The 115343-nt window shown below is 70.1% G+C and carries 92 protein-coding genes, 3 pseudogenes and 1 riboswitch (1 of these 96 only partly in view); of the genes and pseudogenes, 44 read left to right on the forward strand and 51 right to left on the reverse strand.

Annotation, left to right across the window (positions count from 1 at the left end; translation table 11 throughout):
• A protein-coding gene (locus L6241_RS02430; protein ID WP_368244617.1) for a hypothetical protein crosses the window boundary here: on the forward strand, positions 1-897 show its 3' portion. The gene continues 96 nt to the left of window position 1, outside the view; 897 of the gene's 993 nt are visible here — the last part of the coding sequence; the start codon falls outside the window, past its left edge; the stop codon is at positions 895-897.
• On the opposite strand, the gene L6241_RS02435 is transcribed toward L6241_RS02430, so the two are convergent.
• On the reverse strand, positions 894-1340 hold the full coding sequence (locus L6241_RS02435; protein ID WP_368244619.1) for a hypothetical protein: 447 nt from the start codon (positions 1338-1340) through the stop codon (positions 894-896). The genes L6241_RS02430 and L6241_RS02435 overlap by 4 nt on opposite strands.
• A gap of 100 nt (positions 1341-1440) precedes the next feature.
• Positions 1441-1863 (reverse strand): annotated as a pseudogene (locus L6241_RS02440) (type IIL restriction-modification enzyme MmeI); the annotation flags it as partial.
• On the opposite strand from L6241_RS02440, the gene L6241_RS02445 reads away from it, so the two are divergent.
• The 19 genes and pseudogenes from L6241_RS02445 (at position 1777) to L6241_RS02535 (ending at position 22591) form a co-directional block, all read left to right on the forward strand.
• Positions 1777-2247 carry an ImmA/IrrE family metallo-endopeptidase gene (locus tag L6241_RS02445; protein WP_368245139.1) on the forward strand — a complete coding sequence of 157 codons (471 nt, stop codon included), beginning with the start codon at positions 1777-1779 and terminating at the stop codon, positions 2245-2247. The pseudogene L6241_RS02440 and the gene L6241_RS02445 sit on opposite strands and share 87 nt — an antisense overlap.
• Positions 2244-2702 (forward strand): hypothetical protein, encoded by a 459-nt coding sequence (locus L6241_RS02450; RefSeq protein ID WP_368244620.1) that lies wholly within the window; start codon positions 2244-2246, stop codon positions 2700-2702. The genes L6241_RS02445 and L6241_RS02450 overlap by 4 nt, the downstream gene beginning before the upstream one ends.
• Positions 2703-2725: 23 nt before the next feature.
• Positions 2726-4025: pseudogene (locus tag L6241_RS02455) on the forward strand (type IV secretory system conjugative DNA transfer family protein); the annotation flags it as partial.
• Between the two features lie 78 nt (positions 4026-4103).
• Positions 4104-5162 carry an FHA domain-containing protein gene (locus tag L6241_RS02460; RefSeq protein ID WP_368245140.1) on the forward strand — a complete coding sequence of 353 codons (1059 nt, stop codon included), beginning with the start codon at positions 4104-4106 and terminating at the stop codon, positions 5160-5162.
• A gap of 8 nt (positions 5163-5170) precedes the next feature.
• The gene (locus L6241_RS02465) at positions 5171-5842 is read left to right on the forward strand and encodes a VWA domain-containing protein (RefSeq protein WP_368244621.1); all 672 of its coding nucleotides are present in this window, start codon (positions 5171-5173) and stop codon (positions 5840-5842) included.
• Between the two features lie 97 nt (positions 5843-5939).
• Positions 5940-7187: a lipopolysaccharide kinase InaA family protein gene (locus L6241_RS02470; protein WP_368244622.1), complete on the forward strand. Its 1248-nt coding sequence runs from the start codon at positions 5940-5942 to the stop codon at positions 7185-7187.
• Positions 7184-10429, forward strand: a complete 3246-nt coding sequence (locus L6241_RS02475; RefSeq protein WP_368244624.1) for a DEAD/DEAH box helicase — start codon at positions 7184-7186, stop codon at positions 10427-10429. Before L6241_RS02470 ends, L6241_RS02475 begins: the two co-directional genes overlap by 4 nt.
• Entirely contained in the window at positions 10413-11630 is a 1218-nt protein-coding gene (locus L6241_RS02480) for a hypothetical protein (RefSeq protein ID WP_368244625.1), read from the forward strand. The genes L6241_RS02475 and L6241_RS02480 overlap by 17 nt, the downstream gene beginning before the upstream one ends.
• Positions 11611-13881, forward strand: coding sequence for an AAA family ATPase (locus L6241_RS02485; RefSeq protein ID WP_368244627.1), 2271 nt, complete (start codon positions 11611-11613; stop codon positions 13879-13881). Before L6241_RS02480 ends, L6241_RS02485 begins: the two co-directional genes overlap by 20 nt.
• 155 nt (positions 13882-14036) lie before the next feature.
• A complete protein-coding gene (locus L6241_RS02490; RefSeq protein ID WP_368244629.1) occupies positions 14037-15920 on the forward strand; it encodes a hypothetical protein in 1884 nt (627 codons plus the stop codon).
• Between the two features lie 134 nt (positions 15921-16054).
• On the forward strand, positions 16055-16468 hold the full coding sequence (locus tag L6241_RS02495; protein ID WP_368244631.1) for a single-stranded DNA-binding protein: 414 nt from the start codon (positions 16055-16057) through the stop codon (positions 16466-16468).
• A 12-nt stretch (positions 16469-16480) separates the two neighbouring features.
• Complete coding sequence (locus L6241_RS02500; RefSeq protein WP_368244632.1) at positions 16481-17017, forward strand: hypothetical protein; 537 nt, start codon at positions 16481-16483, stop codon at positions 17015-17017.
• 118 nt (positions 17018-17135) lie between these two features.
• Positions 17136-17435: a hypothetical protein gene (locus tag L6241_RS02505; RefSeq protein WP_368244633.1), complete on the forward strand. Its 300-nt coding sequence runs from the start codon at positions 17136-17138 to the stop codon at positions 17433-17435.
• Complete coding sequence (locus tag L6241_RS02510; RefSeq protein WP_368244635.1) at positions 17435-18145, forward strand: hypothetical protein; 711 nt, start codon at positions 17435-17437, stop codon at positions 18143-18145. Before L6241_RS02505 ends, L6241_RS02510 begins: the two co-directional genes overlap by 1 nt.
• Positions 18142-18603: a hypothetical protein gene (locus tag L6241_RS02515; RefSeq protein ID WP_368244637.1), complete on the forward strand. Its 462-nt coding sequence runs from the start codon at positions 18142-18144 to the stop codon at positions 18601-18603. Before L6241_RS02510 ends, L6241_RS02515 begins: the two co-directional genes overlap by 4 nt.
• Before the next feature lie 128 nt (positions 18604-18731).
• The gene (locus tag L6241_RS02520) at positions 18732-18971 is read left to right on the forward strand and encodes a helix-turn-helix transcriptional regulator (protein WP_368244638.1); all 240 of its coding nucleotides are present in this window, start codon (positions 18732-18734) and stop codon (positions 18969-18971) included.
• Positions 18958-20124 carry a tyrosine-type recombinase/integrase gene (locus tag L6241_RS02525; protein WP_368244640.1) on the forward strand — a complete coding sequence of 389 codons (1167 nt, stop codon included), beginning with the start codon at positions 18958-18960 and terminating at the stop codon, positions 20122-20124. The genes L6241_RS02520 and L6241_RS02525 overlap by 14 nt, the downstream gene beginning before the upstream one ends.
• A 240-nt stretch (positions 20125-20364) precedes the next feature.
• Positions 20365-21495 (forward strand): annotated as a pseudogene (locus L6241_RS02530) (DNA polymerase IV).
• Positions 21496-21523: 28 nt separating this feature from the next.
• The gene (locus tag L6241_RS02535) at positions 21524-22591 is read left to right on the forward strand and encodes an LLM class flavin-dependent oxidoreductase (protein ID WP_368244641.1); all 1068 of its coding nucleotides are present in this window, start codon (positions 21524-21526) and stop codon (positions 22589-22591) included.
• 32 nt (positions 22592-22623) lie between these two features.
• On the opposite strand, the gene L6241_RS02540 is transcribed toward L6241_RS02535, so the two are convergent.
• The 9 genes from L6241_RS02540 to thiM form a co-directional block, all read right to left on the reverse strand.
• Positions 22624-23376, reverse strand: coding sequence for a ZIP family metal transporter (locus L6241_RS02540; protein ID WP_368244642.1), 753 nt, complete (start codon positions 23374-23376; stop codon positions 22624-22626).
• Positions 23376-24455, reverse strand: coding sequence for a permease (locus L6241_RS02545; protein ID WP_368244643.1), 1080 nt, complete (start codon positions 24453-24455; stop codon positions 23376-23378). Before L6241_RS02545 ends, L6241_RS02540 begins: the two co-directional genes overlap by 1 nt.
• Before the next feature lie 12 nt (positions 24456-24467).
• A complete protein-coding gene (locus L6241_RS02550) occupies positions 24468-25331 on the reverse strand; it encodes an MOSC domain-containing protein (protein WP_368244644.1) in 864 nt (287 codons plus the stop codon).
• Positions 25332-25434: 103 nt separating this feature from the next.
• Positions 25435-26505 carry a WD40/YVTN/BNR-like repeat-containing protein gene (locus L6241_RS02555; RefSeq protein WP_368244645.1) on the reverse strand — a complete coding sequence of 357 codons (1071 nt, stop codon included), beginning with the start codon at positions 26503-26505 and terminating at the stop codon, positions 25435-25437.
• Positions 26506-26570: 65 nt separating this feature from the next.
• Complete coding sequence (locus tag L6241_RS02560) at positions 26571-26930, reverse strand: hypothetical protein (RefSeq protein ID WP_148041620.1); 360 nt, start codon at positions 26928-26930, stop codon at positions 26571-26573.
• A gap of 77 nt (positions 26931-27007) precedes the next feature.
• Positions 27008-27784, reverse strand: coding sequence for a hypothetical protein (locus L6241_RS02565; protein WP_368244647.1), 777 nt, complete (start codon positions 27782-27784; stop codon positions 27008-27010).
• A gap of 58 nt (positions 27785-27842) precedes the next feature.
• Positions 27843-28658, reverse strand: a complete 816-nt coding sequence (gene thiD, locus L6241_RS02570) for a bifunctional hydroxymethylpyrimidine kinase/phosphomethylpyrimidine kinase (RefSeq protein WP_368244648.1) — start codon at positions 28656-28658, stop codon at positions 27843-27845.
• Positions 28655-29308, reverse strand: coding sequence for a thiamine phosphate synthase (thiE, locus tag L6241_RS02575; protein ID WP_368244649.1), 654 nt, complete (start codon positions 29306-29308; stop codon positions 28655-28657). Before thiE ends, thiD begins: the two co-directional genes overlap by 4 nt.
• Entirely contained in the window at positions 29302-30126 is an 825-nt protein-coding gene (gene thiM, locus L6241_RS02580) for a hydroxyethylthiazole kinase (protein ID WP_368244650.1), read from the reverse strand. The genes thiE and thiM overlap by 7 nt, the downstream gene beginning before the upstream one ends.
• Positions 30118-30213: riboswitch (TPP riboswitch) on the reverse strand. Its footprint overlaps the gene before it by 9 nt.
• A gap of 115 nt (positions 30214-30328) precedes the next feature.
• Between thiM and L6241_RS02585 the strand changes: the two genes are divergently transcribed.
• Positions 30329-30640, forward strand: a complete 312-nt coding sequence (locus L6241_RS02585; protein WP_368244651.1) for a hypothetical protein — start codon at positions 30329-30331, stop codon at positions 30638-30640.
• Between the two features lie 81 nt (positions 30641-30721).
• On the opposite strand, the gene L6241_RS02590 is transcribed toward L6241_RS02585, so the two are convergent.
• Positions 30722-31552, reverse strand: coding sequence for an SDR family NAD(P)-dependent oxidoreductase (locus L6241_RS02590; protein WP_368244652.1), 831 nt, complete (start codon positions 31550-31552; stop codon positions 30722-30724).
• A 77-nt stretch (positions 31553-31629) separates the two neighbouring features.
• Complete coding sequence (locus L6241_RS02595; RefSeq protein WP_368244653.1) at positions 31630-32253, reverse strand: LON peptidase substrate-binding domain-containing protein; 624 nt, start codon at positions 32251-32253, stop codon at positions 31630-31632.
• 191 nt (positions 32254-32444) lie between these two features.
• On the opposite strand from L6241_RS02595, the gene L6241_RS02600 reads away from it, so the two are divergent.
• From L6241_RS02600 to L6241_RS02610, 3 genes are all read left to right on the forward strand, one after another.
• Positions 32445-34154, forward strand: a complete 1710-nt coding sequence (locus L6241_RS02600; RefSeq protein ID WP_368244654.1) for an SPFH domain-containing protein — start codon at positions 32445-32447, stop codon at positions 34152-34154.
• Positions 34151-35563, forward strand: coding sequence for an SPFH domain-containing protein (locus L6241_RS02605; protein WP_229299078.1), 1413 nt, complete (start codon positions 34151-34153; stop codon positions 35561-35563). Before L6241_RS02600 ends, L6241_RS02605 begins: the two co-directional genes overlap by 4 nt.
• 540 nt (positions 35564-36103) lie before the next feature.
• Positions 36104-36481, forward strand: coding sequence for a hypothetical protein (locus L6241_RS02610; RefSeq protein ID WP_368244655.1), 378 nt, complete (start codon positions 36104-36106; stop codon positions 36479-36481).
• A 43-nt stretch (positions 36482-36524) separates the two neighbouring features.
• Here L6241_RS02610 and L6241_RS02615 read toward each other — a convergent pair whose 3' ends face one another.
• From L6241_RS02615 to L6241_RS02640, 6 genes are all read right to left on the reverse strand, one after another.
• Positions 36525-36710, reverse strand: coding sequence for a hypothetical protein (locus tag L6241_RS02615; protein ID WP_368244656.1), 186 nt, complete (start codon positions 36708-36710; stop codon positions 36525-36527).
• 33 nt (positions 36711-36743) lie between these two features.
• Positions 36744-36971 carry a hypothetical protein gene (locus tag L6241_RS02620; protein WP_368244657.1) on the reverse strand — a complete coding sequence of 76 codons (228 nt, stop codon included), beginning with the start codon at positions 36969-36971 and terminating at the stop codon, positions 36744-36746.
• A gap of 410 nt (positions 36972-37381) precedes the next feature.
• Positions 37382-39958 carry a DEAD/DEAH box helicase gene (locus L6241_RS02625; RefSeq protein ID WP_368244659.1) on the reverse strand — a complete coding sequence of 859 codons (2577 nt, stop codon included), beginning with the start codon at positions 39956-39958 and terminating at the stop codon, positions 37382-37384.
• Entirely contained in the window at positions 39955-42108 is a 2154-nt protein-coding gene (locus tag L6241_RS02630; RefSeq protein WP_368244660.1) for a site-specific DNA-methyltransferase, read from the reverse strand. Before L6241_RS02630 ends, L6241_RS02625 begins: the two co-directional genes overlap by 4 nt.
• Before the next feature lie 2 nt (positions 42109-42110).
• Positions 42111-43613 (reverse strand): AAA family ATPase, encoded by a 1503-nt coding sequence (locus tag L6241_RS02635; protein WP_368244662.1) that lies wholly within the window; start codon positions 43611-43613, stop codon positions 42111-42113.
• Positions 43614-43620: 7 nt separating this feature from the next.
• A complete protein-coding gene (locus tag L6241_RS02640) occupies positions 43621-46380 on the reverse strand; it encodes a hypothetical protein (RefSeq protein WP_368244664.1) in 2760 nt (919 codons plus the stop codon).
• Between the two features lie 1059 nt (positions 46381-47439).
• Here L6241_RS02640 and L6241_RS02645 point away from each other — a divergent pair.
• The 5 genes from L6241_RS02645 to L6241_RS02665 all read left to right on the forward strand — a co-directional run bounded on the left by L6241_RS02645 (position 47440) and on the right by L6241_RS02665 (position 57583).
• The gene (locus tag L6241_RS02645; RefSeq protein WP_368244666.1) at positions 47440-48696 is read left to right on the forward strand and encodes an exonuclease domain-containing protein; all 1257 of its coding nucleotides are present in this window, start codon (positions 47440-47442) and stop codon (positions 48694-48696) included.
• Entirely contained in the window at positions 48689-54220 is a 5532-nt protein-coding gene (locus L6241_RS02650) for an AAA domain-containing protein (RefSeq protein WP_368244667.1), read from the forward strand. Before L6241_RS02645 ends, L6241_RS02650 begins: the two co-directional genes overlap by 8 nt.
• A 134-nt stretch (positions 54221-54354) precedes the next feature.
• Complete coding sequence (locus tag L6241_RS02655) at positions 54355-56685, forward strand: AAA family ATPase (protein WP_368244669.1); 2331 nt, start codon at positions 54355-54357, stop codon at positions 56683-56685.
• Positions 56682-57041 (forward strand): hypothetical protein, encoded by a 360-nt coding sequence (locus tag L6241_RS02660; RefSeq protein WP_368244671.1) that lies wholly within the window; start codon positions 56682-56684, stop codon positions 57039-57041. The genes L6241_RS02655 and L6241_RS02660 overlap by 4 nt, the downstream gene beginning before the upstream one ends.
• A gap of 164 nt (positions 57042-57205) precedes the next feature.
• On the forward strand, positions 57206-57583 hold the full coding sequence (locus tag L6241_RS02665; RefSeq protein WP_368244672.1) for a GIY-YIG nuclease family protein: 378 nt from the start codon (positions 57206-57208) through the stop codon (positions 57581-57583).
• Between the two features lie 294 nt (positions 57584-57877).
• Here the strand turns inward: L6241_RS02665 and L6241_RS02670 are convergent, their stop codons facing one another.
• Both L6241_RS02670 and L6241_RS02675 read right to left on the reverse strand, forming a co-directional pair.
• The gene (locus L6241_RS02670) at positions 57878-60406 is read right to left on the reverse strand and encodes an ADP-ribosylglycohydrolase family protein (protein ID WP_368244673.1); all 2529 of its coding nucleotides are present in this window, start codon (positions 60404-60406) and stop codon (positions 57878-57880) included.
• Positions 60407-61372, reverse strand: coding sequence for a hypothetical protein (locus L6241_RS02675; RefSeq protein ID WP_368244675.1), 966 nt, complete (start codon positions 61370-61372; stop codon positions 60407-60409).
• A 157-nt stretch (positions 61373-61529) separates the two neighbouring features.
• Here L6241_RS02675 and L6241_RS02680 point away from each other — a divergent pair, with 157 nt between their 5' ends.
• Both L6241_RS02680 and L6241_RS02685 read left to right on the forward strand, forming a co-directional pair.
• Positions 61530-62156 carry an NUDIX hydrolase gene (locus L6241_RS02680; RefSeq protein WP_368244677.1) on the forward strand — a complete coding sequence of 209 codons (627 nt, stop codon included), beginning with the start codon at positions 61530-61532 and terminating at the stop codon, positions 62154-62156.
• Positions 62157-62179: 23 nt separating this feature from the next.
• The gene (locus tag L6241_RS02685) at positions 62180-63748 is read left to right on the forward strand and encodes an SIR2 family protein (RefSeq protein ID WP_368244678.1); all 1569 of its coding nucleotides are present in this window, start codon (positions 62180-62182) and stop codon (positions 63746-63748) included.
• On the opposite strand, the gene L6241_RS02690 is transcribed toward L6241_RS02685, so the two are convergent.
• Both L6241_RS02690 and L6241_RS02695 read right to left on the reverse strand, forming a co-directional pair.
• The gene (locus tag L6241_RS02690; RefSeq protein ID WP_368244679.1) at positions 63742-64437 is read right to left on the reverse strand and encodes an EcsC family protein; all 696 of its coding nucleotides are present in this window, start codon (positions 64435-64437) and stop codon (positions 63742-63744) included. The two genes, L6241_RS02685 and L6241_RS02690, sit on opposite strands and share 7 nt — an antisense overlap.
• A 35-nt stretch (positions 64438-64472) precedes the next feature.
• Positions 64473-65123 (reverse strand): alpha/beta fold hydrolase, encoded by a 651-nt coding sequence (locus L6241_RS02695; RefSeq protein WP_368244681.1) that lies wholly within the window; start codon positions 65121-65123, stop codon positions 64473-64475.
• Between the two features lie 194 nt (positions 65124-65317).
• On the opposite strand from L6241_RS02695, the gene L6241_RS02700 reads away from it, so the two are divergent.
• From L6241_RS02700 to L6241_RS02715, 4 genes are all read left to right on the forward strand, one after another.
• Positions 65318-66193: a hypothetical protein gene (locus L6241_RS02700; RefSeq protein WP_368244682.1), complete on the forward strand. Its 876-nt coding sequence runs from the start codon at positions 65318-65320 to the stop codon at positions 66191-66193.
• A gap of 272 nt (positions 66194-66465) precedes the next feature.
• Positions 66466-66648: a hypothetical protein gene (locus L6241_RS02705; protein WP_368244684.1), complete on the forward strand. Its 183-nt coding sequence runs from the start codon at positions 66466-66468 to the stop codon at positions 66646-66648.
• Positions 66649-66727: 79 nt separating this feature from the next.
• A complete protein-coding gene (locus L6241_RS02710; RefSeq protein WP_123093378.1) occupies positions 66728-67015 on the forward strand; it encodes an excalibur calcium-binding domain-containing protein in 288 nt (95 codons plus the stop codon).
• Positions 67016-67128: 113 nt separating this feature from the next.
• Positions 67129-68013, forward strand: coding sequence for a DUF1524 domain-containing protein (locus L6241_RS02715; protein ID WP_368244685.1), 885 nt, complete (start codon positions 67129-67131; stop codon positions 68011-68013).
• Positions 68014-68058: 45 nt separating this feature from the next.
• Here L6241_RS02715 and L6241_RS02720 read toward each other — a convergent pair whose 3' ends face one another.
• On the reverse strand, positions 68059-69879 hold the full coding sequence (locus L6241_RS02720; RefSeq protein ID WP_368244686.1) for a M20/M25/M40 family metallo-hydrolase: 1821 nt from the start codon (positions 69877-69879) through the stop codon (positions 68059-68061).
• 232 nt (positions 69880-70111) lie between these two features.
• Between L6241_RS02720 and kynA the strand changes: the two genes are divergently transcribed.
• On the forward strand, positions 70112-70960 hold the full coding sequence (kynA, locus tag L6241_RS02725; RefSeq protein WP_368244687.1) for a tryptophan 2,3-dioxygenase: 849 nt from the start codon (positions 70112-70114) through the stop codon (positions 70958-70960).
• Positions 70961-70964: 4 nt separating this feature from the next.
• Positions 70965-72197, forward strand: a complete 1233-nt coding sequence (locus L6241_RS02730) for a YibE/F family protein (RefSeq protein WP_368244689.1) — start codon at positions 70965-70967, stop codon at positions 72195-72197.
• 122 nt (positions 72198-72319) lie between these two features.
• On the opposite strand, the gene manA is transcribed toward L6241_RS02730, so the two are convergent.
• A complete protein-coding gene (gene manA, locus L6241_RS02735) occupies positions 72320-73468 on the reverse strand; it encodes a mannose-6-phosphate isomerase, class I (protein WP_368244691.1) in 1149 nt (382 codons plus the stop codon).
• An 84-nt stretch (positions 73469-73552) separates the two neighbouring features.
• On the opposite strand from manA, the gene kynU reads away from it, so the two are divergent.
• Positions 73553-74776 carry a kynureninase gene (kynU, locus tag L6241_RS02740; RefSeq protein WP_368244693.1) on the forward strand — a complete coding sequence of 408 codons (1224 nt, stop codon included), beginning with the start codon at positions 73553-73555 and terminating at the stop codon, positions 74774-74776.
• Here kynU and L6241_RS02745 read toward each other — a convergent pair.
• Together L6241_RS02745 and L6241_RS02750 are read right to left on the reverse strand one after the other, a co-directional pair.
• Complete coding sequence (locus L6241_RS02745; protein WP_368244695.1) at positions 74766-75515, reverse strand: alpha/beta hydrolase family protein; 750 nt, start codon at positions 75513-75515, stop codon at positions 74766-74768. The genes kynU and L6241_RS02745 overlap by 11 nt on opposite strands.
• A complete protein-coding gene (locus L6241_RS02750; RefSeq protein ID WP_368244697.1) occupies positions 75512-76105 on the reverse strand; it encodes a cysteine hydrolase family protein in 594 nt (197 codons plus the stop codon). Before L6241_RS02750 ends, L6241_RS02745 begins: the two co-directional genes overlap by 4 nt.
• A 170-nt stretch (positions 76106-76275) precedes the next feature.
• On the opposite strand from L6241_RS02750, the gene L6241_RS02755 reads away from it, so the two are divergent.
• Positions 76276-77379, forward strand: a complete 1104-nt coding sequence (locus tag L6241_RS02755) for a DUF4185 domain-containing protein (RefSeq protein WP_368244699.1) — start codon at positions 76276-76278, stop codon at positions 77377-77379.
• 130 nt (positions 77380-77509) lie between these two features.
• On the forward strand, positions 77510-78721 hold the full coding sequence (locus L6241_RS02760) for an MFS transporter (RefSeq protein WP_368244701.1): 1212 nt from the start codon (positions 77510-77512) through the stop codon (positions 78719-78721).
• A gap of 314 nt (positions 78722-79035) precedes the next feature.
• On the opposite strand, the gene L6241_RS02765 is transcribed toward L6241_RS02760, so the two are convergent.
• From L6241_RS02765 to dnaE, 3 genes are all read right to left on the reverse strand, one after another.
• Positions 79036-80817, reverse strand: a complete 1782-nt coding sequence (locus L6241_RS02765; RefSeq protein ID WP_368244703.1) for a bifunctional UDP-sugar hydrolase/5'-nucleotidase — start codon at positions 80815-80817, stop codon at positions 79036-79038.
• 170 nt (positions 80818-80987) lie between these two features.
• Positions 80988-83138: a S9 family peptidase gene (locus L6241_RS02770; RefSeq protein WP_368244705.1), complete on the reverse strand. Its 2151-nt coding sequence runs from the start codon at positions 83136-83138 to the stop codon at positions 80988-80990.
• Positions 83135-86731, reverse strand: coding sequence for a DNA polymerase III subunit alpha (gene dnaE, locus L6241_RS02775; RefSeq protein ID WP_123093393.1), 3597 nt, complete (start codon positions 86729-86731; stop codon positions 83135-83137). Before dnaE ends, L6241_RS02770 begins: the two co-directional genes overlap by 4 nt.
• A 161-nt stretch (positions 86732-86892) precedes the next feature.
• Here dnaE and L6241_RS02780 point away from each other — a divergent pair, with 161 nt between their 5' ends.
• On the forward strand, positions 86893-88443 hold the full coding sequence (locus tag L6241_RS02780; protein ID WP_229299105.1) for an AMP-binding protein: 1551 nt from the start codon (positions 86893-86895) through the stop codon (positions 88441-88443).
• Between the two features lie 37 nt (positions 88444-88480).
• On the opposite strand, the gene L6241_RS02785 is transcribed toward L6241_RS02780, so the two are convergent.
• The 21 genes from L6241_RS02785 to mraZ form a co-directional block, all read right to left on the reverse strand.
• Positions 88481-89416, reverse strand: a complete 936-nt coding sequence (locus L6241_RS02785; protein WP_191562857.1) for an RluA family pseudouridine synthase — start codon at positions 89414-89416, stop codon at positions 88481-88483.
• Entirely contained in the window at positions 89409-90104 is a 696-nt protein-coding gene (gene lspA, locus L6241_RS02790) for a signal peptidase II (RefSeq protein WP_368244708.1), read from the reverse strand. The genes L6241_RS02785 and lspA overlap by 8 nt, the downstream gene beginning before the upstream one ends.
• Positions 90077-90613 carry a TraR/DksA family transcriptional regulator gene (locus tag L6241_RS02795; RefSeq protein ID WP_368244710.1) on the reverse strand — a complete coding sequence of 179 codons (537 nt, stop codon included), beginning with the start codon at positions 90611-90613 and terminating at the stop codon, positions 90077-90079. Before L6241_RS02795 ends, lspA begins: the two co-directional genes overlap by 28 nt.
• A gap of 192 nt (positions 90614-90805) precedes the next feature.
• A complete protein-coding gene (locus tag L6241_RS02800) occupies positions 90806-91975 on the reverse strand; it encodes a DivIVA domain-containing protein (RefSeq protein ID WP_368244712.1) in 1170 nt (389 codons plus the stop codon).
• A gap of 65 nt (positions 91976-92040) precedes the next feature.
• Positions 92041-92316: a YggT family protein gene (locus L6241_RS02805; protein WP_068275066.1), complete on the reverse strand. Its 276-nt coding sequence runs from the start codon at positions 92314-92316 to the stop codon at positions 92041-92043.
• A gap of 116 nt (positions 92317-92432) precedes the next feature.
• Positions 92433-92912 carry a cell division protein SepF gene (locus tag L6241_RS02810; RefSeq protein WP_068275063.1) on the reverse strand — a complete coding sequence of 160 codons (480 nt, stop codon included), beginning with the start codon at positions 92910-92912 and terminating at the stop codon, positions 92433-92435.
• A gap of 60 nt (positions 92913-92972) precedes the next feature.
• A complete protein-coding gene (locus tag L6241_RS02815) occupies positions 92973-93683 on the reverse strand; it encodes a YggS family pyridoxal phosphate-dependent enzyme (RefSeq protein ID WP_368244715.1) in 711 nt (236 codons plus the stop codon).
• Entirely contained in the window at positions 93680-94351 is a 672-nt protein-coding gene (pgeF, locus tag L6241_RS02820) for a peptidoglycan editing factor PgeF (RefSeq protein WP_308222080.1), read from the reverse strand. The genes L6241_RS02815 and pgeF overlap by 4 nt, the downstream gene beginning before the upstream one ends.
• A gap of 94 nt (positions 94352-94445) precedes the next feature.
• Positions 94446-95783 (reverse strand): cell division protein FtsZ, encoded by a 1338-nt coding sequence (gene ftsZ, locus L6241_RS02825; RefSeq protein ID WP_123093399.1) that lies wholly within the window; start codon positions 95781-95783, stop codon positions 94446-94448.
• Positions 95784-95999: 216 nt separating this feature from the next.
• Positions 96000-96719, reverse strand: a complete 720-nt coding sequence (locus tag L6241_RS02830; RefSeq protein WP_368244717.1) for a cell division protein FtsQ/DivIB — start codon at positions 96717-96719, stop codon at positions 96000-96002.
• Positions 96716-98176, reverse strand: a complete 1461-nt coding sequence (gene murC / locus L6241_RS02835; RefSeq protein ID WP_368244719.1) for a UDP-N-acetylmuramate--L-alanine ligase — start codon at positions 98174-98176, stop codon at positions 96716-96718. The genes L6241_RS02830 and murC overlap by 4 nt, the downstream gene beginning before the upstream one ends.
• Positions 98173-99300, reverse strand: a complete 1128-nt coding sequence (murG, locus tag L6241_RS02840) for an undecaprenyldiphospho-muramoylpentapeptide beta-N-acetylglucosaminyltransferase (protein WP_368244721.1) — start codon at positions 99298-99300, stop codon at positions 98173-98175. Before murG ends, murC begins: the two co-directional genes overlap by 4 nt.
• Positions 99297-100580 (reverse strand): putative lipid II flippase FtsW, encoded by a 1284-nt coding sequence (gene ftsW / locus L6241_RS02845; protein ID WP_368244723.1) that lies wholly within the window; start codon positions 100578-100580, stop codon positions 99297-99299. The genes murG and ftsW overlap by 4 nt, the downstream gene beginning before the upstream one ends.
• 4 nt (positions 100581-100584) lie before the next feature.
• Positions 100585-102057, reverse strand: a complete 1473-nt coding sequence (gene murD / locus L6241_RS02850; protein WP_224766723.1) for a UDP-N-acetylmuramoyl-L-alanine--D-glutamate ligase — start codon at positions 102055-102057, stop codon at positions 100585-100587.
• On the reverse strand, positions 102054-103133 hold the full coding sequence (gene mraY, locus L6241_RS02855) for a phospho-N-acetylmuramoyl-pentapeptide-transferase (RefSeq protein ID WP_123093405.1): 1080 nt from the start codon (positions 103131-103133) through the stop codon (positions 102054-102056). Before mraY ends, murD begins: the two co-directional genes overlap by 4 nt.
• Positions 103130-104512 (reverse strand): UDP-N-acetylmuramoyl-tripeptide--D-alanyl-D-alanine ligase, encoded by a 1383-nt coding sequence (murF, locus tag L6241_RS02860; protein WP_368244726.1) that lies wholly within the window; start codon positions 104510-104512, stop codon positions 103130-103132. The genes mraY and murF overlap by 4 nt, the downstream gene beginning before the upstream one ends.
• A complete protein-coding gene (locus L6241_RS02865; protein WP_368244728.1) occupies positions 104509-106050 on the reverse strand; it encodes a UDP-N-acetylmuramoyl-L-alanyl-D-glutamate--2,6-diaminopimelate ligase in 1542 nt (513 codons plus the stop codon). The genes murF and L6241_RS02865 overlap by 4 nt, the downstream gene beginning before the upstream one ends.
• A gap of 11 nt (positions 106051-106061) precedes the next feature.
• Positions 106062-108356 carry a peptidoglycan D,D-transpeptidase FtsI family protein gene (locus tag L6241_RS02870; protein WP_368244730.1) on the reverse strand — a complete coding sequence of 765 codons (2295 nt, stop codon included), beginning with the start codon at positions 108354-108356 and terminating at the stop codon, positions 106062-106064.
• Between the two features lie 43 nt (positions 108357-108399).
• On the reverse strand, positions 108400-108879 hold the full coding sequence (locus L6241_RS02875; protein ID WP_368244731.1) for a hypothetical protein: 480 nt from the start codon (positions 108877-108879) through the stop codon (positions 108400-108402).
• Positions 108876-109868, reverse strand: a complete 993-nt coding sequence (gene rsmH, locus L6241_RS02880; protein ID WP_368244733.1) for a 16S rRNA (cytosine(1402)-N(4))-methyltransferase RsmH — start codon at positions 109866-109868, stop codon at positions 108876-108878. Before rsmH ends, L6241_RS02875 begins: the two co-directional genes overlap by 4 nt.
• A gap of 163 nt (positions 109869-110031) precedes the next feature.
• On the reverse strand, positions 110032-110463 hold the full coding sequence (gene mraZ / locus L6241_RS02885) for a division/cell wall cluster transcriptional repressor MraZ (protein WP_068275024.1): 432 nt from the start codon (positions 110461-110463) through the stop codon (positions 110032-110034).
• A gap of 369 nt (positions 110464-110832) precedes the next feature.
• On the opposite strand from mraZ, the gene L6241_RS02890 reads away from it, so the two are divergent.
• Genes L6241_RS02890 through L6241_RS02900 form a run of 3 tightly spaced genes read left to right on the forward strand, consistent with a single transcriptional unit; the run spans position 110833 to position 115301 of the window.
• Positions 110833-111822, forward strand: coding sequence for a MoxR family ATPase (locus L6241_RS02890; RefSeq protein WP_232311850.1), 990 nt, complete (start codon positions 110833-110835; stop codon positions 111820-111822).
• A 3-nt stretch (positions 111823-111825) separates the two neighbouring features.
• Positions 111826-113049, forward strand: a complete 1224-nt coding sequence (locus L6241_RS02895; protein ID WP_368244736.1) for a DUF58 domain-containing protein — start codon at positions 111826-111828, stop codon at positions 113047-113049.
• Positions 113049-115301, forward strand: a complete 2253-nt coding sequence (locus L6241_RS02900) for a DUF3488 and transglutaminase-like domain-containing protein (protein ID WP_368244738.1) — start codon at positions 113049-113051, stop codon at positions 115299-115301. The genes L6241_RS02895 and L6241_RS02900 overlap by 1 nt, the downstream gene beginning before the upstream one ends.
• The last annotated feature ends 42 nt before the right edge of the window (positions 115302-115343 follow it).

Genomic DNA, 115343 nt, shown 5'->3' on the forward strand with positions numbered 1-115343 from the left:
GCCCGCGCATCGGCGCCCTGGATCAACCAGGACGGTCAACCGCGAGGACGCTACGACCACTGCTTGCCGGCGGGATTCGCCGCCCACAACCTCCTCCCCCACGTTCGCCGCGGCGCGATCCAGCTGTTCATCGAGCTAGGCATCCCGTGGCACGCGGGCATCGACAACGGCCCTGGCAACAACCTGCTCTCGTCGCAGGTCCAGTGCGTCAACGCGCTTTACCCGATGGTCAGCCAGCCCCTGAAGATCAAGTCAGCCTTCGGTCACCTGGTCGACATCGGCGCGGTGCTGGAGATCGAGCGGGGTCGCTTCCTTACGTTCGAGTACATCGGGCCTACCGACTACTTCAATGAAGGCAAGGGACGCGAGCGGATCCGTGGTTCAAGGTGCACAAGTGTCGACGCAGCGTTTCGCTACCGAACGTCCACTGGGCGGATCGAGATTGCGCTCGTCGAGTGGAAGTACACCGAGGCGTACTTGGAGGCAGTAGAGCCCCCGCCTGGCTACAACAAGACGCGGGAGGCTCGCTACGGGGTCGATCTGGAGGCAGTGGACGGACCAGTTCGGATGGATCTCGTCGACTTGGACTTCCTCTTCGACGAGCCGCTCTACCAATTGATGCGCCAGCAGCTGTTGGCCTACCGCCTAGAGCAAGACCGTGTCCTGGAGGCCGACGTCGTTCGGGTACTGCACGTCCTTGACCCGGCAAACGCTGGCTACCAACAGTCGTTGGTCCGGTCTGAGACCAAGGCTCTGGGGGACAAGGTTGATGAGGTGTGGTCAAGGCTGCTTCGGAATCCCGACCGCTTCGCGCATGTCGATCCGGCCGTTTTTCTCGATCCTGCGGTGACCAGCAGTGAGTACGTCGACCGCTACTCGCTCCGACTTGGCTCCTAGCTCTCCGCGCCGAACTCGAGGATCGCTGCGAGTAGGCGAGGCATGTGGCGACCGAGAGCGCTGTACGTTTCGCCGATGTTGATCGTTCGGCCGGCCGCCGACCACGCGTCGCCGGTCAAGGTGTCGGCGGCGAAGGCCAGCCCATTGATAGATGCGTGCCAGAACGTGTAGCCCGGATCCCAGAAGCTGTGAGCCCACGCGCTCGGGAACGTCCGTCGACGGCTCTCAATCCTTCGCTGGACCTCCGGAAACTGCTCAACCCAGTGGGCTGGCCCGCCCCCGTAGCCCGAGGTATCGAGGAAGGCCATGCGAACATCCGTCGGTCGACTGAACACCGAGAGCCTGACGAGGGCAGCCAGGACCCGGTAAACGAGCACGCGCGGTGTGGAGACCGGCAGCTTCGCGACACTTGGAAGTCCGACTGCTCGCTCGATCATTTCCACCAGCGATTGGAGACCCTCGTCGAGGTAGGCCAGAAGGAACCGGCGGCAGGGGAAGAGTGTGCCAGACGACACTGCTAGAGAACGACGGGCGCGACTCCAAGCGCCCGCCAACTGTCTTCTGCCAAGTAATGAACATAGACGATGACACGATCGCAAACAGGAATCCATCGCCGTCTGGCGCCGTGAACAATTTGATTGACGCGATTGTCGATGAGTCGAGCCGCGCCGCCGTTGCGAACGGGCGATTTTCGCTGAAGGTCTGCGGGATGCCGAGGTAGTGACCCACTGGTTGTCGACGCTCGCCGAACAGATGGGGTGTGGCGGCCAGTGCACGTGTGGCTGCACGACCGCTTTCGCTTCGCTTCTCCTTGACGCCCGCAACGCGTGCGCGCAACACAGGGCTCGCCGTAAGATCCCGCTTCTGAAATTCCGGTGTATCCATCCAAAGACACCAACGCTCTCGGTCCGCATGGACATGGACGAGGCGGCCCAAGTGAAGACGCTCGCCCACGAGCTCGGCCATGTTCTCCTCCACGCGCCACCGGAGACCGCCTTGTCGACCGAGTCCGCCGCCGACGCGACCTTGCACCGTGGGATCGCCGAGGTGGAAGCCGAATCAGTCGCGCTCATGGTCGGTGCCGCCCACGGGCTCGACACCTCCTCCTACACGGTGCCGTACGTGTCGACCTGGGCAGCGAGTGTCCCCGGCAAGAATCCTGTCGAGGTCGTCCAGTCAACCGCCGAACGCGTCCGCGCGACCGCGCTCGGCATCCTCGACAAGGTCGACACCCAGCAGGTCGGCGACGGCAACCCGCCTGGGCTCGACCGAGAAGCCCTCAGCCACCGCACGGGGACCGCTCCTGTCACCACCTCCGCACGCCGTGATGGGACGGTGCTCGGGCTATGAAGATCCCCGTCGTGCTGAGCGTCGTTCACGTCGCCATCGACGCCGATGGCGTGCTCGCGATCGACGTCGACGGTGTCCCGCGCGATTCCGAGCAGGGCAGGACCCGTGGCGACCTTCGCGCCGTGATCGACGAAATCACTTCAGACCTCGGCGCGCCTGTGCGCGTCGAGGTACATGAGGCCGACGGCTCGACCTTCACCGACGTCGCCACTCCCCCGACTCCGGCACCAGGGGCGGAGCAGCCACCCGCCCCGCTAACTCCGGCGCTCGCTGGTGCCGGGTTTCAGCCCGGCGAGGAGGTTGCGCTGGCCTACGTCGTCGTACGCCAGAACGCCGATGACAAAGGCAACGCGTCACTCAACCTCCCTCCCGCGCTGCTCGCCACCACCCGCGACGGGCTCGTGCTCCTCGGGATGAGCTCCATGACAGTCACCCCGTTCGAGGCGCCGGCGTGAACCCCGCAGTACGTGGCGCGAACGATGTCGGATACCTGATCGGGCGCAGTTGCGGCCGCGAGATCTGGGCCTCGGTCGAGGACTCGATCCTCGTGATCGGTCCACCACGTTCCGGCAAGGGACTCCACCTCGTCATCAACGCCATCCTCGACGCGCCTGGCGCCGTCGTCACCACATCCACGCGGCCAGACAACATCGCCGCCACCATCGACGCCCGGCGGGAACGCGGGCCTGTCGCCGTGTTCGACCCTCAACACCTCACGGTGGGACTGCCCACAGTGGAGGGCTGCGGCGTTCGTTGGTCACCGATCCGCGGCTGTGAACGCCCGCTGACATCGATGATCCGCGCGGCGGGTCTCGCGTCATCGACGGGACTGTCCTCCGGCGGCACGGAGTCCGGCGGCTTCTGGGAAGGCAAAGCCCGCTCCGCCCTTCAGGCGCTCCTCCACGCGGCCGCGCTCGAGAAGCTACCGACGCGGGCCCTCTTCGAGTGGTCACTGTCCGCTTCTGCCGCAACCGACGCCGTCGGCATCCTTGCCAGCCATCCGCAAGCCGCTGCGGGATGGTCGGACTCGCTCGAAGGCATGATCACCTCCGACCCCCGCACACGTGACTCCATCTGGATGGCCGTCGCCCAAGCCCTCTCCTGCCTCGCCGACCCTGCCGTGCTAGACGCCGTCAGCCCGGAGACCGGCGAGGCGTTCGACCCGCGCGACTTCCTCACCCAGAACGGCACGCTCTACCTTCTCGCCACGGGAGCCGGCGCGGGAGCCTCGTGGCCGCTCGTTGCCGCGTTCATGGAAGACCTGACCGAAGTCGCCCGCCACCTCGCCGCCGCATCACCCGGTTCGCGCCTGGACCCTCCCGTACTCATGGCGCTCGACGAGATCGGCAACCTCGCACCGCTCCCCACGCTTCCGGTCCTGATGGCCGAGGGCGGCGGCACGGGCATCACGCCCATGCCGGTCCTCCAGTCGCTGGCCCAGGCGCGCAACAAGTGGGGCGACCATGGGGCCAGCACCATCTGGGACGCGAGCATCGTCAAGGTCATCCTCGGAGGCGCGTCAGCCTCGAAGGACCTGCAGGAACTCTCGGTCCTCATCGGCGAGCGCGACGAGCGCTCCGACACTCTGAGCATCGGTGACTACGGCCAGCGCTCGCTGCAACGGTCGACTCGGCGCGTCGCGGTGATGCCACCAGAGCGCATACGAACCCTGCCGTTCGGCACCGGCCTCGTGCTCCTCCGGAGCGCACCCCCGATCGTCACATCGCTTCGCCGATGGACGTCCTGGGCCAAGCGTCAGGGCTGACACAGCCTCGGTCACCCCACTGCCGAAACGGCCTCACCCGCCTCCACCGTTTGCACCCCTCGTGTCGGAGGGCGTCCTTAGGATGAGCCGCATGCAGTCCTGGGGAACAGCGCCGCCGCCGAGCGTCATCATCGACCTCTCCCCCATCGTGCTGCTCAGGGGTGAGCCAAGGTGGGACTGGGTGGAGTCTGCGGTCAAGGCCTGGCGGGACCAACACGACCCGCGTGCCCGCTTCTACGGAGTTGCGGACAACAGCCTCTGGTACAAGCTCGACGAATCCGGAAAGCGAAAGCTGTCCGAATGGAAGCGCAAGCGAATGGCTCGTTCCGTGTCCTGGGCTGACCCCGAAGTTTTGGAACTCGCCACCCAATTTGAGAGCGCCGCCGTCATCACCACCGATCTCTTTCGAGACCATCGGCGCGAGTTCCCGTGGCTCCAAGGAACGGATCGCATTTGGAAGCCGGTACTTGCGGACGACTCCATGAGGTTTAAGCAACTCGACTACACCGCGATCGCACCAGAGGAAGTCTCCTGGCGGATCGAGGAGGCCGACCTCACTCCTAAGGGGTTCAAGAGTCCCGAGGCGCGCGACGCTCTCCGTTACGAATGGCGGTGCGCCAGCAGCGGCTGCGTCTGGGCTGGGAAAGCGGTGATCGAGGAGGACCCGGCCTTCCGCGAGGGGCAGGTCGTCTGCCCGGGCTGCTCCACGCCCGCAGTGAAGCTGGGACCCCGCGAGAGCACGAAGGAAATCGTGCTCCTCCTGGGTGAAGACGAGGTGGATCGACTCCCGCTCGCCGAGCGTGCGGTGCTAACCGTGGGTCGCGGTCGCGACGTCGGCAGGTACGACGTGCGCGAAGTCTTGGATGACCCCACAGCGAACAAAGTAAGCAGGGACCACCTCAGGCTGACCAACACCGGCGGTCGCATCTTCGTTGAAGAACTCGGATCCAAGAACGGCACGCGAATCGTCCGCGCGAACGGCGCAAGTGCACCACTGCAGGTGGGCGTCCAACAGGTCCTCGCACATGCCGAGCACCTATCGCTGGCCGGAGGAAGCCTGAACATCAGACTTTCAGGCAAGAAGCGCCCGCGCGGAACCTACGAGCCCGACTTGGCCACCCCGCCATTCCTCCGAGCTGAACGGAACTGAAAATGTCAATGCTTGACGACATCGAGCCCGTCCAGGCAAGAACCCTTCCGGTGATCCTCTTGGTGGACACCAGCGGAAGCATGCGTCAGGACGACAAGATCGATGTCCTGAACGACAGCGTCGCTGAAATGATCAAAGAACTGGCATCCGTCGACGCTGGGCACGGGTTCATAACCCTGACGCTCATCGCGTTTGGGGGCGAGTCGGCAGAGATTATCCAGCGGAATGTTCCGGTTGCAGACGTCGCGTTCACTCCCCTTGCAGCCCGCGGCAAGACGCCGATGGGCCATGCGTTCGAGCTGGCGCGCGAGCTCATCGAGGACCGGGACGAGATCTCATCGAAGGCTTACCGGCCGACCATCGCTCTGATATCGGACGGTCTCCCTGTTCCTGCGTTATCAGGGCAACTCGAGGCGCTTGTCGACAGTGAGCGCGGCTCAAAGTCGTCTCGCTTCGCCTTGGCGATTGGCGCCGACGCCGATCGAGACCTTCTCGGACGGTTTGCATCGGGAGGAGACGTGCGGGAAGCGAGCGAGGCCGCGGAGATCCGCAACTTCCTCCAGTGGGTAACGAACACGGTGGCGCAAGTGACCCTCTCGATCATGTCCGACGAGGGCGTGCAATCACTCGTCGCCACCGACGAGTCGATTGCACAACTGCGGCAAGACGATGCCTTCTGAGGCTCTGTCCGGAAGTCGTGTCAGAGACGACACCGGGATTGAGTACGTACTTGGCGACCAGATCGGGAAGCCCGGCGCTCAAGGGGTCGTCTACCGCGTGGAAGGGCAACTCGGCTTTGCCATCAAGCTGCTCAAACGCAGCGAGGACCTTGCGCGCATTGAGGAAGTTCGGCGCCTGCCGTTGGACGGCCTACAGCTGGCGGCACCGATCTCACTGATCCGCGAAGGCGGCTCTGGCTACCTCATGCCGCTGGCCGCGGACATGAACCCCCTCGCAGAGCCTTACCTTCCGCGTGAGTTCGGGCCGCGCGAGACCAGTGGAACTGATTGGTATCGCAGCACCGGCGGCCTTCGGCGTCGGCTAGCGCTGGCTGCAAATGTTGCCCAATGCTTGGCGGCCCTCCACGAGCGTGGCCTTGCGTACGTGGATCTCAATCCCAATAACGTCATGGTGTCCGATGACGTCAGCCGACAAGAGACGTGGCTCATCGACACCGACAACCTGACATCCAGAGCGAACCCCAAGTGGGACATCATCGGCTTCCCCGGGTACGCAGTCCCGGAGCGCGTTACCAGAAAGGCGCCGCCATCGACGCTCGCGGATGCCTACACGCTGGCGATTCTGACCTTTCGTTTGCTCGTGCTGCGCCACCCGCTGGAGGGTGTAGCCGCCGACACTTTGGACGGCGATGAGGCAGCCATGGCCATCAACTCCGGACGTCTCCCTTACGTTGCCGATCCTGGCGACGACTCGAATCGCCTGCCTCATCGAAGCCTGTCATCGAAGCTCTTCTCGGTCGCCCTAAGCGGGCGGATGCAGCAACTGGCCCTCACAACATTCGGCGAAGGCAGGCTCAACCCACTCGTGCGACCAGGCGCCGCCAGGTGGCGCGATGCGCTCTGGCTCGCCCACGACAACGTCGTCGAATGCACTGACGGGTGCGGCTGGACCTACTACCGACTACTAGCTCAGTGCCCCGCGTGCGGCCGTCAGTCGCCTCCCTCGATCCTGGCGACTGTATTTCCCGAATGGGGCGGAACGGATTGGGCGGGCATCACCCCGCAAGCGCGAGATTCGCTTGTGCTCTCACCATCTCGCTCTACTGGGATCACCGAACGACACCTCTGGGGCGGCTACGCGTCCGGAGATCAACTGGTAATGCTCAGCCCCGTGGCGAAGGGGTTCGAGGTGAACACCGCGGAAGGCATCACCGTCACAGATGGCGCTGGCAAGCGAGTCGCGGCAATCCCTTACCCGGAGCCCCAAAAGGAGTACCGCGTCCGCGTCGCGACGAGCGGACGACCGGCCCGCACCCTCCGAATCATTCGCGTCGATGCCGCATGAAAATAGACAATCTTGCGCGCTCCGACGAGCGCGCGATCAGCCTCGTTCCTCTTGGGAGCACATCTCTCCAGCCCGGCTCGCTCGTCAGCATCGATGTGACGCCGTTGCACGTCGTCGTGCGCCGAGGCCGGGAAGTTCTCCTCTGTGAGTTGCCCACCCTCCACCATGCCGACTGGCTTGCTGAGGTCACCGGCCGTGGCGCCTATCTCGCGGAGCTCCTCTCCGCGATGAATCCAACCGGGTCGACCTCAGGAGCGACCGACCTCAGGATTCTTCGCTTCGACGCCGTCGAGCAATGGTCAGAAGCGCGCGAAATCGGCGTCGACGATCGGGCGGTCTCTGACGTGAACCGCTACCGGCGACGCAACGATGCGTCGGCGGACGTCATCTCATGGCTGACCACCCAGCTAACGCTCGACTCCAACGATCCGGTCGCCGTCGTCGCCACCGGCGCCGGCGAAATTAGCAACTCCGGCTTCCGCTTGGTTGGGTCAGGAATCGTCGCCGACGTTGGCCTCGAAGAGGATCGTCTGGCGATCGTCCGAGTGACCGCGAAGCCACGGAACCGAACCCAGCGCCTGACGCTGGTCCGCGGCAGGATCGAGATCAAGGACCACACTCGAGTCGGGCTCGTGAGCGCCGAAGACAGAGCTGAGCTGAAGCGCTTGTCTGAGGCAGAGAACGCCTTCCTCGCCATCTGGAACGAGTACAGCCAGCTCGAGGAGAAAGCTGCTCGCGAGGTCGCTCAGGAGATCGGCTGGGCCGAGTACGACCGGTACCAGGTTCTGAGCGACGGCACGATTGAGTTCGACCTCGTTCAGAACAACCAGGTGATCACCCTATTGGAGCGGATCGGAAGCGACACTGTCGGTCTAGAGGCATCGCTCAGTCGTAGTTTCCTCAGGGACAACGTCCCGAACCGGACCCCCGACAGCCCACGCCCGATCAAGTCCGAGCGCGGCTTCGTCATCGGCGAAGCCCGAGCCACAGACCGTGGCACGTTGCTCCTCTCTCCCGAGCGCGAGATACGCAGAGGTGACATTCCCGCGAAAGGCGAGGTTTACGGCGTCTACACAACTGACTCAATCCGGATCAGCCGACGCGAAACCGCACAACGAGAAGTCGCACTGGCGAGAACGTCTCCTGCCCGCCAGCTATCACTGATCCTGGCCGGCAATCGTCCAGATCCCGTCGGCCGCGCCCAGCGCCACGAACCCCTTTCCGCTCGGTCCCGGGCGCTGCTCGGCGGCGAGCCGACGCCTGCTCAAATCGAAGCCATCGATCTGGCGATCAACTCGCAGGATCTGGTACTCATTCAAGGCCCGCCTGGGACAGGAAAGACGAGGGTCATCGCAGCGATCCAGGCTCGACTGGCCGAGATCAGCGCAGGCCACTTGGCCAGCAACAAGCGTGTTCTCTTCGCAAGCTACCAGCACGACGCGGTCGAAAACCTGATCCAAGCAGCGGACGACGGAGCTCTCCCCGCGGTAAAGGTCGGTGCTCGTCACCGAGGGACCGACGACGAGGCATACCTACAAGCATGGGCCTCGGACCTGCAGCAGCGGCTCGACGATCGATATGCGGGCGAACGCCCAAGCGAGCTACTTCAATTGTTGCGGCAGCTTCGCGAGCGGCTCGCTGCTTACCTCGCTCAGCCCTTCGATGTCCCGAGCACCGTCGATCTCCTGGATTGGCTCGCGAGCCAAACCCGCCTGACCGACAGCTCGGTGTCCGGCACGGCCAGGAGGCTCGCCAGGCGCGTTGAGCAGGACTTGGGCGGCGGAGGCTCATCTGCGGGGCATCGCAAGGTTGCTGCCTTGGCGCGCAGGCTCAGGACGCTGCCGGAGTCCTTTGATGACGATGGTCGAGAGCGTGCCCGTGACGCAGCCCTCAGCACAGAGATCCGCGGGCTCCTAGACGACCGGCAGCGAGAAATGCTCGACGATGCTGCGACCGGAGCCGACTCGTACACGGGATCGGCGTACATGGCAATCCTCAAGCGGGTGTTGCTCGACAAGGTGATGAACGCTCGCGCAGCGTCAAGCATCGTGGCAACGAGACCCGAGGTCGAGGCACTTCTGGATCGGGCGGTCAGCTCGATCGAGGCCGAGGTCCGAAAGTCGACGAGTGATGTCGACCTCGCCGTGGAAGACTACCGGGACGCGGTTGCGCACCAGCCCGGGGCTGTGCGCAGGTCGCTGCAGTTGCACTCACGGGCCCTTGCCGCAACGTGCCAGCAGGCTGCATCAGGAGCGATGCGCGACACGCACCGGGGCTTCTTCGACACCGTCATCCTCGACGAAGCAGCGAGGGCAAACCCGCTTGATCTCATGATTCCAATGAGTCTGGCCACGAATCGCATCATCCTCGTCGGCGACCACCGCCAGTTGCCTCAACTCCTTGACGACAACCTTCTCCCCCAGCTCTCCACCCGTCACGCAAGCGACGTCGTCGAACAAACGTTGCGACAGTCGATGTTTGAGCGTCTCTTCACGACCCTGCAGGTGCTCGGACGAACCGACGGTCACAAGCGCGTCATCACGCTCGACCGGCAGTTTCGAACCCATCCAACGCTGGGGCGCTTTATCAGCGAGCAGTTCTACGAGCCTTACGGCGAGCACGTTGAGAACGGAATCAACGACCCCGCCCTGTTCCGTCACGGCCTCCCAAGGTACGGAGACTCCGCTTGCGGATGGCTGGACGTGCCGCACGAGGCCGGCGGAGAACGCCGAGCAGGTACGAGCATCTCTCGGCCGTCGGAGGCAGAAGTAGTCGTTCGCGAACTTGCTGATGCTCTACGGGAATCAGACGAGCTCACCTTCGGAGTCATCACCTTCTACACCGGCCAGGTCGAAGAGATCTGGCATCGCATGGCTGCCAGCGGGTTGGCAGTCAGGAACAGCCAGGACCAGTGGGTCATCAACCCGGCCCTGCACTGGCTCCACACAGCACGCGGGCTCCCGAGGGTTCGTATCGGCACGGTCGACGCGTTCCAGGGGCGTGAGTTCGACGTCGTGTATCTCTCGACAACCCGGTCAAGCCGGCCAGGCGTCCGCAAGGCGAATCCCTACGGGTTCCTCGTTCTGCCCAATCGCTTGAACGTTGCCATGACCCGGCAGAAGCGACTACTGATCGCAGTCGGGGACGTCGCGCACATGACCTCCCACGCAGGTCGCGCCGCCGTGCCGGCACTGGCCGCCTTCTACGACATGACAGGGGGCGCCGATGGCTTTCGACGCTAACCAGAGTCTGCCGCCCTACCTCCTCGGGGCTTGGTCGTGGAAGGTTCGACACGCACTCGTCACACCAGCGACAAGGTGGCGAGTCTTCATCGAGGACCAAGAGCCCGTCGAACACGACATCATCCTCAACACGGTCCTACGTATCCGACAGGCGGGTGAGACCGACCCCTCGAGGATCGCCGACTTATTGCAACTTCCAGAACCGCTGATCCGGTACCTGCTCGCGACAGCGAATCAGGAGCGGCTCGATGCCTCCCGCTCGGGTAAGAGCGTCGTGGCACTGCGGTCCACGGTGGGCTGGGTGTATCGCGACGCAGCAACGGGAGAGCTCTGGCCGCAACCTGGCGAGCAGATGGAGGCCCTTGAGATTCGCTTCTCCGGGTCGTTCAGGGGACGGTTCGAATCGGGAACCGCGGGTCGCAGAACGTCTATCGACGCCTTGCTGCTGGACACCCATGAAACGGGAGACCTCGAGCCGACCGCTGTCGAGTTGGCTCGATTTAGCCGATCCGACGACGCCCGGATGCGGACCGCCGTCATCAGCTCGGGCGAACCGTGTCTGGTCGTAAGCCCGGTGACCAAGGATCAAAGCGGCCTCGCAGTGCTGACAACGCAGGACGCGCCCCATCTGAGTCTCGGTCGTCTGCTGAATACAGCAGTCGATCAGCACGAGTCGGTTGCGAAGTGGGCAAAGACGGTTCCCATGGCCACCCTCGAAGTGAGGAAGTCGCCCCTAGAGCTGTCACTCGACGAACTCGCCGAGACACTCGAGCACCTCCGCGTCGGGGAGTTTCGGACGCTCGCCACCCCACATCTCACCGCTCTCATCGACCTCGCATTGGGTCGATGGGTCGATCAGTACCGCCATCACGCTGGACTGGCAGCCGCGGACGCTCTCCTGTCCAACGATGACTGTCGAACCGTCAGCGAGAACTACGGGCTCGGCGCCAACGTCGCGGTTCGCTGGGCGTCGGCACCGAGGTCCGACTCGCGCCGCAAGGTCCTTGAGCTACTAGCCGCTCGCCTGCGGTCGACCGATCCACGCATACGCGACCTTTCTGTCGTGGCTGCTCGTTACGATTCGATCGTTGTCAATGGTTCCCCGCCGCAGGAGTTGGTGGAGCTAGCCAGACAGATGGCGCACCTAGGGCAACTCCTGCTGAGCGAGGAAGGAAGCACTCATGGCCAAGCAGAAGGCTAGACATGGTGGGACTCCTCCGCGTGGTTCGGCGGGGAGCCAGGAAGCCGATATTCGAAAGGTGACCGAGGTTGAAGAGGGCCTCGCCAACCTGCCCACGGTTCCTGAAGACGTCGCCGCTGAGGTAGCGCCGGCCGGACCCGTAGTCGCCGCGATCAACCCCACGCGGCTGAAGAACTTGTATGACCAAGTCAGGCAGCATGGGGAGAACTACAAGCGCGCTCGAGAGAAGCTTTTGGGCTTGGAAGCGGAGCTCAAGACCAAGCGGACGGAACTCGGTGACCAGGAAGCGCTCCTCGCCGCTCGCGAAGCCGAACTTGCTGCCGCCGAAAAGGACGTAGAAGCAAAGCGACTGGCCGCGAAGGCCGGGTTCGTTGACGATCTCAGGGCTACGACCAGAGAGGTCTCCGAGAAGATCGACGCGATGCTCATCGACGCCGCGACATGGGGGGCGGAGAGCAAGGCCAGAGCTCTCGAGGCGAGCGCAGTGGAGCGCGACCGCCTCACTGCGGAGCGGACGCAGCTCGATGCGGACTGGGCGTCGCTCCGAAAGCGCGAGGCCGAGGTGCGGACCCTAGAGGCAGAGATCACCTCGACGACGGAGTTCCTGAAGGCCAAGGAAGCCGCTCTTGACTCTCAGGTTCAACGGCGGGTCGAGCTCGAGATCGCGGGCGTTCGGGACGAGCTCGCCGACGCGACAGCGCGACTTGAGGCAGAAGCGGAGCGCGTCGCGAAAAAGGATGCCGAGAATCGTGAGCTTCGGAACCAGTTAGCCCGCTTCGGGGGCGACCCGGAGGGGTTGCAGAACCGTATCGAGCAGCTGTCCGAGGAACTGCGGGCCAAGAACGACGAACTGTCACGCCGGCCCCCGGCAGACCAGATAGCGGAGTTGCGGAGCAAGGCACAGCGGGTCGCTGACGCTGAGAACGAAGCCACGCATTGGCGCAGCCGCTACGACCAACTCGACAATCAGCTCCGCCACTACCTGGTCAACGTCGGCGAGCTTGAGATCCTCAGGGACGAACGGGACGCTCTTGCGGCCCAGCGCGAGACGCTACGCCAGGCCATCGCCCAGCAAAAGACTGATTGGGAGGAGCTCCAGGCGAAGGAGAGCTCAACTCGCCCATTCCCGGCGTGCTCCGACTACGACGATGATCCCAACCTCGCCCGTGAGGTTAGTGCGCGCGACTTCGACACCTTGGCCGACCTGGTGGACGAGCTGCGCAACCGAATGGCAACGAACCCGACAACGAGCTTCTACTACTCCGAGGCAGACGTCCGCCTTTTCCTCGCGGGCCTTGCCGCGAGTCGGCTACACCTGCTCCAGGGGATCTCGGGAACAGGAAAGACAAGCCTGCCTCGCGAATTCTTCAAGGCGCTCGCCGGCGAAGACGCTGTGCAGATTGTCGAGGTCCAGGCTGGATGGCGCGATAAGGACGATCTGTTCGGGTACTACAACGCGTTCGAGAAGCGCTTCGCAGAGAGCGAATTTACCAAGGCCCTCTACCGAGCCCTGCTGCCCGCAAACGCCCATCGTCCGATGGTGATCGTCCTGGACGAGATGAATCTCGCGCATCCCGAGCAGTATTTCAGTGTGATGTTGTCCCTTCTGGAGAACGCGACCACAGAAGGCGGTCACCTCGACCTGCTGACCAGCGAGATCCCAAACCTGCCCAACCTGTTCGAGGGCTCACGCCTCCCGCTGGCTCGGAACGTCTGGTTCGTGGGAACTGCCAACCACGACGAGACGACGGTTGCCTTTGCCGACAAGACTTACGACCGAGCCCACGTTCAAGTTCTCCCGTCGACCTACGTTCCGTTCCAGGCATCCAATCCCGGCAGAGCAAGTGGCCCCGTGTCATTTAAGGCGCTCGAGCAGGCATTCATCACTGCAGGGCGCGACTACGCGCAGGATGCACGGAAGGTAAAGGACTTCCTCCGGACGAGACTGCGTGAGGAGTTCGAGAAGTTCGGAGTGGGCTGGGGTAACCGGCTCGAACGGCAGATCGACTCGTTCGTACCGGTCGTCCTGGATGCCGGTGGCGATCTGACCGAGGCGGCCGATCACCTGGTGGCCACCAAGCTTGTCCGCAAACTTGAGAACCGCTTCGGCGTGCGCCCGGAGGACTTGGACGCACTCGCGGAGAGTATCGAAATCCAATGGCTGGACCTGGACTCCTCCCACAATCCCAGCAAGACGCTTGAGGCCCTCCGCACTGAGTCCAAGAAGCTTCGTGGTGGATTCGGATCGTGAGTTCCGAGCACGACCGTCTCTCCGGGATGCGGAGCACACGGCGTCCGGGTTGGACCGGCCGATGGGCATCGGGCGCTTCGCACCTACTTGACCCAGTTACGGGGAGTGAGTCGCGGGATCTAGCCACCTCGGAGGACATCGATGCGATTGCCTCTTTGCGGCAAACGCTGGAGGAGGCGGCAGCGACAGGGTCATGGAAGCAATTCGTCGGGGCACCCCTCCTCGCCGGCCACGACGAGGACACACTGCGGCTGGAGCAGAGGGAGCGACTCCTTTCTGAGAAGCTTCCGTCAATCGCACACATCACCGAGCGGTTCATCACACGCCTCGGCGAACGAGCTGAACTCCTGCCGGTCGCTCGGGTGAAGCGTCCCGCGAGAAGGGCGCTCGAGCGACTTGCCGCCCACACTGAGGATTGGGCGGGCAGGACTCTTTCCGGGCCGGTACCGCGGCGTGCCCTCGCTGTAACCAGGGATGAGGACGCGAATCTTTACGAGAACCGAATGGTCGCGGAGTTAGTTCATCCGATCCTGTCATCTGCACTTCTCGCGCGCATTCGGAAGCTTCGACGACTGGTCTCTGACCTTGCGGAACTGAACCCGGCCCAGCACGTAGGCACTTACCAGCGGACCGAGCGGCTCTATTCGTTCTGGGGCGACGATGCCGAAAAGGCCGCCGAGTCCCATGTGCAAGCGGCGGCCACATTGGAAGCGCTTGAGAAGCTTGCGGCGTGGATCCAAGCCTTGCGCGGAAGCGCCCTCTTGCTCTTGCTCAAGGGAAAGTCGACGGGACAGCGCAGTCTGCGGCGAACGAACGTGATCATCAACGATCGGCACTACCGCGCCTCGGGCGAGGTATGGACGGCGTTCGAGCGGCCGGAGATGGCCGTTGAATCGGCTGAGGACAAGCAGGAGCGGCTTGTCGGCAGGCTCGAGGCCTTCGATCTCTACGTGCTTGGCCTCGTGGTCCGCGCGCTGAATGATCTCGGCTACAGACCCGCCACGGATTCCCTTCCGGGACCTGGGGAAAGCGTCGCGTTGGTCGGATCTTGGGGACAAGCTGATCTCTTTCGAGGGCAAGACGGTGTCCTCACACTGATGTGCCTCGAATCGAGCACACGCATCGTCCCGCTCATCGACGTCCTGGGACCGGACGATGATCACGAGGCGCTCGGTGAGCGTTGGGGCGAATTGGAGGCGGCAGCTCAAGCCCCAACGCTGGTCGTCTACCTCGCCGGAGCCGCCGCCATCCGTAACAACCCGGACCACGGACTTGCCGCAGCGATGTCCTCCGCTCGGGATGACGCTCTCGTTTCGCGAGGCGCCTTGGTTGGTGTGCCAGCGTCCCCGCTGGAGACCACCAGCCTCGAACGTGTAGCCCGAGGTGTCTCCTCGGCCCTGCGCATCCCTCCCCTCATCGCATACCCGCCGGAGATCGTCGCGAGCGATGGGCCGCTGCCCGCTCGGATTGTGGACCATCTCGTATCTGCTGACATCGGCCAGCGCAACCTGTCACCACTGTTCGCTCGGGAGGATGGACTGCGACTTCGGCGTCCGCTCACGCCAACCGAGCAAACTAGCCTCGATGCAGTCGTTGCCGACCTATCAGCAGGCGTTCGAGGGTCTGACTGGCAGCGCGACTTCGGCAAGTACATCTCCGGTCTGAAGGCCTCATTCGAGCGTGCGGCTGCGTCCGTACTTCTGCTCCTGACTTGTCCAGTCTGCTCCGAGCAGGCGGGGGCCGGGAGCGTCCAACGCGAAGGGGATGTCTTCAAGATCAAGTGCCTCAATTGCGGAACTCGATGGGGGCACGAGCGCTGCGGGAACTGTCAGGCACGCATCCCCATCATCGAGCCTGACCAACGCCTGCTGAACCCTGAGATCACCGGTCCGGGATGGGTGGAGCGCATCTATGGACAAGATGCGCTGTCCTCACCATGTTGGGCGCGAACCGCTGCCAACCGCTACATCTGCCCGGAGTGTCGCGTGTGCCCGCTCGCGAATGAGGCCCGCGGCTCAGGGTGCTCGCGCTGCCACTGACTCGCGTTCGGCACCGAGGCTCGGCGTACGCCGTCGACAAGCGGGACATGCCGCCGGGTCGATGGCAATTCCTGCGCACCTAGTTGCTGAGAGCTTGCGCTCCCTCGGGCGCAACCAGACAGCTAGGAGTACGCATGTCCATCCCTACCCAGATGAGCCTGGTCGGGTTCATCGCCTCCGCACCCGAACTGCACTTCACCAAGTCCGGCGCCGAGTGCTGCCGCATGCGCGTCAGCATCAAGCAGTGGCGGAAGGAGGTCGACGGCAGCTTCAGGAAGCTCGACCCGACCTTTCACGACATGGTCGCCTTCGAGAGCACCGCCCGCGAGACGTACGCCCGCTTCCGCAAGGGCGACTCCTTCGTAGCCAGTGGCTACGTCCACGAGTACGAGGTCGACGGCCGCGAGGGCAGCGTCATCAAGGAGGAGTTCGTCGCCCGGAAGATCGGCCACAACGCCAACAAGACCGACTACGTCGTCCAGCGCGGACGCCACGCCGCCGACCGGCCGCTGACCGCTGTACCGCAACCACCCGCCGTCGGTCTCTGACCGGGCGTTGCGATGAGTCCGTTCCCGGACGAGCCCGACGACGCTGATGCCTGGCGCAGCGTGACCGACCTACTCGAGCGCCCACCGGCTCCGATCAATTGGAACCTGCTCGACGCCGAGCAGGCCGAGATCGAGTGGCGGGATCTCGACCATTGGGTGAAGTGGCTCAAGAGCACGTTCGGCCTTCCGCCCAACATCGTGCCGCCGTACTGGCACCGCCACGACGAGCTCGTCTGGGAACTCTCAGCCCTCCACTGCCACTGGCTCAGCTGCTACCACGAGTCGGCATCACCGTCGGCTCCGATCGCATGGATGCGCGAGTTCTCCGATGCTCGCTACCGCCTGCGCGATTGGGTCTCGATCTGCGGTACGCGGCTCGATCGCGACCGGCCGACAAGGCAGACGACGTGGCCCGGCGAGTCAGCGCCACCGGTAGGCACCGAGGTCGAGATCCGGAATCGCGACGAAGACTTCGCGGCGTTCGTCCGAGACGACGTGCTCCGCAGGCGCCGCATCGCGGCGATCGCCAATCAGAAGCTCATCGGCTGAGTCCAGGAGCCCGCCATGGCCAGCTCGTGCTCGGACTCATCCACAGAACGCCAAGCAAGCGAACGCCGGCCACCTCGGCCCGCTCAGAGTCGGTATCCGACCCACGGAAGGAGGGACGATGCTTCTCCCCCACGCACAGACGCTCGCTCAAGCGAGGTCCTACGTAGCGGCCCTCGCCGACCGAGCGCTGACGCTCGATGCCTCCTCCGCGTACGAGCGCGCGCTACTCGAACTCGACCGGGTGCACGGCGACGAATGCCCGGCACTCGACGCCGAGGACCTCGCCGACGACCGAGACATCCTGCTCGCCGTCGCGAGCAATGCCATCGAAGAGCTCGAGAGCTACGGCATCGACCCGCTGTCGGTTGAGCTGATCCTCGCGATGCTCGTCGACGCACACGATCTTGACATCGGCTGATGTACGGCGAGAACGGCGCACAGATGCGCACGGAGCTGGCTGCGCTGCTTCGCCAGCACCGCATCATGCGCCGACTCGCTGAGGACTCATCCGTTGAGCGCGCCGCGGCCGGCCAGCAGATCCTGCGTTTCCGGCAGACCGTTCTCGTCTGGTGCGCGCAGGCCATAGGAGTGGCGCGACCTCTCACGTTCCCCAATGTTCCGCAGAAGCCGGCCGACCCCTTCCGTGCGGCAAGCGACCATGGCGCGGCGGTGGCTGAGCTGGCTCGGGCCTTGGAGGCGGCTCCCGATCAGGCGACGACACTGCCTGCGTCGAGCCAAGAGTTCACGACCCCCAGCGCGAACTCCGTCATCGAGCACTGGCGACTCGCAGCTCGCGCCGCAGCGCTCGCGGAGCACGACACCGCGCCCGACCAGGCGATCCACCTGACCGCAGCACAGGCGCGAACGATCGCAGGCGACGTCGCGGCGATCAGTCAGGCTCTCGTCGTACTGGACCGCCGGTATCAAAACACCCCCGGATGGGAGCTCCCCTCGCCGGGTGCGATCGGCTCGGCTGGGCGGCGCTCGCCACAGCCTTGGACGTCAGCCTTGGGCAGCCTGACTACAGCGTCGACCAAACAGGCTGGCGCCAACGGACCAAGCCCATCGGAGGCCCAGCCAAGCCGGGAGTGCTCGGCGTACTCCAAGCCGAGCACAACCTGCTCGTGAGGCTGGCGTCCTTCCCCGACGCGATGAACCTGCGCCTGGTCGTCGACTCTCAGCGATTGCTCAGCGCTGGCCTTGCGCCGTACGCCGAACGGATCGACCCTGACCTCGCTGGGCAATGGAGGGCGCGCGCCGAGACCTATTCACGCATCCAGCGAGAGCTGCGCAACATCGGAGGGCGGCTCGGCAACGGCAAGGCCGCCGCGGGCGAGGCCGCGAACGCCGTCAGCCGACTTAAGGCTCTACCTCACGAGACCGTTGTCGAACCGAGGATGCTCGGCGGCTTCCAGACACTGTTCCGTCGACTCGACTCGCGCATCACCGAGATCCTCGAATCCGGAGTCGAGCGCGGAGCCTTCGTCCAGCGCGTGACGGTCCCTCGGCTCGTAAGCGGCGACGGGCGCTTGGGTCCATCCGGTCCGCGAACGCTTCGTGCCCGTCGCACGCGCAGCCGATCTTGAGGTCATCCGGACCGCCCGGGAGCACCTGCGACCTCCGGAAGAGCCCTCCGTCTCGTCAGCGGGAACGAGCCGGGCGGACCTCCTCGCCGCCCTCATCCACCGTCCGCCCGCGAAGGGAGCTCAGTCCGATGTCCCAGGTCTCTAACGCGAGGGGCGGCGTCCCCAAGGCGCGGCAGAAGATGGAGCGACTTCTCTCCGCCGACGAAGTGGCCGAGTTCCTCGGCATCCCTGTCGCCACGCTCTACCAGTGGCGGCACAAGGGCTGTGGCCCAGACGCGTATCGCGTCGGGCGGCATCTCCGCTACGACCCGGCGACTGTCCGCGAGTGGCTGGAGGAGCATCTGGCGGTGGATCGTGGCGTGGGTTGAGCGACGGGAGCGCACAGCGACCAACGGGAAGCGGACCGTTACCTACCGGGTCCGCTGGCGGGAGACCGATGGCCGAGCCCGCGCCAAGACCTTCCGGAGGAAGGTCGAGGCGGATCGCTTCGCCGCCATGGTGTCCGCAGACATCGTCCGGGGCCACTACATCGACCCCGACGCCGGCAAGGTGCGTTTCGACGACTACGCCGCACAGTGGCTGGCGGCGCAGACCTTCGAAGAGGGAACCGTCGAGATGGTCGAACTCCGCTTTCGACTTCACGTCATGCCTCATCTCGGAAGTCGCAACCTCGCCGACATTCAGCCATCGACGATTCAGGGATGGCTCCGCACCCTCACCGGCCTTTTGGGGAACTACCAGAAGGTCATGTACGCCAACGTGTCCTCGGTGTTCACGGCCGCCGTCGACGACGGCCTGATCCCCAAGAATCCGTGCAAGGCGCCATCAGTCCGGCGACCGAAATCAGATCCGCGCAAGCTGAAGCCCTGGACGCGCGAGCAGGCCATGGCGGTACGCGATCAGCTGCCGGACCAGTTCAAGCTCGTTGTCGATCTCGGGATCGGGCTCGGGCTTCGGCAGGGCGAGATCTTCGGGCTCTCGTTGGACGACATCGACCTCAACACTGGTGAGATCGAGATCAAGCGCCAGGAGAAGCTGCTCGGGAGCAATCGCCAACTGTTCGGTCTGCCAAAGGGGCGCAAGATCCGCACCGTGCCCCTCCCCGACCGTGTCCTCGAGCTCATCAACGACCATGTCACGCGCTACCCGCCGCGCTCGGTGACGCTCCCCTGGGACAAGAGCGAGGGGCCGGAACGGACCTTTGACCTGATCCTGTACTCGCGGGAGTCGCGTGCACTCAACCGCAACTACTTCAACCCGAAGATCTGGCGTCCAGCGCTACGCGCAGCGGGCCTGGAGGCAAAGCGCGAGAACGGCTGTCACGCTCTGCGACACTTCTACGCGAGTACGCTCTTGGATGCGGGTGAGTCGATCCTCGCGCTGAGCGAGTACCTCGGGCACGCGGACCCCGGCTTCACCCTGAGGACCTACACACATCTGATGCCGTCGTCGACTGAGCGCACGAAGGCGGCCATCGACGCGATGCTGAGCGTACCGAGTGCACCCCATGAGCCCTCGTAGGAGCTGTTTCCGCAGGTCAGCGCGCTGAGGTACTCACTACTACGACATCTGAGCAGTGCTGACGAAGGCCCGGTCCCCGTTGGGGGTGCCGGGCCTTCGTCGTGCTCCGGCGAGGGCGCACCGGGCGCTTCCCCCTTCGCCGAGGTATGGCGATCGGTCGAGATCCAGACCGTCTGGCGACCGATCTCCATACCTCGCGAGAGGGGGTGGGGCCGGGGTACTCCGGGCACACTGACACCCATGGCGCGCTGGGTGCTCCACGTCGACCTCGACCAGTTCATCGCGGCCGTCGAGGTGCTGCGGCGCCCGGAGCTCGCAGGGCTGCCGGTCGTCGTCGGCGGGCGAGGTGACCCGAGCGAGCGGGCCGTGGTCTCGACCGCGTCGTACGAGGCACGGGAGTTCGGCATCCGCTCGGGCATGCCGCTGAAGATCGCCGTCCGTCGCTGCCCGCAGGCCGTCTTCCTCCCCGTCGACGCACCCGCCTACGACGCCGCGTCCGCCGTCGTCATGGAGACCTTGCGCGCCCAGCCAGGTGCGACGGTGCAGGTCCTCGGGTGGGACGAGGCCTTCGTCGGGATCGAGACGAAGGGGGATGACGTCGAGGGGGACGAGGCAGCGGCCGTCGCGTAAGCCCAGGCGATCCGCGCGGCCGTGCTCGAGGCCACCCAGCTGCACTGCTCGGTCGGCGTGGGTGACACGACGGTCCGCGCGAAGATCGCCACCGACCTCGGCAAACCGCGCGGCGTCTTCCTCCTCACCCGCAGCAACTGGTCGCAGGTCATGGGGGCCCGCCCCACGACCGCCCTGTGGGGCGTCGGCAGCCGGATCGGCTCTCGCCTGGCGACCCACGGCTACGAGACCGTCGACCAGCTCGCCGCAGCCGACGACGCGGTGCTCGCCGGCGAGTTCGGACCCCGGATGGGCCCGCACTACGGGCGGCTCGGTCGCGGCGAAGGACCTGACGTCGTCGACGACACCCCGTGGGTCCCCCGCGCCCACGGGCGCGAGACGACCTACCAGCACGACCTCACCGACCCCGCCGAGGTCGAGGCCGCCCTGCACACCCTCGCCGAGCAGGTCGTCGAGGACATCCGCGCCGAGGGCCGAGCGTGCCAGCGCGTGCATCTCAAGGTGCGCTTCGCCCCCTTCTTCACGACGACGCGCATCCGCACCCTGCCCGAGGCGACGGACGACCCCTTCGTCATCGCCCGGACAGCGACCGAGCTCCTCCGCGCGCTCGACGACGACCGCCCCATCCGGCTCCTCGGCGTGCGAGCCGAGATGGTGCCGCCCGAGGGCGGCTACGAGAGGCCCCGGACGACCGGTCGGGGTGGCCCCGCCGCCGCCGACCCGGCGCCCGGCGAGGAATGAGCGGGGCCCCGCCACCGTTCTGGCCGCCATGACTGAGACGAGCGAGACGGGGTCCGGGCTGCAGCTCGGCATCGACACCTTCGGCGACGTGACGCAGGACGCGCAGGGGCGCACCGAGAGCTACCCGGAGGTGATCCGGCACGTCGTCGAGCAGGGCGTCCTCGCCGACCGGGTGGGGCTGGACTTCTTCGGCGTCGGCGAGCACCACCGACCCGACTACGCCATCTCGGCCCCTGACGTCGTCCTCGCCGGTCTGGCCACCGCCACCGAGCACATCCGTCTCGGCACCGCCGTCACCGTGCTCAGCTCGGACGACCCGATCCGCGTCTTCCAGCGCTTCGCCACCCTCGACGCCATCTCGAGCGGGCGGGCCGAGGTCATCCTCGGGCGGGGGTCCTTCACCGAGTCCTTCCCTCTCTTCGGTCACGACCTGCGCCAGTACGACGAGCTATTCAGCGACAAGCTCGACCTCTTCACCCGGCTGCTCGAGGAGACTCCGGTGACCTGGCAGGGCTCGACCCGACCGCCGCTCGTCGACCAGGAGGTCTTCCCCCGCACCGCCGCCGGGCTCACCGCGTGGATCGCCGTCGGCGGCTCCCCCGAGTCGGTCGTGCGGGCCGCGCGCTACCGCCTGCCCCTCATGCTCGCCGTCATCGGTGGCGACGCCGAGCGCTTCGCCCCCTTCGTCCAGCTCTACCACCAGGCCAACGCCCAGCTCGGCAACCCGGCGCTGCCCGTCGGTCTGCACTCCCCCGGCCACGTCGCCGACACCGACGAGCAGGCGCGCGACGAGCTGCGCGAGCACTGGACGAAGAACCGCGACACGATCGGCGCCGAGCGCGGGTGGCCGCCCGCCCAGCCGGGAGACTTCGAGCGCGAGGTCGAGCACGGCGCCCTCTACGTCGGCTCCCCCGAGACGGTGGCCCAGAAGATCGCCCGGACGGTGCGCCTGCTCGGCGTCCAGCGCTTCGACCTGAAGTACTCGCACGGCCGCCTGCCGCACGAGCACATGATGCGCTCGATCGAGCTCCTCGGCACGAGCGTCGCGCCCCGTGTCCGTGAGCTGCTCACGCAGGAGAAGAGCGCCGGCGCCTGAGCCGAGACCCGGCTCCCCTCACCGCCCTCGTCTCAGCCGGCCCGGCCGATGACGAAGGCGGTGAGGAAGCCGAGCGTCGCGATGAGCCCCGCGTACATGTGCGTGCGCTCGAAGGCCTCGGGGATCATCGTGTCGGCGACCATCGTGAGGATGGCGCCGGCGGCGAGCGCGGTGATCGCGGCGACGACCTCGGGCGAGGCACCCTGGAGCAGCAGGCACCCAAGCAGCCCGGCGAGGCCGCTCGCGACGGCCACCCCGCCCCACACCCCGAAGACGTAGCGCGCCGAGCGCCCGCTGCGCTTCATGCCCGCCGCGCTCGACAGGCCCTCGGGCAGGTTGGAGATGAAGATCGCGGCGAGCACCGGCACCCCGACACCGCCTCCGCCGAGCAGCGACAGGCCAAGGACGACCGACTCCGGGATGCCGTCGAGGAGCGCGCCGACGGCGATCGCCGACCCGCTGCCCTCCTGCTCGTCCTCCCCGGGCTGCTCGTCGCCCGCGCGCTTGCGGTGCCGCGCGCCGCGCCGGGCGAGCGCGATGTTGGCCAGGAGGTAGAGGACCGCGCCGGTGAGGAAGCCGATGACGGTGGGCAGCAGGCCACCGGTCGTCTCGGCCTCGTCGACGAGGTCGAAGGACAACGCCGAGATGAGCACCCCGGCACCGAAGGCCATGACCGAGGCGACGACCCGACGGGGGACGTCGACGAACCACGCGACGAGCGCACCGACGACGAGCGCACCCCCCGCGATGAGACCCCACAGCCCGGCCTGCGCCCAGATCGGCATCACAGCACCGCGATGACGGCCCCGGCTGCGACCCCCGAGGCGACGGTGAGCCCGGCCACCGCGGCGGTCACCCGCCAGGTGAGCGCGCGACCGACCATGGCGAGCGAGGGCAGGCTGACCGAGGGCAGGAGCAGGAGCGCGAGACCGAGGACCCATGGGCTCGCGCCGGCCGCGGCCAGAGCGAGGAGCACGGGGATCTCGCCGGCCGTCGGGATGACGACGAGCAGCGCGACGACGGCGAGCGCGACGAGCGCGAGCGGACCGGCGCCGAGGTCGAGATCGGCCGGGGCGAGGTGGGCGCCCGCGCCGACGAGGGCCACGAGCAGCAGGTACTCGGGCACGAGCGTGATCGACAGCCGCCCGAGGCTGCGCGCGAAGCGGGTGACCGGACCACCGGGGCGGTCGTCCTCCCCCTTCGCCTCCTCGACGAGAACCGAAGGGGGCGTGACCCGCCCGGGCAGCAGACGGCCGGCCAATACCGCCGCGCCGACGACGAGGGCGAGCCCGACGAGCAGCCGGGCCGCGACCCACTGCCACGGGCCGACGAGCGCGAGGAAGACGAGGACGGCCGGGTTGAGCACCGGGTTGCCGAGCCAGTAGGCGACGACGGAGGGGGCGGGCACCCCGCTGCGGCGCAGGGAGACCGCGACCGGCGCGGCGCAGCAGGTGCACATCATGCTCGGCAGGGACAGCGCGCCGGCGAGCAGACCGCTCGACGTCGTCGAGCGCCGGGTGAGCAGACGCTGCACCCAGCGCCGCGGCACGAGCGCGTCGATGCCGGCAGCGAGGACGAGCCCGACGAGCAGCGCCTTCCACACCGCCTGGGTGTAGGCGACGGTGAAGTCCCACGCGCCCGTCCACACCGACGGCGCGTCGCGTGCGACGTCGAGCGGGCTGCTGCCCGACCACGCGCCGGTGCCGACGAGACCGTCGATCTTGTGCGCGTAGGGCCACCACTTCGCCCAGCTGAGGCCGATGGCGACGACGACGAGGACGACCGCGGTCGAGACGACCGCACGTCGTGAGGGTCGCAGACCGCCCGGGCCACCCAGCTCGAGATCGGCGGGACCGGTGCTCATGCGCGTGCCTCTTCAGACGGTGGTGGGGGCCTGGTCCAGCGTAGGCGTCGGTCGTGCAGTCACTGCACGCACGGGGTCCCCCACCCGGACCTCGCCCGTCGCGAGCGGCACGAGGCGCACGCCGAACCACAGCGCTCCGTCCCACCGCCGGCGGGCGGCGAGCGTCCGCAGCGGCTCCGGGCCGGTGCGCAGGGAGACCGGGTCGACACCCGTGACGACGCACCGGTCGCACAGCGCGCTCACCCGGTGGTCCACGTCGCCGATGCGCACCCGCGACCAGCCGTCCTCGGCGAAGGGGGCGTCGCCGTCGACGACGACGTTGGGCCGGAAGCGCTCCATGACGAGATGCTCGGCGCGTCGCTCGCCGCGCTCGTCGGCGGTCTCGTCGACCCACTCCTGGAGCTGCTCGAGCGAGCGCTGGGTCGTCAGCACGAGCGGGGAGGACCAAGCCAGGGTGATCGAGTCCTGCGGCTGCCCGCCGCGCTCGGCCGGGATGCCCCGGTCGGCCGGGTCGGGCTGCCACACGAGGCGAAGGGGGCGCCCCACCCGCCGGGTGAGCCAGGCGTCCACTTCTGGGTCGGCCGGGACGGCGTGCGCACCGACCGCGCCGCCGATCGGCCGGGCGGTGTCGCCACGGGGTGGGTGGACCCGGCGGCTCTGCTCGGCGTGGCGCACGAGCACGCCGCCTCCGGCGAGGTGCTCGGAGCTGAGCGCGAGGAGGCGGGGGTCCATGAGCGCTGTGACCTTGTGGCCGCTCTCGTCGACCAGCCCCCACCGTCGGTCCCCCGCGAGCCCCCACGGCTCGACGGCGGCCGAGGTCACGGCCTGCCCGGCGAGGGACTTCACCGGGTAGAGACGGATGTCGGTCACGCGCATGGGGTCATCATCGCCTGGGCCCGGGTCGGTGGTCTCGAGGCTCGGGCCCGGGGGCCCTCGCACCTCGACCAGCTAGCGCCCGTGAGGTGCGAGGAGCGGCGGGTCACCAGCGGCCGACGCGACCGCCTCCGCCGGCGGCCCAGCAGGTGCCGCGCTCGCAGTCGAGGGTGTGCCAGGCGGTGGGGTCGACGAGACGCCAGGTGCGGCCGCCGTCGTCGCTCGCGCTGGTGCCGCCGACGCCCCCGCCCTCGCCAACCGCGAGCAGGCGGTGGCGCGAGAGCCACTCGACGTCCTCGCCGAAGTGAGGCAGGTCGCCCGCCGTGCGCCACGTGCGCCCGTCGCGCGTCACCGAGCTCGCCCGCGAGCCGTCCGCCGGGTCGGAGAAGTCGCCGCCGACGGCGACGCCCTGCCGCGGGGTGCGCAGCGCGAGGGCGAAGACCCCCGCGGCCTCGCCGGCGGGGATGCCGGAGCTGCTCGTCCGCCACGTCGTGCCGAGGTCGTCGGAGCGGAAGACCCGCGATCGCTCTCCCCCCGACCCGAAGACGGCGGTGCGTCCCGACATCGTCAGGCAGTCGCCGCTGGCCGCGAAGTTGGCCTCACCGGTCGAGTCCGGCATCCCGCGTGACGGCAGCACCCGCCAGCTCGCCCCGCCGTCCGTCGTGCGGATGATCCGGAAGCGCCCGTCGACCGGGTCGCTCACCCCGAGCCCGACCCGACCGCCCGGCGCGAAGGCGATGCAGTTGTAGAAGGCGGCCTCCTCGCGGTTGCGGAAGGTCTCGCGCCAGGTCTGCCCACCGTCGGTCGTGCGGTAGATGCGCGACGCATCCCCGGGGCCGATGGCGAGCACCGACGCGGTCCGCGCGTCACGCGCCTCGACGTCGCGGAAGGCCAGACCCTGCGACCCCGGAGGGCGCACGTCCTGCCACGTCCGGCCGGCATCGGTGGTCCGGTAGACCGAGCCAGCCCCCCCGTCGCTGACGCTCCCGCCGGTGACCCACGCGGTCCGCCCGTCGACCGCGTCCAGCCCGCGGAAGCTCTGGTCGGTGTCGACGACCTGGGTCTGCCACCCCTTCGCGCCCGGCGGCGAAGGGGGACCGCCCGGCGACGCGGTCGCGGCGGTCGTGATCCCGAGGGCCAGGACGAGGGCGGACGCAGCGGCGGCGAGGTGGCGCATGCGCCGACCTTCCTCCTGCGGGCAAGACCTGTCCACCGGAGCCCGGCGTGCCTGCCGGCGGCGGGTCAGGCCACGTCGTGCGGCAGCAGCTCGGCGCCCGGCTCGTCGCTCTCGGCGATCGGCTCCTGCCCGTCGCGTCGGAGCACGTGCGCGCCGATGAGCGAGATGCCGACGCCGTCCGGGTCGTCCCGCCGGGCGAGGTGGAGGTTGGCGCAGTAGCCGTGGCGCACGACGAGCTTCGTCGCGGTCACCCAGCCGACCCCTTCGCGGATGATGAGCACGTGACGTCCGGCGGGGATGTCGTACGTCACCGAGCTCTCGCCGTCGAAGCGGCCGAGCTCGACGTCGCCGAGCATGATCTGCGCCCCGCGCAGGTGCTCCGGGTCGATGTCACCGGTCGAGATCCGGATGGCTGCGTCGCTCACCTGCATCACCACACCTTTCGTCGTGTCCCTCGATCATCCTCCGCCGGTGTCAGCAGCGGTAGTGGACGCGCCCGACCTCAGAAGTCGAAGCCACCGCCGAAATCCCCGCCACCGAAGTCGCCACCGCCGAAGTCGCCGCCCCCACCGCTGGCGTCGTACCCGGCGTCCGCGGAGCCTGCGTCGCCACCGGCATCACCGCCGGCGTCCCCACCGGCGTCACCGGACCCGCCGTCGTCGGGCAGGGCGCCCTCGCCGCCACCCTCGGACCCCAGGCCCTCGCCGCTGTCGCCGGCCTCCTGCGCCTCGGGCGAGTCGCCGTAGCCGTCGAAGATCGCGCTAGCGATCATCGAGCCGACGACGACACCGGCCACGGTGCCGAGCATCGACCCCGCGAAGCCGCCGCCCATGACGCCCCCACGCCCGCCACGGCCCATGCCGCCGAGGCTCGACTGGAGGTAGCCGGGCTGGCGCATCTCGGCGCGCGTCGCGGCCCGCGCCATGTCACGCGGGTCGTCCGAGCGCGGCGCCTCGCCCTGCGGCAGGTCCTGCGAGAGCTGGGCGAGGACCTGCTGGCGCTGCTCCGGGGTGAGCTGCGCGAAGGCCTCGGCGTGCGTCTGCTCGATGGTCTCGGGCGGGGCCGTGCGCAGGAGGTAGCGGTAGCGGGCGAGCGCCTGCTCGTCGCTCACCTGCTGTCCCTGGGCCGGCTGGCCGGGCGCGTACCCCGGAGCGGGCTGGCCGTACCCCTGCTGGCCGTACCCCTGCTGCTCGTACCCCTGCTGCCCGAAGCCTCCCGACGCCTGCTGGTGCTGCTGCGTCTGGTCGGACCGTCCGAAGAGCTTGTCGAGGAAACCCATGGTGACTCCCGTCATCGCGTGGCGGTCGGACCGGGTCGGTCGACGACCGCCTCGTCAGTCAACCACGCGGCCACAGCGCCCAGTGGTGATGCACAGGGCCCGCTGCGTGACCGACGGAGAGCTCGTCGGCGTGGGTGAGCGCGCCGGTCAACCAGTCCTTCGCCTGTGCCACGGTCTCGGCCCACGCGTCCCCCCGCGGCCGCAGCGCGGCGATCGCCGACGACAGCGTGCACCCGGTGCCGTGGGTGTGACGTGTCGGGACCCGTCGGGCCGACAGCTCGTGCACCCCGGTGCCGTCGACGAGCAGGTCGACCGACTCATCCCCGGCGACGTGCCCGCCCTTGAGCAGCACCCGGGACGCCCCGAGCTCGAGCAGCGCCTGCGCGTGCCGGTGCATCTCGTCGAGGTCGTGCGCCGCAGCGTGCGGGGTGAGACCGAGCAGGACGGCCGCCTCGGCGGTGTTGGGCGTGACGAGGTCGACGACGGGCAGCAGGGCCCGCACGCCCTCGATGGCGTCCTCGTCCAGCAGCCGCGAGCCGGCCGTGGACACCATCACCGGGTCGAGCACGACCTCGCCCAGCCTGCCCCTGCGCACCAGCTCGCCCACCACGGCGACGACCTCGGCCGAGCCGAGCATCCCGATCTTCGTCGCCGCGAGCTCGACGTCGTCGACGAGGGTCTCGACCTGCTCGCGCACGAAGCCTGCCGGCACGTGGTGGACCCCGGTCACCCCCTTCGTGCTCTGCGCCGTGAGCGAGGTGAGGACGGCGCATCCGTACGCCCCGAGCGCGCCGAAGGTCTTGAGGTCGGCCTGGACCCCGGCGCCCCCGGACGGGTCCGACCCGGCGATCGTCAGGACGTTGGGCACGCTCATGCCGCACCCCCGTCGACGACGGCGCGCAGCCGTGCGGCGGCGGCCCGTGGGTCGTCGGCGGCGCAGACGGCGCTGACGACGGCGACGCCGTCGACCCCTGTGGCCATGACCTGGGGCGCCCGGTCGAGGTCGATGCCTCCGATGGCCACCCTCGGCAGCCGGGTCGCGGCGGCGAGCGCGCGCAGGCCCTCGAGGCCGACGGCCGGGTCGTGGTCGGGCTTGGTCGGGGTCGCCCACACGGGGCCGAGACCGAGGTAGTCGAGGGTGCCCGGCGGCAGCGTCGCGGCCCGCTCGACCTCCTCGACCCGCGCGCACGACAGGCCGAGGGACGCATGCGGTCCGACCACCCGGCGTGCCTCGACCGCGTCGAGGTCGCCCTGGCCGATGTGGGCGCCGTCGGCGCCGATCTCGGCGACGAGGTGGGCGCGGTCGTTGATGATCAGGGGCACGCCCGCCGGCCGGGTGACGGTGAGCACGAGCCGGCCCATGGCCACGACCTCGTCGTCACCGGCGTCGGGGTCACGCAGCTGGACCACGCTCGCTCCCCCGTCGATCGCCGCGCTCACCGTGGTGAGAAGCCCGTGGCGCTGCGTCATCACCGGGTCGGTGACGAGGTAGAGGCCGAGGTCGAGCACCGGGCGGGTCAGCACAGCCCCACCCGCTCCTCGAGCTGATCGGGCGTGAGGGCCGCGAGCTCGTCGAGCAGCCCGACGGCGAAGGAGCCCGGCCCCCGGGCGGTCTGCGCCGCGGTGTCGGCGGCGAGGGTGAGCGCAGCCGTCGCGGTCGCCGCGGCGACGAGCGGGTCTGGTGTCGCGGCGCAGCACGCCGCGACGAGGGCGCCGAGCGCGCACCCGACACCGGTGACCCGTGTCATCAGCGGGTCGCCGTGGGCGAGGCGCACCGTGCGCTCGCCGTCGGTGAGGTGGTCGACCGCGCCGCTCACGGCGACGACGCAGCGGTGCCGACGGGCGATCGTGCCCGCGCCGTCCTGGACGGCCTGGGACGCGGTGTCGTCGGTGGCGTCGACACCCCGGCCGCCGCTGCCGCCGCCGAGCGCGAGGACCTCGGAGGCGTTGCCCCGGATGACGGCGGGCGAGCCGAGCGCGAGCAGCTCGTGCGCCAGCCCCGTGCGCCAGGTGAGCCCGCCGACGGCGACGGGGTCGAGGACCCAGGGGGTCCCGGACGACAGGGCGGCGGACACCCCTTCGCGCGCGCCCGCGGCCGTGTCGTCGTACGGGGTCCCGAGGTTGACGAGGACCGCTCCGGCGACGGCGGCGAGCTGGCCCGCCTCGTGCGGGTTGTCGACCATGGCCGGCGACGCTCCCGCGGCGAGCAGGACGTTGGCGGTGAAGGGCGCGACGACGATGTTGGTCAGGCACTGGGTCAGCGGAGACTCCGCGCGCAGTCGCGACCAGCAGTCGGCGAGGTCGTGCGCGCTCGGCGCGGTGGTGGGCAGGGCGACGCTCATGGGTGACGTCCCTTCGCTAGTACGAGCTAGATCAGGTTCCACGGGTGTGCTCTCAGCCGCCCGAAGGCGGCACCCCGCGTCAGCGACGACGATAGCGAAGGGGGTGGCACCGCCGGGCGGGACGGCTCTGCCGGGCTGCGGGACGGCGCGGTCCGCACGATGATGGGTGCGTCGACCCGACCGACCACGCCTGGAGGCACCGATGACGCACCCTCTCGACCGCACCCGGAGCGCGCCCTCGGCGCTGGCGTCCGGCAGCTGTGTCGCGCCGATCGTCGTCGGGGGCCTCTTGCTTCTCGTCGCCGTCATCTGGGGTTCCTACGCCCAGGTCACAGTCGACGACATGAGCACGGGTGCGTCTCAGTACTTCGGCCCGACGATGCTCGGTCTTACCGGAGTAGGCGGTCTCGTCTACGGGCTGCTCGTCCTCGCCGCGAAGGTGCAGGAGAGCCACGCCATGCTGCTCGAGCTGGCACGGGTGCGGGACGCGGGGGCCGACCGCGCCGAGGCGTAGGGCGGTGGTCTCGAGGCTCCTTCGTCGCACCTCGACCAGCCAAGGGCGTCTCCTTCGTCGCACCTCGACCAGCGAGGCGGCCTACGGCTCGAGGCCGACCATCGCGGCGGACTCGTCCCAGAGGCGGGCGGCCACCCCTTCGTCCGAGGCCACCCGGGAGGTGCGCGAGACGCGACGGCCGTCGAAGTACTGGCCCACCGGCCAGTCGGTGCCCGGCTCGCCCTCGGCGAGCCAGACGAGCTGGTCGGCGCCCTTCGCCGGGGAGGTCATGAGGACCTTCGACAGGGGCGTGCGGTAGAGGGCGCGCATGACGACCGAGGACTCGCTGGCGAAGTTCGTCCCGACGATGCCGGGGTGGAAGGCCGCGGCGGAGATGCCGTCGCCGCCGTGCCGTCGCTGCAGCTCGCGGGTGAAGAGGATGTTCGCCAGCTTGGCGTTGCCGTAGGCGCGGCGCTCGGAGTACCCGTGCTCGAGCTGCAGGTCGTCGGGGTCGTAGCGCGCCATGACCCGCGACGCCAGGCTCGAGGTCTGCACGACGCTCGCCCGGCTCGCCGCGAGGGTTGGCAGGAGCAGCCGCGTCAGCAGGTAGCCCGCGAGGTGGTTGACCTGGAAGGTCGCCTCGAAGCCGTCCTCGGTCAGCCGCCGGCTGCCCAGGACTCCCCCGGCGTTGTTCGCGAGGACGTCGATCCGCGGGTACTGCGCGCCGAGCGCGTCCGCGAGCGCCCGCACCTCGGTGAGGCGGGCGAAGTCGGCGACGAAGGGGGTGCCCCCCACCTCGGCGGCGACCGCCTCGGTCTTCTCCCGGGAGCGCCCGACGACGGCGACCTCGTGCCCGTGCTCGGCGAGCTCGCGCGCGGCGGCGGCACCGATGCCGTCGCTGGCACCGGTGATGACGACGGTCTTGCGGTCCATCCAGGTCTCCTCGAGGTGGGGAGGCACCAGTGTGCGGGAGAGTCGCTCGACGACGCCCCGCAGCCGTGGCCCGTCGCTCAGGCCGGGTCGTCGGGCATCTGGAGGCGCAGCAGCTCCACCGCGTCGCTCGTCAGCCGCCCCGTCGTCTCCAGCAGCTCGCGCAGCGACGTCGAGCGCAGCAGCGTCAGCTGATCGAGGGAACCCAGGGGCGAGAGCCAGGCCAGCTGCCAGCTCCGGGCGACCGGGTCGTCGGCCAGCTCGACGTCGGCCGGCCAGACCTGCGAGCGGTGCTCGCTCATCACCGCCAGGGCCCTCCTGACGACGCGCTCGGTCTCAGCGAGCCTCTCGTGGTCCTCGCCGGACCACGTGAGGTCCGGGAGGCGACGCACCTCGGCCCGCGGGTAGGGGTCGTCGGGCAGCCACCGCTCGACCTCGACACGCTCGTGCCCTCGCGCCAGCAGCACGAGCCGGCCGTCGGGCAGCCGGCCCATCTGCTCGACGCTCGCCACGCAGCCGACCGTGAACCGCCGGTCTCCCCCGCCGACCTCGGAGCCTCGCTCGATGAGCACCGCGCCGAAGCACCGGTCGCTGCCGACGACGTCTCGCATCATCGCCACGTAACGCGGCTCGAAGACCTGCAGCGGCAGCGGCTGCCCGGGGAGCAGGGCCGTCCCCAGCGGGAACATCGGCAGCACGTCCATCGGACCAACGTCGCACCCCGGACCGTGCGATGTCACCCCCTTCGCGCGAACGCATCGCCGACAACGGGTGCCCCTGGGTGTCGTGGTCTCGAGGCTCGGGCCCTGGGGGCTCTCGCACCTCGACCATCGATGGGTCGCCGTGTGGTTGGGTAGGGCGCAACCAGCCCACCACCGCCTTCAGGGGAGACGGTTTGAGCAACGCACCGCAGCAGTTCATGGACATGGCCCGGCAGGCAGCCGGCAACGCAGGGGTCCGGCAGGCCGTCGGCCGTGCCGCGGGCGGGGGTGGTGACGGCTTCGACCTCAACGCCGCGGACTTCCCGGCGGCCCGGGGCGAAGGGGCATCGGCCGGCACGCGCATCACCTCGGCCTCGGTGAGCCTCGACGACGCCGCCGAGGCGCTGAGCCGCAGCCACTACGAGGCCGGCGCGGCCGGCCCGGTCCACGTCATCACGCCGATGGTCATGCCGAAGGGGCGCCGCCTGCGCGCGATGCTCCCGGTCATCGCCCTCGCGCTCCTCGGCATCGCCGGCAGCATCGTGCTGCTGCCCTTCGACGGGCTCGTGCTCGGCATCTTCGGGCCGCACTACTGGCTGCTCGTGCTGCTGCTCGCCGCCTTCATGTGGTGGCGCCAGGGCATGGTCATGGTCCCCGAGGGGTGCACCGCGCTCATCAGCCGCTTCGGCAAGGTCGAGGCCGAGGTCGGCCCGGGCCGCGTCACCCTGCTCAACCCGTGGAAGCGGGTCTCCTACATCGTCAACACGACGCGGGAGTACCCCTTCAACGCCCCGATCCGCGAGGCCCCGACGAAGTCGGGCGTGCAGGCGAGCGTCGACCTCTTCCTCCAGTTCCGCATCGCCAACGCGCGCGAGTTCGTCTTCGTCCTCGGCGCCGTCCAGGGCTTCCAGGACAAGCTGAACAACGCGATCTCGGAGACGACCCGCTCGCTCATCTACGACCAGGAGGCCAGCGGGATCTACGACCTCGTCGGAGAGAGCACGGCGCGGCTGCTCGAGCAGCTCAACGCGCAGTTCCAGCCGGCGGTGGAGCTGACCACGGCGAACATCACGCACGCCGAGCCCTCGGCCCAGGAGTACCGCATGGACCTCGCGGCGCCGGAGATGATCCGGGTCGCGAAGGAGGCGTACACCTACGACTACGAGCTGGGGCTGAAGAAGGAGCAGAACGAGGGAGATCTCAACAAGGACCTCGCCTCGCTCAACGAGAGCCTGTCGGCCATCCAGGCCGACATCGCGCGCTACCAGGCGCAGATGGACACCGCTCTCGAGCGCGAGACGAACCGCGCGAACGCACTCGCTCGCCAGCGCTTCGTCGAGTCGGAGTCGACGGCCAACGCCAACGCCGCGCTGCTCGAGGCCCAGGCGCTCGACATCCGTGCGCTGAGCGCGGCCCAGGCCCCGGAGATCCTCGACTACCGCTACCAGCAGGACATGCTCGACAAGATGGAGAGCGTCGCGGACTCGCTGCCGCAGATCGTGCGGGTCGGCGACCAGGGCGACGGCGTGGACTACCTGAAGATCGCTCGTGAGCTCGTCGGCGGTCAGGGCGGCGCGCTCTTCACCGACGAGGACATGGCCGCGATCCGGGAGCGTCACGGCGCCATCGCCGAGCGCGTCGCGCAGCGCGAAGGGGAGATCGGCGACCTGCTGCAGGCGCCCGAGGAGACGGACGTCGAGATCATCCCGGCCTCGGAGGTCACCGACGACCCCGAGGGCGAGGAGGCCATCGCCAAGATCCGCGAGTCGGTGACCGACGAGGCCGTCACGGCCCAGATGGGAGAGGCCGCGAGCGGTCCCCCTTCGCCGCCGTCCGGTCCCCCCGTCTCACCTCCGGCGACGCCCACCTCTCCCGCCACGACTGACGACGGGGGCACCCGATGAGCCAGCAGATCATGGACACGATGACCGCGCGCGGCCGCGGGATGAGCTCGATCAAGGAGGCCGTCTCCGGGTGGGGCGACGTCGCGCGGCTGCTGCGCGGCGGTGACGGCGGCGCGATCGTGCCCGTCGTCATCCCCAAGGACCAGCGCGGGCTGCGGTGGACCTCGCTCGTGTGGTTCGGGCTGTGGGCCGCGATCAGCGGGCTGCTCCTCACGACCGTCGACCACGGCGGTCTCGGCGGGCTGGCGATCTTCGTCGCGCTGCTCTCCTTCGTCCTCGCCGCCCTGTGGTGGTGGCGCAGCTCGATCGTCGAGATCGAGGAGGGCACGGTCGGGGTGCTGACGAAGTTCGGCGCGATCTCCGGGCCGGGCCTGTCCCCCGGTCGCCACTACCTGTGGCACCCGTGGGCGCGCGTCGCGTACGTCGTCGACGTCACGACCGAGATCCCGTACACCGCACCGGTGCTCAGCTCGCCGACGCACGAGAACGTGCCGCTGAAGTCGATCGAGTTCTTCCTGCGCTTCCGCATCGTCGACGCGATCCGCTTCGTGCAGACGATCGGCGCGGGCAACTTCGACCTCGTGCTGAGCAACTCGGTGCAGGACGCGATCCGCCAGCGCAGCCGGCAGGTGCGCACGGAGAGCGCGTACGACCTGCGCGGCAGCGACGTCAAGGACATGCAGGACCTGCTCAACCGTCAGCTGACGCGCTACGGCGTGCAGATCATGGGGTGCAACATCCCCGACGTGCAGCTGCCCGACCAGTACCGCGAGCACCTCGCGACGCGCGAGCGCGTGGCCAAGGAGCTCGTCGCGTACGAGAAGGAGTGGGAGCTCACCCGCAAGCGCCGGATCGACACGCTGCTCATGGAGATCGAGCGCAGCAAGAAGGTCCGCGACGCGAAGATCGTCGAGGTCCAGGCGTCGCTCAACAAGGCGCGCAAGGACGTCGCGCAGATGCTCGAGGAGCGCGAGACCGAGGCGCAGAAGGTGCGCTACGAGATCGAGACGCGCGCCCGCACCAACCTCGTCGCCGCCCAGGGTGAGGCGAAGGCCCAGGAGCAGCTCGCCACGGCCTACCGCGACAACCGCGCGGTGCTCGGGTACGAGCTCGCCCGCCGCCGTCTCGACGTCGGTGCCGCTCTCGCCGAGCAGGCGCCCCGCCCGGTCATCGTGCAGACCGACGGGTCTGGCGGGGACAGCTCTGCGCTGTCGACGCTGCTCATGGCCCAGCTCCTCCCCTCGATGGTTGAGGGCGGTGGCTCGCGTCGTTCGTCGGTCGAGGTGCGAGGTACGAGCCTCGAAACCACGCCCCCGCCGCCGAGCGCCCGACGGGTCCAGCAGGCCGCCGGCGAGGCGGCTGCCGGCCTCGTCCAGCGTGCCGGGAAGGGTGCGAAGGGCGACGCCTGAGGTCTGAGGCGCACCCGTCGGTCCATAGGATCGGCGGGTGCGCGTCGTCTCCCTCCTGCCGTCCACCACCGAGATCCTCTTCGCGCTGGGCGCGGGAGACGACGTCGTGGGGGTCACCTTCGAGTGCGACCACCCGGCGGAGGCTCGTCGCCGGCGGGTGGTCTCGACCTCGGCGATGCCCGAGGGCCTGTCACCCGGGGAGATCGACAACATCGTCAAGGCCTCGCTGGAGCGGGGAGACGACCTCTATCACTTGCAGGCCGACGCCCTGGCCGAGCTCGACCCCGACCTGGTCGTCACGCAGGACCTGTGCGCCCTGTGCGCGATCGACGTCACCGCGGTGGACGAGGCGATGGCCTACCTGGGGTGCCGGGCGGATGTGCTGATCTTCGACCCGCACACGATCGACGAGGTGCTGGCCTCGGTCATCTCGGTGGGGATGCCGCGGGACGGCGGGCGGAGGCCGACGCGCTGGTCCGGTCGTTGCGGGAGCATCTGGCTGCTGTCGCCGATGCGGTGGCCGGGACCGAGCGACCTCGTGTGCTCGTCCTCGAGTGGACCGACCCTCCCTTCGCGCCGGGCCACTGGATCCCGGAGATGGTCGTCCTTGCCGGGGTTGAGCCGATCCTCGGGGTCGCCGGCGAGAGGTCGGAGCAGACGACGTGGCAGGCCGCGGTGGCCGCCGCACCTGACGTCGTCGTCTGCGCGCCGTGCGGCTACGACCTCGACGGCGCGGCCGCGCAGGCCGCTGTCGTCGCCGAGCACTTCCCCGGGGTGCCCGTCTGGGCCGTCGACGCGAACGGGTCCTACGCGCGACCCGGGCCGCGGGTCGTCGACGGGGTGGAAGCGTTGGCGGGGATCTTGCACCCTGACCGGGTGAGCGGACCTGACCCGGGCACGGCGAGGCCGACCGACTGAGCGGGCCGCGAGTGAATGCAGGTCCCGAAGGGGAGAGGCCCGGTCAGAAGGTCGGGAATCTCTTGAGGTACGGCACCCGCCAGCCCATCGCGTCGTGGGCGGCGCGGTCCGAGGCCATGACCTGGATGTCACTGCTCGTCCGCGCCCATGCCCCGTTGCTCCACCGGTACCGGGTCGACTCAATCACCCAGCCGTGGTCGTAGACCTGGTGCGGGTACGTGGAGATCATCACCACCGCGCCGCTCGACGACACCTTCCGGGTTCAACCGGCGCCATATAAGGCGGCTGAGTCGATCCCCCATCGGTACGCGCCGCCTGGCGCCTTGAGAGTCGTCAGCTGCCCGTTGCGGTATGCGATGACCCGGAAGGACATGGCGTGCGCGCCGACATCGCTGCCGAGGACCAGCTCGTACCCCGGCCGGCCGTCGAAGCGGGCCGCGCCGTGCCAGGTCGACGACCCGTACCAGCGCGCGTCGTGGGACGTGGTCATAACTCGACCCTTCGCCGACCTCACCCGCACCTGGACGCGGCCCAGCCGTCCGTCTCCGATCCCGCTCTGGACGAGGCCGACGCTGTCCGACCGACCGTCCCCGTCGACATCGGCGGTTGACACCACCTTGCACTTGCTCACCCCGGTGCACCCGTTGGCTGCGGCTGCCGGTGACGCTGACGAGCCTGCGAGCACGACTGCCCCGCATGCGAGCGCTGCCGCGAGCCGCGAGCTGATCCTGAGCATGGTTTCTCCCCCGAGTACGTCGCACCGCCCTGGCGCGAGGCATCATCAGTATCGAGAGAAGCCATAGCCCTTCGCAGCCGAACGGGCCAAGCAGCACTACGCCCTCACCGGTCAGCGGGAGAGCGGGAACCAATCATGGGGGCGACGCCGCGACCACTGTCTTCTCACACTCCGTAGATCACGGCGATGTCCGAGTGGTAGTGCTCCAGCGCGGGGCGCCCCGTCTCGAGCACACCCGCACGTGCGACCGGGTCGTGGAGCGGGATGCTCCGGGTCACGCTGCCGAAGGTGCTCGTCATCTCGATCCGGTCGTAGTGGTGGCCGTATCGGTCCGCGTACGAGGCGAGCGCACGCAGTTTGTCCCCAGCGTCATCGAGATGGTGTCCGTGCGGGTCGACGATGGACGCCTTCAGCTCGCCCTCTACCTCGTGGAAGAAGATGAAGTCCGGATGCATCGAGTGCCAGTTCCCCTGATCGTCCCGGTACGCAATGGTCAGCGAGTCCATGGCCGGACGAGAGGGGTTCCGGTACCAGCCCACTGCCCCAGGGCGAGCCATCTCGGTGTCGATCGTATGGAGTTCCCAAGGGTTAAGGCTCGACACGGGGAAGTTCCCGTCCGCGTCCGCCATGACGTGCAGGTCGCGCAGCTCGGCATCCTTGACCTGCCCGGAGTCTTTGTCCACCACCTTGTAGTCCTCCATTCGGACGCGTGAGCGTCCCAAGGCGCTCTTCTGCGGGTCGACGGCCAGGCCTCGAATGGTCTCGTACTCCTGCTGACGCTCGTCGGTCAGCGAGCGTATGTCCGCACCGAACTCCTTGAACCACTCGTCCACCATCGCGTTCGCCGCGGCGTCCACACGCTCGCGCACCTTCCGGGTCGACGCGAGTGCGGCTGTCTTGACAAAGGCGTCCCGCAGGGAGTCCTCGTCGTCGGCCTCGCGGGCCAGGTGGTCGACGTAGGACATCGCGACCTCCGAGCCCAGTGCGGCCTTGGCGAAGTTGAACCCCGTCCGGATGGCACGAGTGTCGGCGCGCACCGCGAAGTCGCGGTAGCTCAGCTTCGATCCACCCACACGTCCGAGGATCTCTTTGACCTTGACCGACCAGATCTCCTCGACGGCGGCGTCGAGGTCTGACGCGTAGTCCTGGGCGCACTCGTCGAGGAGCGGGACCATGCGCTCCTTGACGGCTCTGATCGCGCCTGGCCGGAGGTCGTCGGCCGAGAGCGCCTGGGCGAGCGACACCAGCCGGATGACCGGACGAGCACCGCGGACCGGCATCGTCTGCGACGGAAGCGACTCCCACAGCTGCCACACCTCTTCCGGGATGGCGGGGTTGGGGAGGAGATCCCGCCCGTCGAGATACACGCGCTTCTGCCCGCCTCCGGGCATGTCGTCGAGCTGGCCGGTGAGGTATTTGACGACGTTGCCGGCCGTCGTCCGGTCGAAGAACGGCAGGATGCAGTCGACCGCGTTGAGCCGGTCGTCGCCGGGGACGCGGCGGGCGAGCGGGTTTCGCACCATCCGGCCGAGCAGCTGGGTGATGTGGGTGTGGTCCTTCGCAGCACGGAAGGAGACGAGGACCTCGGCGCGTGGGCAGTCCCACCCGGTCGAGATCGCGTCCTTCGCGACGACGACGCGCACGCTCGTCTTGTCCTCGATGCGCTGGGGCTCGATCCAGTCGACGTCCCACCGGCCGAACCGCACGACCTTGTGCTCGCCGAAGACGTGCCGCACCTGGGTCTGGTCGATGTCGATCACCTCGGCGATGGCGTCGAGCGCCTCGCCGATCTCGTCGTGCTCAGGGGTCTTCGGCGACTGGAGGATCAGCAGCGGGACGACGGGGGTGGTGTCGCGCTGCTCCTTCGCGTACCGGGCCCAGCGCTGCGCCGATGCCTTGAGCCGTTCAGCCGCGACGCGCACGAGGGTGATGTCGAAGACACCGGCCTCGTCGGGGATGCTCAGGGCGATGGTGTCCTTGACGAGCCCGGACTCCTGAACACGAGCGGGGTTGACCTGGACCCTCGGGAGTGCTCGCCGGTTTTTCGTCGCGTCGGCGGCCTTCATCGCGTCGTCGAAGCGCTGGATGGTCGCCGAGATGCCCCAGACGATTGGGATCGGCTTGTAGCCAGCGTGCCCGTTGATGAGGCGCCGCACGAGCGTCGGCTTGTCGGCCACCCGGGCGGGGTTGAAGCCCCGGTGAGCTTCGTCGAGGATCAGGTAGACCGTCAGGTCCTCGTCGTCGATCGTGTTAGAGATCGTCTCCCAGATCGTCCAGCCCTGCGTGTCCGGCGTCGCCTGCAGGCCCGACAATTGGCCCTCCGCCTCCCCGTGGTGTCCTCGGGTGAGGAGCGAGTTCTTGTTCAGCTTGCCCGTGTTGAGGAAGTAGACCTTGCCGGGGGCGAGCTTGGGTTTGGCGAACGGAGGTTCGACGACCACGAGATCGGACGAGGTCAGTGACTCGGTCGCCTCGAGGAGGCGGTCGCGGGTCTGGAGGTTGAGGCTGGGGTCGTCGGAAAACCAGATGACGACCGCGCCGGGGTCGGCCTCGAAGTCGTCGGTCCCGTTGAAGAGCGCTTCGATCGCGGCGGCCGCCATCACGGTCTTGCCTGCTCCGGTGGTCGCGGTGAGCGAGAAGGCGGTCAGATCACCGTCGCGGTGCCAAGCAGTGCGGGCACGGTCAAGGTTGTCGAGAATCTGCTCGGCCGCCTCACTCTGGTACGGCTTGAGCGTGAACCTCATCGGGAGCTCCGTCCGGCCTCGATCTCGAAGTTCCGCAGGTACGCCTCGTACAGCCGAATGGTCTCGACGTGGGGCGGAAGCTCGCGAACGACCGTCTGGAACAGACGATCCTCGTCCGTCACGATGAACGCTACGCAGATGGTTTCGCTAACTGCGGTGACGGCCTTAACGAAGGAATCTGTCTGGTCCAAATCAGCGAGCACGCCGTAACGATCTGTTACGTCCCAGCCGCAAGTGACGTCGTCTATACGACGTCCCGCAGAGCCTGACCGCATCCAAAGAAGCGGGGCGATCTTTTCGAACCGACGATGGCTTGCGACAGGTAACGGCGCTTCGTGTGTCAACGTGAAGAACTCAGCATTCTCCCCCAGGCCATCCGCCATCGAGAACTCCTCATTGTACTTATAGTCGCCCTTCACATCCTCGCCGTTGGAGACAACTCCCGTTATAGCCGCGCGAATTCTGGGCTTGGTAACGGCCTCACATATACCCATCTCTTCCCACTCCGTATCGCCAGGACGCAATCCCTTGATGCGGAACAGTCGTTGAGTCTCAGCAGAAACTTCGTTATTTGTGATTGCAATGCTCTGCCGCCTGCCCCCATCAGAATGGTTTATTCGCATCAGCGCATGGGCGGTGGTTCCCGAACCTGAAAAGAAGTCGACTACAACTGCCTCCGGCTTATCAGCGACGAAAAACTTCAGCACGTCTTCGACAGCATACAGAGACTTAGGGAAGGGAAATTTCACATCCGGAACAAATCGACTGAGGAGATTTGATCCATTAACGCCAGCATCATGTGACGGGATGGACCAGACAGTGCCTGGAACAAATCTTGGGACGGCCAATTCGGTTGGTTCGGTGATTATAGACCCATCAGGTCCCCGACCAGTGATTCTAAATTCACCTCTTTCGACTTTGGCCTGCTCGCCGCTCTTGAGGTAATATAGGGCCGCGCGTCCATTCTTGACCGGGCCACTCCTAACGTACCCGTTCGAGAACGCTTCCCTAGCTTTCGATGGCCCCAATTGCCAGGCCCCTTCACGACCAGATGACCGGATTGGCCAGACCGGTATGGTGCCGGGGGGAGCGTAGTCATATCTCCGCCTATCGTGGTCTTTTGGTAGAGCCTCGCCGAAAGAGTGGATCCCCGACCCGTCCGCCTTGACGAACACTGGATAAAAGCAGCCTGGGCTGTGCTCGCGATGCCCGTTCTCGCTAGTGCGGCTCAAGCTCGCCCAATGCAGTTTCCCGCGGACAGTCTTTCTCTCCGCCCCTCCCGTAAGCCAGTGGGGAGGGAGCTCTAGTGCGGTAGGCCCATCAACACCAAAACTGACCACGAAAATATACTCGTTAACTCGGCTAAATTCTCGCTGTCGTGTGACGTCGCGCGGATTAATCACTGCCGTTATCATCTGAATTCGTGCATCCGGAAAAATCTGCTCAAGGAGTAGACCTAAGCGCAGGTACTCCTTTTCATCGATAGTTACAATAAGACTCGAACGATCAGGGCGGAGCAATCCGCGCGCCATAATGAGACGGCGCTCCATAAATGCGAGCCACTTTGAGTGGCGATATAGATCGTCACTCTCGACGTAGTCGTTGTTGTACTTCCAATCTTTGGCACCTGTGTTGTATGGGGGGTCAATGTAGATGCAGTCCACTTTGCCTCGATGCGTGAAAAGGAGCGCCTGAAGGGCGTGATAGTTCTCCGCATTTATCACGGTGTGGAACGGCTTGTCACCGCCCCGCTCAACGCGACCCGTGGAGACGAGGCCCGGATAGATGGGGTCGCGGAACCCCGCCGCGACCACCACGTCCTCTAGCAAAGCCTCGGTGGCATCCGTCAGGTTTCCTTCGAGTGCCTCGAGACTTACCGTCGGAGCCTCCCCATTCCGGTCGATGGCCACCACGCGCCACAGCCTTGAGTTCTGGGCGGTCGGGGTGTTGCCCCGTCCGGCCAGGACGTGGACCTTGTCACCTCGACGCACCTTGCGACCCGGCAGCTCCACAACCTCGGGGGTATGACGTTCGAAGTTCAGTCCAAACGCGCGTCGGTCGGTAAGCGCGTCGTACTCCTGCCGGAGATCCTTTGCCAGCGCCGGGTCGGTAGACTCGAGGCGGCGAAGCAGGTCGTTGAGTCGAGACAAGATTAGTTCTCCTGGGTCGAGGCGACGGTGAACGTGCCACGGGCGAACGTAGCAAGGATTCGCTGGTGGGTCTGACGAGGCAGACGTCGGTTGCCGGGCTCGCCGAACGGGTTACCGGGACGGGCCGGTGCGTCCCCGAGTAAAACATCCAGTCCTGCACGAGCGACCATCAGCAGCCCGTGCGTCGCACGAGTACACGTAACAGCGAGCCGCCCGAAGGCTGAGTTGAACTCGTTCAGAGTCGACGCACCCGTCAACGGGTGGACCGCAATCGTGATCCCGTTGGTCTGTCCCTGGTAAGAGTCGACTGTGGAGCTCAGCAGGTCCAGCGGCCCGAGGTCGTGCTTTTCCCGAAGCCGTGCGACGGCGTCCGCGGCGTCGTCCACGGCCTGGTTGCGCGTGGCCAAGATCGAGATCAGCTGTTCGCCCTGGGTGTTGCCGGGCCCGATGGCTCGGCGCTCACCCGTCGGCGTGGCGTTCTGGTATGCCGCTGTCTCAAGTGTGAAGCCGGCGGCGAAGAGCTCGTCGAGCAAGCCTTCGACGAACTGCACCAAGGGAAGGTCGACGTCCGCAGCTTCCGGGTCCGGCAGGCCCTCGACCTCGAGAAGCGTCGGGACTCCCGAGCCGACCTGACGCCAGATGTCCCCCGCCGCGCCTGTCAGCTGCGTCGAAAGAGACCGGTCCCCCGGCGCGGCGACGCAGTTTAGCTCGCGCCACTCGGGGTAGAAAGCTCGCCACAGGGCGAGGTGCCCGGCCGCCGGACGCCAAACGGCAGGCAGCTCACGGGACCATGTCCGGTAGTCGCCGTCGTAGTCGGTGGGCCACGCCCGGTAAGGGTTGTAGCTAGGGTCCCCCCGCCAGGGGTTGGACCCGACCTCGAGCGGCGGCAGCTGACCGACGTCACCCACGCCCACCCAGATCGGAGCCGCCTTCGTCACCTTGTCGAAGAGGTGGTGGGCGAGCTGCCACGCCTCGTCCACGAACAGGACGTCGTACGCAGACGAACCGTTCGCCCCCGGGCCGAGGTGGTCGAGCTGGCGCCTCAACTCGTTGATGGCCCCCAGCTTGTGGCTCGTCGCAATGAGGACCTGGGTATCCGGCGGGATGTCCTTCGCAGTGCTGACGACGGTCGCGTTCTCGGCCGCCGCCTGAGGAAGGTCGGGGATCGTCGTGGCCTTCACGAAGAGGCAGACGCTGCGCTTGCCGAGCTCCTTGCCGAGCTTAGCCGCAAGGGGGTGCAATTGCTTGTTGGTGAAGGCGATGATGGCTACACGACGGCACCGCTCGTGCGCCACGGCCGCCTTGACCATCTCGCCGAGCGCGTACGACTTGCCGGCGCCGGCAGCGGCCTTCAGCAGAACCCGTTCGTGGTCCGCGTTCCCGCCGAGCGCCTCCAGGAGAGCCGTCGTGGCGGCAGCAGTCGCCTCGGCGTTGCCCGCGGCGGCCTCGGCGTGGTGAGTGCCGTCAGCCGCGTCAATCGCGGGAAGGGCAAAGGTTAGAGTCATCGCTCACTCACTCCAGGTCGTCAATCGTCGCGTCCGTCGGCGGACCCTCAGGAGGCAGCGCGAAGGGGTCACCGATCGGGGCACCCGACGCCGAGACCTCGAATGCGTCACCGTCTCGCACGGGAGGCCACACCTTCGGGTTCAGCTGACCACGGGCGCGCCGTTTTGCGAGCTCGTCCGACCATTCGGCTTCCGCGTCCTCGTGCGGACGGCAGCAGTATCGGTGTGCGTCGGGGTCGTTGGCGTACGACTGGTCATCGCAGTCGGCAGTCGGGGCCGAGATCCGGTCGACAGTTGGACGGCCGACGGTGAGGAAGTTGTTACCTTTCGCGTCTGAGAACCAGGAGAAGTCCGCCACGACGACACGGTCACCGACCGCGAGGGACGGGTAGGTGGCCGGTCTCCAGAGCCAGGCACTTGCCGGGAACCCGTCCTCCACCCCTTCGCGCGTGAGGGGCCCGATGCTCAGCCCACTCAGGCGGAAGCTGGTCGTCTGGTGCTTCACCGCAACGTCCGGGCGCTCGACGCACGCCTCGTCACCGACGTGGAGAAGCACGACGCGAGTCTCCTCCTCGATCCTCCGCGACTCGATGTCGAGCACGACCGGGTCGACTGACAGGACCGTCGCGTGCGAGACGTTCTTGCTGCCCGCGTCCGTCGCCAGATCCTGCGCCGCCTGAGGGTTCGCTAGCGCCAACAGCTGGTCCCGGCACACGGCGTCGGTCTCGATAGTCGGGACCTGGGAGTTCCGCCAGTGACGGTACGTCCGGCCGAAACGGACGAGGTCCGAGGCATGCAGCTTAAGGCGACGCTGCCAGACTTCCTGGGCCGACCCTTCGATCGCCCGGTGCACGTCATGCAAGGCGGACACCGGGAATCGGGCCAGGCCGACCACCGCGTGGTCGAGAACGCTCGCCTTGTAGTCGAGCTCCTGGCGAACGAGCGCCTCGTACCGCTCTGGATCCGCAACACCGCCCGGCTCCGTCCAGCGACCGCGCTTCCCGGCTAGCGCCGTGTGAATGCTGTTCGACGTTGCGTTCGCCAGACGCGCGCCCGGCGTGTGCGGGAGCGTCTCGATCTCGTCGGCGGCCGCTCGGTGGTCGATCGGCGCAGTGTCACTGAGCCAGGCGACGAGGTAGTCGAGCCGCGCCGAGTTCGTCACGGGTCCGCCGGCGACGAGATGCCGCGCCAGGACAGCCTGCGCATTGACGATCGGCGAGCGCATCGTCAGGGCACGGGCGCGGTCGTCCTCGAGGAGGAAGGACACCGCCGTTCGCTCCGTCTCGGACAGCTTCGCCGGGACCGAGGCCGTCTCACCGTTGTACGTGAGCTGCGGTCGACCCATCTGCTTGTCGCGCGCCCACCGCAGCCGGCTCAGCTCGACCCCAGCGAGGTTGTCGGCAATCGAGACGAGGACGTCGGCTGTCATCTTGTCGGGCACGACCATGTGAACGGGCTGGGGCGCCGCGGGATCGGCGCGCCGTCGGTCCTTCAGCAGCGCCGAGATCTCGGTCCCCAGGATGCGCATGAGCGCCTTGCGCGTTCCTGACCCCTGCGGATCCTCGAACACGTGCTGCACCCAGGCGCCCGGACCATCGGCAGTCACCCGCTGGACGGCCATGCCGTGGACGCCGAGGGAGGCGGCATCGGACTTCGCGATGACGACGTTGACGGTGCCGGCCAGCCCGATCGGATCGATGCGGCGCTGGTTTGACCACCGGGCTCGGCCGTCGTTCGTCGCCTCGACGTTGGCGATCAGCGAGGGAGGCGCAGCGGAACCGACGGCGCCCGTGCCATCGAGGATCCCGACGACGTGCTGGCGCAGCTCCTTGGGAACACCGATCTCGATGAGAAGGTCGGTCGGGTCCCTTGATTGCCGGAGCTGGCTGCGGCAAAAGACGAAAAGCGCGCACGACGGGCAAGCTGTGGGATCAAAGGTCGCTTCGAGGTGATCGACGAACTCCAGAACGGGTCGCGTCTCGTCGAAGTTCGTCGTCTCCGCCAGGAGGCGCCGCTCCTCGATCCGCATGTGTACCTCCACCCGGTGGTCACTGATGTCGTCGACTAGGGCCTCAGGCTGGAGGAAGGCGTTGCGGGGAACTGCCAATGCCCCGTGCCCGTGGACGTCCATGCCCTTTGGTAGCTGGGACCACGCCGCAGCAGACTCAGCCCCGACGGCCACCTGAAGGAAGCCCTTGAGAAGCCGCGGGTCCTCAACCCTGCTCCGGTGCCTCTCGTAGTCCTTCGCGTCACCCATCAGGAGCCACGACCCTTGGCCGTCACCCTTCGAGGCGACCACCGCGAAGTCCGGGAGGACGTCCGTCGCCCGCCGGTCCTCGTAACCCACGAAGGGCACAGCCAGCTGATAGATGAGAGTCGCGGCGTCGTCGTTGACCGCTCGTGCGTGCGCGGCGGCCAGGAGCTCAGCCGTGCGGTCCGTCCTGGTCCGAGCGTTGACGACGACAACCTCGCTCGGACGGTCCAGCCCGATAGCACCGATGGCCGTCGTCGCCGTCTGGCTGGCGAACGCATCGTCGCGCACAAGTCGTTCGAAGGTCATCGCGCGCATCCACCGCGCATCCGGGATGCCCGCCGACGTGTCGGGGTAACCAAGATTGGCGGCGAGTCTCGGCCGGGACTGTCCGGTGACCAAGGGATCTGTCCCACGGAATCGCGCGCACGCCGAGTGCGTGCTTGCAGCGACAGCACCAGAGCCCCCGCCCAGCGACATCTTCAAGCTGGATTCGCCCTCGGCAGTTTCGGCCACGTCGTGACCATAATCGATGCCTGTGCCAGTAGGCGGCGCTTCGCGGCTGCGGACCACATCTCGTATCGCCACGCCCGTGGACAGTAGGGCGGCCATCCCAACCACGGCTGGCTACCGCCTTGACGTGGTGAGACCTGGATCCACACGTCGCTGGAGCAACCATCTCTACAACGATTCTACGTCCAACGCGCGTCGCCTCGCCGAAGGCGGGCAATCAATCCCAGACGGCTACAAACAGAATAGTAGTCCTGATGTCTCTAAGCCGCACCGACGACTGTCTGGCGCTCCCTAGAAATGCGGCTTGCGCTCGTATCCCCTGGAGGGCGCCGGGCCATCACCTTCAACCAGTTCAGATCACAAGAGCCACGCAGGCTGTACTCATAGTCTCGCACTCCAGAGCCCGGCTTAGCCGTCCGCGGCTTCGTCGACTTCGATTGACCGCAATCGTGGCAGTTGGAACGAGTTCACCGAAGTCCGGCCCGCATTCCCTTAGGACGCATCTCCTGCCGGGGGACCCGTGCTCGTCCGTCACGGCACACAGAGGTGGGCGCCGGAGGCGCCCTGCCGCTCGGCGCTTCCTACACGGCCGGGCAGGCCAAGCGCCGACCACCAGCCACCGCTCGAGCAGATCCGCCACGCGGTCGGCTCGTCCATCTTGTGGCCCGCGCCAGCAGGTACCGGAACCCGCGCTCGGGTGGTCTAGGTGGGAGCCGAACAAGCAGCTCGCAGACGTACCCGGCTCGCGGCGGGACAAGCAGCGTGGATACAGGTAGCCCGAGCACCCAATGCACGAGCACCTCCTGGGTACGAGCCCCCCCCCCCCCCCCCCCCCCCCCCCCGGCAGGGGGCGTCCGAATAGCGCGGGCCCACATCTGGTCGTCTCCCGCCTAGACCTGATCCCAACCACTAAGGTCAGTGCAATCTGCACTAGGGGGATTGAATGTCGATGATGCGCTCGAGCGACGCTTCTGGTGGTTGGGGGCGGTGCCTGACGCCCCCTGGCGGTCTCGTTGGGGATTTGCCTAACTCGTTGTCGGAGGACTCTGTGAAGGTCACCGCATGAGCGGGTACACGGTCATCGACGTCGAGACCACTGGACTGTCCCCCGAACGACACGACAGGGTGGTCGAGGTGGGCGTGGTCTACGTCTCCGACCGCGGTGAGATCCAGGACTCCTGGTCGACTCTCGTCGACCCCGGGCGCGACGTCGGGCCGACCCGCATCCATGGGATCACCGCGACCGAGGTCGTCGGTGCCCCCACCTTCGCGCAGCTCGCCCCCTACCTCCTCCGCGCCGTCGCCGGCCGCACGGTGGTGGCGCACAACGCCCCCTTCGACCTGCGCTTCCTCACGCACGAGATGCAGCGTGCAGGGTTGTCGCTGACCCAGCTCCCGCTCGGTGGGCTGTGCACCATGCAGTGGTCCGGTGCTTTCCTGCAGGCACCGAGCCGGCGACTCGTCGACTGCTGCGCCGCGTCGGGCATCGAGCTCACCGACGCTCACTCCGCGGAGGCAGATGCGCTGGCGACCGCGGGCCTGCTCGGCCACTACCTCCGGTCATCCGGCCACCGACCGCCGTGGTCGGACACCATCGCGACCACGCGTGCATACCCGTGGCCCCCCTTCCCCGGTGCATACCCCGAGATGCAGATGGTGAGGCGGTCCCCGCGGCCGAAGGCCCCCCAGGGAGAGTGGCTCGAGTCCATCGTGTCCCGTATGCCCCGGGCCGCCGAGCCAGGCACGGACAGCTACCTCGCGATCCTTGAGCTCGCTCTGCTCGACGGGTTCCTCGCCGAGCACGAGAAGGACGCCCTGGTGGACGCGGCTGTCGCCTCGGGCCTGGGCCGTGGTCAAGTGCTCGGCATACACCGCGAGTACCTCGCTGCCATGGCGTCGGTGGCGCTCGACGACCACGTCGTCACAGCCGACGAGCGTGCCGAGATGGAGCGCGTCGCCACGATGCTCGTGCTGACGACGTCAGACGTGAGCGCGGCGCTGATCGCCGCAGCCGACGACGCAAGGTCCGCCCGCGCCCGCACGGAGTCCATGTCGACAGCGGGGATCGGACTGGTGCCCGGGGACAGGGTCGTCTTCACCGGCGACACCGAGACCGATCGGGACGTCTGGTACGCGCGCTGCCGACGATCGGGGCTCGAGCCGGGGGCGTCACGAAGAAGACGCGGGTCGTCGTGGCTGCCGACCCCAACTCGCTCAGCGGCAAGGCCGCGAAGGCACGCAGCTATGGGATCCCGATCATCACCGAGGCCGCGTTCGACGGTCTCATCCGCCGTATGGAGGACAGCACCTCGTGACTGACACGACCCCCGACACCGCTCAGTCGAGCGGTACCCGCGACCCCCTCGTCGACAAGGCCGTCCGCCTCTTCACCTTCCTGTCCCGAGCCCAGCTGCTCAAGGAGCGAGCGGTGCGCGACGTCGACCAGTACAAGAGGTCGGGTGGCTCGGTGCTGTGGTTCAAGGACTTCCCGGACCATCCGGCAGTGCGGTGGTCGGCGGACGCAGATGATGCGGACGCGGCGGTGCTGTCGGTCGAGCGTCTCGACCGACAGGACCCGCCGGATGCGCCTGCAGACATCCGCGAATGGGTCACCGGGGACCTCAACCGCGCGACTCAGCCGCCTCTCTTGCGTCCGTCGCTGGTGCGAGGGCGGCGATGGGACGACGAGCTCGAGGAGCACGTCGACGACCTGGAGCTAGTCGACGACCGACCGGACGTGCGCCAGAGCTTCGAGCAATGGATGGCGCGGTGGCGCCCGTGGGCGGAGGAAGAGATCCGGTCGATCCCCGTGCGAGACCTGTACACGTCACTTTTCAGCGCTCACGTCGAGTCCACCCAGAAGGCGGAGGAGCTCGAGCTCGTGCTCGGCGTCGGGCTGCTCGCCTGGCACCCAGAGCAGCACCAGTCGGTCCGTCGCCACGCCTTCACCGTGCCGGTCGAGATCACGATCGAGGAGCGGACCGGCGCGCTCGACATCCACGCTGACGCCAGCATCATCGGTCTGCGCGCCGAGCTCGACATGCTCGACCCGGAGGTGCTCCCCACACGCGAGATCCCGTCGCAGACCGAGGCGCGAGCGTCGTCCTTCTCGGCGCACCCTCTGGATCGAGAGGCCAGCAAGGCGCTGGGCACCCCGTTCGTGCACGCGCTCGACGGTCAGGGCAAGTACGTCGACGAGACCGACCTCCCCTCCCCCACCGACCGGCCGACCCTGTCGTGGTCGCCAGCGATCGTCCTCCGGCCCCGACCGAAGGGGGGCCTGGCTCAGGCCTTCGCGGAGATCGCCCAGCAGATCGACGAGGCGGGCGCCGTGCCGAGCGGGCTCCTGCCCCTGCTCGACCCGGACAAGCCCCCGGCGGCGCAGCCCGACCCGTCGCCCGGAGCGATGCTCGCCGTCGACGGCGAGATCTTCTCCCCGCTCCCGCTCAACGACGTCCAGCGGCGCATCATCGAGCGCGTCGACCGGACGGCCCAGACCCTCGTGCAGGGTCCCCCCGGGACCGGCAAGACGCACACCGCGGCGGCGCTGCTCTCGCACCTGCTCGCCCAGGGCAAGCGGGTGCTCGTGACCGCTCACACCGAGCGCGCGCTCTACGAGGTCCGTGGCAAGCTGCCCGACCAGATCCGCAACCTCGCGGTCTCCGTCATCGGCGCCGGGCGCCAGGACATGGCGGAGCTCAGGGTCGCGGTCGACACCATCTCGCGGAACGCGACCGAGCACGACGTCGCGGCGACCGAGACCGAGATCGCGACCATGCTCGACGAGGTGGAGCGGCTCCGACGAGAGCGCCAGGTGCTCAACGAGCAGCTCCTCGACGCCCGGGAGAAGGACGTGCGGGTACATCGGCACGGGTCCTACGAGGGGACCTTGGCGTCGATGGCGCAGCAGTACCACCTCACGCGAGACGACCACGGATGGGTTCTGCCTCACCTGGATGTCAGCGTGGACATCAGCAGCCCGCTGCAGGACGCCGAGGCCTCGGAGTGGTTGGCCCTCCTGCGCGACGAGCAGGTCGTCGAGGAGGAGTCGGCTCTCGCCCGACGGGCACCCGAGCTGTCGGCTCTCCCCTCGCCCGAGGACTTCGCCACTCATGTGTCTCGTGGTCAGCAGTCGCGCGAGGCCGCCGGGGCCTACTCGCGTCTTGACGAGCACCCCGCCCGAGAAGCCGTAGCGGCACTGCCCCCCGAGACCCGGTTCGAGCTGCAGCGACGACTCGAAGGGGTCGTCGAGCTCGCGCGTGCGACCTCACAGCTTCGAGCCCCCTGGGTCGCCGAGGCCATCACCGACGTCCGGCAGGGTCTGCCCGAGGTGTGGCGCGGACGCGCCCAGCATGTCGAGTCGCAGCTCGACTACATCCGGGCGCGGACAAGCTTCCTCGGACCGAACACGAGGGTCGACATCGGTGGCGACCCCGCCCAGCTGATGCCTCTCGCTCAGGCACTCCGCACTCACGTGCATGCCAGCGGTGAGCTCAAGACCAACGTCGACGGCTCGGTGAAGACAGGGATGTTCACCCCGAGCGTCGTCAAGCAGTGCCGGGCGCTCCTGGACCAGGTGCGCGTCGACGGGCGGGCTCCGGCGACCACGGAGCTCATCGACAAGTTCACAGCCCACGTCGAGACTGCATGGGCTCTCGACGGCCTTGACCGGGCCTGGCCCGCCGGCACACAGGTGCCCTCGGAGGACACCTTCGTCGAGCGCGCCGCCTGGCACGCCGGTCAGCTCAGCACCTTGCACAGGGTCCTGTCGCTGCAGGGCGAGCTCGCCTCGGTCTCGTCGTTCATGGCGGGGCACGGGCTGCCCCCGGTCGACTGGGCAGACACCGACGCGGTCGTCGCGTACGGCGACCTCGTCGACGCCGTGGCGGCGCACGAGCTCCAGACCGACGCGCATCGGCCGCTCGACGACCTGAAGACCGTCCTCGCGGAGCACACGAGGTGGGGTGACTCGGCCGCCGACTGGGTCGTCCCGATGGACCGGGCGGTCACGTCTGGGGACCACAAGGCGTACGCCGAGGCACACGAGCGCGCAGCAGTCCTGGCGGACGTCGCGCGACGTCGTGCCCGTCGAGACGAGCTGACGTCGCGCGTGCGGGAGGCGCAGCCTCGACTCGCCGACGCTGTGACGTCCTCTGCGCACGACGACTCCTGGGACACGGCTCTCGCACGCCTCGAGGGGGCTTTCGGCTGGGCGTCGCTGGGTGCGTGGATCCGAGCGCATGACTCCATCGACGCCAACCAGGTGCAGGACCAGGTCGACGTCATCGAGCAGCGCCTGCGGGAGACGGCCGAGACGATCGCCGCGAAGCGGGCCTGGAACCACGCTGTCGGACCAGATCGGCTGAGTCTCGGGTCACGGGCCGACCTCACGCAGTACTCACAGCTGGTACGCAAGCTCGGCAAGGGCACGGGCAAGTACGCCCAGCAGCAACGTGCCGAAGCCCGGGAGGCGCTGGACCGCTGCCGGCCCTCCGTCCCGGTGTGGATCATGCCCATCTACCGAGTCGTGGACCAGCTGCGGATCAGCGAGGACATGTTCGACGTCGTCCTCATCGACGAGGCGTCGCAGGCCGGCCTCGAGGCTGCCTTCCTCCAGTACCTCGCGCCCAAGATCGTCGTCATCGGCGACGACAAGCAGGTCTCGCCGTCCGCCGTCGGAGTCGACCAGCAGCAGCTGCGGGACCTCGCAGACCAGTACCTCCACGACGACCGCTACAAGGCCTCCTGGCAGGACCCGCAACGTTCCCTCTTCGACGAGGCGCTCATGCGCTACGGCGGCACCATCACCCTCGTCGAGCACCGCCGGTGCGTGCCGGAGATCATCGGCTTCTCGAACCGCATCGCCTACGAGCCCGACGGCATCCGACTGGTCCCCGTGCGCCAGTTCGGGGCGAACCGCCTCGAGCCCATCAAGATCACCCGGACACCGGACGGCTTCGAGGAGGGGAGCTCGGGCTCGAAGATCAACCGCGTCGAGGCGACGGCGCTGGTCAGCCAGCTCGTCAGCTGCCTGGACGACCCCGCCTACGACGGACGTACCTTCGGTGTCATCACGCTCCTGGGCACGGCGCAGGCCAAGCTCATCGAGCAGCTGCTCCTCGAGAAGGTCCCCGCGGAGACCTGGTCGGAGCGCGAGCTCCAGGTCGGGGCTCCTCCGGACTTCCAGGGATCAGAGCGCGACGTCATCTTCCTCAGCATGGTCTCCTCTGCTGTCCCCGGGCAGCGGCTCGCAGCGCTCACACGCGAGATGTACGTCCAGCGGTACAACGTCGCCGTCAGTCGGGCGAAGGACCAGGTGTGGCTCTTCCACACCATCACCACGAACGACCTCACCAACGAGCAGGACATGCGCTTCCAGCTCCTCGACTACGCCTACGGCGTGGCGCGAAGGGGGCGAGACCTCGCCCCGGGCGAGTCGGCCGCGGTGCCCGACGACCAGCGCGTCGAGGGCTTCGACTCCCTTTTCGAGCAGCGAGTCTACAACAAGGTGGTCGACCGCGGCTTCACCGTCATCCCGCAGTACGAGGCCCAGGGCTACCGCATCGACCTGGTGGTGGTCGGCGCGAAGGGGATGCTCGCCATCGAGTGCGACGGCGACGAGTGGCACGGCCCCGACCGTTACGCCGCCGACCTGGCCAGGCAACGTGACCTCGAGCGCTGCGGGTGGACCTTCTTCCGTGTCCGCGAGTCGATGTACTACGTGGACCAGGCAGCCGCCCTGAGCGGACTCTGGCAAGTGCTCGACGACCTCGAGATCCGACCGTCCGACTGGCTGGAGGTCGAGGACGCAGACGACCTCGAGGTCATCGAGTCCGTCGTCGACAGCGGCGCGGCCCTTGAGGACACGGCTTTCGACGACCCGGCGGAGCGGCCCGGCGACTCAGCTGCAGTCGGTCTGACCGAGACCGGCGTCGGGGTCGAGGACGACGACCAGGAGGATCTCCCTGTGGTCGGCGTGGGCGCAGTCCCGCCACCTCCGCCCCCGCCACCAGCGGCGGAGACGCGCCGCTCAGTGACCGACGGGATGCCGGGCTGGCTGTCCCGGATCCCCGAGAGCGCCGGCGAGGAGCCGGTAGACACCTATGTCTCGCGACACGCGAACGCGAGCGAGCAGCCGCTCACGACCGAGCCATTCGCTTCGGACGTGAGCGAGATGCCAGCCGTCGACGAGGCCAATTCATCTGCCCTCGATACCGCTGCGCAAGATCCATCGGATGGCCTGCTCCTCCCCTACGCGGAGTACTCAGGACGCACGGTGCCGGTCGCAGACGGGGTTGTGGACGAGCTGGTCGAAGGTCTCGTCGCGGTGGTCGGCGCCGAGGGACCTGTACGGGGCGAGCGCCTCCTTCGTGCCTACGTCCAGGCGTCGGGCGGCCGGCGAGTGGGCAAGGCCATCGCCAAGCAGCTCAACCATGCCGTCTCTATCGCTGAACGAGACGGCCGCCTCGTCATGGACAACCCTCTGCACCAGGCGGGCATCAAGCCGCGGACCTATCGCCTCGCCCACCAACCAGTCGTGGCGCCTCGGCTGCTCGGTCCGCGGGCCCTCGACGAGGTCCCGCCTGCCGAGCTCGAGACCGTCATGCGACTCGCGAGATCCCGATTCGGAGCGGTGACCGACGAAGAGGTGATGCGCTACACGCTGCACCTCTACGGGAAGAAGTCACTGACCCAGGCGGTGCGGACTCTGCTCGAGCCGATCATCGGGATGCTCCACGCCCACGACGACCAGCAGAGTGCGGAGGCCGGGGGCAGCGATCCTGAGGCACCTACGGACCCGCACGAGGACGACCCCACAGAGACCTCCTGGGAGACGCGATGACTCAGAGCCTCGTCGACTGGGTCGACCGCCAGCTCGCGGTCGACAGCGACCTGCCCGAGGACGTGGCACTCCTCGTGCTCGCCGCACTCGAGGGGGACGACGTGCTCCGTGAGTACGTCGAGGGTGCGGCCTCGGTGACCCGATCCGACGAGCCAGGCGAGGTGCCCGAGGCTGAGGCGAAGGGAGTCGTCCTCACCTCCATCACGGTCGAGGGATTCCGTGGCATCGGCCCTGAGGCGACGCTGAGCATCGACCCCAGGCCGGGGCTCACAGTCGTCGCCGGTCGCAACGGGTCGGGCAAGTCGAGCTTCTCCGAGGCGCTCGAGCTGCTGCTCACCGGCGACACCTACCGGTGGGCGAACAAGAGCGCCGAGTGGCGCGAGCAGTGGCGCAACCTCCACCACCCCACCGCCCGGGTCAGCATCGGTCTGGTCGAGGAGGGGTCGGGAAAGATCACCATCGAGTCCACGTGGGCAGACGACGAGGTCCAGGCCACCGGCCGCGCCGTCAGGTCGCAGACGCACGGCCAGCCGAAGGTCACCGGAACTTCGCACCTCGGCTGGCACACGGCACTGGAGCAGTTCCGCCCGATCCTGTCCTACGACGAGCTCGGGGGGATGCTCGACGGTCGGCCGGCGGATCTCTACGACGCCCTGGCGAGCATCCTCGGCGTCGCTCAGCTCGGCGACGCGATGAAGCGGCTCAAGAACCTGCGCGACGGCCTCCGAGCCCCCATGACGGTCGCCGGCAAGCGTCGGCGGGAGCTGCAGGAGCAGGCGACGGGCGCGCACGACGAGCGTGCGAAGCAGGCGGCCGCCCTCCTGCGCAAGAGCTCACCAAACACCGGAGCACTTCGCGCACTCGTGACGGGTAGCGGGGCGGTCGACCTCGGTCCGATCTCCTCCCTTCGCTCGCTGACGAGCCTCTCCGCGCCTGACCCAACGGCGATCGAGAGCGCAGTGGACAGGCTGCGCACAGCGAAGAACGACCTCGCCGACGCTGGCGCATCGGTGTCGCAGCGCAGTCGGGATCGGCTGCGCCTCCTGGACCAGGGTCTCGAGCTGCACGCTCACCACGGCGACCAGACATGCCCGGTCTGCCGAGAGGGCCAGCTCGACTCGAGCTGGGCTAAGACCAGTCGCGAGATCGCGGATCGGTCCCGGCGAGAGTTCGCCGAGGTCGAGCAGGCTCACCAGACCTTCGAGCTCGCGTTCGACAGCCTGCGCCGATCTCTCACTCCTCCGCCGCACGCCCTCCGCACCTCTCCGGTCTCCGAGCTCGACGACGTCGTCCTCGAGGCACGGGACGCCTGGGCACGGTGGAGCGACGTGAAGGTCACGCGAGACGCAGCCGGGGCGGACGTGCTCATCGAGCACGTGGCACGTACCTTCTCCGACCTCACGGCTGCGGTCGAGCTCGTCCGGGAGCAGGCCACTAAACAGATCGCTGTGCTGGACGACGACTGGCAGCCACTGGCCGCGGCTATCGCCGCGTGGTGCGAGCAGTGGGACGAGTGCTCCGGCGCGGAGCAGATGGTCAAGGATCTCGACACCGCGCACAAATGGCTCACGGCGAACGACCTGCGCCTGAAGAACGAACGCCTGGCGCCGATCGAGGAGGGCGCCAGGGCTGCGTGGCACAAGCTGCGCCAGGAGAGCAACGTCGAGATCGGCTCGCTCGCCCTGACAGGCAGCGCGACGCGACGCCGGGTCAAGGTGAGCGGTGCGGTCGACGGCAAGGCCGTCGACTCCTTCGCCGTCTTCAGCCAGGGAGAGCTGCACGCGTTGGCGCTCTCGCTCTTCCTGCCGCGCGCGACGCTCGCCCAGTCGCCGTTCCGTTTCGTCGTGCTCGACGACCCGGTGCAGGCGATGGATCCGGCGAAGGTCGATGGTCTGGTGCAACTCCTCGGAGAGCTCGCCCAATCCCGACAGGTCGTCGTGTTCTCCCACGACGACCGGCTGCCTGCCGCACTGCGTCGATCGTCCTTCGACGCGACCATCCTCGAAGTCACCCGGGGGGCCCAGTCCACGGTGACTGTCTCGACAGCCGTGGACCCAACCGCTCGATACCTCGCCGATGCTCACGGTCTCATCAAGGAATGGCAGGACGGGCGGCTCACCGAAGACGATCTCAACCGGGCGATGCCGGGCCTGCTTCGTTTCGCGATCGAGTCTGCGGCGAAGGATCGATACTTCGAGTCCCAGCTTCGCGCAGGGCGGAAGATCACCGATCTCGAGCGAGAGTGGACGAGCACGCATACGACGAAGATGCGGGTGCGCCTCGCCGTCTTCGGAGAACAGCCGTCGGAGCCGCTGTACGCCGAATGGGTGAGGCCGCCCTATCGAAAGGTCGCGCTCGGCATCGTGGCGGGTGGATTTCACTCGGGGCTCAAGGGATCTTCACCCGAGGACGCGCACCACAACGCCAAGAGGCTTGTCGACGACATCAGGGCCGGAGCGCGATGACCGACCTGCTGACCAGGGCGCGAGCCCAGCTCGACTCCGGCGAGCCGCACGCGGTCAGGCGCGCGTGCTGGCTGACGCGGGCAGCACTGGAGGAACGAGTTCAAGTTCTCCTCGCCGCGAAGGGGATCAGTGCCGCCGGTGCATCAGAGAGGAGCCGCCTCACCTGCCTCGAGGGTGCCTACCCCGAAAACCGGGAGCTCTCGGGGCAGGCCGAGTATGCGTGGAGCAGGCTGAGCGAGACCTGTCATCAGCATGCCTACCACCTGGCCCCCACCCGTGCAGAGGCGTCGCACCTCATCGAGGTCGTCGAGTGGCTGAGGATTGGACCTGAACCGGCGGCATCGGGTGACACCTGAGTAGAAGCAGTCATCGCGATGTCTGATGAAGAACGGGGCACGGCTGTCCCACGTGACATCTGTCGTGTCTGCGACTTGTCGGAGCCGCGCCACACACCTCCAGCACCTCGTGAAATCCCCTCATCTTGCCGTCGTGGACGCCCCGTCGGCGCTACCGTGCCGCCATGGCTCCCCGTGATCCAACGGTCTACTGCGTCTATGTCATCGAGTTCGACGCGGACTGGGTGAAGGACAACGGCAAGGGGACGGTCTACGTCGGGTACACGGCCCGCACCCCCCAGCAGCGCCTGGAGACGCATCGTGCCGGCGGGCGTACCGCAGCCGCGGTCTTCAAGCGAAACAGGAAGCGGCGCGGGACCAATCTGCGTCTCCGCACCGACCTCGCGGCTGCAAGGCCGAGCCATGCCGGCCCGTGGAAGACGGACACGGAAGCCATGAAGCACGAACGCAAGCTCGCGAATCGCCTGAAAGGGCACGGCTATGTCGTGTTCGTCGGTCTTGGGAAGCCCTTCGGTTCCATCCCCGCACAGGCCAATAGCTAACCCAAGAGATGACCCTCATAGCAGACCGGTGGTCAGCCGCTGGTCCCCGCACTAGCCGACGCTAGAGCGCCGAGATTGGCGTCAAACTTGCAGATGACCCCGGAACGGACGCCTGGGTTCTCCATGACCACCGACAACGGAAAGGGCTTCTGTCACGTCGAGGATGTGACTTCAGAGTCGGGCGGCACCCGAGAGGCCTCCAGCCGATAGCCGGCGACCCGCCTGGCAGCTCGGCGGCATATGGTGCGGTGCACGTCGCCTGGTTGGGGGCGCCGGTGCGCACCAATTCGCGGGTCACCCTTCAGAGATGGCAGCAGCGTCCGCCGGTTCGGTGCCTGTGACGTCTCGAATCAGCGCCGCACATCTCTGCGCGGCTTCGAGCATCTCGATTCGCATCTGCTCGATCGCTGCGTCGACTGCCGCCCGGTTGTCCATGCGCTCAGAGAGCGGCACGTAGCCGTGCTCGGCCATGTGCGCACGCACCCGCTCGCGCGCCTGCGCGACGTCGAAACCACGCGTCGTCGTCTCCAGCCAGCGGTCCAGAGACTTGCCGCCCTTCTCCGAGTTGCACCCGGCGCACGCAGGGACGATGTTGCCGATGACGTTTTCTCCGAGGTGCAGCCTGTTGATCGGCACGACGTGCTCGATGACGGGCTTGTCTGTGTCGGAGAACTCGACCTGGCAGTACGTGCACCGACCTTCGGACTTCTCGACAGTCGCGGCCCACTGGTCTTTCGACGGTGTCGCTGCGGTCATGTCCAGGACGGATCGCACTGCGAGGTTCTGAGCATTGCCGATCGCGTATCCCTTGAGCGTGCCGCCTGCGACGATGGCCTTCCCACCCGACGTGGTCGTGGGGACGCTCACGGGGCCCGTCAGCTCCATGTCCCTCGTCTCGGTCCCGGGCTCAAGGATCCCGAGCTCCGCGAAAAGACCCATGATCGCGTCCCGCTGATCGGCGTACCAGTCGTTGGTCACCCTCAAGTCCCCACCGGGGAATGGGTGCACCTCCACGTAGTAGTAGCGGTGCAACGGGTCGCTAGGACCAGTGAAGTCGCTGGCTCGTCTCACCAGGCTGAACCTGTTGCCGTGCATCTGCAGCGCGGACTTGGTCCACACCGGGTCGAGCGCGTTGGCCAACGCCTCCGGGTCGGTCTTGAGGGCCTCGACGATGTCGCCCGCGTACTCGCGGACGATGGCGCCGACCTTGGGCTCGGCGGGGGTGGTCGCTTCAGACACAGGCGCGGTCTCACTCTCTCCATGGGGTGTGCTGATCTCTGCGGGCGCTACGTGTGACGTCGCCGGTAGCACTCCTCCGACCCGCTGGCCAGCGGGCCCGGCCTCGTCGAGGAGCTCTGGCCACTGCGCCGCGCCCCCGCTGACTACCCACTCAGCGAGCGCTTGCCGGAATCCGCGGTTCGGCGAGGCACTCGGCAGAGCCGAGCACACCCCCTTCGACGCGGTCTCGTAGTCGACACCACGCAGCATCGCGTAGGCGATCCCCACTGCCGGCGTCCGCGACTGCGCGGCGACGCAGTGCACGAGCACCTCGTGCCCCTCGTCGCGCAACGCCGCGACGGTGGCGGCCACGTCGCGCAGGATGAAGGCGAGGTTGCGGTTCGACTCGGCAGCAGGCTCGTCGATGAGGCGGAAGACGACGTGCTCGACGCCCTCCGGGACCTGGGCGTAGCCGACGAGGCAGAGGCTGACCACGGCGGTGATCTCCTCGGGCAGGTCGTCGAGCGCCGTGACGTTGCCGAGCCACACGCCTTCGTCGAAGGGGTGCCGCACGAGCACCGCACCACGGTTGTACCCCGAGTAGGGCAGATGGTCCCGCTCGGGCCAGCCGTGGTGGGTGGACCGGCCACCGGTCGCAGCGAGGTGGGCGAGCTCGACGAGCCGCTCCCCCGTCAGGCCCGGATACCCGTGCAGGATCCGTCGCCACCGGGCGGGCACGGCCGACGCTCCCCACCGCGCACCGAGCAGGCCGCCGGCGATCGCAGCCACCGTGTCGGTGTCGTCGCCGATCGCGATGGCCGCGGCGAGTGCGTCCTCGAGGTGCTGACGCGGGTCGTCCTGCGGCACCGGCGTGTGGTGGATCGCCGACCACGCCGCCTGCAGGGCCGTGACCACCCATCCGTTGGGGGTGAAGCGCCCGGGCGGGCCCGCCTCGGCCACGGCGATCCGCTCCGACCAGTACTGCGCAGCCTCCGTCTCGAGGTGCTCCAGGCCGACGCGCACGTCGATCTGCGCGGTGAGCACCGCGTGCGTGATCGCGTGCGACCACAGGGCGCACGCCTCCCCGGCGCGGGGGTCGGCGTGGGTCAGCCGGCTCACCGCGACCGCGGCCTGCGTGAGCGCCGTGGGGTCGTCGAGGTGGCGAAGGGCGGCCGGCGCCGTGCGCATGAGGGACCCGTTGCCCGCGGTGTGCCCGGTGCGGGCGTGCAGCTCGTCCGAGACGGCGGTGAGCCTTGCTCCTGTCGGTTCAGCTCCCCCGCCCTTCAGCACCTTGCGGGTCTGGTTGCCGATATCCGCGGGACGGGACTCGTACCAGGTGCGGAAGCGACGCGCGATCTCGTCGAGCGCCTCGTCCGAGCGCAGGTCGACACCCGTGGACGCGACGTCGAGGACGCACCACGCCATCGTCGTGTCGTCGGTCCACTCCCCCTTCGCGAATCCGCCGAGCCCGCCACCGATCATCTGCGGTCCGTCCGGACCGACCCGCGCCGTCCCGAACTCGTACCCCGCGCCGAGCGCGTCACCGGTGGCCGTCGCGAGGACGGTCCCGCAGGCGCGGTCCATCTGCTCCGTCGTGAGCCGCACTCAGCCCACCTCCCCAAGGGTGCGAAGGGCGAGGTCGCCACGGATCCGGGCCACCGTCTGCCCGAAGTCGGTGAGGGTCTGCTCGACGTGAGCCGGGACGTACGGGCAGGCGGGCAGCATGACGCGCATCCAGACCTCTCTCTCGTGGGGGAAGAGCGTGTAGGACCGCAGGTCGCGGTTGAGGAGCGCGAGCTCGGTGGCGGTCGCGTGGCGCGAGTGCACCCCGTGGACGAGCCGGCTGAAGATCATCACGCTCGCATCCTGGTGCCAGACGCGCACCCACGCGCGGTGATCGTCGAGATCCACGACGAGATCGCCGTCCCCGTCGACCTCCGGGGCCGCGCCGGTCACCCCTTCGAGCGTCTCCTTGACCATCGCGCGGAGGTGCTCCCGGCCCTGCGGCTGCACGACCGTGGTCGTGACGAGCGCGGGCACCGCGGGCTCCTCCTGCACACCCGCCGAGGCGACGAGCGGGAGGAGGGTCGGCAAGGTCTGCGAGGACGGACCGGACACGCGGAAGGTCCACAGGCTGGGGTGGGGCAGGCCGTAGCCCTTCATCGCCAGGACGATCTCCTGGGCGAGCTTGTCGGCGTTGCGCGTCGGACGGGTGCGCCGCCAGTCCACCGAGCTGTCGTCGTTGCCCGACCATCCCCGCAGCCGCAGCGACGCGCTGACCCGGCCGTGCACCGAGTGCGAGGTGAGCAGCGCGTCACCGGTCATCGCCACCCGGACCCGCCGCCCGTCCTGCGAGGCGAGCAGACGGATCGACGGGAGCCGGTCGCCCGAGTCGGTGCCCACCACCTCGAGACGCAGGGCGTCGCGCTGGTCGGACGTCACCGCCCGGTGCGGCAGACCGGTGAGATAGGTCGTCAGCCCCGCCTCCACCCGCTGCCAGATCGCCTGCACCTCCGGCGTGGCGTCGAAGGGGGTCCGCGCGGCGCTGCCCCCAGCTCGTGAATCCGTCATCTCGGCCTCCGCTCCTGCGAGTCCCCCCCGCTTTAGCACCTTGGTGTCGCTATCTATTAGAGCACATCGTCGCTAAAGTCGGTCCATGTCCCCGACATCTGCCTCCCTCGACCACTACCCGCGGCCCGGCCTGACCGTCGACCTCGCGATCCTCACCGTGACCGGTGCCGACACCGACCCGGTGCTGAGACTGCTCGTGCAGGACCGGGAGTCGCCTGCGGGCCGAGCGCTGCCGGGTGGCTTCGTGAGGGAGCGGCAGACCGTCGCGCAGACCACCCTCGACGTGCTCAGGCGCAAGGTCGGCGTCGAGCTCGGGACCTCTGTGACGCCTCGGCTGCTGCGCCTCTTCGACGACCCGCGACGTGACGACCGCAGCTGGGTGATGTCGGCCGCCCATGCGTTGGCGTTGCCGTCGTGGGCGCTGACGGGGGCGAAGGGGGACCTCGTCCCGGTCCTGCCGGACGGCTCGCTCGAGAGCGAGGGTCGTCTGCTCTTCGACCACGACGAGATCGTCGCCGCAGCGGTGGAGGACATCCGGTCGCGTTACGAGTTCCGGGGGCGCCTGGTGGGGGTCTCTCCTGATCCGGACGGGTTCTTGCGCGAGCCGTTCACCCTGCACCAACTGCGCAAGGTGCACGAGGCCGTCGTCGGCGAGGAGATGCACAAGGACAACTTCAACCGCCGGATGAAGGAAAGTCTCGAACCGATGCTCGACGGAGGTGTGCTGATGTCATCCTCAGGTCTGCGGGGGCGACCGGCGACCCTCTACCGAAAGACAGCGTGACGGCCAGGCCCTAGGTTGCCGTCATGACGACGGAGACGGCAGGCCGAGGGCCCGAGGGCGATCACGACCACTCGCAGACTGCAGGCCACGTCTTCGTCATCCATGGATCGCTGCAGGACGTGACCTGCGACGCGGTCATCATCCCGACCGACACCTCGTTCGGGGTACGACGTCATTGGTCGAAGGTCACCGATACCGAACGACCCTCTAAGCCCACCTCCTGGGATCGGGATGGCTTCGGCCCCGCGGAGGAGAGCAGCTCCGTCTCGGTGTGGTACCTGGACGTCACGCAAGACAACTGGGCAGCCAGTGCGGGGGTCATCACTGAACGCCTGCGCAGAGCCCTCGAGGCCGCAGAACGCTCCCTGAGGGAGCCCTGGAGAGCACCCGTCCGGAAACGCGCTCAGCACCTCGTCGCCCTGCCGCTGCTGGGCACCGGAGGAGGAGGAGTCGCCTCGACCGACATGGTGGTCGACCTCCTCTCCACCCTCGCCGATGCCGTCGGAGACCTGCAGATCGACGTCGCGATCGTCGTCCCGAAGAGGTCACACTTCAACGCCTTGCAGTGGCAGCGCCGCCGATACCTGGGTTCGCCGGTCGACGACACGGGGAAGCGGCTCGGCGAGATGGCGAGACGGGGTGAGCTCGCACTGATGCTCGGGGCTGGAGTGAGCGCCGGGGCCGGGCTGCCGAACTGGTCGGAGCTCATCAGGCACGTCGCCGCACGGGCAGACCAGCAGGAGATCCGCGAGCTGCTCGAGACGAGGGCCTTCGGCAATCTGCATCTGCTCGACCAGGCCGAGCTCATCCACCGGTTGCTCGGCCGCAGCGCGCGCAACGCGATAGTCGACGCCGTGACCGTCGCACCTCGGAACAGCTCGGACCGGCGCAGCTCGGCCGCGCCGCCCAAGCCCCCGCTGCCGGCCCTCAGTCACTTCCTGCTGGCCGGCCTTCGGTGTGGTGAGGTCGCGACGACCAACTACGACCTGCTGTACGAGCGGGCAGTTGCATCTCAGACCGAGGGTAGTGAGGTGACGACCCTGCCCTACGGCCAGGTCTCCCCCGGTCGCCCATGGATCCTCAAGCTGCACGGCGATGCCCTTCACCCTGACGACATCGTCCTCAGCCGATCCTCCTTCGTCGACTACGACAGCGCACGACAGGCAGTGGGGTCGCTCTTCCAGGCGATGCTCATGACCCGGCACGTGCTCTTCGTCGGGGTGTCGTTCACCGACGACAACATCCTGCGTCTGACCCACCACGTCACGAAGGTGCGCGGCGGGATCGTCGGGACCGCACTGGCACTCGACTCCGACGTAGCGCGAGAGAGGCTGTGGCAGGACCGGCTGACGTGGGTCGGGATGCAGATCCCCGCGGACGTTCGTGAAGAGGAGGAGACCAGGACGGCGTGGCAAGCGCGAGCGATCGAGGTGCTGCTCGACCAGGTCGCTATGTGGGCTGTCGACGAGGACGAGGTCCTGCTCGACGAGGAGATCCCGGTCGTCGACGACAACCCACTAGCGCTCGACGCTGAGCAGATCGCCAGAGCGAGGGCGGGTCGACGGTGGAGGAAGACCGCTCGTCGTCAATGAGCAGTGCCTGCCCGCGCGGGGAAGTTCGTCTTCGCGTACTTGCCCACCGCGGCTGTGGACGTGACGTTGATACCGGCACCGGCAAAGCCACCGGCGATCGGCACGATCTTGGTCATGTTGATCAGGCCCTTCGACCCCGCCTTCGTCACAAGACGGAAGCCAACCGCCTTGTTGACCTTGATGAACACCTGCCCGGGGACCTTCTTGAGCGCGCCCAGAGCCATCTTGTTGCCTAGCTCGATGCCGAACTTCGAGGCCACCCCCGCGCCAGCCGACCCGAGAAGAGTGAGCAGCACGACGGCCCGCACCTCTTCGCTGCTGATGTCGTAGCCGCGCAGGTGGGCGATGGAAGCTGCGAGCCTGCCTTGCTGGATGTACAGCACGGCGACATCAGTCGGGATCGTGACGGGAAGAGTCACCAGGCCCCCGACACCGGTCGCGAAGCCCGACGCACCGACGATGCGTTGATGAGTCCGGATCAGACGGTCGATGGCCAGCTCCACGTCACCATGCTGCGCGAGGTGGTCGTCAGCGATCTTGCGGGCCCCGTCCAGCGGTCCGAGCCCGTCGACGCCGACATTCAGCACCTTGGAGATGACCGCGGTTCCGACTTTCTCCGCGCGCGACTGCTCTTCTAGCTCAGACATCGCTCCCCTGTCGAAGTTCTCAAGACCCGGCGGGCACACCATGGGTTCTCCGTGTCGCTTTCTGCCCATTCATCGGGTCAGTGCGTGTCAGATCCGAGCTGGAGGATCGCGCGAACGGAGCGGGCAGTGAATGGCTGCCAGACGCGCGGTAGGACCATCTCGTGCACGTCCGGACCTACCTCCGTGATCTCCACAGTCGCCGCGTCGGTCCGCGCTCGGCCGACGAAGCCCGTCATCGATGACAAAGGGCACGTCCGATCGAGGCCTGCGTACCCAACCCGAAGGTGCTTCCCGCTGAGCGTGTACGTCGGCTCTTCCTCCGGTAGCCAGGGCACCAGACCCACGACGCCGACGACCCCGTCCATGTCAGCCACCCGAACGGCAGTGCGACCACCCATCGAGATCCCGACGAGGACGATCCGGACGCCCTCGCCGTACATCCGTCGGGCCTGCTGGACAGTCTCCGCAGCCTCACGGACAGGAGTCGGGTCCGCGTCATCGTCCCAGCCAGCAAGTCGATGCGCGAGGGCCCAGGTCGCGACGCCCTCTTCCCGCAGCGTTCGGTCCACACCGTTCTGGATCCAATGAGAGTTCATGGTGGCGGGTAGCCACGTTCGCCGTGGCCGCACCGCCTTCGTCGGGTCGTCCGTACCACCGTGCAGCACAATCACGCACGCTGTCGGATCTGCAGGCCCGAGCCGTCGCACTTGTTCCTCGGTCAATGTCATGGCGCACGTCCCCCACTCGCTCTTCCAGGTGCCGACGAGTGTGCAGCCTAAGGACCTGCTCTGCTGGCGTTTGGCTGAAGCCGCGCTCTGCGACCATCGTGACGTCACAAATCCGGCGAACCTCCCACGCGCGACAAGTAGGCGTCATAGCGTCCGGTATGGCTCCTCACCCTGCACGCAAGGTCGGACCGACAATGGCGGAGCGGATGCGGATCGTGTCCAACGGCCCCCCACCCCAGATCCAGAAGTACGCGTTCCTGGTCCCCTGGACCAAGCCGTCGAAGATCGAAGTTCCTCGGCAGATCAAGATCGAGCTGGTCCACGTCAAAGACTCAGGTGCATCGATGGCACTTCCTTGCTCGACGGGAGGGGAGGCGCGCAAGGTTTGCAACCAGAACAGGCTGGACTACTTCTGGTCCGGCGGCGGTGTCGAGTTCATCGACTGCAAGGAACTCTTCGGGCCAACCACGCCTGTCTGCGAATCACGATCGTCGCTGGCCGATCTCGTCGACATCGGCCCCGACGGATGCACCCTGCCTGAATCCGCCTCGGCTGGAGGCTGGGTCGAGGGCGGACCCCTTGGCGCTCGATGCCCTACCTGTCACGACCCCGCCCGCTGGTTCGACTGGTGGACCGCCGGAGCCCACGGTGACCCTGCCTCATTTGTGGTCTGGTGCGACAAGCACCGAAACATTACCCACCTGCTCACTGAGGACGGACTTGCCGATCTCGTCACGGCGAGACGGGTGCTCGACTCACGCCTCTGGGCCGCTGGCGTCGTCGGCGCACAATACGGGTCCGTCTACGCCATCGACGTCCTCGGTGTGATGAACGGGATCTATGTCGGTCAGTCCATCCACCCCCCGGTCGTGCGTTGGAAGCAGCATCTGGACGGGGTCCATGCAGCCAAGGTCTTCAAGCATCCGGACAAGAGCGTGGGGAGGCTGAGGGAGGATCTCCCTCCACAGCCGACGATCAGTCGCCAGCGCGTCGCCCTCGCCGCCGAACGATGGACTGCTGCGGTCTTCGAGCGTGATGGCTACGTGGTCTACGGCGACGGAGCGAAGTAGTCGCCACAAGATCCAGCAGACCCCTCGCGACCGACCACGGACAGATGAGACGTGGCAGATGGTGCGTTCTTCGCGAATCGCCGGTGGCGACACAATCTGCGGCGTAGATTCTGCGCACCAGACCAAGGAGGGGCCATGCCAGACGTCAGATATCGGTGCAAGTGCCAGTCGTGCAAGCACGAGTGGACGAGCCACAAGAACGGCACTCCGAACAACTGCCCGCAGTGCCGCAGCCGTGTGATCGCGATGAGCCCGTTGCCGGGGCGTGGGTGATGAGCGAGCTCTACGACGACGTCCACGCGGCCGACCGACTGATGGGGCGCGATCTCCTCCCCCCGACCAGTCACGAGGCGGCGCCGAGCGTCGAGGCAGTGGAGCGCGGTGTCCGGGAACGTCCCGACGGCACTCGAGAATCCTACGAGCGCATCGAGTTCCGCCCCGATCGAGGTCGCTGAGGGCGAGGGGTTCGGCGCTGGGGCCGCTGATCTGCGCAAATACCAGGCGCACCGTTCACACTGCATCTACTCTCACCTCATGCGCCGCACCCTCGCCACGCTGACCGCGTCTCTCGTCTGCCTCACCCCCGCCGCCGTCGCACTCGCAGCGCCGGCCCCGACCACCGCGTCCGCCGGCGTGAAGGTCTACAAGAACTGCACCGAGCTCAACAAGACCTACAAGCACGGCGTCGGCAAGGCCGGTGCGCGCGACAAGACCCGGAGTGGCACGAAGCCCGTGACCAACTTCCGGGTCAACACCAAGGTCTACAACGCCAACAAGAAGCACGACCGCGACAAGGACGGCGTGGCCTGCGAGAAGCGCTGACCCAGCCCGGCGCGCCCACCACGCGCCGCCGCTGGCACCCCTTCGTCACCGTCACCTCGGCGCTCCTCGCCCTCACCGGGTGCGGGGCGCTGAGCTCCGTCTCGGCGCCCGAGGTGACCCTCACCGTCTCGGCGCCGCCGGCCACCTCGACCACGCGGACCACCCCTTCGCCGACGACCTCCTCCCCCGCCCTCGCCGTCCTCGCGGCCCTCCCGGTCAAGGGCCGCGCACCCAAGACCGGGTACGACCGGGCGGTGTTCGGGCAGACGTGGAGCGACGACCACGCGATGAGCGGCGGGCGCAACGGCTGCGACACCCGCAACGACGTCCTGCGCCGCGACCTCGCCGATGCCGTGCTCAAGCCGGGCACCAACGGCTGCGTCGTCCTCACCGGGACGCTGCGCGACCCCTTCGGCGGGGCGGTCGTCGACTTCGCGCGCGGGCCCGGCACGTCGAGCCTCGTCCAGGTCGACCACCTCGTCGCGCTCTCCAACGCGTGGCAGACCGGCGCGCAGCTCCTCACCGCGCAGCAGCGTCAGGACCTCGCCAACGACCCCCTCAACCTGCTCGCCGTGCAGGGTCGCCTCAACGCGCAGAAGGGCGACGGCGACGCCGCCACCTGGCTCCCGCCACGCAAGACCTTCCGCTGCACGTACGCCGCCCGTCAGGTCGCCGTGAAGCAGCGCCACCACCTGTGGGTCACCGCTCCCGAGCGGGACGCGCTGCGACGCGTCCTCACGACCTGCCCGGGCCAGCGGCTCCCCACAGCGGCCTCCACCGCCGTCCCGCCTGTGGACGGGGCGAAGGGGGTCGCCTCCCCCTCGCCGCGACCGTCACCGGTCGTGCCGGCACCGACCTCCTCGCCCGTTCCCACAGGCACTGTGAGCTACGAGAACTGCGACGCCGCCCGTGCTGCGGGCGCCGCACCGCTGCACCGGGGCGATCCCGGATACGCCTCGACGATGGACGGCGACGACGACGGGGTCGCTTGCGAGTAGCCGACCGCGTCGCGCGAGCACTGCACCTACCTGGCCGCCAGGGCATCATGGCCCACACGCAGCTGGCCGAGCGAGAGGAGCAGCGATGAGCGAGCCGAGTCGGAAGGGGTGGGTCGCCCAGTACCTGGAGGACAAGCGTGAGCCCCTGATCATGCTCTTCGTGTGGATCCCGCTGCTGGCCGCCGTCCTCTTCGGCGGCCTGCTGCTCCTGGTTTTCGTCTCGACGTAGATCTGACCTGGCGTCGCGGAGTGGCTTCGAGGCTCGGGCCCTGGCGGGCCCTCGCACCTCAGCCAGCGACCAGGACTGGCGCTCACCCCTTCGTGCGGAAGGCCGAGAAGACCTCGTACATGTAGTCGCTGCCCTGCTCGAGGGCCTCGACAAAGATCCGCTCGTTGTTGCCGTGCATGCCGATGAGCTGCTCGTTGCTGATGACGTAGGGGTAGACGCCGTAGCCCGGCACGCCCTTCTCGCGCCACGGACCCAGGCTCGTGCCGGCCTCGAAGAGCGCGGGCGTGAAGGGCACGTCCTCGTAGGTCCGCCGCGACGCACCCGACAGCGCGCGCCACAGGTCCGTGTCGAGGTCGGCCGGGGGCGTCGCCCAGGTCTTGTCGAGGCGGGCGAGGGTCTGCGACTCGCTCTCGCCGGGGGGGGCCGACGACTCGGACCTCGACGTCGCGGTGGCGCAGCAGCCGGCGCACCGATGCGACGAAGTCGCGCGGCTTCTCTCCACCGGGGATGCCGCGGCAGTTGATCCGCGTCGTCGCCTCGGAGGGGATGACGTTCTCCTTGTACCCCGCCTCCTGGATGACGAAGGCGTGCGTCGTGCGCAGCAGCGCCCGGTGCAGGTAGGGGTAGTCGGAGAGGTGCTCCACGAGCTTCGCCGCGCGCTCGCGCATCCGGTCGTTGCGGGCCCGGAGCAGCAGGCGGATGGCCGCGGCGAAGCGGCGGTCGTCGGTCGCCCTCGCGAGGGCCTCGAAGTAGTCGCGGGTCACGCGGGTGAGGTGCACGGGCGCCTCGTAGCGTCCGAGGTCGCTGATCGCGCGGGACATCGAGACGATCGCCGAGTCGTCCGGGATCGGCTTCGAGGAGTGGGTGGCGGTGCCCGTCGCGACGAGCTCGAGGTTGAAGTAGACCTTGTCCTGGCGGGTCGCCGAGATGAGCATCGGCGAGGTCTTGTCGCTCTGGGCGATGAACCAGCCGCCCTCGGTGAGCACGCTGCCCGCGTCGATCTTCTCCCAGTGGTTCTCGGCCAGCCAGCCCGAGCCGTACGACCCCGCCTCCTCGTCGCAGTCGGTGAGCACGATGATGTCGCGGTCGAAGGTGGCCCCCTCGTCGAGGTGGCGCAGCAGCGCGGTGATCATCGCCGAGTTCGCGCCCTTCATGTCGAGCGCGCCGCGGCCGTAGACCTCACCGTCGACGACCTCACCGGCGAAGGGGTCGACGTCCCAGTTCTCCCTCTCGACCGGAACGACGTCGGAGTGACCGAGCAGGAGCAGCGGCTCTTGCGCGCCGGTCCCCGGGATCCGGGCGATGAGGTGCACGTTGTCGGGCTGCGGGGTGTCGATGATCTCGACGGGCACACCCGCGCGCTCCCACACGGCCTTGAGCATCTCGGCGTGAGGACGGGTCTTGCCGCCCTGGCCGCTGTTCTGCGTGTCGAAGGAGAGCATCCGCTGGAGCAGGTCGAGCGGGTCCATGTCGGCGGCCGGGATGGCCGCGCCGGAGATCGTCGTCGCCGGCTGCGGCGAGCGGGTGAAGGCACCCGCGCCGCCGGCGGTCGCGACGCCGAGGGCAGAGACGCCGATGCCTCCGAGGAAGGCTCGACGGGGCAGGGTGCTGGGGGACGTCTGAGGTGTCTGGTCCATCGTCGACTCCTTTGTCGGTGGTCCTCGCAGGCTCTGCCCGACGTCGATCCGAGCGAAGGGGTGACCGCCCGGTAGCGAGGTGAGCGGTCGCCCTTCGCGACCAGCGGCAGGCGTCCTCACCAACGCGTGACCGGCTCCTGGGGAGCCCATGACGCGGTCGTGACCAAGGTCAGGAAGGCCGCTCTCCCCCTTCGCCCTAGGCTGACGCCCGACCGCCCGACGAAGGAGCCCCATGGCCGACAACACCCGCGACCTCGAGCAGGGGATCCACGAGGACTTCCGCGAGGAGATGAGCTACGGCTCGTACCTCGCGCTCGACACGCTGCTCGACGCGCAACGGCCGGTGAGCTCGCCGGAGCACCACGACGAGATGCTCTTCATCATCCAGCACCAGACCTCCGAGCTGTGGCTCAAGCTCGTGCTGCACGAGACGCGCTCGGCGATGGAGCTGCTCGCCGCCGACGAGATGCGGGTGGCGCTCAAGCGGATCGCGCGGGTCAAGCACATCCAGCGCACCCTCACCGACCAGTGGTCCGTGCTCGCGACGCTCACGCCGACGGAGTACCAGCAGTTCCGGCCCTTCCTCGGGCACTCGTCGGGCTTCCAGTCCTGGCAGTACCGCGCCGTCGAGTTCGCCCTCGGCAACAAGCACCCGGGGATGCTGAAGGTCCACGAGGCCGACCCGCAGGCGCACCAGGTGCTCGAAGAGCTGCTGCACGCCCCGAGCCTGTACGACGAGTTCCTGCGCTACCTCGCCCGGCGCGGGTACGCGATCCCCGAGCACGTCCTCACGCGTGACGTCACCCGGGCGCACACGACCGACCCCGAGCTGACCCGGGTCTTCACCGACATCTACGCCCACGCCGACGAGCACTGGGACGTCTACGAGGCGTGCGAGGAGATGGTCGACCTCGAGGACAACTTCCAGCTGTGGCGCTTCCGCCACCTCAAGACCGTCCAGCGCACCATCGGCATGAAGACCGGCACCGGTGGCAGCTCGGGCGTGAGCTTCCTCCAGCGTGCGCTCGACCTCACCTTCTTCCCCGAGCTCTTCGCCGTCCGCACCGAGATCGGCGGCTGACGGCATGGGAGGTGGGCACAGCCACACGCACGACGCGCCCCAGGTGTCGACGCCGCGCGGCACCCGCATCGCGCTCGCCGTGACCGTCGCCGTCATCGCGCTCGTCACCGTCGTCGGCATGTGGGTGCTGCGTCCGACGGGCGAGGGCCGGCCGGAGGTGCGCGAGAGCAGTGCGAACGGCGTGACCTACCTCGAGGGCGAGGTCGTGTCGGTGACCCCGCTCGACTGCGGAGCCTTCGGGACCGACCCGTCGACGACGACGGGTGCGGCGCCCGCCGGCGCCGAGTGCGGCCGGGCGAGCGTGCGCATCACCGACGGGGCCGAGCAGGGCGAGAGCGTGCAGGTCGACATCCCGCCCGACGCGGTGCGCGAAGGGGTCGGCGCACCCCTGGTCCTGCTGAAGATCCCCGGGCAGGTCGCGGGCTCGCCGTACACGTACTACGACATGCAGCGCGGCCAGCCCCTGCTCCTGCTGTCGATCGCCTTCGCGCTCGTCGTCGTCCTCGTCGCCCGGTGGCGCGGGCTGCGGTCACTCGCTGGTCTCGCCGTCGCAGCGGCCGTCGTCGTCGGCTACCTCATGCCGGCGCTGCTCGAGGGGCGCAGCCCGGTCGCGGTCGGGCTCGTCAGCTCGGCGGCGATCATGATCGTCGTCCTCTACCTCGCGCACGGGGTCTCGGCGCGCACGACGACCGCCCTGCTCGGGACCTTCGCCGGGCTCGCCGCGACGGCCGGGATCGGTGCGCTCGCGGTGGCGCAGGCGCGGCTCACCGGGGTCAGCGGCGACGAGAACGCCGCCCTCCAGCAGGCCGCGCAGCAGATCGACCTGCGCAACCTGCTGACCTGCGGGATCATCCTCGCCGGCCTGGGCATCCTCAACGACGTGACGATCACCCAGGCCTCCGCTGTCTACGAGCTGCACGAGGCGGCTCCCGACCTCTCGCCAGTACAGCTCTACCGCCAGGCGATGCGGATCGGGCGCGACCACATCGCCTCGACCGTCTACACCGTCGTCTTCGCGTACGCGGGCGCGGCGCTGCCGGTGCTCCTCGTCATCAGCCTCGTCGACCAGCCGATCGGGCGGATCCTCACCAGCGCCGACATCTCCGAGGAGATCGTGCGCACCATGGCCGGCGGCATCGGCCTGGTCCTCGCGGTCCCCGCCACCACCGCCCTCGCGGCTCTCGTCATCCGGTCTGGGCAGGGGTCGGGCCAGGGCTCCGGGCGCCACGCCGCCTGAGCCCACCCCCGAGAAACTGGCATCAGCCTGGGTTACAACCCGGGTCGGTGCCAACTTCTCGGAAGGGCAGGGCGGGGGCAGCTCCTCGAGAGACGGCGGGGGTATCCCCCTTCGCCGTCGGGTCAGCGAGCAGAGGCGAGGTACAGGCGGCCCGCGCCGGTGAGCCGCAGGCTCCCCGGGTCGGGCACGAAGACCGCGTCGCCGCGACCCAGCGACACCCCTTCGCCGTCGACCTCGAGCGCGAAGCCCCCGTCGACGACGATCGCGACCGCGGGCGAGGCGGTCTCGACGACCGCGTCGCCGGTGATCGTCCGCAGCTCGAAGGGGACGTCGGCCCCGGACGGGACGGACGCGGGCCGGTGGACGAGCACGTGGTCGCCCTCGGGCTCGGGCACGAGGCGGGGCGGCTCGCAGTCGGCGAAGTCGAGCACGGCGAGCAGCTCGCGGACGTCGACGTGCTTGCCCGTGAGCCCGCCGCGCAGCACGTTGTCGCTGGGTCCCATGAGCTCCATCGCGACGCCGGAGAGGTAGGCGTGGATGTTGCCCGCCGGCAGCCACAGCGACTCGCCCTCGTCGAGCACGACGTGGTTGAGCATGACGGCGACCGCGACGCCCGGGTCGCCGGGGTGCCGCTCCTCGAGCCGCCCGACGACCTCGAAGCGCTCGGGGTCTCGAGCCGCGGTCGCGCCGAGGTCGGCGGCGAGCCCGGCCGCCACCGGGTCGTCCGAGAGCAGCCACTCGACGCTGCAGTGCAGGCCGTCGTCGCCGTCGAGCAGCTCGAGCCAGCGCTCGTAGGGGGCCGGGTCGTCGGCGAGCGTGCGCAGGGCCTCGACCTCCGCACGCGTGCGGGCCAGCGGGGCGAAGCCGCACAGAGCCTCGAAGCCGTCCTCGACGGCGACGACGAGCTCGGGCTTGGCCTGGGGGTCCTTGTAGCTGCGGTGCGGGGCGTCGCGCGGGATGCCGCGGGCGTCCTCGGCGTCGAAGCCCCGACGGGCCCGCTCGGCGCTGGGGTGGGCCTGCAGGCTCAGCGGCTCCGCGGCGGCGAGGACCTTGAGCAGGTAGGGCAGCTCCTGGCCCGTGCTGCGCTCCCAGTCGAGCAGGCTCTCCCACGGCGCGTCGACGCATCGGCTGGGCGAGCCCGGGTGCGACCCGAGCCACAGCTCGGCCTCGACCGCGTCGCTCTCCCCCGACCCGAGGACCCGCGAGATGCCGCCCCGCTGGCCCCACGCGTAGTCGCAGGGCTCGTTGCGGATGGGCACGATGGGGGTCACGGGCGTCATTGTCACCCATGGACGCCGCCGTCGGCCGATCCCCCTAGGGTGGGCGCGGCACCGCTGCCCCGTCGAAGGAGAGCCATGGACCTGCGCACCCGCGCCGCCGAGCTGGACGCGAGCGACCCGCTGCGCGAGACCCGCGACCTCTTCGTCCCCGCCGGCGGGGGCGACGACGTCGTCACCGCCTACCTCGACGGGAACTCGCTCGGACGCCCCCTTCGCGCCACCGCCCAGCGCCTCGACGACCTCGTCCACCGCGACTGGGGCACCCGGCTCATCCGGTCGTGGGACGAGCGGTGGATGGAGCTGCCGACCCGGCTCGGCGACCGCCTCGGCGAGGTCTGCCTCGGCGCGGCCGCCGGCCAGACCGTGGTCGCCGACTCGACGACCGTCCTGCTGTACAAGCTGCTGCGCGCCGCCGTCGCCGCGGACCCCGAGCGCGACGAGATCGTCCTCGACAGCGAGAACTTCCCCACCGACCGCTACGTCGCCGAGGGCATCGCCGCCGAGACCGGCGCCCGTCTCGTGTGGGTCGAGCCCACGCCAGAGGAGGGCGTGACGCCCGAGCAGGTCGCCGCGGTCGTCGGCCCCCGAACCGCCGTCGTCCTCGTCAGCCAGGTCGCCTACAAGTCGGCCTGGCTCGCCGACCTGCCCGGCATCACCCGGGCCGCGCACGACGCCGGCGCGCTCGTCCTGTGGGACCTGTGCCACTCCGCGGGCGTCGTCCCCGTCGACCTCGACGAGTACGAGGTCGACCTCGCCGTGGGCTGCAGCTACAAGTACCTCAACGGCGGCCCGGGCGCACCCGCCTTCGCCTACGTCGCACGTCGCCACCAGGGCCGGCTGCGCCAGCCGATCCAGGGGTGGATGGGGCACGCGCGGGTCTTCGAGATGGGGCCGGGCTACGAGGCCGGCACCGGCATGCGCTCGTGGATCTCGGGCACCCCGCCCGTGCTCGGCATGGTCGGCATCGAGGACACCGTCGATCTCGTCGAGTCCGTCGGTCTCGACGCCATCCGCTCGAAGGCTGCCGCCCTCGGGGACTTCGTCGTCGACGCGGTCGACGCCCGTCTCGCCGCCCACGGCGTGCGCGTCGTCTCGCCCCGCGACGCCCAGCAGCGCGGCGGGCACGTGACGATCGCCCACCCGCGCTCGCGCGAGATCTACCAGCAGCTGTGGAGCGAAGGGGTCGTCCCCGACTTCCGCGAGCCCGACGGCATCCGGCTCGGGCTGGCTCCCCTGTCGACCTCGTACGCCGAGGTCGCGCACGCGCTGGTGCGCATCGAGGAGCTGCTCAGCCGCTGACCTCGCGGACGAGCTCGAGGACCCGCGGCCAGTACGGCGACTGGGGGTCGACGACGTCGAAGTGGTGCGCACCCGCCAGCGTCACCGACTCCGCCGGGAAGTCGGTGCTCAGGTGCAGCGGCACCGTCGCGTCGGCGTCGCCGTGCGCGAGGAGGACCCGCGGGGCGTCGGGCCCGTAGCCATCGGTGGCGAAGGGGGCCGACCACCGCTGCCTCGGGTCGACGGTCGCGTAGGCCTGCACCTGCCGCTCGGGGGTGCCGCCGACCCAGTCGACGACGGCTCCGTCGCCGAGCTCCTCGCGCGCTGCGGCGACGAGATCCGCGACGGGCGCGAGCGCGAGGACGGGGACGCGAGGGCGGTCCGGCGTCGCCCCCCGCAGGAGGACGAGCGTCCCGCCGGCCGAGTGACCGACCCACGTGCCGAGCTCGCCGAGATGGTCCTCGAGGGCCTCGAGGTCGGTGACGCTCACGACCGGGTCCCCGGGCACCCGACGGTACTCGGCGAGCACGACCCGGTAGCCGGCGTCGGCGAGCGCGCGCGCCTGCGGGCGGGCGTGGGCGCGGTCGATGCTCGGGCGGAAGTATCCGCCGTGGACGACGACGAGCAGCGGGCCACGCTCCGGCCCGTAGACCTCGTAGACCTGGTCGGGGTCGTCGCCGTAGCGCTCGAGCACCCCGCTCGGACCGGTGTCGGCGAGCAGGCGGGCGAGGACCGCTCCTTCGTCCTGCGCCGCGCTCATCGGGGGCCGCCGCTGCCCGGCGTGCCGCGTCCGGAGAGCCAGTCGGCGCACTCGTCCTGGTGGAGCAGTGGCTGGCGGACCTCGTCGCGCAGGAAGGCCAGGAGCGCCTCCGCGAGCTCGAAGTTCTCCGATGCGCACGCCTCGCGCGCGATGGCGACGTCGAGGTCGAGCGCGAAGCCGTGGGTCGCGGTCTGGGCGATGCACGAGTGCGTCGACACGCCGCACAGGGGGATGCGGCCGACGCCGCGCTCGCGCAGCAGCTCCTCGAGCTCGGTGCGCACGAAGGCGCTGTCGCGGGTCTTGACGACCTCCAGCGCGCCCTCGGTGTCGAGGCCGTCGAGGGGTGCGGCCTGCTCGGTGCCGGGGAAGGCGAAGCCCTGGTCGTCGCGGCGCATGCTCAGCGTCCACGTCGAGCGGTCGCGGGCGTGCTCGGTGCGCACGAGGACGACGTCGGCGCCAGCGTCGCTGGCGGCCGCGACGAGGTCGTTGACGCGCGGGAGGAGCCACTCGCGCTGCTCGTCGAGCACCGGGTCCTCGAAGTAGGAGTTCTGCATGTCGACGACGACGAGGGCGGCGCGGTCCTGCGGCATCAGCGGGCGCGGTCGTGGAGGGGTGCGGGCACCTGCTCATCTTCGCCGGGGCCCGCGCCGAGGTCCACACCCCGCTGGACGTGCTGGTGACCCGGCAGTACCCGCCGGTGACACGATCCTGGAGGTGGCGACGGGTTAGGTTCGAGCCGTCGCGCCGACGAGGAGGTGCCGTGCCGACGACCCGAGCTCGTACCGCGCTCGTCGCGAGCGCCCTGCTGCTCGCGCCCCTCGCGGCAGCCTGCGACAGCCCGTCCCCCGCCCCCGGCACGTGCGGTGCCGCCGATGCCGAGCTGCCGACGGCCCAGCCCGCGCACGACGAGGACGCCCGGGTCGACGCGATGTCCGGGCCGGGGTGGGTCGCCGGTGACTCGACCTACTCGGTCGTGCTGCCCGACGGGCGGGTGCTGTGGCTCTACTCCGACTCCTTCGTCGGCTCGCTCGGCCTGCGCGGGCAGCCCGGGCCGGGGACCGTCATGGTCCACAACGCCCTCGTCGTCCAGTCACCCGATGGCACCTCGCGCACCCTCACCGGGACGCGCGACGGCGAGCCCAGCGCCTTCTTCCCCGACGTCGACGAGCGCACGTACCACTGGGTCCAGGACGCCACCGTCGAGGGCTCGCAGCTCACCGTCTTCCTCGCCCGGACGACGGGCAGCGGCAGCGACTTCCGCTGGGCCGGGACCTCGGTCGCACGGGTCTCGCTGCCGGACCTCAGGCTGCTGAGCATCACCGACGTGCCGAGCGCGGGCGACGTGGCCTGGGGCGCGGCGGTCATGGAGCGCGAGGACGCGACCTACGTCTACGGGGTGGAGGACCGCGGCTCCGACAAGCACCTGCACCTCGCGAAGGCACCCCCGGGTGCCGTGCACGACCGGTCGCAGTGGTCCTACCGCACCGCCGACGGGTGGTCGACGCGGCCGGAGGACTCGGCGCGGATCACCGACGGCGTCGCCAACGAGCTGTCGGTCCAGCCCTACGACGGCGGGTACCTGCTCGTCACGAGCGACACCCGCGAGCTCTTCTCCCCCGACGTCGTCGCCCGCACCGCGTGCTCCCCCGCCGGCCCGTGGGGCGAGCCCCAGCTCGTCTACACCGCGCCGGAGCCCGGCGAAGACGAACGCTTCGCGTACAACGCGCACGCGCACCCCGGGCTGCCGGGTGCCGACCCCGACGAGCTGCTCGTCTCGTACAACGTCAACACCTTCGACAGCGACCGGCTCTTCGCCACCCCGAGCATCTACCGCCCCCGCTTCGTGCGCCTCCGCCTCCCCTGACCACCGGGCACGTGGTCTTGCGGCGCCTCGTCGCACCTCGACCGGACGAGCCAGAGCGCCACGATTCGTCGGTCGTGGCGGGGGCGGGGCATGATGGACGGCTGCCCACCCACTCGGAAGGACCCCTTCGATGCTCGACGCCCCGGCGCACGCCGGCGAGCCCACGCCCGACACCGCACCGGCGACCCGTGTCGCCACCCTGCCCGGCATGCCCGCCCTGCTCGTCGCCACCCTGCTCGGCTTCGCCGGCTTCTCCGTGCTGCTGCCCACGGCCCCGCTGTGGGCCGTGCGCGGCGGGGCCGACGTCGGCGGTGCCGGGCTCGTCAACGGCGTCGCGCTGCTGTGCACCGTCCTCACCCAGCCCGTCGTCCCCCGTCTCCTGCGCCGTCTCGGGTGGGGCCGGGTGCTCGCCGTCGGGCTGCTCCTCATGGGCGTCCCGTCGCTGCTCCACCTCACCTCGGACGCGCTCGCGCCCACCCTGGCCCTGTCCGCCGTGCGCGGCGCGGGCTTCGGCGTGCTCACCGTCACCGGCAGCGCCGCCGTCGCCGAGCTCATCGACGCCGCCCGCCGCGGTCGCGCGGTCGGGCTCTACGGCCTGGCCATCGCGCTGCCGCAGGTCGTCCTGCTCCCCCTGTCGCCATGGCTCGCCGACCGGGTCGGGTTCACGCCCGTCTTCGTCCTCGCCGCCGCGCCGGTCCTCGCGATCCCCGCCGCGCTCGACCTGGGTCGTCACCTCGACGGACGCCCGAGCGCGACCGCGAGCGAGGAGCACGCCCGCGTCGACCTGCGCACGGTCGTCCTGCCGCTGCTGCCGCCCATGCTCGTCCTCACCGGCATCACCCTCGCCGGCGGCGCCGTGCTGTCCTTCGCCCCGCAGATGCTCGACGAGGCCGCGCTCGTCACCCTCGCGCTCGTCGTCGTCACCGCCACCTCGGCCCTCGCCCGCTGGCGCGTCGGGGCGCTCGCCGACCGCTACGGCGCACGACGCTTCGTCGCCCCGCTCGTCGTCGTCGGCGCGCTCGGCAGCCTGCTCATCGCGCTCTCGCTCGACGGCCCCTCGGTGCCCCTGCTCGTCCTCGGCTCCGCAGCCCTCGGCATGGCGTACGGCGGTCTGCAGAACCTCACCCTCGTCCTGTCCTTCGCCGCGGTGCACCGCCGGCACTACGGCACGACCAGTGCCGTGTGGAACGTCGGCTTCGACCTCGGCACCGGCGTCGGCTCCGTCCTCGTCGGCTCGCTCGCCGCGGGCCTGGACTTCGAGCGTGCGCTCCTCGTCACCGCCGCGATCACCGCGCTCACCCTGCCGCTCTCCCTCGTCCGCTCGAGGCGTCCGGCCGGCTGAGACGCGCCCTTCGAGGCTCGTCGCAGAGCTCCTCGCACCTCAGGGAGCGAGGTCCGGCTGACCGCAGAGCTCCTCGCACCTCAGGGAGCGAAGCTCGGGTGACCCCAGAGCTCCTCGCACCTCAGGGAGCGAGGACGGGTGACCCCAGAGCTCTTCGCACCTTAGGGAGCGAGGGTCGGCTGACCGCCGAGCTCCTCGCACCTCAGGGAGCGAGGGTCGGGTGACCCCAGAGCTCCTCGCACCTCAGGGAGCGAGATTCGACGAAGGGGTGGTCCCGCCAGCCGGCGGGACCACCCCTTCGCGCTCGTCGTGGCTCAGAGGCCGGCGACGCGGTCCTCCGGCGCGGTGAGGCCGGGGTTGGCCTGCAGGTAGCGCACGAGGTTCTCGAGGTCCTCGGGACCACCGGTGAGGTTGGTCGCGTCCTCGAAGGCGGTGAAGTCGTCGCCGCCCTCGGCGAGGAAGCTCAGGGTCGCGACGCGGTAGGTCTTCGCCGGGTCGATCGCCGTGCCGTCGAGCTCCATGCCGGAGACCTTCGACCCCTCGGCCTGGGTGTCGTCCCACGTGTAGCTGAAGCCCTCGGAGACGCCGAGCGCGAGGTACTTGCGGCCGCGGGTCGGCACGTACTGCTGCTCGAGCACCGCCTTGATCTGCGCGCCGGTCATGTCGACCGTGACGAGCAGGTTGCCGAAGGGGGCGACCTTGTAGGCCTCCTCGTAGGTGATCTCGCCGACCTGCTCACCGTTGGTGATCGTGCTGCGGGCGAAGGACGAGCGGACGCCGCCGACGTTCATCATCGCGATCTGGGCGCCACCGCGCTCGGGGGCCTGGGTGCCCCAGAGGATCGAGTCGGCGACGAGGTCGGCCATCGGGGTCTCGATGCCGCGGTTGCCGCTCGCGTCGCCGGTGATGTCCTCGGCGACGGTGCCGACGACCTTCGCGCGCTCGGGGCCGGCGCGGTCGATCCACTTGTCGAGGATCGCCTGGACGCCGGGGTCGGCGGTGGTGCTGCGGACGTTGAGGTGGTTCGTCGCGCGGCTCGACTTCTTCACGACGTCGCCGGTCTTGAGGTCGACGAGGAGGCGCATCTGGTTGAAGGCGCGGCCCCAGTCACCGGAGGCGACGACCGGGCGCTGCCCGCCCTTCCAGTCGGTGAGCGAGCAGTTGAAGGACGAGTGGGTGTGGCCGGTGACGATGCCGTCGACCCGCGAGTTGATCCGGCGGTTGAGCTCGACGACGGGGCCGGAGAGGTTCTCGCACTGGTCGATCGTGCCGTCCTGGCTGCCGCCCTCGTGCATGAGCACGACGATGGTCTCGACGTCCTTGGCGTTGCTCAGCCAGCTCGCCGCGGAGTTGACCTTCGCCGCGATCTCGTCGAAGCGGATCGAGGAGACGCCGCCGGGCGAGACGAGGCTCGGGGTCTCGGGGGTGACGACGCCGATGAAGCCGACCTTGACGCCGTTGACCGTCTGCACGGACGTGCCGGGCAGGATCTTGCGGCCGTTCTTCGTGTTCGTCACGTTGCTCGCGAGGTACTCCATGTCGGCGCCCGGGTAGGGCTTGCCGGGGAAGTACGTGCCGTCCTTGGGGTGCGCCCCGCCGTGCTGGATGCGCAGCAGCTCGTTGGTGCCCTCGTCGAACTCGTGGTTGCCCACGGCCGAGGCCTTGACGTCCATCTCGTCGAGGACCTCGATGGTCGGCTCGTCGTGGAAGAGACCTGACAGGAAGGTCGAGCCGCCGATGTTGTCGCCGGCCGAGACGGTGATGCCGTTGCTGCCCTTGCGCGCCTTGATGTTCGCCGCGAGGTGGGCGACGCCGCCGACCGGGGTCTGGGTCGGGTCGACCTCGGGCGCGAGCGCCGGGTCGTTGGCCTCGAGGTGCCCGTGGAAGTCGCTGAAGGAGAAGATGTTGACGTAGCGCCAGCGGTCGCCCCAGGCGCTCGGGGCGGCGGCCGTGGTGTCGGCAGCAGGGGCTGCGGCGGGGGCAGCCGGGGCGGCCGGGGCCGCCGACGGGGTGGCCGCGGCGGTCGGCAGGCCGGCCGCCAGAGCCAGGGCGAGGGTGGCAGGCAGGCCGACGGCCAGACGCTTCGTGTGCTTCATGCGAGAGGTCTCCTGGAGATGGGGGTGGCGTGGCTCGAGAGCCGTCGCCATTGTGTCGCCCCCGTCAAGAGGTCCGGGCCTGATCTGCGCAGATGCCCCGACCGTTCAGCGGATCGTCATGGTCTCGAGGCTCCTGCGTCGCACCTCGACCAGCGAGGTTCGCGCTCCGGTCACCCCGCCGTCGGGCCCTGACGACGCTGCGTCGCACCGACCTGGTCGAGCACCCATGCCCACTCCCACGCGGTCTGCTCCCATGCGGCGTAGCGACCGGAGCGCCCGCCGTGACCGGCGACCATCTCGGTGCGCAGCAGCACCGGGCGCTCCTGCGGGTCGTTGGTCACGACCTCGCGCAGCCGGGCGACCCACTTCGCGGGCTCGGTGAAGGAGACCCGGGTGTCGTTGAGCGAGGTCGTCGCGAGGACGGCCGGGTACTCGACGGCGCGCACGCCCTCGTACGGGCTGTACGAGCGCATGTACGCGTAGACCTCGGGGTCGGCGAGCGGGTTGCCCCACTCGTCCCACTCCCCCACGGTGAGCGGCAGGTCCGGGCGCAGGATCGTCGTCAGCGCGTCGACGAAGGGGACGGCGGCGAGCACCGCGCGGAAGCGCTCGGGCGCGAGGTTGGCAGCGGCCCCGACGAGCAGACCGCCGGCGGACCCCCCTTCGGCCGCGAGCCGGTCACGGGCCACCCAGCCGCGGTCGTGGAGGTGCTCCGCGCAGGCGACGAAGTCGGTGAAGGTGTTGCGCTTGGTCGCCAGGCGGCCGTCCTCGTACCAGGCGCGCCCCATCTCGCCGCCGCCGCGCACATGGGCGACGGCGTAGACGACGCCGCGGTCGAGCAGCGACAGGCGGGCGGTCGAGAAGTAGGGGTCCATCGACAGCTCGTAGCTGCCGTAGCCGTAGAGCAGGCCCGGGTTGGTGCCGTCGGCCTGGGTGCCGCGGCGCATGACGAGCGAGAGCGGCACCGGTGTGCCGTCGGGGGCGGTGACCCACTCACGGCGCTGCTCGTAGTCGGCGAGGTCGACGCCGAGCACCGGGTGCTGCTTGTGCACGACCTGCTCGCCGGTCGCGACGACGACGTCGAGGATCGTGCGCGGGCTCACCCACGACTCGTGGCTGACCCGGATACGGTCGGCGTCGGGGTCGGCCGCGCCGAGCGCGGACACGGTGGCCATCGGGTCGTCGCCGACGACGACGTCGCGACCGGTGCCGTAGTCCCCCGCGGCGAAGGGGGCGGAGCGCCCGGTCCGGGGCAGGATGCGGGCGGCGGGGACGCCGTCGCGGCGCAGGGTGAGCACGGCGAAGTCGTCGTAGGCGTCGACGCCGAGGAAGCGCTCGCCGTCGGCGCGGTCGAGCAGCGGGCTCCACTGCTCGTGGCTCGTCGCGTCGAGGGGGGCCCAGGCGAGGTCCCACTCGCGCTGGCGCTCGTTGTGCAGGACGAGGAGGTGGTCGGCCGCGGGCTCGACGTCGTACTCGACGCCCTCGCGCCGGGGGGAGACGCAGCGCATCGGGGCGGTGACGTCGGTCGCGTCGAGCAGGTGCACCTCGCTCGTCGTGCGGCTGCCGAGACCGAGGACGACCCACCGGTCGTCGCGGCTGCGGTCGACGCCCATCCAGAAGCGCTCGTCGTCCTCGCGGTGCAGCAGCACGTCGTCGGCGGGGTCGCCGCCGACCTCGTGGCGCCACAGCTCGTGCGGGCGCCACGCGTCGTCGACGCGCACGTAGAAGACATGGGCCCCGTCACGCGAGAAGACGGCGCCGTAGCCGATGCCTCGGACGGAGTCGTCGAGCACCGCGCCGGTCGTGAGGTCGAGCACCGTGAGGTCGAAGCGCTCGTCGCCGCTGACGTCGACGGAGTACGCGAGCCGGTCGTGGTCGGCGCTGATCTCGTAGGCGCCGACGGCGAGGTACTCGTGCCCCTCGGCGAGCGCGTTGTCGTCGAGGAGCACCTGCTCGCCGGGCAACGGGTGCTCGGGGTCGAGCGCCGGCACGACCGCGCGGTCGGCCAGCGGCGCGCGGCAGTGGATGCCGTACTGCTGCCCCTCGCGGGTGCGGGTGTAGTACCACCACGGGCCGGCGGCCACCGGTACGGACAGGTCGGTCTCGAGCGTGCGGGAGCGGATCTCCTCGACGAGCTCCGAGCGAAGGGGGGCCAGGTGCGCGGTGCGCTCCTCGGCGTAGGCGTTCTCGGCCTCGAGGTGGGCGACGACGGCCGGGTCCTGCGCGTCGCGGAGCCACTCGAAGGGGTCCTCGAAGACCTCGCCGTGGTGCTCGCGTCGCGTCGGCCGGTGCGGGGCGACCGGCGGCTGCACGGTGCTCATGCCGACACCGCCCGGGGGCCGAGGAGGACCTTGAGGTCGGCGACCAGCGCCTCGGAGACGTCGACGCGCCACTCGGGGTCGACCGCCATCGTCACCGACCGACCGGGCTGGACGAGCTTGAGGTGGACCTCGGTCGAGCCGGGGTGCTGGCCGAGGACCTCCTTGATCTGCTCGACCCGGGCCGAGGTCGCCCGGCGCAGGTCCATCGTCAGCGTCACCGGGCCCCGAGGTCCGTCGGTGAGCTCGGGCAGGGTGAGGTCCTCGGCGAAGATCGACACCGAGTCGTCGCGGGTGTTGACCCGGCCGCGCACGACGGCGACGACGTCCTGCGTGAGCATCGTCTGCACCGTCATGTACGTGCGGGGGAAGAAGAGGCACTCGATGGAGCCGCCGAGGTCCTCGACCTGGGCGACGGCCCACAGCTCGCCGCGCTTGTTGCGCTTGACTGACAGGTTCGTCACGAGCCCGGCGATCGTCACCATGCCCTTGCGCTCCTCGGAGGACTCGGACTGCGTGAGCGAGGTGATCGAGGTGTCCGCGGCGCGCTGCAGCACGTGCTCGATGCCGAAGAGCGGGTGGTCGCTGACGTAGAGGCCGAGCATGTCGCGCTCGTTGCTCAGCTTCGCCTGCTTGTCCCACTCGACCTCGGGCACGGGACGCAGACCCATGCCCTCGATGCCGCCGGCCTCGCCCTCGTCGTCGCCGCCGAGGAGGTCCCACAGGCTGTCCTGGCCGACGGCCTCCTGGCGCTTGACCGAGACGAAGGCGTCGACGTACTCCTCGTGGACCATGACGAGCCCCTGGCGGGGGTGACCGAGGTCGTCGAAGGCTCCCGCCTTGATGAGCGACTCGATGGTGCGCTTGTTGCACACGACGGCCGGGCACTTGGCGAGGAAGTCGTCGAAGGACGTGAAGCGCCCCTTCTCCTCGCGCGCGGTGATGATCGCCTCGACGACGTTGCGCCCGACGTTGCGGATCGCGTCGAGACCGAAGCGGATGTCCTCGCCGACCGCGGCGAAGCGCCCGACGGACTCGTTGACCGAGGGCGGCAGGACCTTGATGCCCATCCGGCGGCACTCGCCGAGGTAGAGCGCGGACTTGTCCTTGTCGTCGCCGACCGAGGTGAGCAGCCCGGCCATGTACTCAGCCGGGTAGTTGGCCTTGAGGTATGCCGTCCAGTACGAGACGAGGCCGTAGGCGGCGGTGTGCGCCTTGTTGAAGGCGTAGTCGGAGAAGGGCACGAGGACGCCCCACAGGGCGGCGACGGAGGCCTCGTTGTACCCGTTGGCCTTCATGCCCTCGGAGAAGGGGACGTACTCCTTGTCGAGCACCTCCTTCTTCTTCTTGCCCATCGCGCGGCGCAGCAGGTCGGCGTTGCCGAGCGTGTAGCCGGCGAGCTTCTGGGCGATCTCCATGACCTGCTCCTGGTAGATGACCAGGCCGTAGGTCATCGACAGGATCGGGTCGAGCGCCTCGACCATCTCGGGCTGGAGCTTGCCCTTGAGCTGGGGGTCGAGCGGGACGATCTCCTGCTTGCCGTTCTTGCGCAGCGCGAAGTTCGTGTGCGCGTTGACGCCCATCGGGCCCGGCCGGTAGAGCGCGAGCGCGGCGGAGATGTCCTCGAAGTTGTCCGGCTGCATGAGCCGCAGCAGGGTGCGCATGCCCCCGCCGTCGAGCTGGAAGACGCCGAGGGTGTCGCCGCGCGAGAGCAGCGCGTACGTCGCCGGGTCGGTCATGTCCTTGCTCAGCGCGTCGAGGTCGATGACCTCGCCGCGGTTCATCTGCACGTTCTCGAGCGCGTCGTCGAGGATCGTGAGGTTGCGCAGGCCGAGGAAGTCCATCTTGACCAGGCCGAGGTTCTCGCAGCTCGGGTAGTCGAACTGCGTGATGACCTGGCCGTCCTGGAGACGGCGCATGATGGGGATGACGTCGATGAGCGGCTCGCTGGACATGATGACGCCAGCGGCGTGCACGCCCCACTGGCGCTTCAGCCCCTCGAGGCCCCGGGCGGTCTCGACGACCTCCTGGAGGTGCTTCTCGCCGGCGACGAGGTCGCGGAACTCCTGGCCCTCGGCGTAGCGGTCGTGGCTCTCGTCGTACATCTTCGACAGCGGCACGCCCTTGCCCATGACGTCGGCCGGCATCGCCTTCGTCAGCTGCTCGCCGACGGAGAAGGGGTGGCCCATGACCCGGGCGGCGTCCTTGACCGCCTGCTTGGCCTTGATCGTGCCGTAGGTGACGATCTGGGCGACCCGCTCGTCGCCGTACTTCTCGGTGACGTAGCGGATGACCTCGCCGCGCCGGCGCTCGTCGAAGTCGATGTCGAAGTCGGGCATCGACGCGCGCTCGGGGTTCAGGAAGCGCTCGAAGATCAGGCCGTGCGGGATGGGGTCGAGGTCGGTGATGCCCATCGCGTACGCGCACATCGAGCCCGCGCCCGAGCCTCGGCCGGGGCCGACCCGGATGCCGTTGCGCTTGGCCCAGTTGATGAAGTCGGCGACGACGAGGAAGTAGCCGGCGTAGCCCTTGCCCGCGATGACGTCGATCTCGTAGTCGGCCTGCTGGCGGGCGTAGTCGGGCACGCCCTCGGGGAAGCGCCGGGCCAGGCCGGTCGCGACCTCGGAGATGAACCAGCTCTGCTCGCTCTCGCCGGGCGGGCAGTCGAAGCGGGGCATGTAGCGCCCCTCGCCCTCGGTGAAGGAGACCTCGCACATGTCGGCGACGAGCATCGTGTTGTCGCAGGCCTGGGGCAGCTCGCGCCACAGGTGACGCATCTCGGCCGGCGACTTGATGTAGTAGCCGTCGCCCTCGAAGGAGAAGCGACCCGGGTCGAGCAGCGTCGACCCGGAGTTGATGCACAGCAGCGCGTCGTGCGCGACGGAGTCGCCCTGGCGCACGTAGTGCAGGTCGTTGGTGGCCAGGAGCGGCAGGTCGAGGTCCTTGGCCAGGCGCAGGAGGTCCTCGCGCACCCGGCGCTCGATCTCGACCCCGTGGTCCATGAGCTCGAGGAAGTAGTGCTCGCGCCCGAAGATGTCGCGGAACTCCGAGGCGGCCTCGACGGCCTTGTCGTACTGGCCCAGGCGCAGCCGGGTCTGGACCTCGCCGGACGGGCAGCCGGTCGTCGCGACGAGCCCGTCGCCGTACCGGCCGAGCAGCTCGCGGTCGAGCCGGGGCCACTTCGCGTAGACCTGATCCAGCGAGGCCTGGGAGCCCATCCGGAAGAGGTTGGACAGGCCCTGGTTGTTGCGGGCGAGGATCGTCATGTGGGTGTACGCGCCGCCGCCGGAGACGTCGTCGCCGGGCCGGGTGCGCTCGTTGCCCCACTTGACGCGGGTCTTGTCGGTACGGTGCGTGCCGGGCGCGACGTAGGCCTCGAGGCCGATGATCGGCTTGACCCCGTGCTTGACGCCCTTGCTCCAGAACTCGTAGGCGCCGAAGAGGTAGCCGTGGTCGGTCGTCGCAATGGCCGGCATGCCCATCTCGGCGGCCACCTCGAACATCTCGTCGATCCGCGCCGCACCGTCGAGCATCGAGTACTCGGTGTGGTTGTGGAGGTGGACGAAGTTCTTCTCGCGGGGCAGCAGCTCGGACATCGCTGTCGATCCTACGGCCGCTCGCCGACAGCCCCGAGCCGTCCGTCGGACATCCGCCACGATCCCGTGCGGCGAGCGGTCGGCGGGGCTAGCGTCAGGGTGTCCACGGCACCCGTCGCCGCACCCCGGTGACCTCGACCACCCCTTCGGGAGGGCTCACGATGCGCGTCCCCTTCAGCGTCAACCACTTCATCGACCGGGCCGCCCTCGTCTACGGCGACCGGGTGGCGGTCGTCGACGAGCCGGCCCAGCCCGCTCCCCCGCTCGAGGACGTCACCTACGCCCGGATGCGGCGCCTGGCGCACGCCCAGGCGGCCCATCTCGACTCGCTGGGCCTCGAGGTCGGCGACCGGGTCGCCGTCGTCTCGCACAACTCCGCCCGCCTGCTCACGAGCTTCTTCGGGGTGTGCGGCTCGGGCCGCGTCCTCGTGCCGGTGAACTTCCGCCTCGCGCTCGAGGAGGTCCAGTACATCGTCGGCCACAGCGGGGCCCGGGTCGTCTACGTCGACCCCGAGCTGCGCGACCAGCTCGCCGACCTCGAGGCCGAGCACGTCTTCGTCCTCGGCGAGGACGAGCACCTCTTCGGAGACGCGCCGCTCGAGGGCGACCCGCCGCAGCCGCGCCCCTGGGAGCCCGACGAGGACGCGACGGCGACGATCAACTACACCTCGGGCACGACGGCCCGCCCGAAGGGGGTCCAGATCACCCATCGCAACATCTGGACCAACGCGGTGACCTTCGCCATGCACATCGGGGCGGGCGACCGCGACGTCTACCTCCACACCCTGCCGATGTTCCACGCCAACGGGTGGGGCATGCCCTTCGCGATGACGGGCGTCGGCGCCCGCCACGTCGTCATCCGCAAGATCGACGGCGCCGAGATCCTGCGCCGGGTCCGCGACGAAGGGGTGAGCGTCATGTGCGCCGCGCCGGCCGTCGTCGCCTCGGTCCTCGCCGCCGCCCAGGACTGGGAGGGCGAGATCCCCGGCCGCGGGCGGGTGCGCATCGTCGTCGCCGGCGCCCCGCCGCCCACGACGACCGTGGCGCGCGTCGAGACCGAGCTGGGCTGGGAGCTCATCCAGATCTACGGGCTCACCGAGACCTCTCCCCTGCTCACCGTCAACCGCACCCGCGCGGAGTGGGACGACCTCGACCCGCAGGAGCGCGCAGCGCGGCTCGTGCGCGCCGGGGCGCCCGCCCTCGGCGTCGAGCTCGACGTCTCCCCCGAGGGCGAGGTCCTCGCCCGGGCGAACCAGGTGATGGAGGGCTACTGGGAGCAGCCGCAGGAGAGCGCGGCGGCTCTCGAGGACGGGTGGTTCCACACCGGCGACGGCGGCACGCTCGAGGACGGCTACCTGACGATCAGCGACCGCAAGAAGGACGTCATCATCACCGGCGGCGAGAACGTCTCCTCGATCGAGGTCGAGGACGTCCTCTTCGCCCACCCCGCGGTCACCGAGGTCGCCGTCATCGGCGTGCCCGACGAGCGGTGGGGCGAGACGATCAAGGCCCTCGTCGTCCTCGACCCCGACCACGACGAGGAGGTCACCGAGGCCGAGCTCATCGCGTGGTGCAAGGGCAAGGCCGCGGGCTACAAGGCCCCGACGTCGGTGGAGTTCCGCGACGAGCTCGCCCGCACGGCGACCGGCAAGCTGCAGAAGTTCAAGCTCCGCGCCCAGTACTGGCAGGGCCGCGACCGCCAGGTCAACTGACCTCTGCTCCCGACCGGGCCGGGCGGGCCCGACCGGCTCAGCGCAGCTCGCGGAGCCGGTCGAGGGCCACCTGGAGGTCCTCGGGGTAGGTGCTCTCGTAGTGCACGTACTCGCCGGTCCCCGGGTGGGTGAAGCCCAGGCCCATCGCGTGCAGCCACTGGCGCTCGAGCCCGAGCCGGCGGCCGAGCGTCGGGTCGGCGCCGTACAGCGGGTCGCCGACGCACGGGTGGCGCAGCGCGGCCATGTGGACGCGGATCTGGTGAGTGCGGCCGGTCTCGAGGTGCACCTCGACGAGCGACGCGTGCCGGTGGGCCTCGAGCAGCTCGTAGTGCGTGATCGCGTGCTTGCCGGAGTCCATGACGGCGAACTTGTAGTCGTGCCCGGGGTGGCGGCCGATCGGTGCGTCGACCGTGCCGACGTGCGGGTCGGGCAGGCCCTGGACGAGCGCGTGGTAGGTCTTGTCGACCGTGCGCTCCTTGAAGGCCCGCTTGAGCACCGAGTACGCGTACTCGCTCTTGCACACGACCATCAGGCCCGAGGTGCCGACGTCGAGACGGCTGACGATGCCCTGGCGCTCGCTCGCGCCGCTCGTCGTGATGCGGTAGCCGGCCGCGGCCAGACCTCCGAGCACCGTCGGACCGGTCCAGCCCACGCTCGGGTGGGCGGCGACCCCGACGGGCTTGTCGACGACGACGATGTCGTCGTCGTCGTGGACGACGCGCATGCCCGGGACGGGCTCGGCGACGACCTCGACGCGCGGCATCTCCTGCGGGCTCGGCAGGCTCACCTCGAGGTGGCTGCCGTCGTGGACCCGCTCGGACTTGCCGACGGCGGAGCCGTCGAGCACGACGTGGCCCTCCGCGGCGAGCTCGGCGGCCTTGGTCCGGCTCACGCCGAAGAGACGCGCCACGGCGGCGTCGACCCGCTCGCCGGCCAGGCCCTCCGGCACGAGGACGTTGCGCACGTCAGGCATCTCGCTCCCCCTTCGTCTGCTCCTGGGCCGGCTCGGCGGCCGGTCTCTCCTGCGTCTCGTCCTCGGCGTCGTCGGCGTCCTCGTCACGGGCGTGCCGGCCGGCGCGCACGCCGTCTAGCCCCACCCCGGTGAAGGTCAGCCACACGACGACGACCGCGCCGAGCACGATCGCGATGTCGGCGACGTTGCCGACGAAGAGCCCGCCGTAGTCGATGAAGTCGATGACGTGGCCGCGGCCCGGTCCGGGCTCGCGGAAGAAGCGGTCGGAGAGGTTGCCCAGCGAGCCGCCGAGGAGCAGCCCGAGGGCGGCGGTCCAGCGCGGGCTCGCCGCGCGCCAGGCGGCGACGACGACGGCGATCGTGATCGCGACGGCCAGGGCGGTCATGACGACCGTCGAGGAGTCACCGATCGAGAAGGCCGCGCCGGGGTTGCGGATGAGCCGCAGGCGCAGGACGTCGCCGACGAGGGGCACGACGTGCCCGTCGTCGAGCGAGCCCAGCGCCCACACCTTGCTCGCCTGGTCGAGCCCGAGGGTCACCAGGGCGAGCACGGCGAAGGGGGCAAGGGTCGCCCGGGTCCGCGGTCGCAGTCGTGCCCCGCTCGCGTCGTCGGGAGCGCCGTCAGCGGCGCCCCCGTCGGCTGCGGGGTCGGTGGGAGGGGTCAGCGTCGTTCCTGCTTCGTCTTGCATGTCACGCACAGGGTCGCACGTGGGTAGGCCTGGAGGCGAAGCTTGCCGATCGCGTTGCCGCAGGACTCGCACCGACCGTAGGTCCCGTCGTCGATCCGCTCGAGGGCGTGGAGGTTCTGGATGAGCATCGCCCGGGTGTTGTTGGCCAGGGTGACCTCCTGCTCGCGCTCGAAGGTCTTCGCCCCTGCGTCCGCCTGGTCGTCGCCCGACCCGTCGGCGTGGTCGCGCATGAGGTCGACGAGGTCGTGCTCGGCGGTCTCGATCTCCGTGCGCAGGCGGGTGACCTCGTCGTCGATCTCCTTGCGCACGGCCTTGAGCTCGGCCTTGGTCCACGCGGCCTCGTCGTCGCGCACGACGAGCGTGGGGGCGACGTCGCCGGCCTTGGAGCGGGTCCGGGTGCTCGTCGTCGTGGCCGCCGACTCCTCGGCGGACTTCTTCGCCGCGCTCTTCTTCGCGGTCTTCTTCGTCGCAGGGGTCTTCGCCGCGGCGGTGGTGCTCGACCTGGCCATGTCCGTCCTCAGCTGGCACGGCCCGCCGATCGCGGGCCGAAGGTGGCCTGAGGATAGACGCCCCAGGGACGCAGCGGCCACCGCAGGGCCCGCCCTGTCCGGTGTCGGCGCAGGACAGCACGACGGGGGTGAGCGCGACCTGCGCGCTCACCCCCGTCGTCGTGGAGCCGTGGTGCCCTCTCGGGCGCCGGGTCAGCCCTGCGTCTGCGCCGGGCGCTCGGTCGTCCCGACGGTGTCGAGCTCGGCGAGCTGGCCCGAGATGTAGTCCTTGAGCCGCGAGCGGTAGTCCTTCTCGAAGGTCTTGAGGTCCGCGATCTGCTTCTCGACCTCGGTCTTGCGCTGCTCGAGGTCGCCGAGAATGCGCTTCTTCTTCTCCTCGGCCTCCGCGACCATGCCCTGGCTCTTGCTCGTGGCGTCGCCGATGAGCTTGTCGCGCTGCGAGGTGCCCTCGCCGACGAGCTTCTCGTTCTCGGCCTTGCCGCGCGAGAGCAGGTCGTCGTGCTGGGTCTGGCCCTTCGTCACGAGCTCGTCGTGACGCGCCTGGCCCTGGCCGACGAGCTCCTCGAACTTCGCCTTCGCCTCGGCGACGAGCTTGTCGTGCTGGGACTGGCCCTCGGCGACGTGCTCGTCGTGCAGGCGCTGAGCGAGCGCGATGAGACCGCTGGCCCCACCACCGGTGGCGGCACCACCGGCGAAGGCAGCGGCCTGGTCACCCTGGCCGGGAGCCGCGGCGGGCGCTGGCGCCTGCTGGGCGGCCTGGGCCTTCGCCTCGGCCTCGGCGGCGGCGCGCTCGGCGGCCTCGCGGCGGCGCTGGGCGTCCTCCTGGGCCTTCTTGGCGTCGGCCTCCGCCTTCTTCGCGTCGGCCTCGGCCTTGGCGATGCGCTCCTGGGCGGCCTTCTCGGCCTCCTCCGCGCGGGCGGTGACGGTGCTGACGCGCTCGTCGGCACCGCGCTTGGCGGCGGCGGCCTGCTCGTCGCGCGACTGGGACTCGCGCCCCTGCTGCTCCTCGAGCGCCTTGACGCGCGCCTCGGCCTCGCTCGCGCGCTTCTGCGCGTCGGCGAGGGCGCTCTGCTCCTTCTCCAGACGGGCCTTGAGCTCGTCGTTGCGCCGCATGAGCGCGTCGCGCTCCTTGACGGCCTGGCCGGAGTCACCGGCCGGGGCGGGCGCGGCCGCGGCGGACGTCGTCGCCGGGGCGTCGCCGTCCTGGACGCGGGCCCGCAGGTCCTCGCCGTCCTTGACCATGCGGCGCATCTCGGCGACCACCTCGTCGAGGAAGTCGTCCACCTCGCGCTCGTCGTAACCCCGTCGGAACTGGGTCTGGGTGAACGTCTTGTTGAGGACGTCCTCAGGCGTCAGCGCCATCTCTTCTCCTCGTTGCACGGACACGTGAGACGCCTGTCGCTCCCGCGAGCAGGCATCGAGTCACCCTAGATGATACGCAGCAGGATCGAGACACCGAGGATGAGCACGAGGAAGGCGAGGTCGAGCTGGACGCCGCCGAGACGCAGCGGCGGGATGACCTTGCGGATGGCCTTGAGCGGCGGGTCGGTGATCGAGTAGACGACCTCGGCGACGACGAGGACGATCCCGCGGGGCCGCCACTCGCGGGCGAAGACCTGGATCCAGTCGAAGATCAGCCGCCCGATGAGCACGAGGAAGAAGGCGTACAGCACGAGGTGGACGACGGCCCGGATCAGCTCCATGAGCCCTATCTAAACCTGCCGACCTGCGAGCTCCCCGCACCGGGTACGACACGCGACGCCCGGCTCCTCGTCGGACGAGGGGCCGGGCGTCGGGCGGGACGGCGAGCGGTGCGCGGTCAGCTCTGGTTGAAGAGGTTGCGCGCGGCAGGCTCGTCGGCCCCCTCCGCGGCGACCTCGATGTGCTCCGGCGAGAGCAGGAAGACCTTGTTCGTCACGCGCTCGATCGACCCGTGGAGGCCGAAGACGAGCCCCGCGGCGAAGTCGACGAGACGCTTGGCGTCGGAGTCGTCCATGTCGCTGAGGTTCATGATGACCGGCACGTCGTCGCGGAAGCTCTCGCCGATGGCTCGGGCGTCGTTGTACGTGCGCGGGTGGATGGTCGTGATGCGGTTGAGCTGGCCCACAGGCACCTCCCGGACGGCAGCGGCGTGGTCGTGGCGCTCGACGGGGCGCAGCCGGGTCACCTCGGCGCGGGGCGCCTCCTCGACCTCGTCATAGCTCTCGTCCGCCTCGTCGACGTACTGGTCCTCGTAGTCGTCGTAGCGCTTCTGATCCTCGGCCAGGCCGAGGTACACCATCGCGTCACGCAGTCCCATGTCTCTACTTCCTTGCCTGCAGCCTCACGGGGCCGCTCCACTCGCCGGTCGTGACCGAAGTTACCGGTGGGACTGCCGATCTCCGAGGATTGCGCTGCCGACACGCAGGTGTGTCGCCCCGTGGGCCACGGCCTGCTCGAGGTCGCCGCTCATGCCCGCCGAGATCATCACCGCACCCGGGTGCTCGGCGCGCACCTGCGCCGCGAGCTCGGCGAGCCGGGCGAAGGCGGGCGCCGGGTCCGCACCCCGGGGGGCGACGGCCATCACCCCGCCCAGGTGCAGCCCGCTCTCGACGACGAGATCGGCCAGTGCGGGCACGTCCTGCGGCTGCGCCCCGCCGCGCCCGGCGTCGGACCCCTCGAGGTCGACCTGGACGAGGCCGGTCACCTCGCGCCCGGCGGCCTGGGCGCCCCGGGCGAGGGCACGCACGACCTTCGCCCGGTCCAGCGAGTGCACGACGTCGGCCAGGCGGGCGATCTCGCCGGCCTTGTTGCTCTGGATCTGCCCGACGAAGTGGGTGCGCACGCCCGGCGGCGGGCCGTCGCCCTCGGCGAGCTTGGCCGTCGCCTCCTGGGCGCGGGACTCCGCGACGTCGCGCACCCCGAGCCCGACGAGGGCATCGAGGTCGCTGCGGGGGAAGTACTTCGTGACGACGACGAGCCGGACCTCGTCACGCGGGCGACCGGTGGCCGCGCACGCGGCGTCGATCCGCGCGTGGACCGCGGCCAGCCGCTCCTGCAGCTCGGCGACGCGCTCGGGGGTGGCGCTCATGCCAGCCCCACGAGCCCGGCGAGCCGGCCGGTCGTGCCGTCGCGGCGGTAGGAGTAGAGGGTCGGGTCCTCGCGGGTGCAGCCGGGCAGCCACTGGACGGCGACGTCGAGGGCGGCCAGCTGCTCGACGACACCGGCCGCGACGTCGATCGCCGGGGTGCCCTGCCAGGTCATGGCGTAGGACGCCGGGCTGGTGGCGGCGGCGTCCTCGCGCATCGCGGCCGGCACCTCGTAGCAGCGGCCGCACACCGACGGCCCCAGCGTGGCGGTGATCTGCTCGGCCCCGAGGTCGCGCATGGCCGCGACGGTCGCGGGGACGACCCCGGCGAGCATGCCGGGCCGACCCGCGTGCGCCGCGCCGACGACCCCGGCCCGGGCGTCGTGCAGGAGCACCGGGGTGCAGTCGGCGACGAGCACGGCGAGCGTGACGCCGCGGGTGTCGCTCACCATCGCGTCGCACGTCGGCGACCCGCCGGCCGCGCGCACGTGGACGACGTCGGCGCCGTGCACCTGGTCCATGTAGGCGACCGGGGTGCCGACCGCCTCCTCGACGAGCGTGCGGTTGCGGGCGACCGCCGTGGGGTCGTCACCGACGTGGCCCCCGAGGTTGAGCCCGTCGTAGGGACCCTCGCTCACCCCGCCGAGCCGATGGGTGACAGCGCGCAGCACCCCTTCGTCCCGGCTCTCCCAGCGCAGCGGGTGCTGCGTCGGCAGGGGGGCGAAGGGGTGCTCGCTCACGTCGTGCAGGGTGCTCAGCGCACCCTCACTTGAGGAAGTCGGGGACGTCGAGGTCGTCGCCCTCGTCGAAGGTCACCTGACGCGGGGGCTGCTGCACCTGCGGGCGCTCCTGCGGGGCGGCCGGGGCCTGCTGGGCCTCGTCCTGCACCGGCACGGCGACGGGCTGCGCGGGGGCGGCCTGCTCGCGCTGACCGCCCTGGCCGCCGACCGGCTGCGGCTGGGGGCGCTGCTGGGGCTGGGCGGCCGGCTGCTGGGCCGGTGCCGGGCGCTGACCCTGCGAGACGGGCTGCCCGCCCTGCGGGCGCTGCTGACCGCCCTGCTGCGCGCCGCGCTGGCTCGACCCCTGCTGGCCCGAGCCCTGCTGGCTCGAGCCCTGGATCGTGCCGAGGGCCCGCTCGTCGGGCCGGGCGTTCGGCGCACCGCCGTCGAAGCCGGCGGCGATGACCGTCACCCGCACCTCGTCGCCGAGCGCGTCGTCGACGACGGCACCGAAGATGATGTTCGCGTCGGGGTGCGCGCCCTCCTGGACGAGGCGGGCGGCCTCGTTGATCTCGAATAGACCGATGTCGGAGCCACCCTGGATCGACAGGAGCACGCCGTGCGCGCCGTCGATGCTCGCCTCGAGCAGCGGGCTGCTGATGGCCAGCTCGGCCGCCTGGACCGCGCGGTCCTCGCCGCGGGCCGAGCCGATGCCCATGAGAGCCGAGCCCGCGCCCTGCATGACGGACTTGACGTCGGCGAAGTCGAGGTTGATCAGACCCGGGGTGGTGATGAGGTCGGTGATGCCCTGGACACCGGAGAGGAGCACCTGGTCGGCGCTGCGGAAGGCGTCGAGCATCGACACGGCGCGGTCGCTGATCGAGAGCAGCCGGTCGTTGGGGATCGTGATGAGGGTGTCGACCTCGTCGCGCAGCGACTGGATGCCGGTCTCGGCCTGGGTCGCGCGGCGGCGGCCCTCGAAGGTGAAGGGGCGGGTGACGACACCGATCGTCAGGGCACCGAGCGACTTGGCGATCTTCGCGACGACGGGCGCGCCACCGGTGCCGGTGCCACCGCCCTCACCCGCGGTGACGAAGACCATGTCGGCCCCCTTGAGGACCTCCTCGATCTCGTCGGCGTGGTCCTCGGCGGCCTTGCGGCCGACCTCGGGGTCGGCGCCGGCGCCGAGACCGCGGGTGAGCTCGCGACCCACGGCGAGCTTGACGTCGGCGTCGCTCATGAGGAGGGCCTGGGCATCGGTGTTGATGGCGATGAACTCGACGCCCTTGAGGCCGACCTCGATCATCCGGTTGATGGCATTGACACCTCCACCGCCGATGCCGACGACCTTGATGACGGCGAGGTAGTTCTGGGCAGATGCCACGGGGGTTCTCCTGGATGGGTGACGTGCTGGACTTCTCGAGACGAAATCTCGACGTCAACTTGAGAGTTACGTTTTGATCACGACCGGTGTGCCGCTGACGTTATGCGTCACGGACGCCCGTCGCAAGGCAGGTCCCCCGCGTGTCGGGACGGGTCTGCAGATCGTGGCCGGACTGTGCTCTCGACGGGGCCCGGACGCACCTGCGCGCGGGCGTGATCAGCGGGTGACGGGGGTGTCGGGGGCCGAGACGTCGAGCACCTTCGGACGCCCCTTGAGGAGCACGTCGATGACCTGCACCTTGAGCTGAGGTTGCGCCTCGTCGCCCCAGACGACGGTCGTGCGCCCGATGCGGAAGCTCACCCGGTCGGCGGCGTCGACGGTGACCGCCGAGACCCGGTCGCGCACGCCCTGCGGCAGGGCCTCGAGCATCGACAGCGCGGTCGTGACGCCGTGCCCGCTCACCTCGGCCCCTCGGTCCGCGGAGATCGTCGGGACCCCCTTCGGCACCGACCCCGTCGAGCGGATGCGGACGCCGTCGATGTCGTAGACCTCTACCTGACCTTTACCTCGGTTCACGGCCAGGGCGGGGATGCGGGGCACGACCTCGACGCGAAGGGTGCGCGGCCAGTCGCGCACGACGGTCGCCGACTCGACCCCGGGCCGGGCCTCGGCGCCGTCGACGATGGCGCCGACGTCGACCCGGGCCAGGGGCCGGCCGTGGGCGCCGGCGGCGAGCTCGCCGATGGCCGCGGTGTCGCCCGGCTCGGCCCCGACGACGTCGACGTCCTGGACGGCGAGGAGAGGGCTGAAGCCGACGACGTAGACCCCCGCGGCGAGGACGGCGACTGCTCCGCTCCCCCAGGCCCACCGGCGGCGGCGGTCGGCCGCGAGATCGGCCTGGCGCTGCTCGAAGCGCGCGTGCTGGGTGCTCGTCATCGCTGCCGCAGGCCCTCGATGACCGGCGCACCGAGCGCGGTGACGTCGCCCGCGCCGATCGTCATGACGAGGTCGCCCGGGCGCGCCTGGGCGACGACGTGCGCGACGGCGGCCTCGGGCTCGAGCACGGCGACGACCCGACCGGCCGCGCGCAACGGCTCCGCGACGACCTCGGAGGTCACCCCGGGCACCGGGTCCTCCCGCGCCCCGTAGATCGGCAGCAGGACGACGTCGTCGGCCGGGGCGAGCCCGGCCGCGAAGTCCGTGGCGAAGTCGGCGGTGCGCGAGTACAGGTGCGGCTGGAAGATGACGAGCAGGCGGCCCGGCCGGGCGATCTCGGAGGCGGTGGCGACGACGGCGCTCACCTTGCCGGGGTTGTGCGCGTAGTCGTCGACGACGGTGATGCCGTCGACCTCGCCGCGCACCTCGAAGCGGCGGCGGGTGCCGGCGAAGTCCGCGAGACCGGCGAGCACCGCGCGGGCGTCGTGCCCGCAGCCGAGCACGGCCGCGGCGAGGGCCGCCGCGGCGTTGAGCAGGTTGTGCCGCCCGGGGACGCGCAGCACGAGGTCGTGCACGACGCCCTTGAGCGCGACCTGGGCCCGCGCGCCGTGACCCTCGAGCACCGGGTCGGCGAGCCGGACGTCGGCGTCGGGCGAGAAGCCGTAGGTGACGACACGCGTCGCCTGCCCGCCGTCGGGGTGCGCACCGCCGGCGTCGCGGACCGCGTCGGCGAGCCGGGCCGAGCCCGGGTCGTCGGCGCAGGCGACGACGAGGCCGCCGGGGCGCACGGTCCGGGCGAACTCGGCGTAGGCCTGCTCGACCGTGGCGAGGTCGCCGTAGAAGTCGAGGTGGTCGGCCTGCACGTTCGTCACGACCGCGACGTCGGGGTGGTAGACGAGGAAGGAGCCGTCGGACTCGTCGGCCTCGGCCACGAAGTCGGGCCCCTCGCCCAGGGCGGCGTTCGTGCCCTGGCTCGCGAGCTCGCCGCCGAGGGCGAAGGAGGGCCGGGCGCCGAGGTGCAGCAGGGCCGAGGTGAGCATCGACGACGTCGTCGTCTTGCCGTTCGCCCCGGCGACCGCGACCCTGAGCTGCTCTCCCATCGCGGCCGCGAGGGCCTGGCTGCGGTGCAGCACGCGTGTGCCGGCCTCGCGGGCGGCGACGAGCTCGGGGTTGCTGTCACGGATCGCCGAGGACACGACGACGGTGTCGACGCCGTCGACGTGGGCCGGGTCGTGACCGACCCAGATCTGCGCACCCCGGCGACGCAGCTCGTCCAGGACGGGGCCGTCCTTGGCGTCGCTGCCGCTCACGCGGGCACCGGCGTCGAGGAGCAGACGGGCGACGGCAGACATGCCCGCGCCACCGACGGCCAGGACGTGCACCCGGCCGAGCTCGGCCAGGGGCGGGACCGGCGCGTCGACGTCGAGACGGAAGGGCAGGCGGTCGCGCACGCTCATGCGCCCTCCCCCGACCCGCGCGCGGCCACGAGGGCCCGGCCGACGAGGTCGGCGAGCAGCTCGTCGCCGTCGCGCTCGCCGACGGCGGAGGCCGCGAGCGACATCGTCGCGACCCGCTCGCGGTCGCCGAGCAGGGGCACGACGACGTCACGCACCCACGCCGGGGTGACCTCGGAGTCCTCGGTGAGGGTGCCGCCGCCCGCGGCGACGACGCCCGTGGCGTTGAGCCGCTGCTCGCCGTTGCCGATGGGCAGGGGCACGTAGAGACCGGGCAGCCCGACGGCCGTCAGCTCGCACACGGTGTTGGCCCCGGAGCGGCACACGGCGACGTCGGCGGCGGCGTAGGCGAGGTCCATCCGGTCGAGGTAGGGCACGACGACGTACGGGACGCCGGGCACCGCTCCGACGGGCTCGAAGTCCTTGTCCCGCCCGGTGACGTGCAGGACCTGCACGCCGGCGGCGCCGAGGTCGGCCACGCTCGCGGCGAAGGCGTCGTTGAGGCGCTTGGCCCCGAGCGACCCGCCGGTGACGAGCACGGTGGGCAGGTCCGGGTGCAGGCCGAGGTGCGCGCGTCCCTCGGCCCGGCGCGCGGCCCGGTCGAGGTCGGCGATCTCACGGCGCAGCGGCATGCCGGTGACGGTGGCGTGCGCGAGCTCGGTCTGGGGGAAGGTGATGCCGACGTGGCGGGTCATCCGGGCGCCGACCCGGTTGGCCACACCGGCCCGGGCGTTCTGCTCGTGCACGACGACCGGGACGCCGCGCCGCCGGGCGGCGAGGTAGACGGGGGTCGAGACGTACCCGCCGAAGCCGACGACGACCTCGGCGCCGCTGGACTCGACGAGCTCGCCCGCCCGGGCGACCGCACGGCGCATCGCACCGGGCAGGCGCAGCAGGTCGCCGGAGGGGCGACGCGGCAGCGGCACCTTGGGGATGGTCGCGAGCTCGTACCCGCGCGCGGGCACGAGACGTGACTCCAGGCCCTGCTCGGTGCCCACCGCGAGGATCGCGACCTCGGGGTCACGCCGTCGCAGGCAGTCGGCGAGGGCGAGCAGCGGCGAGACGTGCCCGGCCGTCCCCCCTCCGGCGAGCAGGACGCTGCGTGGGCTCGTGGGGGTGGTGCTCATGATGCGCTGCTGCTCCGTCGGGTGAGGCGGGCGGGGATGAGGGTGTGCAGGCGGGAGGGGCGCGAGGCCAGGGCCGCCGCGCACGTCGGCTCGGCGCGGGCGAAGGAGAGCAGGATGCCGACGGCGAGCATCGTCGTCACGAGCGAGGAGCCGCCGGAGGAGACGAAGGGCAGCGGCACCCCGATGACCGGGAGCATGCCGATGACCGAGCCGATGTTGATCATCGCCTGCACGAGGACCCACGTGCAGATGCCGGCCGTGGCGACCCGGACGAAGAAGTCCTCGGTCGAGCTCACGAGACGCATCCCGACGACCGCGAGACCGGCGAAGAGGGCGATGACCCCGAGGCTGCCGAAGAGGCCGAGCTCCTCGCCGATGATCGCGAAGATGAAGTCGTTGTACGGCTCGGAGAGCCAGCCCCACTTCTCGCGGCTGCCGCCGAGGCCGACGCCCCACCAGCCGCCGTCGGCGAGGGCGTAGCGCCCGTGCATCGGCTGCCGGCAGATGGCGTAGTAGAGGTCGGTGCCGGGCGCGCAGCGCGCCGGGTCGAGCCAGATCGCGATCCGCTCCATGCGGTTGCTGCTCACCGAGGCCATGATCGCGACGAGGACGCCGAGGACCCCGAGCGCCAGGCCGAACCACCGCATCCGCACGCCCGCGGCGAAGAGCATGCCGACGACGATCGCGGCGATGACCATCGCCGTGCCGAGGTCGTGGCCGATCATCACGAGGGTGAGGATGCCCAGCCCGATGGGCGCGACGAAGGGGACGACGGCCTGGCGGATGTCGCCCAGGGCCGCGCGTTTGCGCTCGAGGACAAGCGCACCGCCGAGGACGAGCCCGATCTTGGCGATCTCGCTGGGCTGGATGCTCACGGGCCCGACGCCGATCCAGTTCTTGTTGCCCTGGAAGCCGTAGCCGACGAGGGGCACGAGGGCGAGCAGCCCGACGCCGCCGGCGAGCAGGAGCATCGCGCTGCGCCGCCAGAAGGCGATGGACCGGGTCGCGGCGAACCACATCGCCGCGAGACCGAGGACCGCGAAGACGAGCTGCTTCAAGAAGATCGTCAGCGACGAGTCGTTCTGCTTGAGCGAGACGATCATCGAGGCCGACAGGACCATGACGAGCCCGACGGTGACGAGGATGCCGACGATGCCGAGCAGCCCGTAGTAGGTCGTCAGCGGGGAGTCGACGAGGCGGGTCCAGGACCCGGCCTTGCCCCGGGGCAGACGGGTGGTGCGACCGACCGGGCGCCCCCCGCTCGTCGCGTTGCTGCTCATCGGCTCATCCCTGCTCGTGGTGGCGCCGCACGGCCGTGGCGAAGGCCTCGCCGCGGGCCACGTAGCTCTCGAACATGTCCATGGAGGCCGCCGCGGGGGCGAGCAGCACGACGTCGCCCGGCTGAGCGACGGCCGCGGCCTGACCCACGACGAGATCCATCGCCTCAGTGTCGGTGGCGGCGATGTCGAGGACGGGGACATCGGGTGCGTGTCGCGCGATCGCCGCGGCGATCTGGTCGCGGTCACGCCCGATGAGGACGACGGCGCGCAGGCGGTGCGCGTTCGCGGCGACGAGGTCGTCGACCTCGGCGCCCTTGAGCAGCCCTCCGGCGATCCACACGACGTGCTCGTATGCCGAGAGCGACGCGGCGGCGGCGTGCGGGTTGGTCGCCTTGCTGTCGTCGACCCACCGGACCTCGTCGACGGTGAGCACGTGGGCGATTCGGTGGGGCTCGGGTCGCCAGGCGCGCAGCCCGTCGCGCACGGCCGAGGGCGGGACGCCGCAGGCACGGGCGAGGGCGGCGGCGGCCAGGGCGTTGGCGACGACGTGGTCGGGCACCCCGTCGCCCTCGTCGCCGAGGTCGGCCAGGCTCGCGAGCTCGGCGGCCTGCCGGCCGCGGTCGGGCACGAAGGCGCGGTCGACGAGGAGGTCCTCGACGCGGCCGAGCATGGACAACCCCGGGCTGGAGCGGGTGAAGCCGACGGCCCGGCAGCCCTCGACGACGTCGGCGGCCTCGACGAGGCGTCGGGTCGTCGGGTCGTCCTCGTTGTAGACGCAGGCCACCTCGGTGCCCTCGTAGACCTTGCCCTTCGCCGCGAGGTAGGCGTCGTACCCGCCGTGCCAGTCGAGGTGGTCGGGGGCGATGTTGAGGCAGGCGGAGGCGAGCGGGCGCACCGAGTCCTGCCAGTGCAGCTGATAGCTCGACAGCTCGACGGCGATGACCTCGTAGGGGTCGGGGTGCAGGACCGCCTCGAGGATCGGGGTGCCGACGTTGCCCGCGCTGCACGCGCGCAGCCCGGCCGCGGTGAGGATCGAGGTGAGCATCTGCACCGTCGTCGTCTTGCCGTTGGTGCCGGTGAGCGTGATCCACGGCGCGCCGCCGTGCTCGGGGCGCATCCGCCAGGCGAGCTCGACCTCGCCCCACACGGTGATGCCGCGGGCGGCGGCGTCGGCGAGCAGGGGCTGGGTCGGCGGCCACCCGGGCGAGGTGACGACGAGGTCGACCCCGTCGTCCAGCAGGCCCGCCGGGGCCGCGTCGCCCAGGAGCATCCGGGCGCCGAGCACCTCGAGGATCGTCGAGCGCTGCGCCATCGGCGAGCCCTCCGCGGGGGCGGTGCCGTCGACGACGCTCACCTGAGCGCCCCGCTCGAGCAGGGCGTCGGCGGCGGCGAAGCCGGAGACCCCGAGGCCGGTGACGACGACCCGCAGGCCCGACCAGTCCGCGTCGCGGTGCGTCAGCGTGCTGAGGTCCCTCACGCGCCGACGACCCACTCGGCGTAGAAGATCGCCAGGCCGAGGGCGACGAAGAGCCCCGCGATGATCCAGAAGCGGATGACGATCGTCACCTCCTGCCAGCCGAGCAGCTCGAAGTGGTGCTGCAGCGGTGCCATCCGGAAGACGCGCTTGCCGGTGGACTTGAAGGAGGCGACCTGGATGATCACCGACAGGGTGATCGTCACGAAGAGTCCGCCGAGGATGACGATGAGGAGCTCGGTGCGGGTCGTGATCGCCAGCCCGGCCAGCGCGCCGCCGAGCGCGAGCGAGCCCGTGTCGCCCATGAAGATCTTCGCCGGCGAGCCGTTCCACCACAGGAAGCCGAAGCAGGCGCCCATGCCCGCCGCGGCGACCACCGCGAGGTCGAGCGGGTCGCGCACGTCGTAGCACTTGAGGCCGGGCTCGATCTGGCAGTTCTGGTTGAACTGCCAGATGGAGATGAGCACGTACGCGGCGAAGACCATGACCGAGGCCCCGGTCGCGAGGCCGTCGAGGCCGTCGGTGAGGTTCACGCCGTTGCTCGTCCCGGCGATCATGAGGTTGGCCCACAGGACGAAGAGGACGATGCCGACCATCGGCCCGGCGAAGGCGAGGTCGAGCGGGGTGTCGCGCACGAAGGAGATGTGCGTCGAGGCCGGCGTGCGCAGGGAGTCGTTGGGGAACTGCAGGGCGAGGATCGCGAAGATCACGCCGACGAGGGTCTGCCCGATGAGCTTCTCGTGCGAGCGCAGCCCGAGGCTGCGCTGCTTGCTGATCTTGATGTAGTCGTCGGCGAAGCCGACGAGCCCCATGCCGCCCATGAGGAAGAGCACGAGCAGCCCGCTGGCCGTCGGCAGCGACCACGTCGCGAGGTGCGCGACGGCGTAGGCCAGCACCGCGGCGAGGATGATCACCGCCCCGCCCATCGTCGGCGTCCCGCGCTTCGTGTGGTGCGAGGTGGGGCCGTCGTCACGGATGAACTGGCCGTACCCCTGGCGCACGAGCACCTTGATGAGCATGGGCGTCCCGAGCAGGGCCACGACGAGCGAGACCACTGCCGCGATGAGCACCGCCTTCACTGCGCGTCCTCTCTGTGGCTGAGCCGATCTCCGAGCCACCGTAGCCCGGCGTCACGGCTGGACTTGAGCAGCACGACGTCGCCGGGGGCGAGTCGCTCGTGCAGCAGGGTCTGCGCGGCGTCGACGTCGGCCACGGTCTCGACCGTGGCGACGCCGCTGTCGCGGGCGCCGTCCGCGATGTCGCGGGCGAGGTCGCCGACGGCGAGCACGAGGTCGACCCCGAGCGCGCCGGCGAGCTCGCCGACGCCGCGGTGCAGCGCGGGCGACTCCTCGCCGAGCTCGAGCATCGAGCCGAGCACGGCGACCCGGCGGCCGCGGCAGGACATCGCGGCGAGCGCGCGCAGGGCGGCCTCCATGGAGTCGGGGTTGGCGTTGTAGGCGTCGTTGACCACCCGCACCCCGTCGGGGCGCTCGGTGACCTCCATCCGCCAGCGGCTCGCCGGGCGGGCCTGCGCGAGCGTCGCGACGACGTCGTCGAGGGCCAGACCGCAGGCGTGCGCGGCGGCGATCACCGCGAGGGCGTTGCCGACGTGGTGGCGCCCGACGAGCGGCAGCGCGACCTGGGCGGTGCCGAAGGGGGCGGTGACGGTGAAGCGCGGACGGCCGGCCTCGTCGAGGACGACGTCGGTGGCACGGACCTCCGCGTCCTGCGCCTCGCCGACGAGGACGACGCGGGCCGCGGTGACCTCCGCCATGGCGCGGACGCGGTGGTCGTCGGCGTTGAGGACCGCGACGCCGTCCGCGGGCAGCGCGGCGACGAGCTCGGACTTCGCGACGGCGACGTGCTCGACGGAGCCGAACTCGCCGACGTGGGCATGCCCGACGTTGAGCACGACGCCGACCTGGGGCGGCGCGATCGTCGTGAGGTAGGCGATGTGCCCGGCGCCGCGGGCGCCCATCTCGACGACGAGGTGGCGGGTGCGCTCGGTGACCCGGCAGACCGTGAGCGGGACGCCGACCTCGGAGTTGTACGAGCCCTGCGGCGCGACGGTCTCGCCGTCGGCGGCCAGGACCGCGCCGAGGAGGTCCTTCGTGCTCGTCTTGCCCGAGGACCCGGTGATCCCGACGACGTGCAGCTGCGGCAGGCGGTCGATCAGGGCCCGGCTCAGGGCGACGAAGGCGGCCTGGGTGTCCTCGACGACGACGCACGGCAGCCCGTCGACGGGTCGGGTGGTGAGGGCGGCGCTCGCGCCGCGCTCGGCGGCCTGGGGCACGTAGGCATGCCCGTCGGCGTGCTCGCCGACGCGGGCGACGTAGAGGCTGCCGGCGGCGGCCTCACGGGCGTCGGTGACGACCGGGCCGTCGACGACGACGGCGGGGTCGCCGTGGACGGTGCCCCCGGTGACCTGGGCGAGCTCGGCGAGGGTGAGGGCGATCATCGGGCCACCTCCGTGGCGAGGGCGGTGAGCGCCTCGAGGGCGACGACGCGGTCGTCGAAGGGGGTGACCACCCCGTCGACCTCCTGCCCGCTCTCGTGCCCCTTGCCGAGGAGCGCGACGACTCCCCCGGGCCCGGCGGCGCGCACGGCGTGCTCGACGGCGGCCCGGCGGTCGGCGACGACGTCGAGCTCGGCACCGCCCTGGCGGGCGCCCGAGGCGACGGCCTCGCGGATCGCCGCGGGGTCCTCGGAGCGGGGGTTGTCGTCGGTGACGACGACGAGGTCGGCGTGGTCGGCCGCGGCGCGGCCCATGCCGGGTCGCTTGCCGGGGTCTCGGGACCCGCCGGCGCCGAGGACGGCGACGAGCCGGCCCGTGGTGCCCTCGCGCAGGGCGGCCAGCGCGGCGGCCACGGCGTCGGGGGTGTGCGCGAAGTCGACGACGACGCGGGGCAGGAGCGCGGCGTCGGCACCCTCGGGGGCCGCGACGACCTCCATCCGGCCCGGCACGCGCGGCTCGGCGCCGACGGCGCGGGCCACCTCGGCGGGGTCGTGGCCGGCGACGAGCAGGGCGGCCGCCGCGACCGCGGTGTTCGTGCGGTTGAAGCCGCCCGGCAGCGGGCTGCGCAGGGCCAGGCTCACCCCGTCGCCCTCGAGGACGAAGGCGGGGCCGGCGACCGAGGTGATGACGAGGTCCGCGGGGACGGCGGGGTCGGAGGAGACGGTGCTCACGGGCACGCCGGCCTGCGCGGCGAGGCGGCGACCCCACGCGTCGTCGACGCAGACGACGCCCGCGCGGGAGCGCTCGGGGGTGAAAAGGCTCGCCTTGGCGGCGAAGTAGTCCTCCATGCCGTCGTGGAAGTCGAGGTGGTCCTGCGAGAGGTTGGTGAAGAGCGCGACGTCGTAGACGACCTCGTCGACGCGGTGGAGGACGAGGGCGTGGCTGCTCACCTCCATGACGCAGTCGTCGACGCCGCGCTCGCGCATCACCGCGAGCAGGGCGTGCAGGTCGGGGCTCTCGGGCGTCGTGCGTGCGCTCGGGACTCGCTCCTGGCCGATCCGCGTCTCGACGGTGCCGATGAGACCCGTGCTGCGCCCGAGCGCCTCGAGAGCGGCGGCGAGGAGGTAGGCGGTCGTCGTCTTGCCGTTCGTCCCGGTGATGCCGAAGGAGCGCACGCCCGGGCCGCCCGGCGTCCCGGTGCCGTAGACGGCGGCCGCGACGCGGCCGAGGACGGAGCGCGGGTCGGCGACGACGACGGCGGGCACGTCGACGCCGGCCTCGCGGGCCAGCTCGAGGCCGCGCACGTCGGTGAGCAGGGCGCGAGCACCCTCGCGGACGGCGGCGGCGGCGTACGAGGCACCGTGGGCGTTGGCCCCCGGCAGGGCCGCGTAGAGGTCACCGGGGCGGACAGAGAAGGTGCTCAGGGTGACACCGGTGACGGTGAGGTCGGCGTCCCCGACGATGTCGCTGCTGCGTCCTGCAGCCTCCGACACCGCCTGGAGCGCGACCGGGTCGATGGTCTGCGGGCGGGGCGATGGCACGACGAGCGAGCCTACCTGTCCCCCGGGTTGCCCCGGTCCTTCAGCAGACCGGGCGTGCCCTCTGCGGGGGCCTTCTTCAGCCGGGTCGAGATGGGCTTGACCTTGTCGTCCGCGGCCGGCGGGACCTCCTGGGTCTGCAGGGCGTGGGTCATGACGTCCTTGAAGACCGGCGCGGCGACCTGGCCGCCGAAGTAGCCCTTGACGGGGCGCTGGAGGATGACGGCGACGACGAGCTGGGGGTCCTGGGCGGGGGCGTAGCCGATGAAGCTCGCCGTCTTGCCCGAGTAGCCGCCGGTCTTGTCGTCGTAGCGGTCGGCGGTGCCCGTCTTGCCGGCGACGCGGTAGCCGTCGATCTTGGCCTTGGGGGCGGTGCCCTCCTCGCTGACGACGCCCTCGAGCATCCGGCTCACCGAGGTCGCGGTGCTCTGCGAGACGACGCGCTCGCGCTTCGCGGCCGGTGCCGGGGTCCATCCGCCCTCGCCGTCGGAGGTCTCGGCGACGAGGCTCGGGGCGACGCGCACACCCTTGTTGGCGATGGTCTGGAAGACGCCGGCGACCTGCACGGCCGTCGTCGACAGGCCCTGGCCGTAGGTGACGGTGTAGCGCTGCACGCCGTCCCACTTCTCCGACGGCGGCATGATCCCCTCGGACTCGCCCGGGAAGCCCGAGCCGGTCTTGCTGCCGAGCCCGAACTTGCGGAAGTACTCCTCGAGCGTCTTGGGCTTCATCGTCTCGCCGATGAGCATCATGCCGACGTTGCTCGACTCGGCGAGCGCGCCGCCGACGGTGCGGTACTCGACGGGGTGCGGGTGGCTGTCTCGCAGGGTGGCGTCGTAGCGCTGGAGGTGGTCGGGCAGGACCATCGGGCTCGACGGCGTGATCGTGCCCTCCTCGAGACCGGCGGCCACCGTCATGATCTTGGCCGTCGAGCCGGGCTCGAAGGCGTCGCTGAAGGCGAGGTTGGCGAAGACGCCCTTGCCGTCGCCGATGTCGTTCGGGTCGAAGGTCGGGTACGAGGCGAGCGCGACGAGCTCGCCCGTGTCGACCCGCTGGACGACGACGGTCCCCGAGAGCGCATCGGTCTCCTCGACCTTCGCGGCCAGGGCGTTCTGCGCGTACCACTGCACGTCGTTGTCGATCGTCAGGCGCACGTCCTTGCCCGGCTTGGCCGAGCTGACGTCGGACCCGGCGTTGGGCAGCCGGCTGCCGTCCATGGCGACCTCGTAGGTCGCGGTGCCGGGCGTGCCCTTGAGCGTGTCGTCGAGCATGAGCTCGAGCCCGCCGCCGGCCGTCTGGTCCTGGGGCTGGACGAAGCCGACGAGGCTGGCGACGGTCGTCGACTGCGGGTAGGTGCGCTGCGAGGAGCGCTCGCTGTACACGCCGGGGATGCCCAGGGCGCTGATCTTGCGCCACGTGAGCGGCGAGAGGTTCTTGGCGAGGATGACGTAGCGACGCTCGCCGGTCATCGCCTCGACGAGGTCGTCCTCGTCCTGGCGCAGGAGCGGCGCGAGGTCCTTGGCGGCGCCGGCGACACCGACCTCGGTGCGCGTGCCGCCGACCTCCTTCTCGTAGGCGGGGACCGCGGTCTGGTCGACGACGACGATGCGCCGCTCGGCCGAGCTGGCGAGCACCGTGCCGTGGGCGTCGGTGATCGTGCCCCGGCGCGCCGGGATCGACTCGGTCGTCGTGCGCTGGGCGAGGGCGTCGGCCGCGACCTCGGCCGAGTCGAAGCCCTGGATGCGCATGAGCTGGGCGGCGAAGAGGCTGAGGACGAAGAGGCTGGCGACCATGAGCCCGCGCATCCGCATCCGCGGGTTGCCGGCCGGGGGCACGTCTCCTCCACCGCCACCACCACGACGACGCGGGCCGCGCGGGGGCGCCGACCCGCCGCCGCGGCGCGAGCTCGTCGGACGGGTGGTCCGGGTGCCGGTGCGCGACGCGCCCGGTCCGGTCGTGCTGCGCCGGGTCGCGCCGGCGGCGCTCGTGCGGGCGCCGCGCGTGGAGGAGCCCGTGCTCGCGCCGGTCCGTGCGGCCGGGCGGCGGGCAGAGGACGGTGCTGCCGTCGCGCGGGTGCGGGCGCTCGACGAGGTCCGCCCCGAGGAAACCTTCGAGGAGGCCTTGGACGTGGGCGCCTTCGTGGTGGTGGGCTTCGTCGTGCCCGTCCGGGACGCCGCGGCCTTCTTCGCCGCGGCCCGCCGGGCGGCGGACGAGGAGCTCGCCGTCGACCGGGTCGAGGTGCTCGAGGAGGCGGAGGTCGACCCCTTCGCCGTGCGGGTGCTCGAGGCGGGGGTGCGGCGCTGCGTCACGTCGTCTCCTGCCTGGTCGGGTGCGGTCGGTCTCGTCGGGGCGTCAGTCCTGGTCGCCCGAGGCCGGCGCGCTCGTCGTGCTCGCCCGGGGCGTCGCCCGCGCCGCTGCGTCCACGCTAAATCCCTCGGGCTTCTTCGCCGCCTTCGCCACGCCGAGGACCCGCCCGCGCTCGAGGTCGACGAAGGCCGCGGTGTCGGCGGGGACCATGCCGAGCTCGCGGGCCTTGGTCGCGAGGTTCTGCGGTGCCGAGCGCGCGTCGACGGCCTGCACGAGGGCCTCCTGGGTGTCGGAGAGCTCGGCGGAGCGCGCCTCGAGGCGCCCGACCTCGAAGGAGTCCTGCGCCATCTTCGCGTTGAGGGCGAGGACGGCGGCCAGACCGGCGACGAGCAGCGCGACGACGAGCATCGGGAAGAGCGGCGAGCCGGTCGCGTCCGCGGCGGTGAGCACGCGCAGCTCGCGCTGCTGGCCCCCCTTCGCGGGGGCGCGCCGGGCGACGGTGGTCGCGGTCTGCAGCTGGCTCATCGGGAGGTCCTCTCGGGGGCGCGGACGGGTCGGGTGCGCTCGGCCGCGCGGAGGCGGACCGAGGCGGATCGGGGGTTCGCGGCGAGCTCGGCCGCGTCGGGGGTGGCCGCGCCGCGGGTGAGCAGGCGCAGCTCGGGGGCGTGCTCGGGCAGCTCGACCGGCAGCCCGGGCGGGGTCGTCGAGGTCGCGCCGGCGGCGAGGGCGCGCTTGGTGATGCGGTCCTCGAGGGAGTGGAAGGACAGCACGGCGAGGCGTCCGCCGACGCAGAGCCGGCGCAGCGCCTCGGGCAGCGCGCGCTCCCAGACGGTGAGCTCGGCGTTGACCTCGATGCGCAGGGCCTGGAAGGTCCGCTTCGCCGGGTGGCCCCCGGTGCGCTGCGAGGCGGCCGGGATGCTCGCCCGGAGCACCTCGACGAGCCGGGCGGAGGTCTCGAAGGGGGCGACCTCGCGCTCGCGCACGACGGACCGGGCGATCCGGCGGGCGAAGCGCTCCTCGCCGTACTCCTGGAGCACCCGCGTGAGCTCGCGCTCGTCGTAGGTGTTGAGCACGTCGGCGGCGGTCGTCGGTGCGCCCGGGTCCATCCGCATGTCGAGCGGGGCGTCCTGGGCGTATGCGAAGCCGCGCTCGGCCTCGTCGAGCTGGAAGCTGCTCACCCCGAGGTCGAAGAACATCGACTGCGCGCACTCGATGCCGAGGTCGTCGAGGACGTCGCCGATCTCGTCGTTCGTGGCGTGGGCGTAGTCGACCCGGTCGGCGAAGGGGGCCAGCCGGGCCCGCGCGAGGTCGAGGGCGAGCGGGTCGCGGTCGATGGCGACGAGGCGCACCCCGGGGTGGCGGGCGAGGACGGCCTCGGCGTGGCCGCCCATGCCGAGCGTGCCGTCGACGTGCACGGCGCCGGGGACGAGCACGGGGCCGAGCAGGTCCAGGACCGGCTCGAGCATGACGGGGACGTGCCGGTCGGCGGCGCCGGGGCCGGTCGTCGTCGTCATGCTCGTCCTCCTCTGCTCGTACGTCGTGGTGGTGCGTGGTGGTGCGGTGCTCGTGCGACTGCTGCATCTGCTCGGGCTGCTGGGTCCTGGTCCCCATCCGGACCGGTCCGGCGCGGGGGAAGACGCGTCGGCATCGGCTCGGCTGGAGGCCAGGGCCCAGCAGCTACATCAGGCCCGGGATCACCTCGTCGGACTGGTCGGAGAAGGCCTGCTCGGTGGCCGCGAGGTAGTCGGTCCAGGCCTGCGAGTCCCAGACCTCGAGCCGGTTGCCGGCACCGATGACGGTGCAGTCCTTGCTCAGGCCCGCGTACTGGCGCAGGGCGGCCGGGATGGTCACCCGGCCCTGCTTGTCGGGGATCTCGTCGGAGGCGCCCGAGAGGAAGACGCGCATGTAGTCGCGGGCGGCCCGGCTGCTCGTCGGGGCCTTCTGCATGTCGGTGGCGATCTGCGTGAAGGTCTCGAGCGGGAAGACGTAGAGGCAGCGCTCCTGCCCACGGGTGACGACGAGGCCGGTGGCCAGACGGTCGCGGAACTTCGCGGGGAGGAAGAGGCGGCCCTTGTCGTCGAGACGAGGCGTGTGGGTACCGAGGAACACGACCCACCTCCCGCTCTGCTCGACCCTCCGGGCGCCACCGTGTCCCGATGTCCCCCACTTTACTCCACCCTGCCCCCGAAAGACAGCCGCAACCGTGACGGATCCGTGATTTCTCACCCGAGAATTCGCCATTTCTCGGGGGTGGTGCGAAGTGGGGCAGATCTGGCGCACCAGCGCCTTCGAGCAGCCGGCCGACGGCTCCACCGGGCGGCTGCCCATGACAGATCCCGCTGATCCCGGGGCCTGTCGCCCCCCGAGGCCTCGCGAGGGCACCCCTTCGCCATAGGGTCGGGAGCACAGTGGGGCGTGGTGGGATGACCTCGACCTCACCGAGGACCCGGTCGGCACGGCCGGGGGGAAGGAGCCCGGGTGATCCCGGTCAACGACATCCGTCCGAGCGCCCCGACGACATCAGAGCTGGAGCACCTCGTCGAGGTGGGCGAACGCCTCGCCGCGACGATGAGCGCGGTCATCGAGGGCAAGCCCGAGGTCGTGCGCACCGCGATCACCGTCATGCTCGCCGAGGGCCACCTGCTCGTCGAGGACGTGCCGGGGGTCGGCAAGACGATGCTCGCCAAGACCCTCGCCCGCTCGGTCGACGCCTCGGTTCGACGGGTGCAGTTCACCCCCGACCTGCTGCCGAGCGACATCACCGGCGTGAGCGTCTTCAACCAGGACAACCGGGTCTTCGAGTTCCGGCCCGGCGCGGTCTTCGCCAACGTCGTCGTCGGCGACGAGATCAACCGCGCCTCGCCCAAGGCCCAGTCGGCCCTGCTCGAGTGCATGGAGGAGCACCAGGTCACCGTCGACGGGCAGACCCACGCGCTGCCCCACCCCTTCATGATCATGGCGACCCAGAACCCCGTCGAGATGGAGGGCACCTACCCCCTGCCCGAGGCCCAGCGCGACCGCTTCATGGCGCGGGTGTCCGTCGGCTACCCCGACCCGCGCGCCGAGGTCGAGATGCTCGACCACCACGGCGCGGCGTCCCCCCTCGACGACGTCCGGCCGGTCACCGACGCCGAGGGGGTCGCCGAGCTCATCCGGGTCGTGCGTCGCGTGCACGCCTCCGAGGCTGCGCGCCGCTACGTCGTCGACGTCGCCGCCGCGACCCGCTCCCACCCCGCCATCCGGCTCGGCGCCTCGCCGCGTGCCACCCTCCACGTGCTGCGGGCGGCCCGGGCGCGCGCCGCCCTCGCCGGGCGCGACCACGTGCTGCCCGACGACGTGCAGGCCCTCGCGGTCCCCCTGCTCGCCCACCGCATCATCCTCACGAGCGAGGCGCACGTCTCGCGGCTCACCCCGGCCGGGGTCGTCGAGGACGTCATCGCCCGCACGCGGGTGCCCGGCAGGCGCTAGGTCATGGGATCGCGGCTGAACAGGCTGACCTCGCGCGGCGCGGTCGTCCTCGGCCTGGGCATCTCGCTGGCCGCCGCCGGGGTGCTGCTCGGCGTGCCCGACCTCACCCGGGCCGGGGCGCTCCTGCTCGTCCTGCCCCTCCTCGCCCGGCTGCTCGTCTCCCGCCCCTTCGGGCTCGTCACCTCGCGCACCGTCGACCCGCCGAAGGTCACGACGGGCACCCCCGCCTCGGTCCACCTCGTGCTGCGCAACACCGGCCGCACGACCTCTCCCCTGCTCGTCGCCGAGGACCAGGTGACGTACGCCCTGGGCGACCGGCCCCGCATGCTCGTCGCCCGCCTGGCCCCCGGCGAGGAGCGCGAGGTGCAGTACCGCGTGCGCTCCCACGTGCGCGGGCGGCACCCCGTCGGCCCGCTGAGCGTGCGGGTCACCGACGCCTTCGGCATGGCCCATCGCGAGGTCGTCGTCTCCGGCACCGACAGCGTGCTCGTCCTGCCGCGCACCGTGCCCCTGCGCGGCACGCCCGTCATGCGCGCCGGGTCCGGGGGCGACGAGTCCTCTTCGCACCAGCTCGCGCTGCACGGCGAGAGCGACGTCGGCGTGCGCGAGTACCGCAGCGGCGACGAGCTGCGCCGCATCCACTGGCCGTCGACCGCACGCACCGGCCAGATGATGGTGCGCCAGGACGAGCAGCCCGGCCGACGCCGGGCCCTCGTCCTCCTGGACAACCGGGCGAGCTCGCACGCCGGCACCGGTGGGGGCGGCTCCCTCGAGTGGTCGGTGAGCGCGACGGCCTCCGTCGCCACCCACCTCGTGGCCCACGGCCTCGAGACCTACCTCGCGACCGCCGACGAGACGAGCGAGCCGCTGGCCCCGCTCGGCGGCGTCGACGACGCGCTCGAGGCCCTCGCCGTCGTCGCCACCTGCTCCCGGACCGGGCCGGACGGGCTCGTCGACGCCGCGACCGAGGTCGCGGCGACCGGCGGGGGCACGGTCGTCGCCGTCGTCGGGCCGCTCGAGCACGAGCAGGCCCAGCGCCTCACCCGCACCGGCCACGGCATCGCCTTCGTCGTCGACCCCGACTCCTTCGAGCAGGCAGGCGAGCGGCCGAGCACGACGGCGGCCGCGCTCACGGCCGGCGGCTGGCGAGCGGTCGACGTGCAGCCGGGGTCGCGCATCGCCGAGGTGTGGGACCACCTCGTCGCCGCCCGGGCGGGGGCCGCCTGATGCGCCAGGCGATCACCTCCGTCATCACGGCCCTCGCCGTCCTCGCGGCCGCGGCCTCGTTGCGCTACCTCTTCGTCGACTCCTCCTTCATGCGCCCCGCGGCGCTCGTCGTCCTCGTCGTCGTCGGGCTCGGCGTCGCCCTGCGCACGCGCACCCGGGCTGTCACCGTCCTGCTGCCCGTCCAGGCCCTCGGCCTGGCTCTCGCCCTCGCCTGGCTCTTCGCCCGCGACACCCTGTGGTTCGCGCTGCCGACGACGCGCACCGTCGAGCGGGCCGTCGAGCTCGTCCTGCAGTCGCAGGACACGATCACCTCCTACGCCGCGCCGGCCCCGGTCGACGCCGGCGTCACCTTCTCGCTCACGGCCATCGTCGGGCTCGTCGCCCTCACCGCCGACCTCGCCGCGGCGACCGCCGAGTCGCCGACCATCGCGGGCCTGCCGGTGCTGGCGCTCTACGCGATCAGCGCCGCGAACGCCCAGACCAGCCTGCCGTGGCACGCCTTCGCCGCCCCCGCCGCGCTGTGGCTGCTCGTCCTCGCCCACCAGGACGGAGACCAGCTGCGCCGGTGGGTCAGCCATGTCCCGGGGCACCCGGGCGAGGACGGCGAGGAGCGGGCCCGCCGGGACTTCACGACCCAGGGGGTCGGCCTCGCCGCCGCCGGCATCGCGCTCGCGATCGCCGTGCCGACGGTCGTGCCCCACCTGCCGAGCACCTACATCGGCGACGGGCTGCGCGACGGCACGGGCCAGTCGGAGGGCGGTCGCTCCCGGGTGAGCCTGTCCAGCGAGATCGACCTGCGGCGCTCGCTGCAGGACCCCGACCCCTCCCCCGTCCTGCGCTACCAGACCGACGACCCCAGCCCCCCGCCGCTGCGGGTCGGCGTGGCGACCCGCTTCGTCGACGGACGGGCCCGGATCGGCTCGGAGATCTCCGGCACCGTCCCGCTCGGCGACGACGACGCCGTGGGGGTCACCCGTTTCGGCCAGGAGCGCCGCACGACGACCGTCGTGGAGTCGAAGGTCCGCGCACCGCAGCTGCCGGCCCCCTTCGTCGCCCGTGACGTCCAGGTCGGGGCGCCGTGGAGCATGGACTCCGACGGCGTCGTCCGCGTCGCCGACGACGCGCAGAGCTACACGATCAGCTACGACGAGCCGCTCGACGAGACCGAGGCGGTCGTCGCGGCGGCCGGCGACACCGGGGCGGGCCTGCCGGACCGCGAGGAGTACCTCGCGGTCGAGCCCGAGATCGCCGGCGAGCTCGCCCAGGTGCTCGACGAGGTCGTCGAGCCCGGCGACAGCCAGCTCGAGAGCGCTCAGGCGATCCAGTCCTACCTGCGCGGCAACGACTTCACGTACAGCCTCGAGCTCGACGAGCGCCTCCCGGGCGAGCACCCCATCAGCCAGTTCCTGCGCACGAAGCGCGGCTACTGCCAGCAGTTCGCCGCGACGATGGTCCACCTCGCCCGCGCCGAGGGCATCCCCGCGCGCTTCGTCGTCGGCTTCCTGCCCGGCACCGGCAGCACCCAGGAGCGCGTCGTGCGGGCGTCGGACGCCCACGCGTGGCCCGAGCTGTGGATCGACGGCGTCGGCTGGTTGCGCTTCGAGCCCACCCCCGGCGGCCGTGCCGCGAGCCTGCCGGGCTACTCGCTGCCGCAGCAGGACACGACGTCGTCGACCTCGACGACGAGCTCGAGCACGACGAGCTCGGCGACGAGCACCTCGCAGGACGCGGCACCCGTCGAGGAGGCCGACACGGGCACCCAGGTGCAGTGGCAGCGACCGCTGCTCCTCACCCTGCTCGTCGTCGCCCTGCTCGCCGTGCTCCCCCTCACCGCCCTGCTGCTGCGCGAGCGTGCGCGCCGGCGGCGCGGGTCGCCCCAGGAGCAGGTCGAGCGCGAGTGGGAGCGGCTCGTCGAGGGGCTGGGCGATCTCGGCATCGACGCGCCGCCCGGCGCCACGCCGCGGGTCTCCGGCGACCACCTCGTGCAGCGCAGCGGGGTTGGCGGCCGCGGCACAGAGCAGATGCATCGCGTCGTCACGACCCTCGAAGGAGCCCGCTACGCCCCTCCCGGGCGCCCCGAGCCCGACGAGGTCGAGCAGGTCGGGCGCGACGTCGACGACCTCCTCGCGCGGGTGCGACGCTCGCGCGACACCGGGCGACGGGTCCGGGCCGCGCTCGCCCCGCCGTCGGCGATCCGGTGGTGGGGCTCCCTGCCGGGCCGGGTCGTCGACGTCGTGACGCGCCGGCGCTGAGCAGCGGCCCGCGCCCGAGCCACCGGACGCACGAAGGGGGAC

Source organism: Janibacter sp. Y6, from assembly GCF_040900765.1.
Taxonomy (GTDB): Bacteria; Actinomycetota; Actinomycetes; order Actinomycetales; family Dermatophilaceae; genus Marihabitans; species Marihabitans melonis.

What these genes read in the sequence shown, in the direction of transcription:
- L6241_RS02480 (WP_368244625.1), top strand. Translation starts at nt 10,413, where the DNA reads ATGGCTTTCGACGCTAACCAGAGTCTGCCGCCCTACCTCCTCGGGGCT.
- L6241_RS02750 (WP_368244697.1), bottom strand. Translation starts at nt 76,105, where the DNA reads ATGCCGCAGGACCGCGCCGCCCTCGTCGTCGTCGACATGCAGAACTCC.
- murF (WP_368244726.1), bottom strand. Translation starts at nt 104,512, where the DNA reads ATGATCGCCCTCACCCTCGCCGAGCTCGCCCAGGTCACCGGGGGCACC.
- L6241_RS02675 (WP_368244675.1), bottom strand. Translation starts at nt 61,372, where the DNA reads ATGACGGATTCACGAGCTGGGGGCAGCGCCGCGCGGACCCCCTTCGAC.
- L6241_RS02660 (WP_368244671.1), top strand. Translation starts at nt 56,682, where the DNA reads ATGACCGACCTGCTGACCAGGGCGCGAGCCCAGCTCGACTCCGGCGAG.
- L6241_RS02605 (WP_229299078.1), top strand. Translation starts at nt 34,151, where the DNA reads ATGAGCCAGCAGATCATGGACACGATGACCGCGCGCGGCCGCGGGATG.
- L6241_RS02760 (WP_368244701.1), top strand. Translation starts at nt 77,510, where the DNA reads ATGCTCGACGCCCCGGCGCACGCCGGCGAGCCCACGCCCGACACCGCA.
- L6241_RS02635 (WP_368244662.1), bottom strand. Translation starts at nt 43,613, where the DNA reads ATGACTCTAACCTTTGCCCTTCCCGCGATTGACGCGGCTGACGGCACT.
- L6241_RS02505 (WP_368244633.1), top strand. Translation starts at nt 17,136, where the DNA reads ATGCTTCTCCCCCACGCACAGACGCTCGCTCAAGCGAGGTCCTACGTA.
- L6241_RS02795 (WP_368244710.1), bottom strand. Translation starts at nt 90,613, where the DNA reads ATGGCCAGGTCGAGCACCACCGCCGCGGCGAAGACCCCTGCGACGAAG.
- L6241_RS02565 (WP_368244647.1), bottom strand. Translation starts at nt 27,784, where the DNA reads ATGGGTTTCCTCGACAAGCTCTTCGGACGGTCCGACCAGACGCAGCAG.
- L6241_RS02810 (WP_068275063.1), bottom strand. Translation starts at nt 92,912, where the DNA reads ATGGGACTGCGTGACGCGATGGTGTACCTCGGCCTGGCCGAGGATCAG.
- L6241_RS02875 (WP_368244731.1), bottom strand. Translation starts at nt 108,879, where the DNA reads ATGAGCCAGCTGCAGACCGCGACCACCGTCGCCCGGCGCGCCCCCGCG.
- L6241_RS02815 (WP_368244715.1), bottom strand. Translation starts at nt 93,683, where the DNA reads ATGAGCGCCACCCCCGAGCGCGTCGCCGAGCTGCAGGAGCGGCTGGCC.
- L6241_RS02495 (WP_368244631.1), top strand. Translation starts at nt 16,055, where the DNA reads ATGTCCATCCCTACCCAGATGAGCCTGGTCGGGTTCATCGCCTCCGCA.
- L6241_RS02730 (WP_368244689.1), top strand. Translation starts at nt 70,965, where the DNA reads ATGGGAGGTGGGCACAGCCACACGCACGACGCGCCCCAGGTGTCGACG.
- L6241_RS02555 (WP_368244645.1), bottom strand. Translation starts at nt 26,505, where the DNA reads ATGCGCCACCTCGCCGCCGCTGCGTCCGCCCTCGTCCTGGCCCTCGGG.
- L6241_RS02550 (WP_368244644.1), bottom strand. Translation starts at nt 25,331, where the DNA reads ATGCGCGTGACCGACATCCGTCTCTACCCGGTGAAGTCCCTCGCCGGG.
- thiM (WP_368244650.1), bottom strand. Translation starts at nt 30,126, where the DNA reads ATGAGCGTCGCCCTGCCCACCACCGCGCCGAGCGCGCACGACCTCGCC.
- lspA (WP_368244708.1), bottom strand. Translation starts at nt 90,104, where the DNA reads ATGCAAGACGAAGCAGGAACGACGCTGACCCCTCCCACCGACCCCGCA.
- L6241_RS02900 (WP_368244738.1), top strand. Translation starts at nt 113,049, where the DNA reads ATGCGCCAGGCGATCACCTCCGTCATCACGGCCCTCGCCGTCCTCGCG.
- L6241_RS02780 (WP_229299105.1), top strand. Translation starts at nt 86,893, where the DNA reads ATGCGCGTCCCCTTCAGCGTCAACCACTTCATCGACCGGGCCGCCCTC.
- L6241_RS02685 (WP_368244678.1), top strand. Translation starts at nt 62,180, where the DNA reads ATGACGACGGAGACGGCAGGCCGAGGGCCCGAGGGCGATCACGACCAC.
- L6241_RS02450 (WP_368244620.1), top strand. Translation starts at nt 2,244, where the DNA reads ATGAAGATCCCCGTCGTGCTGAGCGTCGTTCACGTCGCCATCGACGCC.
- L6241_RS02770 (WP_368244705.1), bottom strand. Translation starts at nt 83,138, where the DNA reads ATGAGCACCGTGCAGCCGCCGGTCGCCCCGCACCGGCCGACGCGACGC.
- L6241_RS02620 (WP_368244657.1), bottom strand. Translation starts at nt 36,971, where the DNA reads ATGACCACGTCCCACGACGCGCGCTGGTACGGGTCGTCGACCTGGCAC.
- L6241_RS02460 (WP_368245140.1), top strand. Translation starts at nt 4,104, where the DNA reads ATGCAGTCCTGGGGAACAGCGCCGCCGCCGAGCGTCATCATCGACCTC.
- L6241_RS02745 (WP_368244695.1), bottom strand. Translation starts at nt 75,515, where the DNA reads ATGAGCGCGGCGCAGGACGAAGGAGCGGTCCTCGCCCGCCTGCTCGCC.
- kynA (WP_368244687.1), top strand. Translation starts at nt 70,112, where the DNA reads ATGGCCGACAACACCCGCGACCTCGAGCAGGGGATCCACGAGGACTTC.
- L6241_RS02710 (WP_123093378.1), top strand. Translation starts at nt 66,728, where the DNA reads ATGCGCCGCACCCTCGCCACGCTGACCGCGTCTCTCGTCTGCCTCACC.
- dnaE (WP_123093393.1), bottom strand. Translation starts at nt 86,731, where the DNA reads ATGTCCGAGCTGCTGCCCCGCGAGAAGAACTTCGTCCACCTCCACAAC.
- L6241_RS02805 (WP_068275066.1), bottom strand. Translation starts at nt 92,316, where the DNA reads ATGGAGCTGATCCGGGCCGTCGTCCACCTCGTGCTGTACGCCTTCTTC.
- kynU (WP_368244693.1), top strand. Translation starts at nt 73,553, where the DNA reads ATGGACCTGCGCACCCGCGCCGCCGAGCTGGACGCGAGCGACCCGCTG.
- L6241_RS02720 (WP_368244686.1), bottom strand. Translation starts at nt 69,879, where the DNA reads ATGGACCAGACACCTCAGACGTCCCCCAGCACCCTGCCCCGTCGAGCC.
- L6241_RS02585 (WP_368244651.1), top strand. Translation starts at nt 30,329, where the DNA reads ATGACGCACCCTCTCGACCGCACCCGGAGCGCGCCCTCGGCGCTGGCG.
- L6241_RS02540 (WP_368244642.1), bottom strand. Translation starts at nt 23,376, where the DNA reads ATGCCGATCTGGGCGCAGGCCGGGCTGTGGGGTCTCATCGCGGGGGGT.
- L6241_RS02700 (WP_368244682.1), top strand. Translation starts at nt 65,318, where the DNA reads ATGGCGGAGCGGATGCGGATCGTGTCCAACGGCCCCCCACCCCAGATC.
- L6241_RS02705 (WP_368244684.1), top strand. Translation starts at nt 66,466, where the DNA reads ATGAGCGAGCTCTACGACGACGTCCACGCGGCCGACCGACTGATGGGG.
- L6241_RS02785 (WP_191562857.1), bottom strand. Translation starts at nt 89,416, where the DNA reads ATGCCTGACGTGCGCAACGTCCTCGTGCCGGAGGGCCTGGCCGGCGAG.
- L6241_RS02695 (WP_368244681.1), bottom strand. Translation starts at nt 65,123, where the DNA reads ATGACATTGACCGAGGAACAAGTGCGACGGCTCGGGCCTGCAGATCCG.
- L6241_RS02510 (WP_368244635.1), top strand. Translation starts at nt 17,435, where the DNA reads ATGTACGGCGAGAACGGCGCACAGATGCGCACGGAGCTGGCTGCGCTG.
- L6241_RS02485 (WP_368244627.1), top strand. Translation starts at nt 11,611, where the DNA reads ATGGCCAAGCAGAAGGCTAGACATGGTGGGACTCCTCCGCGTGGTTCG.
- rsmH (WP_368244733.1), bottom strand. Translation starts at nt 109,868, where the DNA reads ATGACGACGACGACCGGCCCCGGCGCCGCCGACCGGCACGTCCCCGTC.
- L6241_RS02595 (WP_368244653.1), bottom strand. Translation starts at nt 32,253, where the DNA reads ATGGACGTGCTGCCGATGTTCCCGCTGGGGACGGCCCTGCTCCCCGGG.
- L6241_RS02465 (WP_368244621.1), top strand. Translation starts at nt 5,171, where the DNA reads ATGCTTGACGACATCGAGCCCGTCCAGGCAAGAACCCTTCCGGTGATC.
- L6241_RS02895 (WP_368244736.1), top strand. Translation starts at nt 111,826, where the DNA reads ATGGGATCGCGGCTGAACAGGCTGACCTCGCGCGGCGCGGTCGTCCTC.
- L6241_RS02615 (WP_368244656.1), bottom strand. Translation starts at nt 36,710, where the DNA reads ATGATCTCCACGTACCCGCACCAGGTCTACGACCACGGCTGGGTGATT.
- L6241_RS02545 (WP_368244643.1), bottom strand. Translation starts at nt 24,455, where the DNA reads ATGAGCACCGGTCCCGCCGATCTCGAGCTGGGTGGCCCGGGCGGTCTG.
- L6241_RS02800 (WP_368244712.1), bottom strand. Translation starts at nt 91,975, where the DNA reads ATGGCGCTGACGCCTGAGGACGTCCTCAACAAGACGTTCACCCAGACC.
- L6241_RS02590 (WP_368244652.1), bottom strand. Translation starts at nt 31,552, where the DNA reads ATGGACCGCAAGACCGTCGTCATCACCGGTGCCAGCGACGGCATCGGT.
- ftsW (WP_368244723.1), bottom strand. Translation starts at nt 100,580, where the DNA reads ATGAGCAGCAACGCGACGAGCGGGGGGCGCCCGGTCGGTCGCACCACC.
- L6241_RS02520 (WP_368244638.1), top strand. Translation starts at nt 18,732, where the DNA reads ATGTCCCAGGTCTCTAACGCGAGGGGCGGCGTCCCCAAGGCGCGGCAG.
- L6241_RS02830 (WP_368244717.1), bottom strand. Translation starts at nt 96,719, where the DNA reads ATGACGAGCACCCAGCACGCGCGCTTCGAGCAGCGCCAGGCCGATCTC.
- L6241_RS02475 (WP_368244624.1), top strand. Translation starts at nt 7,184, where the DNA reads ATGAAAATAGACAATCTTGCGCGCTCCGACGAGCGCGCGATCAGCCTC.
- murC (WP_368244719.1), bottom strand. Translation starts at nt 98,176, where the DNA reads ATGAGCGTGCGCGACCGCCTGCCCTTCCGTCTCGACGTCGACGCGCCG.
- L6241_RS02645 (WP_368244666.1), top strand. Translation starts at nt 47,440, where the DNA reads ATGAGCGGGTACACGGTCATCGACGTCGAGACCACTGGACTGTCCCCC.
- L6241_RS02665 (WP_368244672.1), top strand. Translation starts at nt 57,206, where the DNA reads ATGGCTCCCCGTGATCCAACGGTCTACTGCGTCTATGTCATCGAGTTC.
- L6241_RS02500 (WP_368244632.1), top strand. Translation starts at nt 16,481, where the DNA reads ATGAGTCCGTTCCCGGACGAGCCCGACGACGCTGATGCCTGGCGCAGC.
- L6241_RS02535 (WP_368244641.1), top strand. Translation starts at nt 21,524, where the DNA reads ATGACTGAGACGAGCGAGACGGGGTCCGGGCTGCAGCTCGGCATCGAC.
- L6241_RS02625 (WP_368244659.1), bottom strand. Translation starts at nt 39,958, where the DNA reads ATGAGGTTCACGCTCAAGCCGTACCAGAGTGAGGCGGCCGAGCAGATT.
- L6241_RS02690 (WP_368244679.1), bottom strand. Translation starts at nt 64,437, where the DNA reads ATGGTGTGCCCGCCGGGTCTTGAGAACTTCGACAGGGGAGCGATGTCT.
- thiD (WP_368244648.1), bottom strand. Translation starts at nt 28,658, where the DNA reads ATGAGCGTGCCCAACGTCCTGACGATCGCCGGGTCGGACCCGTCCGGG.
- murG (WP_368244721.1), bottom strand. Translation starts at nt 99,300, where the DNA reads ATGAGCACCACCCCCACGAGCCCACGCAGCGTCCTGCTCGCCGGAGGG.
- L6241_RS02765 (WP_368244703.1), bottom strand. Translation starts at nt 80,817, where the DNA reads ATGAAGCACACGAAGCGTCTGGCCGTCGGCCTGCCTGCCACCCTCGCC.